This is a genomic window from Kribbella sp. NPDC056345 (genome assembly GCF_042262745.1).
Lineage (GTDB): Bacteria > Actinomycetota > Actinomycetes > Propionibacteriales > Kribbellaceae > Kribbella.
Map to the genome: position 1 here is coordinate 52717 of NZ_JBHJQQ010000010.1, position 115343 is coordinate 168059.

General features: G+C 68.3%; 99 protein-coding genes, 1 tRNA gene, 1 other RNA gene and 1 riboswitch (1 of these 102 running past the window's edge). Of the genes, 55 read left to right on the top strand and 46 right to left on the bottom strand.

Features of this window, described 5'->3' with window-relative positions; genetic code table 11:
* The 3 genes from ACFCV3_RS30905 to ACFCV3_RS30915 all read left to right on the top strand — a co-directional run.
* Positions 1 to 2502 (top strand): LamG-like jellyroll fold domain-containing protein (locus ACFCV3_RS30905; RefSeq protein ID WP_376035807.1); only part of this gene is annotated, 2502 nt, incomplete at its 5' end.
* A 78-nt stretch (positions 2503 to 2580) separates the two neighbouring features.
* Positions 2581 to 3384, top strand: coding sequence for an aldo/keto reductase (locus ACFCV3_RS30910; RefSeq protein WP_376035809.1), 804 nt, complete (start codon positions 2581 to 2583; stop codon positions 3382 to 3384).
* Positions 3385 to 3388: 4 nt separating this feature from the next.
* Positions 3389 to 3456: riboswitch (guanidine-III (ykkC-III) riboswitch) on the top strand.
* Between the two features lie 21 nt (positions 3457 to 3477).
* Positions 3478 to 3732: a hypothetical protein gene (locus ACFCV3_RS30915; RefSeq protein ID WP_376035811.1), complete on the top strand. Its 255-nt coding sequence runs from the start codon at positions 3478 to 3480 to the stop codon at positions 3730 to 3732.
* Here the strand turns inward: ACFCV3_RS30915 and ACFCV3_RS30920 are convergent.
* Positions 3729 to 4559: a hypothetical protein gene (locus ACFCV3_RS30920; RefSeq protein WP_376035812.1), complete on the bottom strand. Its 831-nt coding sequence runs from the start codon at positions 4557 to 4559 to the stop codon at positions 3729 to 3731. The two genes, ACFCV3_RS30915 and ACFCV3_RS30920, sit on opposite strands and share 4 nt — an antisense overlap.
* Positions 4560 to 4746: 187 nt before the next feature.
* Here ACFCV3_RS30920 and ACFCV3_RS30925 point away from each other — a divergent pair, with 187 nt between their 5' ends.
* Genes ACFCV3_RS30925 through ACFCV3_RS30935 form a run of 3 tightly spaced genes read left to right on the top strand, consistent with a single transcriptional unit; the run spans position 4747 to position 7726 of the window.
* Entirely contained in the window at positions 4747 to 5781 is a 1035-nt protein-coding gene (locus tag ACFCV3_RS30925) for an AAA family ATPase (RefSeq protein WP_376035814.1), read from the top strand.
* A 29-nt stretch (positions 5782 to 5810) separates the two neighbouring features.
* Complete coding sequence (locus ACFCV3_RS30930; protein ID WP_132407303.1) at positions 5811 to 6773, top strand: DUF58 domain-containing protein; 963 nt, start codon at positions 5811 to 5813, stop codon at positions 6771 to 6773.
* A complete protein-coding gene (locus tag ACFCV3_RS30935) occupies positions 6773 to 7726 on the top strand; it encodes a VWA domain-containing protein (RefSeq protein WP_376035816.1) in 954 nt (317 codons plus the stop codon). The genes ACFCV3_RS30930 and ACFCV3_RS30935 overlap by 1 nt, the downstream gene beginning before the upstream one ends.
* Here ACFCV3_RS30935 and ACFCV3_RS30940 read toward each other — a convergent pair whose 3' ends face one another.
* The gene (locus ACFCV3_RS30940) at positions 7727 to 9931 is read right to left on the bottom strand and encodes a glycoside hydrolase family 9 protein (protein WP_376035818.1); all 2205 of its coding nucleotides are present in this window, start codon (positions 9929 to 9931) and stop codon (positions 7727 to 7729) included. It abuts the gene before it with no gap.
* Between the two features lie 189 nt (positions 9932 to 10120).
* Between ACFCV3_RS30940 and ACFCV3_RS30945 the strand changes: the two genes are divergently transcribed.
* From ACFCV3_RS30945 to ACFCV3_RS30960, 4 genes are read left to right on the top strand one after another with little or no spacing between them, the layout of a single operon-like run.
* The gene (locus ACFCV3_RS30945; RefSeq protein WP_376035820.1) at positions 10121 to 11395 is read left to right on the top strand and encodes an extracellular solute-binding protein; all 1275 of its coding nucleotides are present in this window, start codon (positions 10121 to 10123) and stop codon (positions 11393 to 11395) included.
* On the top strand, positions 11392 to 12297 hold the full coding sequence (locus tag ACFCV3_RS30950; RefSeq protein ID WP_376035822.1) for a carbohydrate ABC transporter permease: 906 nt from the start codon (positions 11392 to 11394) through the stop codon (positions 12295 to 12297). The genes ACFCV3_RS30945 and ACFCV3_RS30950 overlap by 4 nt, the downstream gene beginning before the upstream one ends.
* Entirely contained in the window at positions 12294 to 13124 is an 831-nt protein-coding gene (locus ACFCV3_RS30955; protein ID WP_132407269.1) for a carbohydrate ABC transporter permease, read from the top strand. The genes ACFCV3_RS30950 and ACFCV3_RS30955 overlap by 4 nt, the downstream gene beginning before the upstream one ends.
* Positions 13125 to 13164: 40 nt before the next feature.
* Positions 13165 to 14175 carry a LacI family DNA-binding transcriptional regulator gene (locus tag ACFCV3_RS30960; RefSeq protein ID WP_376035824.1) on the top strand — a complete coding sequence of 337 codons (1011 nt, stop codon included), beginning with the start codon at positions 13165 to 13167 and terminating at the stop codon, positions 14173 to 14175.
* A 224-nt stretch (positions 14176 to 14399) separates the two neighbouring features.
* On the opposite strand, the gene ACFCV3_RS30965 is transcribed toward ACFCV3_RS30960, so the two are convergent.
* From ACFCV3_RS30965 to ACFCV3_RS30990, 6 genes are all read right to left on the bottom strand, one after another.
* Positions 14400 to 14897, bottom strand: a complete 498-nt coding sequence (locus ACFCV3_RS30965) for a DUF3145 domain-containing protein (RefSeq protein ID WP_132407265.1) — start codon at positions 14895 to 14897, stop codon at positions 14400 to 14402.
* A gap of 516 nt (positions 14898 to 15413) precedes the next feature.
* On the bottom strand, positions 15414 to 16649 hold the full coding sequence (gene fabF / locus ACFCV3_RS30970; protein WP_376035826.1) for a beta-ketoacyl-ACP synthase II: 1236 nt from the start codon (positions 16647 to 16649) through the stop codon (positions 15414 to 15416).
* A gap of 111 nt (positions 16650 to 16760) precedes the next feature.
* Complete coding sequence (locus ACFCV3_RS30975; protein ID WP_132170617.1) at positions 16761 to 17009, bottom strand: acyl carrier protein; 249 nt, start codon at positions 17007 to 17009, stop codon at positions 16761 to 16763.
* A gap of 75 nt (positions 17010 to 17084) precedes the next feature.
* Entirely contained in the window at positions 17085 to 18080 is a 996-nt protein-coding gene (locus ACFCV3_RS30980) for a beta-ketoacyl-ACP synthase III (RefSeq protein ID WP_376035828.1), read from the bottom strand.
* A complete protein-coding gene (locus ACFCV3_RS30985; RefSeq protein WP_376035830.1) occupies positions 18077 to 19000 on the bottom strand; it encodes an ACP S-malonyltransferase in 924 nt (307 codons plus the stop codon). The genes ACFCV3_RS30980 and ACFCV3_RS30985 overlap by 4 nt, the downstream gene beginning before the upstream one ends.
* 78 nt (positions 19001 to 19078) lie before the next feature.
* Entirely contained in the window at positions 19079 to 20284 is a 1206-nt protein-coding gene (locus tag ACFCV3_RS30990) for a PucR family transcriptional regulator (protein WP_376035832.1), read from the bottom strand.
* Positions 20285 to 20417: 133 nt separating this feature from the next.
* Between ACFCV3_RS30990 and ACFCV3_RS30995 the strand changes: the two genes are divergently transcribed.
* Both ACFCV3_RS30995 and ACFCV3_RS31000 read left to right on the top strand, forming a co-directional pair.
* Entirely contained in the window at positions 20418 to 21461 is a 1044-nt protein-coding gene (locus ACFCV3_RS30995; protein ID WP_376035834.1) for a PHP domain-containing protein, read from the top strand.
* Positions 21458 to 22963 (top strand): phosphatidylserine/phosphatidylglycerophosphate/cardiolipin synthase family protein, encoded by a 1506-nt coding sequence (locus tag ACFCV3_RS31000; protein ID WP_376035835.1) that lies wholly within the window; start codon positions 21458 to 21460, stop codon positions 22961 to 22963. Before ACFCV3_RS30995 ends, ACFCV3_RS31000 begins: the two co-directional genes overlap by 4 nt.
* Here ACFCV3_RS31000 and ACFCV3_RS31005 read toward each other — a convergent pair.
* The gene (locus ACFCV3_RS31005) at positions 22887 to 24950 is read right to left on the bottom strand and encodes an NACHT domain-containing protein (RefSeq protein WP_376035837.1); all 2064 of its coding nucleotides are present in this window, start codon (positions 24948 to 24950) and stop codon (positions 22887 to 22889) included. The genes ACFCV3_RS31000 and ACFCV3_RS31005 overlap by 77 nt on opposite strands.
* Positions 24951 to 25014: 64 nt before the next feature.
* On the opposite strand from ACFCV3_RS31005, the gene ACFCV3_RS31010 reads away from it, so the two are divergent.
* Positions 25015 to 26022 carry a pirin family protein gene (locus tag ACFCV3_RS31010; protein ID WP_376035839.1) on the top strand — a complete coding sequence of 336 codons (1008 nt, stop codon included), beginning with the start codon at positions 25015 to 25017 and terminating at the stop codon, positions 26020 to 26022.
* 1 nt (position 26023) lies between these two features.
* Here ACFCV3_RS31010 and ACFCV3_RS31015 read toward each other — a convergent pair whose 3' ends face one another.
* The 5 genes from ACFCV3_RS31015 to ACFCV3_RS31035 form a co-directional block, all read right to left on the bottom strand.
* The gene (locus tag ACFCV3_RS31015) at positions 26024 to 27637 is read right to left on the bottom strand and encodes a response regulator transcription factor (RefSeq protein WP_376035841.1); all 1614 of its coding nucleotides are present in this window, start codon (positions 27635 to 27637) and stop codon (positions 26024 to 26026) included.
* A 33-nt stretch (positions 27638 to 27670) separates the two neighbouring features.
* A complete protein-coding gene (locus ACFCV3_RS31020) occupies positions 27671 to 28747 on the bottom strand; it encodes a flavin-containing monooxygenase (protein WP_376035843.1) in 1077 nt (358 codons plus the stop codon).
* Positions 28744 to 29037, bottom strand: a complete 294-nt coding sequence (locus ACFCV3_RS31025; protein WP_376035845.1) for a hypothetical protein — start codon at positions 29035 to 29037, stop codon at positions 28744 to 28746. The genes ACFCV3_RS31020 and ACFCV3_RS31025 overlap by 4 nt, the downstream gene beginning before the upstream one ends.
* Before the next feature lie 17 nt (positions 29038 to 29054).
* Positions 29055 to 29609, bottom strand: a complete 555-nt coding sequence (locus tag ACFCV3_RS31030) for a hypothetical protein (RefSeq protein ID WP_376035847.1) — start codon at positions 29607 to 29609, stop codon at positions 29055 to 29057.
* A 62-nt stretch (positions 29610 to 29671) separates the two neighbouring features.
* Entirely contained in the window at positions 29672 to 30187 is a 516-nt protein-coding gene (locus tag ACFCV3_RS31035; protein WP_376035848.1) for a MarR family winged helix-turn-helix transcriptional regulator, read from the bottom strand.
* Positions 30188 to 30251: 64 nt separating this feature from the next.
* On the opposite strand from ACFCV3_RS31035, the gene ACFCV3_RS31040 reads away from it, so the two are divergent.
* On the top strand, positions 30252 to 31265 hold the full coding sequence (locus tag ACFCV3_RS31040; RefSeq protein ID WP_376035850.1) for an alpha/beta hydrolase: 1014 nt from the start codon (positions 30252 to 30254) through the stop codon (positions 31263 to 31265).
* On the opposite strand, the gene ACFCV3_RS31045 is transcribed toward ACFCV3_RS31040, so the two are convergent.
* The gene (locus ACFCV3_RS31045) at positions 31262 to 32728 is read right to left on the bottom strand and encodes a peptide MFS transporter (RefSeq protein ID WP_376035852.1); all 1467 of its coding nucleotides are present in this window, start codon (positions 32726 to 32728) and stop codon (positions 31262 to 31264) included. The two genes, ACFCV3_RS31040 and ACFCV3_RS31045, sit on opposite strands and share 4 nt — an antisense overlap.
* A 151-nt stretch (positions 32729 to 32879) precedes the next feature.
* Between ACFCV3_RS31045 and ACFCV3_RS31050 the strand changes: the two genes are divergently transcribed.
* Positions 32880 to 33662 carry an IclR family transcriptional regulator gene (locus ACFCV3_RS31050; protein ID WP_376035854.1) on the top strand — a complete coding sequence of 261 codons (783 nt, stop codon included), beginning with the start codon at positions 32880 to 32882 and terminating at the stop codon, positions 33660 to 33662.
* Between the two features lie 75 nt (positions 33663 to 33737).
* Entirely contained in the window at positions 33738 to 35000 is a 1263-nt protein-coding gene (gene hisD, locus ACFCV3_RS31055; protein WP_376035856.1) for a histidinol dehydrogenase, read from the top strand.
* 119 nt (positions 35001 to 35119) lie between these two features.
* Here hisD and ACFCV3_RS31060 read toward each other — a convergent pair whose 3' ends face one another.
* Genes ACFCV3_RS31060 through ACFCV3_RS31070 form a run of 3 tightly spaced genes read right to left on the bottom strand, consistent with a single transcriptional unit; the run spans position 35120 to position 37536 of the window.
* A complete protein-coding gene (locus ACFCV3_RS31060; RefSeq protein WP_376035858.1) occupies positions 35120 to 36076 on the bottom strand; it encodes a dihydrodipicolinate synthase family protein in 957 nt (318 codons plus the stop codon).
* 7 nt (positions 36077 to 36083) lie between these two features.
* Positions 36084 to 36956: an amidohydrolase family protein gene (locus ACFCV3_RS31065; RefSeq protein ID WP_376035860.1), complete on the bottom strand. Its 873-nt coding sequence runs from the start codon at positions 36954 to 36956 to the stop codon at positions 36084 to 36086.
* A gap of 55 nt (positions 36957 to 37011) precedes the next feature.
* A complete protein-coding gene (locus ACFCV3_RS31070; protein WP_376035862.1) occupies positions 37012 to 37536 on the bottom strand; it encodes a GNAT family N-acetyltransferase in 525 nt (174 codons plus the stop codon).
* 80 nt (positions 37537 to 37616) lie between these two features.
* Here ACFCV3_RS31070 and ACFCV3_RS31075 point away from each other — a divergent pair, with 80 nt between their 5' ends.
* From ACFCV3_RS31075 to sfnG, 3 genes are all read left to right on the top strand, one after another.
* Complete coding sequence (locus ACFCV3_RS31075; protein ID WP_355465572.1) at positions 37617 to 37688, top strand: putative leader peptide; 72 nt, start codon at positions 37617 to 37619, stop codon at positions 37686 to 37688.
* Positions 37689 to 37751: 63 nt separating this feature from the next.
* Complete coding sequence (locus ACFCV3_RS31080) at positions 37752 to 38969, top strand: acyl-CoA dehydrogenase family protein (RefSeq protein WP_376035864.1); 1218 nt, start codon at positions 37752 to 37754, stop codon at positions 38967 to 38969.
* Positions 38969 to 40078 (top strand): dimethylsulfone monooxygenase SfnG, encoded by a 1110-nt coding sequence (gene sfnG / locus ACFCV3_RS31085; protein ID WP_376035866.1) that lies wholly within the window; start codon positions 38969 to 38971, stop codon positions 40076 to 40078. Before ACFCV3_RS31080 ends, sfnG begins: the two co-directional genes overlap by 1 nt.
* A 63-nt stretch (positions 40079 to 40141) precedes the next feature.
* On the opposite strand, the gene aceE is transcribed toward sfnG, so the two are convergent.
* Positions 40142 to 42871, bottom strand: coding sequence for a pyruvate dehydrogenase (acetyl-transferring), homodimeric type (gene aceE, locus ACFCV3_RS31090; protein WP_376036194.1), 2730 nt, complete (start codon positions 42869 to 42871; stop codon positions 40142 to 40144).
* 296 nt (positions 42872 to 43167) lie between these two features.
* Between aceE and ACFCV3_RS31095 the strand changes: the two genes are divergently transcribed.
* The 5 genes from ACFCV3_RS31095 (at position 43168) to ACFCV3_RS31115 (ending at position 55935) form a co-directional block, all read left to right on the top strand.
* On the top strand, positions 43168 to 43608 hold the full coding sequence (locus tag ACFCV3_RS31095; RefSeq protein ID WP_376035868.1) for a DUF3052 domain-containing protein: 441 nt from the start codon (positions 43168 to 43170) through the stop codon (positions 43606 to 43608).
* Between the two features lies 1 nt (position 43609).
* Complete coding sequence (locus ACFCV3_RS31100; protein WP_376035870.1) at positions 43610 to 44065, top strand: peroxiredoxin; 456 nt, start codon at positions 43610 to 43612, stop codon at positions 44063 to 44065.
* Between the two features lie 24 nt (positions 44066 to 44089).
* Positions 44090 to 44163, top strand: a tRNA-Val gene (locus ACFCV3_RS31105).
* A gap of 27 nt (positions 44164 to 44190) precedes the next feature.
* Positions 44191 to 44985, top strand: a complete 795-nt coding sequence (locus tag ACFCV3_RS31110; protein WP_376035872.1) for a class I SAM-dependent methyltransferase — start codon at positions 44191 to 44193, stop codon at positions 44983 to 44985.
* Positions 44986 to 45351: 366 nt separating this feature from the next.
* Entirely contained in the window at positions 45352 to 55935 is a 10584-nt protein-coding gene (locus ACFCV3_RS31115) for an amino acid adenylation domain-containing protein (protein ID WP_376035874.1), read from the top strand.
* A gap of 543 nt (positions 55936 to 56478) precedes the next feature.
* On the opposite strand, the gene ACFCV3_RS31120 is transcribed toward ACFCV3_RS31115, so the two are convergent.
* A complete protein-coding gene (locus tag ACFCV3_RS31120) occupies positions 56479 to 57396 on the bottom strand; it encodes an ROK family protein (RefSeq protein WP_376035876.1) in 918 nt (305 codons plus the stop codon).
* Between the two features lie 322 nt (positions 57397 to 57718).
* Here ACFCV3_RS31120 and ACFCV3_RS31125 point away from each other — a divergent pair, with 322 nt between their 5' ends.
* From ACFCV3_RS31125 to ACFCV3_RS31140, 4 genes are all read left to right on the top strand, one after another.
* A complete protein-coding gene (locus ACFCV3_RS31125) occupies positions 57719 to 58969 on the top strand; it encodes an aconitase X (protein WP_376035878.1) in 1251 nt (416 codons plus the stop codon).
* A 109-nt stretch (positions 58970 to 59078) separates the two neighbouring features.
* Entirely contained in the window at positions 59079 to 59489 is a 411-nt protein-coding gene (locus tag ACFCV3_RS31130) for an aconitase X swivel domain-containing protein (RefSeq protein ID WP_376035880.1), read from the top strand.
* On the top strand, positions 59489 to 60418 hold the full coding sequence (locus ACFCV3_RS31135) for an ornithine cyclodeaminase family protein (RefSeq protein ID WP_376035882.1): 930 nt from the start codon (positions 59489 to 59491) through the stop codon (positions 60416 to 60418). Before ACFCV3_RS31130 ends, ACFCV3_RS31135 begins: the two co-directional genes overlap by 1 nt.
* Before the next feature lie 24 nt (positions 60419 to 60442).
* The gene (locus ACFCV3_RS31140) at positions 60443 to 61957 is read left to right on the top strand and encodes a glycoside hydrolase family 3 N-terminal domain-containing protein (protein ID WP_376035884.1); all 1515 of its coding nucleotides are present in this window, start codon (positions 60443 to 60445) and stop codon (positions 61955 to 61957) included.
* Here ACFCV3_RS31140 and ACFCV3_RS31145 read toward each other — a convergent pair.
* Positions 61941 to 63197: an ROK family protein gene (locus tag ACFCV3_RS31145; RefSeq protein ID WP_376035886.1), complete on the bottom strand. Its 1257-nt coding sequence runs from the start codon at positions 63195 to 63197 to the stop codon at positions 61941 to 61943. The two genes, ACFCV3_RS31140 and ACFCV3_RS31145, sit on opposite strands and share 17 nt — an antisense overlap.
* Before the next feature lie 92 nt (positions 63198 to 63289).
* On the opposite strand from ACFCV3_RS31145, the gene ACFCV3_RS31150 reads away from it, so the two are divergent.
* The 5 genes from ACFCV3_RS31150 (at position 63290) to ACFCV3_RS31170 (ending at position 69495) form a co-directional block, all read left to right on the top strand.
* Complete coding sequence (locus tag ACFCV3_RS31150) at positions 63290 to 64918, top strand: glycoside hydrolase family 13 protein (protein WP_376035888.1); 1629 nt, start codon at positions 63290 to 63292, stop codon at positions 64916 to 64918.
* A 13-nt stretch (positions 64919 to 64931) separates the two neighbouring features.
* Positions 64932 to 66164, top strand: coding sequence for a Nif3-like dinuclear metal center hexameric protein (locus ACFCV3_RS31155; RefSeq protein ID WP_376035890.1), 1233 nt, complete (start codon positions 64932 to 64934; stop codon positions 66162 to 66164).
* Between the two features lie 166 nt (positions 66165 to 66330).
* On the top strand, positions 66331 to 66939 hold the full coding sequence (locus ACFCV3_RS31160; protein WP_376035892.1) for a zinc ribbon domain-containing protein: 609 nt from the start codon (positions 66331 to 66333) through the stop codon (positions 66937 to 66939).
* A complete protein-coding gene (locus ACFCV3_RS31165) occupies positions 66936 to 68054 on the top strand; it encodes a bifunctional RNase H/acid phosphatase (protein ID WP_376035894.1) in 1119 nt (372 codons plus the stop codon). Before ACFCV3_RS31160 ends, ACFCV3_RS31165 begins: the two co-directional genes overlap by 4 nt.
* A 4-nt stretch (positions 68055 to 68058) precedes the next feature.
* Complete coding sequence (locus tag ACFCV3_RS31170; protein ID WP_376035896.1) at positions 68059 to 69495, top strand: RNB domain-containing ribonuclease; 1437 nt, start codon at positions 68059 to 68061, stop codon at positions 69493 to 69495.
* Here ACFCV3_RS31170 and ACFCV3_RS31175 read toward each other — a convergent pair.
* Entirely contained in the window at positions 69484 to 70038 is a 555-nt protein-coding gene (locus ACFCV3_RS31175; RefSeq protein ID WP_376035898.1) for a TetR/AcrR family transcriptional regulator, read from the bottom strand. The genes ACFCV3_RS31170 and ACFCV3_RS31175 overlap by 12 nt on opposite strands.
* A gap of 52 nt (positions 70039 to 70090) precedes the next feature.
* Between ACFCV3_RS31175 and ACFCV3_RS31180 the strand changes: the two genes are divergently transcribed.
* Entirely contained in the window at positions 70091 to 70567 is a 477-nt protein-coding gene (locus tag ACFCV3_RS31180) for a GNAT family N-acetyltransferase (RefSeq protein ID WP_376035900.1), read from the top strand.
* Here ACFCV3_RS31180 and ACFCV3_RS31185 read toward each other — a convergent pair.
* Positions 70564 to 71721, bottom strand: coding sequence for a hypothetical protein (locus ACFCV3_RS31185; protein ID WP_376035902.1), 1158 nt, complete (start codon positions 71719 to 71721; stop codon positions 70564 to 70566). The two genes, ACFCV3_RS31180 and ACFCV3_RS31185, sit on opposite strands and share 4 nt — an antisense overlap.
* Before the next feature lie 2 nt (positions 71722 to 71723).
* A complete protein-coding gene (locus tag ACFCV3_RS31190) occupies positions 71724 to 72626 on the bottom strand; it encodes an aldo/keto reductase (RefSeq protein ID WP_376035904.1) in 903 nt (300 codons plus the stop codon).
* Between the two features lie 91 nt (positions 72627 to 72717).
* Here ACFCV3_RS31190 and ACFCV3_RS31195 point away from each other — a divergent pair, with 91 nt between their 5' ends.
* Positions 72718 to 73215: an NUDIX hydrolase gene (locus ACFCV3_RS31195; RefSeq protein WP_376035906.1), complete on the top strand. Its 498-nt coding sequence runs from the start codon at positions 72718 to 72720 to the stop codon at positions 73213 to 73215.
* 8 nt (positions 73216 to 73223) lie between these two features.
* Here ACFCV3_RS31195 and ACFCV3_RS31200 read toward each other — a convergent pair whose 3' ends face one another.
* Together ACFCV3_RS31200 and ACFCV3_RS31205 are read right to left on the bottom strand one after the other, a co-directional pair.
* Positions 73224 to 73400, bottom strand: a complete 177-nt coding sequence (locus ACFCV3_RS31200; RefSeq protein WP_165952739.1) for a hypothetical protein — start codon at positions 73398 to 73400, stop codon at positions 73224 to 73226.
* Positions 73401 to 73463: 63 nt separating this feature from the next.
* Complete coding sequence (locus ACFCV3_RS31205) at positions 73464 to 74156, bottom strand: helical backbone metal receptor (protein WP_376035908.1); 693 nt, start codon at positions 74154 to 74156, stop codon at positions 73464 to 73466.
* Positions 74157 to 74448: 292 nt separating this feature from the next.
* On the opposite strand from ACFCV3_RS31205, the gene ACFCV3_RS31210 reads away from it, so the two are divergent.
* The gene (locus ACFCV3_RS31210; RefSeq protein WP_376035910.1) at positions 74449 to 75057 is read left to right on the top strand and encodes a histone H1-like repetitive region-containing protein; all 609 of its coding nucleotides are present in this window, start codon (positions 74449 to 74451) and stop codon (positions 75055 to 75057) included.
* 53 nt (positions 75058 to 75110) lie between these two features.
* Here the strand turns inward: ACFCV3_RS31210 and ACFCV3_RS31215 are convergent, their stop codons facing one another.
* A complete protein-coding gene (locus ACFCV3_RS31215) occupies positions 75111 to 75308 on the bottom strand; it encodes a hypothetical protein (RefSeq protein ID WP_376035912.1) in 198 nt (65 codons plus the stop codon).
* Between the two features lie 47 nt (positions 75309 to 75355).
* On the opposite strand from ACFCV3_RS31215, the gene map reads away from it, so the two are divergent.
* Genes map through ACFCV3_RS31230 form a run of 3 tightly spaced genes read left to right on the top strand, consistent with a single transcriptional unit; the run spans position 75356 to position 76876 of the window.
* A complete protein-coding gene (gene map, locus ACFCV3_RS31220; RefSeq protein WP_376035914.1) occupies positions 75356 to 76204 on the top strand; it encodes a type I methionyl aminopeptidase in 849 nt (282 codons plus the stop codon).
* Positions 76201 to 76584, top strand: coding sequence for a GNAT family N-acetyltransferase (locus tag ACFCV3_RS31225; protein ID WP_376035916.1), 384 nt, complete (start codon positions 76201 to 76203; stop codon positions 76582 to 76584). The genes map and ACFCV3_RS31225 overlap by 4 nt, the downstream gene beginning before the upstream one ends.
* A gap of 25 nt (positions 76585 to 76609) precedes the next feature.
* Positions 76610 to 76876: a hypothetical protein gene (locus ACFCV3_RS31230; protein ID WP_376035918.1), complete on the top strand. Its 267-nt coding sequence runs from the start codon at positions 76610 to 76612 to the stop codon at positions 76874 to 76876.
* Here the strand turns inward: ACFCV3_RS31230 and ACFCV3_RS31235 are convergent.
* The 4 genes from ACFCV3_RS31235 to ACFCV3_RS31250 form a co-directional block, all read right to left on the bottom strand.
* A complete protein-coding gene (locus ACFCV3_RS31235) occupies positions 76836 to 78344 on the bottom strand; it encodes a S10 family peptidase (RefSeq protein ID WP_376035920.1) in 1509 nt (502 codons plus the stop codon). The genes ACFCV3_RS31230 and ACFCV3_RS31235 overlap by 41 nt on opposite strands.
* Positions 78345 to 78422: 78 nt before the next feature.
* Positions 78423 to 79544 carry a ThuA domain-containing protein gene (locus tag ACFCV3_RS31240; protein ID WP_376035922.1) on the bottom strand — a complete coding sequence of 374 codons (1122 nt, stop codon included), beginning with the start codon at positions 79542 to 79544 and terminating at the stop codon, positions 78423 to 78425.
* Between the two features lie 10 nt (positions 79545 to 79554).
* Positions 79555 to 82368 (bottom strand): carbohydrate-binding protein, encoded by a 2814-nt coding sequence (locus tag ACFCV3_RS31245; RefSeq protein ID WP_376035924.1) that lies wholly within the window; start codon positions 82366 to 82368, stop codon positions 79555 to 79557.
* A 10-nt stretch (positions 82369 to 82378) separates the two neighbouring features.
* Positions 82379 to 85201, bottom strand: a complete 2823-nt coding sequence (locus tag ACFCV3_RS31250; RefSeq protein ID WP_376035926.1) for a hypothetical protein — start codon at positions 85199 to 85201, stop codon at positions 82379 to 82381.
* Positions 85202 to 85389: 188 nt separating this feature from the next.
* On the opposite strand from ACFCV3_RS31250, the gene ACFCV3_RS31255 reads away from it, so the two are divergent.
* Together ACFCV3_RS31255 and rnpB are read left to right on the top strand one after the other, a co-directional pair.
* Positions 85390 to 85758 carry a DUF952 domain-containing protein gene (locus tag ACFCV3_RS31255; RefSeq protein ID WP_376035928.1) on the top strand — a complete coding sequence of 123 codons (369 nt, stop codon included), beginning with the start codon at positions 85390 to 85392 and terminating at the stop codon, positions 85756 to 85758.
* An 8-nt stretch (positions 85759 to 85766) separates the two neighbouring features.
* Positions 85767 to 86165, top strand: an RNA gene (rnpB, locus tag ACFCV3_RS31260) — RNase P RNA component class A.
* 69 nt (positions 86166 to 86234) lie between these two features.
* Here the strand turns inward: rnpB and panB are convergent.
* From panB to ACFCV3_RS31275, 3 genes are all read right to left on the bottom strand, one after another.
* Complete coding sequence (panB, locus tag ACFCV3_RS31265) at positions 86235 to 88295, bottom strand: 3-methyl-2-oxobutanoate hydroxymethyltransferase (protein ID WP_376035930.1); 2061 nt, start codon at positions 88293 to 88295, stop codon at positions 86235 to 86237.
* Positions 88296 to 88471: 176 nt separating this feature from the next.
* Positions 88472 to 90244: an NAD+ synthase gene (locus ACFCV3_RS31270; protein WP_376035932.1), complete on the bottom strand. Its 1773-nt coding sequence runs from the start codon at positions 90242 to 90244 to the stop codon at positions 88472 to 88474.
* A 9-nt stretch (positions 90245 to 90253) separates the two neighbouring features.
* The gene (locus tag ACFCV3_RS31275) at positions 90254 to 90793 is read right to left on the bottom strand and encodes an AAA family ATPase (protein WP_376035934.1); all 540 of its coding nucleotides are present in this window, start codon (positions 90791 to 90793) and stop codon (positions 90254 to 90256) included.
* 330 nt (positions 90794 to 91123) lie between these two features.
* Between ACFCV3_RS31275 and ACFCV3_RS31280 the strand changes: the two genes are divergently transcribed.
* Positions 91124 to 92302, top strand: coding sequence for a DUF418 domain-containing protein (locus tag ACFCV3_RS31280; RefSeq protein ID WP_376035936.1), 1179 nt, complete (start codon positions 91124 to 91126; stop codon positions 92300 to 92302).
* Here the strand turns inward: ACFCV3_RS31280 and ACFCV3_RS31285 are convergent.
* Positions 92254 to 92910, bottom strand: a complete 657-nt coding sequence (locus ACFCV3_RS31285) for a peptidoglycan recognition family protein (protein ID WP_376035938.1) — start codon at positions 92908 to 92910, stop codon at positions 92254 to 92256. The two genes, ACFCV3_RS31280 and ACFCV3_RS31285, sit on opposite strands and share 49 nt — an antisense overlap.
* A 57-nt stretch (positions 92911 to 92967) precedes the next feature.
* Between ACFCV3_RS31285 and ACFCV3_RS31290 the strand changes: the two genes are divergently transcribed.
* A complete protein-coding gene (locus tag ACFCV3_RS31290) occupies positions 92968 to 93426 on the top strand; it encodes a hypothetical protein (RefSeq protein WP_376035940.1) in 459 nt (152 codons plus the stop codon).
* Complete coding sequence (locus tag ACFCV3_RS31295; RefSeq protein ID WP_376035942.1) at positions 93423 to 94334, top strand: hypothetical protein; 912 nt, start codon at positions 93423 to 93425, stop codon at positions 94332 to 94334. The genes ACFCV3_RS31290 and ACFCV3_RS31295 overlap by 4 nt, the downstream gene beginning before the upstream one ends.
* Here the strand turns inward: ACFCV3_RS31295 and ACFCV3_RS31300 are convergent.
* Entirely contained in the window at positions 94260 to 94661 is a 402-nt protein-coding gene (locus tag ACFCV3_RS31300) for a hypothetical protein (RefSeq protein ID WP_376036197.1), read from the bottom strand. The two genes, ACFCV3_RS31295 and ACFCV3_RS31300, sit on opposite strands and share 75 nt — an antisense overlap.
* Positions 94662 to 94781: 120 nt before the next feature.
* Here ACFCV3_RS31300 and ACFCV3_RS31305 point away from each other — a divergent pair, with 120 nt between their 5' ends.
* The gene (locus ACFCV3_RS31305) at positions 94782 to 96122 is read left to right on the top strand and encodes a glutamine synthetase family protein (protein ID WP_132415057.1); all 1341 of its coding nucleotides are present in this window, start codon (positions 94782 to 94784) and stop codon (positions 96120 to 96122) included.
* Here ACFCV3_RS31305 and ACFCV3_RS31310 read toward each other — a convergent pair.
* Both ACFCV3_RS31310 and ACFCV3_RS31315 read right to left on the bottom strand, forming a co-directional pair.
* On the bottom strand, positions 96119 to 96694 hold the full coding sequence (locus tag ACFCV3_RS31310; protein ID WP_376035944.1) for a peptidylprolyl isomerase: 576 nt from the start codon (positions 96692 to 96694) through the stop codon (positions 96119 to 96121). The two genes, ACFCV3_RS31305 and ACFCV3_RS31310, sit on opposite strands and share 4 nt — an antisense overlap.
* A 45-nt stretch (positions 96695 to 96739) precedes the next feature.
* The gene (locus tag ACFCV3_RS31315) at positions 96740 to 97276 is read right to left on the bottom strand and encodes a hypothetical protein (protein ID WP_376035946.1); all 537 of its coding nucleotides are present in this window, start codon (positions 97274 to 97276) and stop codon (positions 96740 to 96742) included.
* A 170-nt stretch (positions 97277 to 97446) separates the two neighbouring features.
* On the opposite strand from ACFCV3_RS31315, the gene ACFCV3_RS31320 reads away from it, so the two are divergent.
* A complete protein-coding gene (locus ACFCV3_RS31320; RefSeq protein ID WP_376035948.1) occupies positions 97447 to 100422 on the top strand; it encodes a bifunctional [glutamine synthetase] adenylyltransferase/[glutamine synthetase]-adenylyl-L-tyrosine phosphorylase in 2976 nt (991 codons plus the stop codon).
* Between the two features lie 186 nt (positions 100423 to 100608).
* Positions 100609 to 101313 (top strand): tRNA (guanosine(46)-N7)-methyltransferase TrmB, encoded by a 705-nt coding sequence (trmB, locus tag ACFCV3_RS31325; RefSeq protein WP_376035950.1) that lies wholly within the window; start codon positions 100609 to 100611, stop codon positions 101311 to 101313.
* Here trmB and ACFCV3_RS31330 read toward each other — a convergent pair.
* Positions 101294 to 103861: a family 78 glycoside hydrolase catalytic domain gene (locus tag ACFCV3_RS31330; protein WP_376035952.1), complete on the bottom strand. Its 2568-nt coding sequence runs from the start codon at positions 103859 to 103861 to the stop codon at positions 101294 to 101296. The genes trmB and ACFCV3_RS31330 overlap by 20 nt on opposite strands.
* Before the next feature lie 122 nt (positions 103862 to 103983).
* Between ACFCV3_RS31330 and ACFCV3_RS31335 the strand changes: the two genes are divergently transcribed.
* The 6 genes from ACFCV3_RS31335 (at position 103984) to ACFCV3_RS31360 (ending at position 108860) form a co-directional block, all read left to right on the top strand.
* Positions 103984 to 105363: a M1 family metallopeptidase gene (locus ACFCV3_RS31335; RefSeq protein ID WP_376035954.1), complete on the top strand. Its 1380-nt coding sequence runs from the start codon at positions 103984 to 103986 to the stop codon at positions 105361 to 105363.
* Between the two features lie 79 nt (positions 105364 to 105442).
* Positions 105443 to 105529: a putative leader peptide gene (locus ACFCV3_RS31340; RefSeq protein ID WP_363818422.1), complete on the top strand. Its 87-nt coding sequence runs from the start codon at positions 105443 to 105445 to the stop codon at positions 105527 to 105529.
* An 89-nt stretch (positions 105530 to 105618) separates the two neighbouring features.
* Positions 105619 to 106683 (top strand): ABC transporter substrate-binding protein, encoded by a 1065-nt coding sequence (locus ACFCV3_RS31345; protein ID WP_376035956.1) that lies wholly within the window; start codon positions 105619 to 105621, stop codon positions 106681 to 106683.
* Positions 106684 to 106707: 24 nt separating this feature from the next.
* Positions 106708 to 107514: an ABC transporter ATP-binding protein gene (locus tag ACFCV3_RS31350; protein WP_376035957.1), complete on the top strand. Its 807-nt coding sequence runs from the start codon at positions 106708 to 106710 to the stop codon at positions 107512 to 107514.
* Positions 107501 to 108376: an ABC transporter permease gene (locus ACFCV3_RS31355; RefSeq protein ID WP_376035959.1), complete on the top strand. Its 876-nt coding sequence runs from the start codon at positions 107501 to 107503 to the stop codon at positions 108374 to 108376. The genes ACFCV3_RS31350 and ACFCV3_RS31355 overlap by 14 nt, the downstream gene beginning before the upstream one ends.
* A 70-nt stretch (positions 108377 to 108446) precedes the next feature.
* A complete protein-coding gene (locus tag ACFCV3_RS31360; RefSeq protein ID WP_376035961.1) occupies positions 108447 to 108860 on the top strand; it encodes a PLD nuclease N-terminal domain-containing protein in 414 nt (137 codons plus the stop codon).
* Positions 108861 to 108900: 40 nt separating this feature from the next.
* On the opposite strand, the gene ACFCV3_RS31365 is transcribed toward ACFCV3_RS31360, so the two are convergent.
* The 6 genes from ACFCV3_RS31365 to ACFCV3_RS31390 all read right to left on the bottom strand — a co-directional run bounded on the left by ACFCV3_RS31365 (position 108901) and on the right by ACFCV3_RS31390 (position 111605).
* Complete coding sequence (locus ACFCV3_RS31365) at positions 108901 to 109155, bottom strand: WhiB family transcriptional regulator (RefSeq protein WP_376035963.1); 255 nt, start codon at positions 109153 to 109155, stop codon at positions 108901 to 108903.
* Between the two features lie 224 nt (positions 109156 to 109379).
* Positions 109380 to 109763 (bottom strand): fluoride efflux transporter CrcB, encoded by a 384-nt coding sequence (gene crcB, locus ACFCV3_RS31370; protein WP_376035965.1) that lies wholly within the window; start codon positions 109761 to 109763, stop codon positions 109380 to 109382.
* Complete coding sequence (locus ACFCV3_RS31375) at positions 109742 to 110143, bottom strand: fluoride efflux transporter FluC (RefSeq protein ID WP_376035967.1); 402 nt, start codon at positions 110141 to 110143, stop codon at positions 109742 to 109744. Before ACFCV3_RS31375 ends, crcB begins: the two co-directional genes overlap by 22 nt.
* The gene (locus tag ACFCV3_RS31380; RefSeq protein WP_376035969.1) at positions 110140 to 110688 is read right to left on the bottom strand and encodes a histidine phosphatase family protein; all 549 of its coding nucleotides are present in this window, start codon (positions 110686 to 110688) and stop codon (positions 110140 to 110142) included. The genes ACFCV3_RS31375 and ACFCV3_RS31380 overlap by 4 nt, the downstream gene beginning before the upstream one ends.
* A gap of 4 nt (positions 110689 to 110692) precedes the next feature.
* A complete protein-coding gene (locus tag ACFCV3_RS31385) occupies positions 110693 to 111025 on the bottom strand; it encodes a hypothetical protein (protein WP_376035971.1) in 333 nt (110 codons plus the stop codon).
* Positions 111026 to 111089: 64 nt separating this feature from the next.
* On the bottom strand, positions 111090 to 111605 hold the full coding sequence (locus ACFCV3_RS31390) for a GNAT family N-acetyltransferase (RefSeq protein ID WP_376035973.1): 516 nt from the start codon (positions 111603 to 111605) through the stop codon (positions 111090 to 111092).
* Between the two features lie 254 nt (positions 111606 to 111859).
* Between ACFCV3_RS31390 and ACFCV3_RS31395 the strand changes: the two genes are divergently transcribed.
* Together ACFCV3_RS31395 and ACFCV3_RS31400 are read left to right on the top strand one after the other, a co-directional pair.
* Complete coding sequence (locus tag ACFCV3_RS31395; RefSeq protein ID WP_376035976.1) at positions 111860 to 112936, top strand: 3-deoxy-7-phosphoheptulonate synthase; 1077 nt, start codon at positions 111860 to 111862, stop codon at positions 112934 to 112936.
* A 171-nt stretch (positions 112937 to 113107) separates the two neighbouring features.
* Positions 113108 to 115183, top strand: a complete 2076-nt coding sequence (locus ACFCV3_RS31400; RefSeq protein ID WP_376035979.1) for a phosphocholine-specific phospholipase C — start codon at positions 113108 to 113110, stop codon at positions 115181 to 115183.
* Here the strand turns inward: ACFCV3_RS31400 and ACFCV3_RS31405 are convergent.
* Positions 115173 to 115343, bottom strand: the end of a protein-coding gene (locus ACFCV3_RS31405) for a LacI family DNA-binding transcriptional regulator (protein ID WP_376035981.1). The gene runs 837 nt beyond the window's last position; the window shows 171 of its 1008 coding nt (coding positions 838–1008); its start codon lies beyond the right edge, outside the window — the gene reads right to left on this strand; its stop codon occupies positions 115173 to 115175. The two genes, ACFCV3_RS31400 and ACFCV3_RS31405, sit on opposite strands and share 11 nt — an antisense overlap.

Genomic DNA, 115343 nt, shown 5'->3' on the forward strand with positions numbered 1-115343 from the left:
TTTTCTTTTGGCCCCCTCCCCCCCCCCCTCATCGCACACCCATTCACCCTGGGCGGGGGGGCCGCCGCGCGGCCCCCCGCGACCACCCTCGTACCGACGGCGCAGGCCGCCCCGGCCGATTGGCAGCGCGGAACCCCGCCGCTCAGCACCCCCTGGACCGACGACGTCACACCGTCCAACGCGCTCCCGGAGTACCCGCGGCCCCAGCTGACCCGTCCGGAGTGGCGCAACCTCAACGGTCTGTGGGAGTTCGCGGCCGCAGCGCCGGGGGAGCAGCCCCCGATCGGCCGCACGCTCGGCGAGAAGGTCCTGGTGCCCTACCCGATCGAGTCCGCGCTGTCCGGGATCCAGCGGCACGAGGACCGGATGTTCTACCGCCGGACCTTCACCGTCCCCCAGCACTGGAAGGGCCAGCGGCTCGTCCTGCACTTCGGTGCGGTCGACTACGACGCCAAGGTCTGGGTCAACGGCCGCCTCGCCAGTACGCACCGCGGCGGGTACGACGGCTTCGACGTCGACGTCACGAACTACCTGCACAGCAGCGGTCCGCAGGAGCTGATCGTCTGGGCCGAGGACCTCACCGACGAGACCTTCCAGCCGATCGGCAAACAGCGCAAGGTCGGCGACCGCGGGATCTTCTACCAAGGCAGCTCCGGCATCTGGCGCACGGTCTGGATGGAGCCCGTCAACACGGCGTCCATCAAGCGCCTCCAGCTCACCCCGGACCTCCCCGGCAAGGCACTGAAGGTCACCGCGGACACCGATGGCCCGGCCGGCCTCGACGTCGAGGTGACGGCGTACGACGGTCGTCGTCAGGTCAGCAAGGTCCGGGGCAAGGCCGACACCGCGCTCCGGGTGCCGATCCCGAACCCGAAGGCCTGGACCCCCGATACGCCGTTCCTGTACGACCTCAAGGTCCGCCTGATCGATCGCCGCGGCAAGACCGTCGACGAGGTCGGTTCGTACGCCGGGATGCGGTCGGTCGGCCTGGTGAAGGGGGCCGACAGCAAGCTTCGGATGGGGCTCAACGGCAAGGTCCTGTTCAACCTGTCCACGCTGGATCAGGGCTTCTGGCCGGACGGTCTCAACACCGCGCCGACCGACGAGGCGCTCGCCTTCGATCTCGTGCAGCACAAGCGGCTCGGCTTCAACACCGTCCGCAAACACATCAAGGTCGAGCCTGATCGCTGGTACTACTGGGCCGACAAGCTCGGACTGATGGTGTGGCAGGACATGCCGTCGAGCAAGACCGCGGAGATCCCTGAGCCGTGGCGTGCACAGTTCAAGTCCGAGCTGCACGAGATGATCGAGGAGCACAAGAGCTTCACCTCGATCACCGTATGGGTCCCGTTCAACGAGGGCTGGGGTGAGTGGGACAAGACCGAGACCGGCAAGATCGCCGATGCGGTGAAGGCCCAGGATCCGTCCCGGCTCGTCAACGCCCACAGCGGTGTGAACTGCTGTGCCTCCAAGGGCGATTCGGCCCGCGGTGACCTCCTCGACCACCACGCCTATCTCGGCCCGGGAACCCCGTCCCCGGCGGGTGAGCGGGCCGCGGTCGACGGCGAGCACGGCGGATTCGGCCTGAAGACGCAGGACCACATGTGGTTCGGCGACGGCTTCGCCTACGAGATGACGCCGGACAAGGCCACGCTGACCAGACGGTACGTCGAGAATCAGCGCGACGTCCTGAAATCGGCCAACCAGTGCGGGATCAGCGGTTCGGTCTACACCCAGATCACCGATGTCGAGGGTGAACTGAACGGCTTCTTCACCTACGACCGGCAGGTCCCGAAGATGGACTTCGCCCAGGTCCGCACGATCAACGAGCAGATCATCGCGGAGGCGGACGGTACCGGAACCGGCGGGCCGAACCCCGGTCCCGGCACACCCGGTGCCGACGGCATCCACTTCTACCCGCTCGACGGCAGCACCGAAGATGCCGTCGGCAACAACGACGCCACGCTGCAGAACGGTGCGACCTTTGCCCCCGGCAAGAATGGTCAAGGCGTTGCGCTGAACGGATCCAACCAGTACGTCGACACTGGTGCCGCGCTGCTGGACACGAACGGCAACTACTCGGCCAGTGCCTGGGTGAAGCTGAACAAGGTGGACGGGTTCCAGACCTTCGTCAGCCAGGACGGTGATCGGGACAGCGCGTTCTTCCTGCAGTACTCCGGTGCTGACCAGCGGTTCGCGATGAGCTTCCCGGGCGTCCGCGCCCTCGCGCCGACCAAGCCGAATGCCGACCAGTGGTACCACGTGACCGGTGTCCGGGACGCCGGAAAGGGTGAACTACGCCTGTACGTCGACGGTCAGCCGGTGGCCGCGAAATCCGCCTGCACCCTGGACTCGACCTCAACCGGCAACACGGTGATCGGCCGAGCCAAGTTCGGCGGAAACCAGGTCGACTTCCTCGACGGCACGGTCGACCAGGTGCACCTCTACGACCGCGCGCTCACCGACCAGGAGGTCAAGAACCTGTACAACTCCGGCCGCTGACACTCGGACCCGAGGTGCGAGCACGTCGCAAACCACCGATCCTGGTTAGTACATATAGCCAAGGGAGAGGTGGATGCGATGGCAGCCCCGAGCCACCTGCTCGCACCTCAGGCCGTCAACAAGTTCCGCCCACCCCGGTTCGGCCTCGGCGGCTCGCGTCTGGGCGAACCGGACGGTGACGCCGCCGCGATCGCGACCGTCGACGCGGCGTACCAGGCAGGAATCCGGTTCTTCGACTCCTCACCGGCGTACGGCGACTCCGAAGCCAGACTCGGTACGGCGCTCGGCCGCCGCCCGCGCGGTGAGTTCCTGGTGTCCACCAAGGTGGTCGGCGCGGACGCCGCGGAGTCGGTCCGGGGGAGCGTACAGCGGCTCGGATTGGCAGTGGATCTTGTGCTCGTGCAGGAGCCGGGCGCGTTCGAGGCCGCCCTCCCTGTTCTCGACGGGATGCGCCGCGAGGGCGTGGTCAAGGCGATCGGTGCCGCATCGACCGACTGGCAAGCGCTTGATCGGCTCGTCCGCGACCACCGGCTGGATTGCGTCCTGCTGGCCGGCCAGTTCTCGCTGCTCGACCAGAGCTCGCGGCCGCTGCTGGATCGTTGCCTTGCGCGCGGAGTTTCGGTCATCGTGTCCGGCGTGCTGTCACCGGAGGTGCTGCACACCGACAGCGTGCCGGCCCGCCGGATCTCGGCCGTCTGCGAGCGGTACGGCGTCTCGCTGCCGCAGGCCGCACTCGCCTTCCCCGCCCGGCATCCGGCGGTCACCTCGGTGCTGATCTCGGCCGCGAGCCCGGCGGAAATCCGGGCCGACGCAGCTCTCGTCCGGCAACCGGTACCGGCGAATCTGTGGCGGGATCCGGAGCTTCTGCGTTTGCTATCGTAGAAAACAGGTCCCGCGCTACTGCGGGCCCCGGACGAGTGACGTCGTACCCGGTTGGCGAAAAGACGACGTCCGCCCCTTGGAGGGGCAGTTCCGATGCATGTTGTCGACGTTCTCGAAATCGTCGGTGCGCTCGTCATTCTGATCGCCTTCGCGGCCGCCCAGGCCGGACGATTGCGTCAGCGCACCCTCACTTACCAGCTGCTGAACTTCCTCGGCTCCGGCCTGCTGGCCCTGATCGCCCTTCAGGAATCGTCCTGGGGCTTCCTGCTGCTCGAAGGCAGCTGGGCCGTGATCAGCCTGATCGGTCTGCTCACACTGCGCAGGAAGCCTGAACCGCAACAGGCCTAGAACTTGTCGCCCGGGTTGGTCGCACTGGGCGGCCCGGTCGGGACCGGGGTGATCGGGACGGACCCGGTCGGGTCCGGTGTGGGGTTCTCGGTGCCTGGTGGCGGTGTGGTCGGCGTGATCGTCGTGGTGACGGTGTTCGTCGGCGTCGGGATCACCGGCGGCGGGTCGAGCGGCGGGGAGTCCTTGAACAGGAACCAGGCCAGCAACAGCGACAGCGCCATCAGGAGCAGCATCGTGGCCAGTGCGTACCAGATGGCAGCCCAGGAGGCCGGCCGCAGAGCGGTCGGCCAGGGCAGCGGCCAGATCCGGAACAGCCCAGGCCGGCGGCGGTTCTCCCAGTAGTGCCTGAACTCCGGCCCCCGGCGCCGCCCAGGCTGCGGGATCCGGTCCATCAGTACGGCGGACAGCACGTCCTCACCGCGGCGCTCGGCCAGCAGCCGCTCGTCCGACGCGGCGCTTGACCCGTCGTCCTCGCGGATCGGCCCGAGCGCGGCCCAGAGCGCGAGGTCGTCGTCGTCCTCGTCGTTGTGCGCCAGTACGACGTCCTCGGGCAGCGAGTCGACCGCGAACACGAACCGGTCCCGGGCGGCCGCGTCGTCGGCCGAACCCTCGGTCATCATCGCGACCACGGCGTTCCGCCCGCGCTCGTCACTGGCTGTGTACAGATAACCGGCCGCGTTCGCCCCCAGCCGGCCCCGCAACCAGAACTCGCCGACCCGCGGCGGATCCTCCGGCTGCAGCGGGAGCGCGGCAGGAATCAGCGACGCAGGTGCGTCCACCGGCGGCTCGGCCGGCTGCACCTCCGTCTGGGATTCGGTCGCAGTCATCGCCCCAATCCCACCACATCCCTGGTAGCACTGTCGCCGAGGGCGTGCCAGCCCCGGGATTTGACCCGCCGGGGAGGATGGGCGCGGTGGGCCATGCAGCGGCGGACCCACGGATCTGATGGAATGGCCGGTGTCGAACGCATCGGGGAGTGACAAGGTCCGCACTGTGGACCCCGGAAGGACAGGCATGACCGAAACCACTGTGCCGGCTGCAGCTGTGGCGCAGCAGTCCCGGCTGATCGGCGAGGCACTCAGCGAGGTCAAGCGGGTGATCGTCGGTCAGGAGCACATGGTCGAGACGCTGATGGTCTCGCTGCTGGCCAAGGGTCACTGCCTGCTCGAGGGTGTGCCGGGGGTCGCCAAGACGCTCGCCGTGCGGACCTTCGCGAGTGTGGTCGGCGGCACCTTCGCCCGGATCCAGTTCACCCCCGACCTGGTCCCCTCCGACATCGTCGGGACCCGGATCTACCGGCAGACCCGTGAGCAGTTCGACATCGAGCTCGGCCCGACGTTCGTGAACTTCGTGCTGGCCGACGAGGTGAACCGGGCCCCGGCCAAGGTGCAGTCGGCGATGCTCGAGCTGATGGCCGAGCGGCAGGTGTCGATCGGCGGCCAGACCTTCCCGATGCCGAAGCCGTTCATCGTGATCGCCACCCAGAACCCGATCGAGTCCGAGGGCGTCTACCCGCTGCCGGAGGCGCAGCGGGACCGGTTCCTGGTCAAGATCGACGTACCGCACCCGCGCGGGCACGAGGAGTTCGAGATCCTCCGCCGGATGAGCGTCGACCCGCCCGAGCCGCGGCCGGTGCTGCAGCCGGACACCATCATGGAGCTGCAGCGGACGGCCGAGCAGGTCTTCGTGCACAACCTCGTCGCGGAGTACGCCGTTCGCCTGGTGATGGCGACCCGGACACCGACCGACTTCCACCTGCCCGACCTGGAGCCGATCATCGAGCTCGGTGTCAGTCCGCGGGCGACGCTCGGCCTGGTCTCGGCCGGCCGGGCCCTCGCGCTGATCCACGGCCGCGACTACCTGCTGCCGAGTGACATCCAGACCGTCGCGCTCGACGTGATGGGGCACCGGATGGGCCTCACCTTCGACGCGGTGGCCGACAACATCGACCCGCGCGCGGTCGTCGAGCGCATCCTGGCCACCGTCCCGCCGCCGCAGCCGGTCTGGCGCGACGGCAGCGACGGCAGCGGCCGCCCGGAGTTCGTCTAGTGGCCAACCGTCCCGATCCGCGAGCCGCGATGACGATCTCGCAGCTCGCGCCCGAGCGTGCGTTGCGGCGGCTGGAGCTGACCGTCGTACGGCGTCTCGAGGGGTATCTGCACGGTGAGCACATGGGCCTGTTGCCGGGGCCCGGGACCGAGCTGGCCGAAGCACGTGCGTACCAGGTCGGCGACGACGTCCGGCGGATGGACTGGGCGGTGACCGCGCGGACGACGATCCCGCACGTGCGCGACCTGATCGCGGACCGTGAGCTGGAGACGTGGGCGATGGTGGACCTGTCCGGCTCGATGAACTTCGGGACGTCGACGCTGGAGAAGCGCGAGCTCGCGGTCGCCGCGGTGGCCACGGTCGGGTTCCTGACCCACCGGCTCGGTGACCGCTTCGGCGGACTGATGCTGCGGGACTCCTCGTTGCGGCGCTGGCCGGCGCGTTCCGGCCGCCTTGCCTTGTACGGTCTGCTCCGCGCGTTGCTGGCCGAGCAGTTCACCGCCGAGCAGTCGGCGCAGCGCAGTGACCTGGCCGCGGCCCTGGAGTCGATGGCCCGGACGCAACGCAAGCGTGGTCTGCGAGTGATCGTCTCCGACTTCCTCACCCCCGAGGACGGCGAGGTCGACAGCCGGCTCGAGCCGTCCTGGGAGCGCGCGATGCGCAAGCTGACCGCACAGCACCAGGTGCTCGCCGTGGAGATCGTCGACCCGCGGGAGCTCGAGCTGCCGAATATCGGCGTCGTCATGATCGGCGACCCGGAGACCGGTCAGGTCCGCGAGATCGACACCCGCCGCCGTAAGGTCCGCGAGGCCTTCGCGACCGCAGCCCTGGCACAGCGGGAACGAACCCGGATCGCCCTGCGTAGGGTAGGTGCGGGCCATCTGGTCCTGCGGACCGACCGGGACTGGGTCGCCGACACCGTGCGGTTCGTGCTCGCCTACCGGCGGATGGCTCCGCGTCTGCACCAACCGCCGAAGGGAGTGGCGCGCTGATGGAGTTCCTGTCTCCGAGCAGGTTGTGGTTCCTGCTGCTCATCCCGGCGGTCGTCGCGGTCTACCTGTACCTGCAGCACCGCCGCTCGCAGTACGCGCTGCGCTTCACCAACATCGCGCTGCTCGACCGGGTCGCGCCGCGCCGCCCGCAGTGGCGCCGGCACCTCGCGGTCACCTTCGCGCTGCTGGCGGCGATCTCCTGCATCGTGGCGTTCGCGCAGCCCAAGGACAAGGTCAAGGTGCCGCGCGAGCGGGCCACGATCGTGGTCGCGATCGACGTCTCGCTGTCGATGATGGCCACCGACATCGACCCGAACCGGCTGGAGGCGGCGAAGAAGTCGGCGAAGAACTTCGTCAACCAGCTGCCCGGCAAGTTCAACGTTGCCCTGGTCAACTTCGCCGGGACGGCCTCCATCATCGTGCCGCCGACCACCGACCGGGCGACCGTGCTGCGGTCGATCGACGGTCTGGATCTGGCCGAGTCGACCGCGACCGGTGAAGGCATCTTCACCTCGCTGCAGGCCCTCACCCAGGTCCCGCCGGATCCGGATCACCCGAACGACCCGGCCCCGGCGCGCATCGTGCTGCTCTCGGACGGCAAGCGGACGGTCGGCCGGACCGCGCAGGAAGGCGCGCAGGCGGCCAAGGCCAAGAAGACGCCGGTCTACACGATCTGCTTCGGTACCGACTCCGGCTTCATCGAGATGGACGGGATCCGGCAGCGGGTCCCACCGGACCGGGCCGAGCTCCGCAGCGTCGCCGAGATCAGCAACGGCAAGGCCTACACCGCGGAGTCGGCCGGTGAGTTGGAGGACGTCTACAAGGACATCGGCTCCTCGGTCGGGTACGACGAGGTGGACAAGGAAGTCACCTCCCGGTTCGCCGGGATCGCCATGCTCTTCACGCTGGCCTCGGCCGGTGCGTGCATCGCGATGGCGTCCCGGTTCCCCTAACTAGCTTTCGTCCGCGTACGTCGTCAGCCAGGCCAGCGCGGAGTTCCAATTCACCGCGACCTCGTTGGTCGAGTACGAGCCGATCTCGTCGATGTAGCACTTGGCCGGGGCACACCCCTGAAGGTTGCGCTGGGCAACGGGATCCTGCAGCCCTGAGTTCGGTCCACCGGCCAGCGAGCCCGGGTACGGCGAGGGATACGCCGGGTTCAGCGAATGGGACCAGAACCGGTGGTGCTGGTTGTGGCTGTCCCGCTCGCCGTACCCGGTCACGTAGGACTGGTTGATCGCGTTCCGCCCGAGCAGGTAGTCCAGCGACTCCAACGCCGCCGACCGGTACGACGAACGCCCGGTCAGGTCGGCCGCAATCGCGAGAATCATCGCGTTGTTCGCCGTACCGCTGTTCGATCCCCACACGTACTGACCGTTGGCCGGCTTGTACGGATTGGCGTAGCCCTGCGACCGCAGATCGGCAAGGTAGCTGTCGGCAACGGTCGAGATCCGCTGCACCAGCTTCAGCCGCTCGATGATCGACAGCCGCCACGGCACCCGGGCGAGCGCCAGATCCGCGAGCCCACCGGTCTCTTGCCACGAGAACCCGTCAGCCGCCTTCAACCCGGTCGTGATGCGACGCTTGTACGACGCCTTCCCCGTGGCAGCGAACAACTCGGCCGCGGCCCAGGAGAACTCGTCGGTCACCTTCACGTCGTCGTACGGGCCACCGCCCACGCCGCCGCCCGGCGCGTAGATCGCCGGATGCGCCTCAGCGGCCTTCCAAGCCGTCTGCGCGGCCGACAGGCAGCGAGCAGCCAATGCGCGGTCCCAGTGCGCGTACACGCGGGCACAACGGGCGCCGATCGCAGCGAGGTTGAGGGTCGCGGCGGTCGACGGCGGGTAGAGGTAACGCTGCTGCGGGTCGGCGGCCGGGGCGAGCGCCATACCGGTCCAGGCGACATCGTGGATCTTGTGGTGCACCATCCCGGCGAGCGGCTGACCGGCCGGGACCTGCATCCGGAGCAGGAAGTCGATCTGCCATTTCGCCTCGTCCAGCACGTCCGGCACCCGGTTCTCGTTCTCCGGGATCCTCAGGCTGACGTTGCGGTCCGACTCCTCGTACAGGTCGAGCAGCTGCCAGGCCGCGAGCGCCCCGTTCACGACGTACTTGCCGTGGTCGCCGGCGTCGTACCAGCCGCCGCGGACGTCCAGGATGTAGTCGCAGCTGCCGGGGACGCAGGGGACCGAGGTGTCACCCTTGTTCGGCGCGACGCCGAGGTGACCGGCCGCGCGGGCCCACGCGTCGCCGACGTACTTGGCCTCGATCGGGATACCGCTGCGGTTGTTGTAGAAGTACTCGAGCGATTCCTGCCGGAGGCCGGAGTACAGGTTCTTCGCGATGTCGAACGGCTCGCTGATGTCCTCGCCGACGACGAGCCGGAAGCCAGTACCAGAACGCTTGTAGGCACCGAAGTCGATCAGCTGCACACTGTCGCCCGACAAGGCATCCGGCCCGTACGGCGTGGTCTTGCCGACGGCAACCGTCTTGTTGCCGGCATCAACGAGCTTCCAGTCCAGGGGAGTGGTCTGGTCGGTGACATAGGTCGCCCGGTGCGGACCGGTGGGCAGATAGCCGAGCTGGTTGACCCGGACCGGTGAGCCGAAGTCGCGTACCCCACCAGGTGGCACGATCCCGCCGGTGACCGAGATGTTGTCCAGACACAGCGTGTATGCCTCGGTCGCGCCACCGGCCTGGAAGGACATCTGACCGTGCGTGTCGGTCACCGGTGAGTTGCCGGTGAAGCTGAAGCTCTGCATCGTCGTACTGGCCGTCACGCTCTGGCCGAGCACTGTCCCGTACGGCGGCCCCTGCTGCTGCAGAACCGCCTTGAACTGGATCGGCTTGCTGGCCGACGCGTCGAACTTCAGCGTGTACGGCTGCCCCTCCTCCAGCGGTAGGTCGTCCTGGCCGATCATCGAGTCCCAGGGATTGACGGTCCCGGCCGGGATCTCGGCGCACAACCGCCCGTCGGCGACCGCGGCCGGGGTATTCGAGCTGGACCACCAGGGCTCCCGCTCGGTGTCGAAGGTCCCGTTCAGAATCCGTTCGTACGGCGGATCGGCCGCGGTGGCCGAACTGGGGATGAGGGTCGCGGCCAGGACGGTGAGCGCGGCGGAGCCGGCGATCACGGCGGATCGTCGTGCTGAGGACATGGGCACTGCCTCCGGGGAAACGCTGGGAGCGGTTGCAGAAACCGGGCGGAATCCGCAGCCAAGGTGGCGCCATGGTCCCGAGGCTGCCTGGCCGTGTCAAGACTGAGAAGGGGGTTCACAAACGGGCGGCAATCGCTTACCTTCGGCTGGAAGCGCTCCCAGTTTCTTCCAGTTTCGAGGAGAGTCAGGATGTCGGCAAAGTGGTGGGCAGCAGTCGCAGTTGGCCTGGTGGCCGTGACCGGGTGCGGGGGTTCGGGTGGTGACGCGGCGGCCGACGGCACGATCACGCTGACCGTGAAGACGTTCAGCGAGTTCGGCTACGAGGACCTCTACCGGCAGTACGAGGCGTCGCACCCGGGGATCAAGATCAAGGCCGACAACATCGCCAAGCTCGCCGACTACACGCCGAAGCTGCAGCAGTGGCTGACCGCCGGCAGCGGCGCCGGTGACGTGGTCGCGCTGGAGGAGGGCATCCTGGTCAAGCTGATGGCCAAGCCCGACCAGTTCGCCAACCTCCTCGACTACGGAGCCGGCAGCCTGAAGGGCAACTTCCTGGACTGGAAGTGGAACCAGGCGCTCAGCACCGACGGTTCGAAACTCGTCGGTCTCGGGACCGACATCGGTGCCCAGGGCATGTGTTACCGGACCGACCTGTTCGCGAAGGCGGGGTTGCCGACCGACCGGGAGAAGGTCGGTGCGCTGTGGCCGACCTGGGACGAGTACCTTGCCACCGGCAAGAAGTTCACCGCTGCGAACACCGGCGCCAGCTTCTACGACACGTCGGGCTCGATCTACCAGAACATCCTGATGCAGCAGGGCGATACGACGTACTTCGATCGCAGCAACAAGCTGATCGTCGACACCAACCCCGGCGTTCGCAAGGCGTGGGACCAGACCGTGCAGATGGTCGACGCAGGGCTGTCCGGCAAGCTGCAGATGTGGAGCCCGGCCTGGAACGCAGGCTTCAAGAAGGGCACGTTCGCGACCATCCCGTGCCCGGCGTGGATGCTCGGCATCATCAAGGACCAGGCCGGTCCGGAGAACGCCGGCAAGTGGGATGTCGCCCGGGTGCCGGGGGAGGGGGCGGTCCGCGGTGGCTCGTTCCTCGCCGTACCGTCGCAGAGCAAGCACCCGAAGGAGGCCGCCGAGCTGGCCAAGTTCCTGACCAGCCCGGAGGGTCAGACCGCGGCCTTCAAGGCGAAGAACAACTTCCCGTCGGCGCCGCAGGCTCTCGACGACCCGGCTGTGGCCGGCGCGAAGAACGAGTACTTCAACAACGCGCCGGTCGGCAAGATCTTCGGTAAGTCGGCCAAGGAGCTGAAGCCGGTCTACCTCGGCCCGGAGAACCAGCAGGTCGGTGACGCGATCGGGGACGCACTGACCGCGCTCGAGCAGGGCAAGCTCAAATCCGAGGAGGCCTGGACCAAGGCACTGGCCGACGCACAGCGGGCCGCCGGCAAGTGACGCGCCCCAGTCGCTGGAACCGCTTCGACCTGCACGGGTCGCCGTACGTCTTCATCGCGCCGTTCTTCCTGCTCTTCGCCGCGTTCGGTCTCTTCCCGCTCCTCTACACCGCGTGGGTGTCGTTGCGGTCCTGGGACCTGACCGGTGATGCCGGGTTCGTCGGGCTGGAGAACTACAGCCGGCTGCTCGGCGACCCGGACTTCTGGAATGCGTTGGTCAATACGCTCGGGCTGCTTGTGCTCGCGACGGTTCCGCAGTTGCTCCTCGCGCTGATCGTCGCGGCCCTGCTCAACCGGCCGCTGCGAGCACTGCTCTTGTTTCGGCTCGGTGTTCTCGCGCCGATCGTCACGTCGGTCGCTGCGGTGGCGATCGTCTTCGGTCAGCTCTACGGCCGTGACGCCGGCCTCGTGAACGGCGTACTCGGGCTGGTCGGCATCGATCCGATCGACTGGCAAGCGAGCAAGACGTCCTCGTGGATCGCGGTGTCGAGCATGGTCAACTGGCGATGGATGGGGTACAACGCCTTGATCTACCTGGCCGCGATGCAGGCGATCCCCCGTGATCTCTACGAGGCCGCGCAGATCGACGGCGCCGGCGCGGTCCGGCAGTTCCGCAACATCACCGTGCCGTTGATCCGGCCTGCGCTGATCTTCACCGTGGTGATGTCGATCATCGGCGGGATGCAGTTGTTCACCGAGCCGCTGCTGTTCGGGCAGGGCGATGTGTCCGGTGGCAGTCTGCGGCAGTTCCAGACCATCGCGATGTACATGTTCGAGCAGAGCTTCCAGAACTTCGACTACGGGTACGGATCCGCGGTCGCCTGGATGATCTTCCTGCTCACCGTGGTCGTCGGTGTCATCAACCTGCTGATCGGCCGCCGGCTGCGGGGAGGAACGCAATGAGGCAACCCCGTAACGCCCTCGTCTACCTGACCTTGCTGGTCAGCCTGGTGCTGTCGGTGTTCCCGCTGTACTGGCTGTTCGTGGTGGCGACCCGCTCCAACGATGTCGTCGGCCAGTTCCCGCCGCCGCTCGTCCCGGGCGGGAACCTCGGCGACAACATCCAGCGGCTCTTCGGCCCGGAGGCGGAGGAGGCGCACTTCGCCCGTGGTCTGCTCAACTCCGCGATCGCGTCGGTCTGCGTCACGATCTCGGTGGTGTTCTTCTCGTCGCTGGCCGGGTTCGCGTTCGCCAAGCTGCGGTTCCGCGGCCGCAACGCGCTGCTGATCTCGGTGCTGGCCACGATGATGGTGCCGGTACAGATGGGGATCGTGCCGCTCTACATGGTGATGGTGAAACTCGGCTGGCAGAACCACCTGCAGGCTGTCATCGTCCCGTTCCTGGTGTCGGCGTTCGGAGTCTTCCTGATGCGCCAGTACGCCGAACGCGCCATACCGGACGAGTTGATCGAAGCGGCCCGCCTGGACGGCTGTACGACGTTCGGGCTGTTCGTCCGGGTGGTTGCGCCGGCACTGCGCCCGGGCGCCGCCGTACTGGGGCTGTTCACGTTCATGGGGACCTGGAACGAGTTCCTCTGGCCGCTGGCGGTGATGGAGGCGGACAATCCGACCGTCCAGTTCTCCCTGAGTCAGCTCGCCACGCAGTACTACACGGACTACACGCTGATGTTCACCGGCACGCTGATCGCAACCGTGCCGCTGCTGCTCGTCTTCATCCTGTTCGGCCGGCAGCTGATCAGCGGCATCATGGACGGCGCTGTCCGGTCCTGATGCCCTACTCTCTATCCACTCACATGTTAAGGACCACCAGGTGACAGACCAGCTCAAACGCCAAGTGACGCTCGACGAGGTCGCCGAGCGTGCCGGTGTGTCGCGTTCGGCCGCGTCCCGGGTGATCAACAACGCGCCGCACGTCAGCAAGGCCAAACGGGACGCCGTCCAACGAGCGGTGAGCGACCTCGGCTACGTGCCGAACGCCACCGCCCGCGCACTGGCCACCCAGCAGGTCGGCGCCGTCGTGCTGGCGATCTCCAGCGACAACCCGCAGGTCTTCACCGACCCGTTCTTCGCCGACGTCGCAGTCGGGGTGAACTCGGTGCTCGAGGAGACCGAGCTGGAGCTGATCCTGCAGCTCGCAACGTCCACGCGGGGACAGACCCGGCTCGAGCAGGTGCTGCGGACCCGGCAGGCCGACGGCGTGATGCTGATGTCGATGCACGGTGACGATCCGCTCGCCCAGATCGCCGAGGACTCCGACGTACCGGTCGTCTTCGGTGGTACCCCGGCGAACTTCGAACCTCGGTACTACGTGGACGCGGACAACCGTGGTGGGGCCCGGCTGGCCACCGAGCACCTGGTCGCGACCGGCCGGACCCGGATCGCCACCATCACCGGCCGGATGGACGAGGGCGCCGGCACCGCGCGGTACAAGGGCTATCAGGACGCGCTCGCGGTGGCCGGCCTGGACGCGAGCCGCGTCGTCTACGGCGACTTCAGCGAGGAGGGTGGTGGCCGGGCGATGGAGCAGTTGCTGGCCGAGCACCCGGACCTCGATGCGGTCTTCGTCGGATCGGATCAGATGGCGATCGGCGCGATGCGGGTGCTGAAGGACGCGGGGCGGACGATCCCGGGCGATGTCGCGGTGGTCGGCTTCAACGACGTCGTGCTCGCGCGGCACACCGAACCGCCGCTGAGCACGATCAGTCAGCCGATCCAGTCACTCGGTCGCGAGATGGCGCGGATGCTGCTCGCGCTGATCGCGGGGGAGTCGCCGACTCCACTCATCCTGCCGACCAAGCTCGTCCGGCGCGCCTCGAGCTGAGGACGCACGAAGGGCGCGGATCCTGTCCCGAGGATCCGCGCCCTCCACGTGGTGCGGCCGCTGTTTGTTGAACACCGGGGGTGTCCCGACACCCGGTGGCCCAGCGGCCACGGCCCCTCCACCCTTGTAGAACGTCTGATGCTCACTCTGCCCGAAAAGTTCGGGGTTTGTCTGTGCTCTTCAAAGCTTCTTCTCAAGTTCTCAGCCAGTGCTCAGCATTGGCCTCAGACCACCTGATGCAGCCAGCGAACCGGAGCGCCGTCTCCGGCATACCGGAACGGTTCGAGCTCGTCGTCCCAGGGCCGGCCGAGCAAACGCTCGACCTCCTCGGTCAGATCGGCCTCGCCGGTCGCCGCCTTCAGCATCGCTGCCTTCAGCCGCTCCTCGGGCACCATGATGTCGCCGTGCACCCCGGTGGTCGCGTGGAAGACGCCGAGCGTCGGCGTGAACGAGTAACGCTCACCCTCGACGCCGTTCGTCGGCTCCTCGGTCACCTCGAAGCGCAGCTTCTGCCAACCGCGCAGCGCTGATGCGAGCTTCGCTGCCGTGCCGGCCTCGGCCTGCCAGGACAGCTCGGCCCGATACGTGCCTTGTGCCGCGGGCTGCGGCGTCCAGTCGAGTTTCACAGGCACACCAAGTACGCCGCCTGCGGCCCACTCGACATGCGGACACAACGCTGACGGCACCGTGTGGACGTACAAAACGCCACGAGTCGTCGCCACCGGGACCTCCTGTGTTCGAGGGGCGCCTTCCCCAGCGATCTCGAGCACAACTCTGGCCATCCCAGCAGAGCAACTGGGTCCATCCTGCACCACGACCCCCTCAAACACCAGTAACCTCGCCGTGTCAACCACATCACCACCGTGTCGCAACCTTCGTGCACCCCGAAACGGTCGGCCAGTTCGGCTGCCTTCAGGCACACGCCGGCCGCGTACAGACGAGCGGGTCGCCGACCGGACCTGTTCGCGTGGGTCAGGACACCCTGCGGAGGGCCTGAACAGGTCATTACCTGTCTCGGCCCACCAGTTCTTGTTCACGCCCCCGGCACGTGGCTCGGCGCATGGGCGGAGATCGCGATCCGTGAAGCGGGTTGCAAAGCCGATTGTCAGCGGGGGGACGATGCCGCGAGCGCGGTCGATGCCGCCGGCAACCGTTTCTGTTCGGCGGCGAGCTTGGGGGCGGAGGTCGGGGGGGCGACCGCCGGTGCCCCCGCGATCAGGTCGCGGGGGCTTTGGTTGTCAGATCGTCTTGAACGCGATGGCGGCGTTGTGGCCGCCGAAGCCGAACGAGTTGTTCAGCGCGGCCAGGTCGCCGTCGGGCAGCTTGCGCTGCTCGGTGGCGATGTCCAGGTCGATCTGGTCGTCGAGCTTGTCGAGGTTGATCGTCGGCGGGACGACGCGGTGGTGCAGCGCGAGCACGGTCGCGATCGACTCGACCGCGCCGGCGGCACCGAGCAGGTGACCGATCATCGACTTCGGTGCGGTCGCGATCGCGTGGTCGGCGTCCTTGCCGAGCGCGAGCCGGATCGCCAGCGACTCCGCGATGTCGCCCTGCGGGGTCGAGGTGGCGTGCGCGTTGATGTGCATGATGTCGGCCGGGGTCAGGTCGCCCTCGGCCATCGCCCGCTCCATCGCCCGCCGCGCACCGGAACCGGTCGGGTCGGGCTGCGCGATGTCATGACCGTCGGCGGAGATCCCGGCACCGGCGACCTCGGCGTAGATCTTCGCGCCGCGCGCGACAGCGTGCTCGTAGGACTCCAGCACCAGGACGCCGGCGCCTTCACCAAGCAGGAACCCGTCGCGGTCGGTGTCCCACGGCCGGGAGGCGCGCTCGGGCTCGTCGTTGCGCTTGCTCAGCGCCATCATCTGGCTGAACGCGGCCAGCGGCAGCGGCATGATCGTGCCCTCGGTCCCACCGGCCAGGACGACGTCGGCGCGGCCGAGCCGGATCTGGTCCAGGCCGAGCGCGATCGCCTCGTTGCCGGAGGCACAGGCCGAGACCGGGGTGTGCACACCGGACTTGGCGCCGAACTCGAGGCCGACGTACGCGGCGGAGGAGTTCGGCATCAGCATCGGGATCGCCAGCGGCGAGACCCGGCGCGGGTTCTTCAGCAGGGCGTCGTAGTTGGACAGCGTGGTGTGCAGGCCACCGATGCCGGTGGCAACGGCCACACCCAGCCGCTCCTTGTCCAGCCCGGCGTCCTCCAGGCCGGCGTCGGCCCAGGCCTCACGGGCGGCGACCACGGCCAGCTGGGCGTTGCGGTCGAGGCGGCGGGCCTTCACGCGCTCGATGATCTCGGTCGGCTCGACGGCCACCGGGGCGGCGATCTGGACGGCCAGGTTCTGCACCCAGTCGTCGGTCAGCCGGCGTGCGCCGGACCGTCCGGCCAGCAGGCCTTCCCAGGAGCTGGCCACATCGCCGCCGAGCGGGGTGGTGGCTCCGAGCCCGGTGATCACGACTCGGGTCTTCGACATCTGTACCTCATCCTTCACGAGATCTGGGGGACCAAGGGAGAGCCGGCCGGTGGTGCTCATCGGTTCTGAGCCCGATGAGCACCGGCCAGCACGGTGACGATCTGAGCTGGATCAGCCGTTCAGGCCGCGCTCGATGAACGCGACGGCGTCGCCGACGGTCTTCAGGTTCTTGACCTCGTCGTCGGGGATCTTCACGTCGAACTTCTCCTCGGCGGCCACGACGACCTCCACCATGGAGAGCGAGTCGACGTCGAGGTCGTCGGTGAAGGACTTGTCCAGCTGGACGTCCTCGACCGGGATACCGGCGATCTCGTTCACGATCTCGGCGAGGTCGGAACGGATCTCTTCGGTGCTGGCCATTGCGGTGTTCCCTTCGAATGATGTGATTCAGCCGGTGCGGCCACCTGAGCCGCCCCGGACAACTATGACGGCTGCCTAGGGCAACCGAATGACCTGGGCGGCGTACACCAGACCGGCGCCGAAACCGATGACGAGCGCGAGGTCGCCGCTCTTGGCCTCGCCGGACTCGCGCATCGCGGTGATCGCGAGCGGGATCGACGCGGCCGAGGTGTTGCCCTGCCGTTCGATGTCGCGGGCAACCTTCACGTGCTCGGGCAGTTTGAGCGCACGGCGCATCGCGTCGGTGATCCGCATGTTCGCCTGGTGCGGCACGAACAGGTCGAGCTCCTCGGCCGGTACGCCGGCGACGTCGAGCGCCTGCTGTGCGGTCTTGGCCATCTCGAACGACGCCCAGCGGAAGACCGGGTTGCCGTCCATCGTGAGGTGCGGCCAGTTCTGGCTGCCGGCCGCCTCCTGCCACGACTCCTTCTGGCTGATCACCTGGTGCTGGGTGCCGTCGGAACCCCATACGACCGGGCCGATCCCCGGCTCGTCGGTCGGTCCCACGACAGCCGCACCGGCGCCGTCGGCGAAGATGAACGCCGTACCGCGGTCGGTCCGGTCGGTGATGTCGCTGAGTCGCTCGACGCCGATCGCCAGCACGTACTTCGCACTGCCACCGCGGACCATGTCACTGGCCAGCGCGAGGCCGTAGCAGAAGCCGGCACACGCCGCGGAGACGTCGAACGCGGCCGCGGTCGGGGCGCCCACCTCGACCGCGATCCGGGTCGCGATCGCGGGGGTCTGGTAGAGGTGTGTGACGGTGGCGACCACCACGCAGCCGATCTGGGCCGGGTCGATCCCGGACTCCTTCAGCGCGTCCTTGGCTGCCTCGACCGACATCATCAGCACGGTCTCGTCGTCGGAGGCCCAGCGGCGCTCCTTGATCCCGGACCGGGTCTGGATCCACTCGTCACTGGAGTCGATGTGCTCCAGGATCTCCGAGTTCGGCACGATCCGCCGCGGCCGGTACGACCCGATGCCCAGGACTCCGGCGTACTGCGCACCGCTCGCTGCAGTGATAGCGGTCATGAGGGGTCTCCATGCTTGTGGACGAAGGCGCGGGCGTCGTCGAGCTGGTCCGGCGTCTTGAGGGCGAAGGTCTCGACGCCCTTCAGGTTGCGCTTGGCGATCCCGACCAGCGTGCCGGCCGGAGGCAGCTCGAGGATGCCGGTGACACCGAGCTCGGTGAAGGTCTGCATGCACAGGTCCCAGCGGACCGGGGAGTTCACCTGGGCGACGATCCGCTGCAGCGCGTCCTGGCCGTCGGTGACGACCTGACCGTCGCGGTTGGAGAGCAGCTTGGTGGTGGGCTCACCCGTCCCGATCGCCGTCGCGTACTTCGCGAGGGTCTGGACGGCCGGCTCCATGTGCTTGGTGTGGAACGCGCCGGCCACCGACAGCGGGATCAGCCGGGACTTCGCGGGCGGGTCCGCGGCGAACGCGGCCAGCTCCTCGACGGTACCGGCGGCGACGATCTGGCCGGGGCCGTTGTCGTTGGCCGGAGTCAGCCCGTACTCCGCCAGCTTCGCGAGCACCTCGTCGCGGTCGCCGCCGAGCACCGCGGTCATCGAGGTCGCGGTCAGTGCGGCCGCGCCGGCCATCGCCTTCCCGCGCTCGCGGACCAGGACCATCGCCTGCTCCACGCTCAACGCACCGGACAGCGCAGCGGCGGCGAGCTCACCGACACTGTGACCAGCCAGCGCACCAACCTGGGCGGGGTCCGTGAACAGTGCGGGCGCGGTGGCCAGGCCGGCCGCGACCAGCAGCGGCTGCGCGATCGCGGTGTCGCGGATGGTGTCGGCATCCGCCTGGGTGCCGTAGTGGGCGAGGTCGAGACCGGCGACCGCGGAGAGCCAGTTGAGCCGGCTCTCGAACACGGGATCGGCGAGCCACGGCTCGAGGAAACCTGGGGTCTGGGCACCCTGACCGGGCGCGACGATGACGAGCACGTGACCACTCTCCCTGTTCCGGGCCGTTCGCGGGCCGGAATGCAGCACGAATTCTGACCGGCCCTGTTTGTAGAGATCCTACAAAACGGTGCTTCCCGGCTCCGGATTGAGCAGGCGACCGAGGGCGAGTGCGACACGCAAGGTGAAAGCGTCTCGGGGATTCAGCGGCTGGTAGCCCGTGAGATCGGCCACACGCTTCAACCGGTACCGGACGGTATTGGCGTGAATGAACATCGCCCGGGCCGTCGCCTCGATCGAACCGCCGGAGTCCAGGTACGCCGAAATCGTGTCGAGCAGCACGCCTTCGCCCACCGTGAGCGGGCCGTACACCTCAGTGGCGAGTTGCCGGCGGGCATGACCGTCTCCGGAGAGTGACCGCTCCGGGAGCAGTTCGTCGGCCTGGACGGGTCGCGGCGCACCTGGCCAGGCCGGTACGGCGCGGAGTCCGGCGACCGCGGCCCGGGCCGACGTCACGGCCGCCATCAGGTCTTTCACCACCGGCCCGACCACGATCGGGCCAGGTCCGAACCAGTGGGCCAGCCTTTGTACGATCTCCACAGGTTTGCTGGTACCGCCGAGAACCACCACCAGCCGGTCGCCCTGGATCGCACACAGAGCGTCAGCACCCGCCTCGCGGGCCGCGTGCCGGACGGCGTCGGCCACGTTCGCATTGCCCTCAGCCGCCGGCGCGCGCCCGACGACCACGGCGACTTCGGCGGATCCCGTCGTACCGGCGGCTCCCGTCCAGCCCAGCGCGGAGGCGCGGGATCGGACCGAATCGTCGGCCTCGCCGCGGATCACCGAGTCGACCACGAGCGCTTCCAGCCGCGCGTCCCAGGCGCCACGCATCTCCGCGGCCTGCGCGTAGACGGTCGCGGCCGCGAACGCGACCTCGCGGGCGTACCGCTGCATCGCCTGCTGCACCACCGGTACGTCGTCAGGCGGCAGCAGGTCGTCGATCGCGGTCTCCATCATCTCGATGGTCGTCCGGACCAGGTCGACCGTCTGATGCAACGAGATCACCCGCGTGAACTCCCGCGGCGCGGACCCGAAGATCCGCGTCGGCATCGACGAATGCTCCTCGGGATCGCGGAACCAGTCGACGAACGCGGTGATCCCCGACTGCGCCACCAGCCCGATCCACGACCGGTCCTGCGCCGACAACCCCCGGAACCACGGCAGCTTGTCCTCCATCGCCGCCGTAGCCGCAGTGGCCAGCGCCCCCGTCTGCCCCTGCAGCCGATCCGCGCGAGCCCGATGCCCCCGATCCGTCTGCTTCGCCACACCCCGACCATACGCACCCCGCCACCCGCATTTGGCTGGGTAGGCAGGCAAATGGGGGGTTCTGTACCGTTGACCAGAGTGCCGAACCCCCGATTTGGGTGGCTAGCCAGCCAAATGGCGGGAAGATGGGGGGATGACGGACAAGGCCGGTGTGGATGCTGCCGTGGAGGCGTTGCGGGCGATCGGGTACTACCTGGAGCGGGATCGGCAGCCGACGCATCGGGTGAAGGCCTACCGGCGGGCGGCGGACACCATCGAGGCATTGCCGGCGGCCGAGGTGCGGGCGCGGCGGCGGGCCGGGACGCTGACCGAGTTGCCGGGGATCGGGCCGAAGACCGAGGCCGTGATCCTGGAGGCGATGGACGGCGCGGTCCCGTCGTACCTGACCAAGCTGGAGGGGTCGGCCGGTGCGCTGACCGACGAGGGTACGGCGATGCGCGCGGCACTGCAGGCCGATCTGCATCTGCATTCGGAGTGGTCCGACGGCGGCAGCCCGATCGAGGAGATGGCGCGGACGGCGCATCGGCTCGGGCACAAGTACATGGCGCTCACCGACCACTCGCCACGACTCACCGTTGCTAACGGGCTGTCAAGGGAACGCCGGCTGCAGCAGCTCGAGGTCGTTGCCGAGCTCAACAAGAAGCTGTCCAAGGAGCTCGACGGTTTCACCATCCTGAACGGGATCGAGGTCGACATCCTCGACGACGGTTCGCTCGACTGCGATTCGGAGATCCTGGCCCGGCTCGACCTCGTCGTGGCCAGCGTGCACTCCAAACTCCGGATGGCCTCCGAGCCGATGACCGAGCGGATGGTCAAGGCGATCGCCAACCCGCACGTCGACGTACTGGGGCATTGCACCGGCCGCCTGATCACCGGCGGCCGCGGTACCCGTCCCGAGTCCGACTTCGACGCCGAGGTGGTCTTCGAGGCCTGCCGCCAGTTCGGTACCGCGGTCGAGATCAACTCCCGCCCCGAACGCCTCGACCCGCCGAAACGCCTGCTCGCCCTGGCCGCTGAGATGGACTGTGTCTTCAGCATCGACACCGACGCCCATGCACCCGGCCAGCTCGACTGGCAGGTCTACGGGTGCGAACGCGCCGAGGCCTGCGACATCACACCCGAACGCGTCATCAACACCTGGGCCAAAGACGAGCTTCTGGCCTGGACCGCGCAGTGACCTACCTGCTTCCCGCGTTGCCGACGTCGACCGGGTGCACTGTCAGTCCACTGATCGACGGCGCCGAGCACTCGGCAGCGATCCGTGCGGCGCTGGAATCGGTGGGGGCGGATGGGTTCGTCTACCTGACCGGTTGGTGGCTGGGCCTCGGACGTGGTGGATTCGAACTCCTCCCGAACGGCGATGCCCGGCTGACCGAGGCGCCGCCGTACTGTGTCAATCCGTGGCCGGAAGGGGAGCCCTTCGTCGATCCGGTGAACGAAGAGTCCGCGCTGGTGAAGTTGCTGGCGGCAAGGATCGCCGCCGGGGCCGAGGTCCGCGCGCTCGGCTGGGTGTCGGCGTCGGCCGTCCGCCACCCGCGGGTGACCAAGCTCGGCGGCGCCGCGCACGTCACGGCGATCAACACCCTCACCCTGCGCTCGCTCCGTGAGTTGCGCGCGGTCGGCGCGGAGGCGCTACCGAGCACGATCGGCCACCTGGCCGGCTCGAGTCACAGCAAGCTGATGCTGATCTCGGACGGCCGGAACACCATCGGCTTCACCGGTGGCCTCGACCTCGAGCTGAGCCGCTGGTCGCGTCCGGATCACCAGGGGAAGCAGATCTGGCACGACGTCGTCGCCCGCGTCGAAGGCCCAGCCGTCCAAGGCTTCTACGACCACTTCCGCACTCTCTGGGAGGCCAGTCGCTCAGGCCGTTCGCAGAACCTTCCGCTCGACAACGACCGGTTCGTCTCGATTCCAGCCAGTACGACGGCGCTGCCGCCGCGCGCGATCCCGGTCCGCGCGTCCGGTGGAACGCAGTCGGTGCAGAACCTCCGCACCCTGCCGTCGACCAAGTACCCGTGGTACGTCCCGGCCCGGCCCAAGCCGTTGCCTGAGGCAAATACCTTCGAGTACCGCGACGCCCTGCGGCACGCGATCGGGCAGGCCCGGCGGTACATCTATCTCGAGGACCCGCTGATGTGGTCCGGCGAGGTGATGACCTGGGTCCGCGACGCCGTACGGCGGGCCCCGGACCTACGCGTGATCCTGCTGACCGCCGGTGTCGACGACCCGAACGACCCGCCCCTCCCGCATCCGGAATACTTCTGCCAGTCCGTCAACCACGCGCTCCTGGCCGGTCTCGACGACACCCAGCAGGCGCGCGTCTCGGCGTACCGGCGCCGTGGCGTCGTCGTCCACGCCAAGACCGTGCTGGTCGACGACGAGTGGGCCTGCATCGGCTCCTGCAATATCGCTCAGCGGTCGCTCTACACCGACATCGAGCACGGCATCGCCTTCACCGGCGACGTTCCGGCGTACCGCGAGAAGCTCTGGAGCCACCACCTCGGTACGACGCCCGCCGGGGCACTGCCGGCCTGGCTCGATGCCTGGCCGGCCGCCGAGCCGCTCGACGTGGTTGCACTGCCGGTCGAGGAGGTCCCGTTCAGTGCCCGGCAGCGCCGGCGTTATGAGGACTTTCATGACCCGGACTCGCGGGGGTGGCGCGTCCGGGTTCTTTGACCAGCCAGTCGACGTAATCGACGTGGCGGAACCGGTAGCTAGCCCCCGACTGTTGCAGGATGCCGCGGCGGCGCGCGTCCTCGAGGAACGTGAGCAGCTGCCAAGGAAGGTCCACCGGGGTGTGCGAGCGCCACAGCAGCCTGGCCAGGAAGAAGCGGAACCACGCGACCGCTCCGGCTGAAGGATCGACCTCCTCGGACTTGAACAGCAGATGCACCACTGCCCAGGGCAGGCCGTTGAACAACCCGCCGGACAGGCCGGCGAAGATGCCGAGGGAGAGTGCCAGCACCGGCCCGGACAGGATCCAGCAGGCAATCGCGCAGGCGAGACCATAGGCGATGAAGTACGCGAGCACGAAGACGCGTTCGCGCTCGAGGACGCCGGCCGGGCTGACCGCCTCCTCGACCTTGACCGTGCTCGTGAGGCCGTAGACGACGCCGAGCGGCAGGCCGAACCCCGCCAGCGCCCAGACCGCGGACAGGTCGTGCTGCAGGACGAACACCGCGCCACCGGCCACCAGCCCGACCAGCAATCCGCCCGCAAGCCCGACCGCGAATCGACCTCCGAAGCGGAATTCGACCGTGGTCGGCTTCAGCCGCGAGTGCGCCGCACTCACCCCGATGACCGTGCCGACCACGACACCCGAGAGGAGTCCGATCTCCGGGGTGAACAGGTAGCCGACTCCGATGCCCACACCCACACCTGTGGTCAGCAGCGCGGTGAGCGCGGCCAGCCGGCTGACGACCGGCTCGGCGGCGTCCGCGAGCCGCCACCAGGAGATCAGGTCGTCCGCAGTCCCGCCGGAAGTCTTCGTCCGGCGCCGCCGGTCGACGTCGCGGGCGAGGTAGGTGATCCAGCGCGTGACGGCCTCCACATCCCAGGTCCGGGCGTTCGGCCCCCACCGCGGGTGCTTGGTGAACTGGGCCGGGATCAGGGCCTTGAAGACCTTCTCCTTGATCTCTTGAGCGGTCATGCCCGACCCGGACAGCGCGGCCGGATCGCCGGCGAAGGTGACCGAGGCGAGCCACACCATCAGCGGGGTCGACAAGGCCTCGGCGAGCGGCTTGTGCGCACGCAGCGCGGCGGCCCAGGCCTCGGGCGCGCTGTCCCGGACAGCACGCAGATACTTGACGATGTCGTCGACGACCAGCGGCTGGATCTCGACCACCGCGGTCCCGGCGACGCCGTGCCGGCCGCGCTTCCTGCTCACGGCGTCGTCGTACTCCCATGGCCGGCTGGTCAGCACGAACTGAAACTCCTCGTCATGCTCCGACAGCAGCTCCAGCGCGGTGACCCGCCGCGGTGCGGGCATCTCGTCCAGGCCGTCGAACATCGGCAGGATGCGCTCGCGGACCAGCCGGATCAGATCGGCGCGGCGGTCGCCCTTCTTCCGGCCGCGCGAGAACTTCAGGCCGGGATAGGTGTCGAGCAGGAAGTCGGCCAAGAAGTCGTCGACGTCCTTGCGAACGTCCCAGGCCGACAGCGGGACGAGCACCGGAACCCGGCCGCCGATCCTGGCCGGTGCCTTGAGCAGCTGCTGCATGAGCTCCAGCAGCAGGCCGCTCTTGCCCGCACCACCCTCGCCGAGAATCACCCAGCGACGCCGCCGCAGGCGCAGGAACTGCTCGGTGACGTTGTCCCAGCCGCCGTCCAGCGAGCTGCGCATGACCTTGCGTCCGTCGCTGTCCATCAGCTTCACGTCCGCCGCCGACCAGCGCACCGGCAGGTGTCCCTCGTTCAGCTGGTTCGCCTTCTTGTCGTCCTTGTACTGTCCCACCACCCGCCCTTTGAGTTGCTCGGCGAGCGAGTCGACGTCGGAGGTCGTCGGGGTGCCCGGGGTCAGCCAGTAGCCGGCCAGGGCGACGGCGACAGTGGCGACCAGACCCAGGATGTCGATGATCGGACTGGTCGTCAGGGCGTGCAGCACCACTGCGACGGCTGCCATCAGCGCCGCGCACAGGAACGCTCCCAGAACTTTTCGCGCCATGTGTGATTGTCCAATGACACATGGTCACCACGCCACTCGGGCATGTCGGCGTACATTTCCTCTTATGAGCGATCTGGAGAAGGATCCGGCCGAGGTCGTCTGCAGCGGATCCGATCAGGGGCCGGTGTTCGAGCTCCTGGAGCCGCGCGAGGTCGTGCTCGGCCGCTCGACCAAGGTCCGGCGACTCCTGCCGAACAAGAACCGCCGGATGGTCGGCGCATGGTGCTTCGTCGACCACTACGGTCCGGATGATCTGACTCAGCGGGTCGACTCGTACGACGCGCCGGGGGAGCGCGGCATGCTCGTCCCACCGCATCCGCACACCAGTCTGCAGACCGTGAGCTGGTTGTTCGAGGGCGAGATCGAGCATCGCGACAGCGTCGGCTCGCATGCACTCGTGCGTCCCGGCGAGCTCAACATCATGACGGCCGGCAACGGCATCGCGCACTCGGAGGTCTCCACTCCGGACGCACCGCCCCGACTCCACGGCGCCCAGCTCTGGGTCGCCCTCCCCGACGCGGTCCGCACGACGACCTCACCGGCCTTCAACGCGTACGCCGATCTCCCGCAACTCGACCTCGGCGGCGCCCGCATCACCGTGATGATCGGGACCGTCGCCGGCGTCACCTCACCGGCCCCGGCCTACACCCCGCTGGTCGGTGCCGACATCACCATCGAGCCCGGCCGCACCCTCCCGCTCCCACTCACACCTTCCAACGAGTACGCCGTACTGGTCGTCGACGGCGCGCTCACCGTCGGGCACCTCACCCCGTCCTTCGGTGAACTCGCCTATCTCGGCGCCGGCCGCGACACCGTCGACTTGGTTGCCTCCGACAACGGAGTCCGCCTGCTCCTGCTCGGCGGCGAACCCTTCACCGAAGAGCTCGTGATGTGGTGGAACTTCATCGGCCGCACCCACGAGGAGATCGTTGCGGCCCGGGACTCCTGGCAGGCCTCAATAGCTGCCATGGGCAACGATCGCTTCCCGGCGGTCCCCGGCTACGACGGCGACCCACTGCCGGCCCCGCCACTTCCCGGTACCACCCTCAAGCCCAGGCCGCGGGCGAGGTAGGTCAGAGCAGGTCGTGGTCGCGCGCGTAGGCGACGGCTGCTGTGCGGGAGGGCACGTCGAGTTTGGCGAAGATGTTGGTCAGATGCCTGGCCACGGTCTTGTCGCTCAGCACCAGGGTGCGCGCGATCTCGGTATTGCTGTTGCCGATAGCAACCAAGTGCAGGACTTCGAGCTCGCGACCGGTCAGGCCGCCGGCCGAGTCCCGGCTCAGTAGCCGCTGCACCTCGAGCCGGGCCGGCGCCGCGCCGAGCTCGGTGAACGTCCGGCACGCTGCCGTCAGAGCTGTGGCGGCCGCGTCCTCGTCGCCGAGCGACAGCATCGAGCGGCCCAGCAGGACCCTGGCGCGTGCGGCTTCATAAGGAGCGTGGAGCTCGCCCCAGAGTTGTGCAGCGGCCCGGGCCTGCCGGGCAGCCTGATCGGGGTTCTCGGCTACCAGGCCCAGGCAGTACGCCGCCGACGCGCGCAGGCCCGTGCAGCCGAAGGAGTCCGCGATCGTGGCCAGTTCCGCAGCCGCCGCCTCGGCCTCGGCTGTGGCCGCTGCGGCCAGCAGGACCTCGACGGAGCCCGCGAGCAAGCGTGAGCGGTGGACCGGATCGACGGTTTCGGCGAGCAGACGCCGTACGGCGACGACGGCAGCGGCCACCCGGCCGCGGGCGATCATGAGTAGCGCGCGGCCGGGTTGCGGCTCGTAGCCGTAGCCGGCGGCTTCGTCGTACGACGCCTCCGCGGCCGCGTAGTCACCGCGGATCCGCAGGACGTCGCCACGTTCGCTCAACGCAAGTCCCGCCGCGGCGTCGGACCCGGCCGCGACGTAACGCCGACAGGCATCCTCGAACTCGGCCAGCGCCTGCGGGTACGCCGCATGCAGTCGGAGGATCTGACCGCGATGTACGGCGCACTGCCCGGTGAACGGGACCAGATCCGGCTGGCTGTCGCACCAGCGGGTCAGCGCCGTCGTCCACGCTGAGGCGCGGGCGAAGTCGAGGACCTCCTGGCAGGCCTCGATCATGGCGCAGTACACGTTGCCGGCGAAGATCGGTGAGAGCTCACCGGCGGCGACCCCGACCATGGCTTCGTCGAGCAGGGCCAGGCCTTCGGTGACCTGTCCGGTGTACATCAAGATCCGCCCTTTGCAGACGAGTCCCTGCGCGAGCAGGTCCGGGTCGCCGTGCCTGCGTCCGACGACCGCGATCTCGTCGCCGATCGCCAGTGCGCCGGTGATGTCGCCGTGGTCGAGGCGGGCGAAGAAGTCGTGGATCCGCAGGTATCCGCGCTCGACCACGTCCGGCGGCTGGTCGGCGAGGAGCCGTTCGGCCCGGGCGGCCCAGCCGTTGCCCACGGCCCCTTCACCGCGCATTGCCAGCACGAGCGAGAGCCAGAACGCGAACCGTACGGCGCCCAGCACCTCGCCGGTGTCGATCTGCGACCGATAGCCCCGCTGCAGGGCGCGGACGCAGGCGTCGGTGTCACCGAGCAGGAAGGCCGCGGTACCCAGCGTCAGCAGCTCCTCCGGCCCGAGTTCGCCGTCCAGCGCGGCCAGTCGGTCGTAGGCGACCGCCCAGTCGCGCTGCTCGAACGCGCTCCTGGCTCGCTGCAGATCATCGACTATCCCCATCACCTGCCCCCACAGGCGAGCATGCGCCTCGGATCACGCAGCGGCAAGAGTCCGGGACCGCGCTGCGATGCGGCGAGCGACGTACGCCGCATCCCGTCCGACGCCGGGGAGCACCATCGAGGAGAAGGCGTACTGGAAGCACAGCCCGCAGAAGAACAGGCCGGGCGCGTCCTCGGCCACCCCGCGGTACTCGCGCGGCCAGGCGTCTGCGCCCACCACCGGAACCTTGATCCAGTCGAACACCTGCCGGAACCCGGTCGCCCAGACGACGTTCGCGACGTCGAGCACGCGGCCGTCGCTCAGCATCGGGCGTCCGTCCTGGACACCGGCGACGCGCTCGTGGACCCGCTCGACCCCTCGCGCGAGCAGGTCCGCGCGCTTCACGCGGATCATCGGGCCGCCGTGATGCCGCAGGTCGTCCATCGCAGCCTTCGCGATCGGCGACCGCCGCGTGATCACGTGCCGCCCCACGAACAGGAACACCGGCCAGAACACCTTCTGCCCCGGACGGCCCGGCGTGAACGGTATCTGCCCCGGGTCCCGCCCACACAGCACCGTCTCGTGGGTCTGCGCGACCTCGTAGGCGATGTCGGTCCCGGAATGCGAGCCGCCGACAACGAGCACCGGACCGTCCTTCAGCTGGTCCGGACGGCGGTACTCGGACGAGTGCAGCTGGCGGATCGACGGGTCGAGGTCGGCTGCGCAGTCCGGGAGGTACGGCGTCCGTCCGAACGTGCCCGTGGCGACGACCACGTTGTCCGCGGTGAGCGTCTCGCGGCCGGTCGTGAGGAGCCAGCGATCGTCGATCCGTTCGAGCCTGTCGACCTGGGTGTTGTGGCGGATCGGCAGCTGGAAGTGATCGGCGTACGACGTGAGGTAGTCGGCGACCTCGTCCTTCGACGGATAGTTCCACGGTTCACCCGGGAAAGGGAGGCCCGGAAGTCCGTCGTACTTGGCCGGTGAGTACAGCCTCAGGCTGTCCCACTGTGCCCGCCACTGGTCGCCGATCCGGGCGCTCCCGTCCAGGATCGTGAACGACTCGCCGAGCTGCTGCAGGTGATAGCCGGTCGCGAGGCCGGCCTGTCCCGCGCCGATGATGATGGTGTTCATGCGAGCCTCCGCTCGTCCGTTCGGACGCTGCGAAACCGCAACCACCACAGCAACATCAGCGCCGACGTCAACACGTAGAAGCCGTGCAGGAACCAGATCGGCCCTGGCGGCAGGTGCACCACGTAGATGCAGTGGACGGCATTCCCGACGTTGGCCAGGACGAGATTCGCCGGACTGTACGACGCCAGGTCGCGCGTCCGGATCGCCTTGACCACCATCGGGAGCGCGCTCGACGCGAACAGGACGGTCGATACCGTCCCTGCCACCAAAGCAACGCCTCCGCCAGTCATGCCACCGACGGTACGAACTACGGCCGGCCGGTTGCGTCGGACGGAATACGCATCTTCGGTGGTGTCCGCCGTACGAGGTTTGTCGTACGACGGCGGTGGTAGGCCCAGGTGACGGCGAGGAGCGCCGGACCCCAGAGGTGAAGGAGGCTGTAGCTGCCGACCATGAGGTATTGCCAGAAGGTGTTGGTGAAGTAGAGGAAGCCTTCGGTGTAGGCGTTGCGCATGGCGTAGGTCCAGAGGGCGATGAGGGACAGGCCGCCGAGGGTGGCCGGGATGATCGCGGCGTACGGCGCGACGCGGCGGCCGCCGATGAGGGGGATCCAGGTGGGCACGACCTCGCCCCAGCGGTGGACCAGGCCGAGACTGGTGAGGGCCAGGGCCTCCAGGAAGAGGGACAGGCCGATGATGTACAGCTTGGGACCGAAGCCGTGGACGTAGGTTTCCTGGCCGGTTTCGTCGAGCATGCCCATCGACGAGCCGAAGACGAAGCCGAGCCGCCACAGGCCCGAGGGCAGGACGAAGAACGGGATGGCGTGGGCGAGACGGTAGGCCCAGCGGGGGACGGGTTCCATGCGTTCAGCATCTGCCGGACGTGGCGTCGAGCGCTTCACCCTCGTGGGGGAAGTGCCTCCATCTAAGGACTGAGCATCAGGTCGGGGCCGTCGGATTCGGCGGCGAGGACGACCTTGCGGAGGAGTTTGAGCAGGGTCTCGCGCTCGCGTGGCGAAAGTGGCGTGAGCAGTTCGTGTTCGGCGCCGGCTTGGGAACCGATGGCGGACTCCCAGGCCCGATGGCCGTCTTCGGTCAGCACGACGACCACGCTGCGGCGGTCGGTGGCGGCGCGGCTGCGGGCGACCAAGCCGGCTTGGGTGAGCCGGTCCAGGCGGTTCGTCAGAGTGGCCGGGTGGGTGTCGAGGGCGACGGCCAGTGCGGTCGGTGTGACGCTGTACGGCGGGCCCGCGGCGCGCAGCCGCCACAAGATGTCGTACTCCCAGCTCCGCAGCCCGAGCTCCTGCAGCGCCGCCGCACGCCGCTGCTGCAGATGCCGGACCAGCATCTGCATCCGGGTGACGACGCCCTCCACCTCGACGTCGAGGTCAGGCACCTCGCGCTGCCAGTACTCGATGTGCCGATCGATCGAATCCCGCATGACCTCGATGGTACTACGATTCAATATATTATGATTTCATAGTATCGACGATGAGGAGCTGCCTGTGTTCGAACTGATCGGCCGTCTCGACGAGGACACGATCGACAGCCGGTTGTTACGCGACAACCCGCTCGGCGATCCGTCCCGCCGGCCGGTGTGGGTCTACACGCCACCCGGGTACGACGACGGCATCACCCGCTATCCGACCGTCTACATGCTGCTCGGTTTCACCGGCACGCTGCCGTTGTGGCACAACCGGATGCCCTACCGCCAACCCGTTCCCGAGCTCATCGACGGCCTGTTCGCTCGTGGTGAGGCGCCCGGCATGATCGTCGTCTACGTCGACGCCTTCACCAAGTACGGCGGCAGCCAGTACGTCGACTCGCCCGGAACCGGCCCGTATCACTCGTACCTGTGTGACGAGGTGGTCCCGTGGGTCGACGCGAACTACCGGACGATCGCGGATCGCGACCACCGCGCGATCGCCGGCAAGTCGAGTGGTGGTCTCGGCGCGATGATTACACCGATGCTCCGGCCCGATCTGTTCGGCGCCTTCGCCACGCACTCGGGTGACGCGCTGTCCGAGGCGCAGTACATCCCGCACTTCCTCTGGGCAGCACGGCACCTGCGCCAGTACGACGGCGACATCTTCGCGTGGTGGCGCGATTTCAGCACCCGAGTCGCCTTCACCCGGCCTGAAGATGAGCGGCTGCTCGAGCTGCTCGGCGTATCAGCCTGCTTCTCACCGGACACCGACGGCCGACCAGAGCTGCCGTTCGATCCGGTGACCAGTGCGCTCAAGCCGAAGGTGTGGGAGCGCTGGCTGCGGTGGGATCCGGTCCGGATGGCGCCGAAGCATGCCGAAGCGCTGCGTTCCCAGCGGGCGATCTGGATCGACGCCGGGACCAGTGACGAGTGGTTCCTGGACCTGGGTGCGCAGGCCTTCCGGCAGACCCTCACCACCGTTGGCGTCGCGGACGACGTCGTACGGTTCGAGCTCTTCGATGGCGGTCATCGGGCCATCGAGTACCGCCAGCCACTAGCTGTGGCGTGGCTGGCGGAACGGCTCGCCGACTAGTCCTGCTTGGTGTGGCGCTTGATCCAGGGGGCCAGGGTGTAGAGGGCCAGGGCGAAGACGATGGTGACGATCGCCAGGCCGCCGAAGTACGCGGTGTCCGATGCGCCTTCGGTTGCCTGGACCAGCTGAGCGGTGATCGCCTGGCCGGCCGCGGGGGCCAGGAACCAGAGCGCCATCATCTGGCTGAGGAACGCGCGCGGGGCCAGCACCGTGGTCGCGGCCAGGCCGACCGGGGAGAGGAAGAGCTCACCGAGGGTCTGGATGACGTAGACGAGGACCAGCCAGAGCGGGGAGGCGAGCTCGACGCCGGCGACGTTCGACGCCAGGGCCATCACGGCGAACGAGATCCCGGCGAGCAGCAGACCGGTGGCGAACTTCTGGCCGATACTCGGGCCGCGATCACCGAGCTTGATCCAGATCACCGCGAACACCGGCGCCAGGACGATGATCGAGAACGGGTTGATCGACTGGAAGAACTCCGGCGAGATGTTCGCGCCGAACAGGTCCAGGTTGGTCCGGTCGGCGGCGAACGAGGTCAGCGTGGTCGCGGCCTGCTCGAAGACCATGAAGAACAGCATCGCCGCGATGAACAACGGGATGTACGCGCGGACCCGCTGCCGCTCGACCGGCGTCACCAGCGGGCTGCGCAGCAGCATCGTGAAGTAGGCGATCGGGGCCAGGAAGCACAGGTACGAGATCGCGTCGACGACCGGCTTCGGGCCGAACCCGCCGGTCAGCCAGGCCGACAGCAGGAAGACGACCACGAGCAGGCCCAGTACGGCGACGCTGACCTTGATCATCGTCGGCCGGTCCGCCGCGGTGAGCGGGTTCGGCGGGGTGTCGCCACGGCCGTGCAGGGTGCGCCGGCCGAGCAGGTAGGCGACCAGGGCCAGCGTCATCCCGACCGCGGCGGCCGCGAAGGCGACGTGGAAGCCGAACTCCCGGCGCAGGAACCCGACCACGAACGGCGCCGAGAACGAGCCGATGTTGATCCCCATGTAGAAGATCGAGAACGCCGAGTCGCGCCGCGCATCGCCCTGCTCGTAGAGCGTGCCGACCATCGTCGACACGTTCGGCTTGAGCAGACCGGTGCCGAGGGCAACGAGCGCGATGCCCGCGTACGCCGTACTGGTCGCGGGCAGCGCGAGACAGAGGTGACCGGCGACGATCACGGAGCCGCCGTACAGAACGGTCCGGCGGGCGCCGAAGACGCGGTCGGCGAACCAGCCACCGAGCACCGAGAGCAGGTAGACCGAGGCGCCGTAGATCGACACCACGGCCTGGCCGAGCGATTCGCCGAGCCCGAGTCCGTGCGCCTGGTCGGTCAGGTACAGCAGCAGGATGGCGCGCATCCCGTAATAGCTGAACCGCTCCCACAGTTCGGTCGTGAACAGCGTCATCAACCCACGCGGATGCCCGAAGAAGGTTTTCTCCGGACGCTCGGCCGACTGCGATACCGACACGGTTCACTACTCCCTGTTCACCTGGTTGCGCTGCGCACCTTCTTTCGGGCCCCGACCGTACTCCGTCCTGGGCCACCCTCGCCAACCGAGCCCGTAAACTCCATGATCAGATGTGAATCTCCCGGATTTCGAAACATGGGCAGGAGCCGGCATGGAGAGCAGTGAACGGTCGCCGTCACCAGCGGTCGCGCGGACGCTGACCGTGCTCGAAACGCTGGTCACGTCCGACGAGGAGCTGACGCTGACCGCGCTGGCGAAGCAGGCGAAGATCCCGCTCGCCACCTGCGCGTCGATCGTCTACACCCTCGAGCAGCGCGATTACGCCAGCCGCCGGGTGGTCGGGCGCAGCCACTTCTGGCGGCCGACCCTACGGCTGTACGGGCTGGCCACGCAGCTGATCCGCAAGGTCGACCTCTCCTCGGTCGCGAACCGCGAGATGCGCGAGGTGGCCGACCGGCTCGGGATGCCGGTGCACATCGGCGTCCTGACCGGCACCTCGATCGTGTACGTCGCCAAGGCCGCGATGCCCGGGTTCATCCAGTTCGACACCTACCCGGGCAAGGTCGCGCATTTCAACCTGACCGCACTGGGGAAGGCGATCGCGGCGTACCTGCCGGAGGACGAACTGACTCCGTTGCTCAGCCACTTGGAGCAGGGCTACGGGCCGAAGGCGAAGCCGGTCAACGAGGAGACCTTCCGCGCCGAGCTGGCCAAGGTGCACAAACAGGGTTTCGCGTTCGAGGACCAGGAGGAGCAGGCGGATATCGCCTGTCTCGCGGCGCCGTTCTTCACCGCCGGTGGCCAGGTCACCGGGGCGGTCGGCGTGACGTCGTTCGCCCGCGATCTGACCCGGGACAAGCGCAAACAGGCGCAGACCGCGCTGGTCCAGCTCGCCGCGACGATCTCGGAACGCCTCGGCGCCGAAGTGGTCTAACCGGGTTTCAGCTGCTCGTCCTCTTGCCGGCCGCTCGGCAGTATCTTCGCAGCGGGACGACGTGAGGAGAGGTTGATGGCCGAGCACCTCAAGACCGGTTGGCCGCAGCAGGTCGAGCGGCAGCAGGAGGTGATCGACACCGTCAGCCGGATCCTTCGCGAGGTGGAGCACGAGGGGGAGCCGGCGATCCGGCGGTGGTCGGCGCGGCTGGACGGCTGGGAGCCACCGACCTTCGTCGTACCGGCGGAGCGGATCAAGGCTGCGGCGGAGACCGTTGACGACGAGCTGGCGGAGCAGTTGGAGTTCGCGCGGAGTCAGGTAGAGCGGTTCGCGCGGGCACAGCGGGACACGCTGCAGGATCTGGAGATCGAGACGTTACCGGGCGTCGTACTAGGGCATCGGCATCTGCCGGTGGCGAAGGTCGGGTCGTATTCGCCGGGCGGGCGGTATCCGTTGATTGCCTCGTCGATCATGACTGTGACCGTGCCGAAGGTCGCCGGGGTCGATACCGTGGTCGCCGTCGCGCCGCCACGCGACGGTCAGGGCATCTACGGCCCGCAGCTCTACACGATGAACCTGGCCGGTGCGGACGTCATCCTCTGCCTGGGCGGCGTACAGGCCTTTGCTGCACTCGCTTTTGGCGTCGAGGACGTTGCGCCGGTCGACCTGGTTGTCGGTGCTGGGAACGCGTACGTCGCCGAGGCCAAGCGGCAACTGTTCGGCACCGTCGGCATCGATCTGCTGGCCGGACCGACCGAGGTCGCGGTGATCGCCGACGAGACCGCGGACCCGCAGTTGGTCGCCGCCGACCTACTCGGCCAGGCCGAGCACGGTTTCAACAGCCCGGCCTTGCTTGTGACAACCTCGCGCGACTTCGGTACGGCGGTGATCGCGGAAGTCGACCGCTGGCTGGCCAGCGACTGGCCGACGGTCGAGGTCGCCGGAGCAGCCTGGCGTGAGCACGGCACGGTCGTGGTCTGCGAGTCCCGCGAAGAAGCTGTCGCTGTGAGCGACGCCTACGCCCCGGAACACCTGGAAGTCCAGACGAGCGACGACGACTGGTACGCGGCCAACCTGCGCAACTACGGCTCACTGTTCATCGGCCCCGAGTCGACGGTCGCGTTCTCCGACAAGTCGATCGGCACGAACCACGTGCTGCCCACCGGCCGGGCCGCTCGCTACACCGGCGGACTCTGGGTCGGCAAGTTCCTCAAGACCGTCACCTACCAGCGCCTAACCCCAGGAGGCGCACGCATAGTCGCGCCCTCGACCGCCGCCATCGCCGACGCCGAACTCATGTACGGCCACGCCCTCACCGCCCGCCTCCGCCTGCCCTGACCCCGAACCCGCCCAGGGCAACACCGCCTGATATCCGCCGGTGTTGCCCGTTCTCGGGTCTGCGGAAGGCACCAGAACGGGCAACACGGACTGATATCCGCTTGTGTTGCGGGTGATGGTCATCCGAGCGGCGGGAGGAGGTCGGCGAACTCGGCCAGGGCTCGGTCGATCAGGCGGATCTCTTCGGGGTCCAGGTGGTGGGCGGGTTCTCGGCAGTAGGGGGAGGCGAAGAGGCCGCGGCGGACGGAGATGAGTTTCTCGGCGGCGATGATGCGTTCGGTGTCGAGCATCCAGTAGGAGATGTAGGGGAGCAGGCGGCGATGCAGGTCGCCGCCGCCGGCCTCGTCACCGGTGGCGAAGCGGCGCCAGATCTCCACGTAGACCTCGGTGAGCGAGCAGCCCGGCTGCGTGCCGACGGCGCCCCGGCGGATCGCGTCAGGCAGCTGGACCCCGGCGTACCCCTCCAGGGCCGCGAGGGACGGCGTACCGGCGGCGAGCTCGGCGATCAGTGGGCCGGGCGGGCTCGACTCGACCTTGACCAGACGCAGGTTCGGGTGGTCCTGGGCGATCGAGCGGAGGAGGTCGGCGTCGAGGCTGGTGCCGGTCTCGCTCGGTGCGTACTGCAGCACCATCGGGATCGGGTCGATCGCGGTCAGGACAGTGCGCACGTGATCGGCCAGTGCATTGCGCGACGGCGACAGGAAGTGCGGCGGCAGCAGGTTGATCAGGTCGGCCCCGGCCGCCACGGAATCCATTGCACGCAACGCCGCGAGCCGGGTCGCGTGATCCTGTACGGCGACCACCGCGGCCACGTCGTTTCGGTCGCGAGTGTGCGACAGCAGGATCCCGGTGAGCTGCCGGCGTTCGTCCTCGGACAGCTTGTGGAACTCCGACGCGAACCCGGGGAACATCACGCTGGTGACGCCGGTCGACAGCACATAGGCGACAACCCGCTCGAAGCCGGCGTAGTCGACCTCACCATCGGCGGTGAAAGGAACCTCCAGCACGGGGGAGACCCCGCGGACCAGCAGCGAGGCGTCGGTGGGCCGCTCGGACCCGATTGCTGTGGTGGCCATGTCGTCCTCACGGTGCCTTGAGTCCGAGGGCGCCGAGTGCGTCGGCGTGGATGATGCCGTCGATCACTTCGTCCGGGACGCGCGGCAGTTTCGTTCCTTCGAGCATGTCGTTCACGGTGCGCAGGCCGGCGATCGCCTCACCGGTGTTCGCGATCGGGAAGTCCGACCCGAGCAGCAGCTTGCTGGCGGCGCCCCACTCGACCGCGTTGATCAGCGACTGGTAGAGCACCCACGGACGCAGGTAGATCGACGAGACATCGGCGTACACATGCGGGTGTTTGCGGATCGTCACGACCGTCTCGCGGCTCCACGGGTGACCCATGTGCGCCATCACGATCCGCAGCTCCGGGTACCGCAGCGCGATCTCGTCGGTGACGAGCGGATAGGTGTAGCGCAGCGGGGCTTCCCGGATCGGCGATGCGCCGGAGTGGAAGAGGATCGGCAGGCCGTTGGTCTGGCAGTAGTCGTAGAACGCCAGCGCGGGCTCGCCGAGCGGGTCGAAGTTCTGGTAGTTGGGGCCGAGTTTCACCCCGACCAGACCTTGCTCACGGCAACGGTCGGCCTCGTCGAAGGCGCCGTACACGGTCGGGTTGACCGACATGAACCCGATCCGCTTCGCCGGGTTGTCGCGGACGAACTCGATCGTGGCGTCGTTGCAGCGCTCCGGCGGGTGCGGGATCCCGGTCGCGGCCAGCGGGTCGTCGACCGCGATGTTGAACACGATCGACACGTCGGCCGCCGCCATCGCCTCGTCGTACTCGGCCCAGGTGTTGGTGGTCACCACCGGCCGGTCGTTGCGCCAGCTCGTGTACACCTGACGCTCGTCGTCCGGCACCACCTCGCGGTGGGTGGGCGTGTGCGCATGGACGTCGACGATCATTCTCAACCTTCGAAATCTCGTAGATAGTTTCTGAGTTTCGAAGTTTAGTCGATGATCAGGTAGTGATCCAGTACCGGCGGGTGGTCCCCAGCCAGGTCTCCCGGATGTCCTCCAGTACGCCGCCGTTGCGCTCGATCGTCTTGGCCGAAGCGATGTTGGCGTCGTCACAGCTCACCATCACGCGTTCCAGCCCAAGCTTCCGCGCGTGCTTCACGACCTCCCCGAGCGCCCAGCCCGCCAGTCCGCGCCCTCGTGCCGACGGGCGAACGCCGTACCCGATGTGTCCGCCGCCGTCGAGCAGCTTCTCGGTCAGGCTGTGCCGCAGTGTGATCGCCCCGAGGTACTCGCCGCCCTCGACGATCCACCAGTGCGTAGCGTGCACAAAACCTTCCTTCATCGGCGTACTCGGATCACTCCGATCCCGCAGATACCGGACCCATGCCGCAAACCCTTCAGCACTGTGCACATCGTGCTCACCCTCGTGATACCCAGAGCCGTCCTGAGGCACCGGCCCCCACTCGGCCAGCGACTCCAGCCACGACTCCTGAAATGCCACATCCGGCACAACCAACTCAGCCATACCCAGAGGTTAGGTCCAGCGGTTGAGACGCGCCACGGACTTGTTGACGAATGTCTAGTTCATGAGTCGACAATGGGGTTATGACTCGCGAGTTGATCTTGGTGCAGCGTCGCCACATCGACCTGCTGCGCGTCGCCTCCCAGGCGTGTTGATTCCAGCGGTCGGCCTCATCCCACCTCATCCGGAATCCCCTGGGAAACAAGGAGTTTCACCTCATGTCAACCTCATCGCTTCGCCCTGCCCTGTCCGAAATCACACCGTCCACACCGCAGGAGTGGATCCAGCGTGCCGCCGAGGTGGCCGCGATTCTCGCCGTCGACGCGGCGGAACGTGATCGCGCCGGCGCTACGCCGTACGACGAAGTTCAGCTGCTCAAGGACTCCGGTCTCGTCACGCTGCTCGGGCCGGCCGAACATGGTGGCGGCGGTCAGACCTGGCCGACGGCGTACCAGGTCATTCGGACGGTGGCGACGGCCGACGGGTCGATCGGTCAGTTGCTCGGGTACCACCTGCTCTGGTTCTGGGCCGCGCGGCTGGTCGGGACCAAGGAGCAGATCGCCGCCGTCGAGGAGCAGGCCACGACGAACAAGTGGTTCTTCGGAGGTGCGGTGAATCCGCGCGACGCCGACGTGGTCGTCACCGACGAAGGCGACACCATCAGCTTCAGTGGGCGCAAGAGCTTCTCGACCGGCAGCAAGGTCTCCGATGTGACCGTGCTCGAAGGCACGCTGCTCGACAGCGGCGACCATGTCTTCGTGATCGTGCCGTCCGATATCGACGGCCTGACCTTCCATGACGACTGGGACAACATCGGCCAGCGGCTGACCGAGAGCGGCAGCGTCAGCCTCAACCACGTCCGGGTCGGCTGGGACCAAGCGGCCGGCTTCGTCGGCAAGACGTTCCAGCCACGCGTCTACAACACACTGAACGTGCCAACCATCCAACTGGTCTTCGTGAATTTCTACCTGGGCATCGCGCGCGGCGCGCTCGACACTGCCATCACCTACACCCGGGAGAAGAGTCGCTCCTGGCTGCACGGCGGTCATGCGGCCGCGGTCGACGAACCGGCCGTCATCGACGCGTACGGCGATCTCCAGTCGAAGCTGTGGGCCGTCGAGGCGCTGGCCGACGCGGTTGCGCTGGAAGGTCAGGTCATCCACGAGAACGCCTGGGAGGTGACCGAGCAGCAGCGTGGCGAGCACGAAGTCCGCGTGGCTGCGGTCAAGGCGAGGGCCACCGAGGTCGCGCTGGAGGTGACCAGCCGGATCTTCGAGGTCACCGGTGCTCGGTCGACCGCCACGATCGAGGGGCTTGATCGGTTCTGGCGGAACGTGCGGACCCACACCTTGCACGACCCGGTGGCGTACAAGCGGCGTGAAGTCGGCCGGCACCTGCTCGTCGGTGAACTGCCCGAGCCGACCTGGTACAGCTGATGTCGACCGAACGCGTCGCGGACGAGATCAAGTTCGCCTACTGGGTTCCCAACGTCAGCGGTGGGCTGGTCACGAGCGACATCGAGCAACGGACGAGCTGGGACTTCGAGTACAACAAGAAGCTGGCGCAGACGGCCGAGCGGGTCGGCTTCGAGTACGCGCTCAGCCAGGTTCGCTACACCGCGAGCTACGGCGCCGAGTTCCAGCACGAGTCGACCAGTTTCAGTCTCGCCCTGCTGCTGGCGACCGAGCGGCTGAAGGTGATTGCCGCGGTCCATCCGGGGCTGTGGCAGCCCGGCGTACTGGCGAAGTTCGGTGCCACCGCGGACCACCTTTCAGGTGGGCGGTTCGCGGTGAACGTGGTCAGCGGGTGGTTCAAGGGTGAGTTCACCGCGCTGGGGGAGCCTTGGCTGGAGCACGATGAGCGGTACCGGCGGTCGGCCGAGTTCCTGCAGGTGCTGCGGAAGTTGTGGACCGAGGACAACGTGGAGTTCGCCGGTGACTTCTACCGGATCCGTGACTTCACGCTGAAGCCCAAGCCTGGGGTGTTTCCCGAGCTGTTCCAGGGTGGCAACTCGACCGCGGCGCGCGACAACGCGGGTAAGCACTCCGACTGGTACTTCTCCAACGGGAAGGACTTCGACGGCGTGACCGAACAGCTTCTCGACGTACGGCGAAGTGCCCGGGGCGCTGGTCGCGAAGTGAAGTTCGGGCTGAACGGGTTCGTCATCGCCCGCGACACCGAGCAGGAGGCCCGCGACGTACTGCGCGAGATCGTTGGCAAGGCCAACAAACCGGCCGTGGAGGGATTCCGGGACGCGGTCACGCAGGCCGGGCGGTCGGCGCCGGACGGCAAGGGCATGTGGGCGGACTCGTCGTACGAGGATCTGGTCCAGTACAACGACGGCTTCCGGTCCCAGCTCATCGGTACGCCGGAGCAGATCGCCGAGCGGATCGTCGCGTACCGGCGCCGCGGGGTCGATCTGATCCTCGGCGGCTTCCTGCACTTCCAGGAGGAGATCGAGTACTTCGGTGCCCGGGTGCTCCCGCTGGTCCGTGAGCTGGAGGCTGCCGAACGCGGTGCCGAGCTGGAGCTCGCGGCGGTCTAGAAACGACGAAGAGGGTTCAACCCGGGGGCGGGGTGAACCCTCTTCGTTCTGCCGTTGCCGAAACTAGGCGCCGGCGCCTTCCTGCTTCACACCGGCGACCGCGGTCGGGTCGTCGATCCGGTACTTGCGGGCCGCCTCGGCCGCGACCTCCCGCTTGACGTCACCGCGCTTCGCGAGGATCTGCAGCGCCGCCACGACGACCGACTCGGCGTCGACCTGGAAGTGCCGCCGGGCCGCCGCCCGGGTGTCGGCCAGACCCCAGCCGTCGGTCCCGAGCGAGGTGTAGTCGTTCGGCACCCAGCGCGAGATCTGGTCCTGCACCGCGCGCATGAAGTCGCTGACCGCGACGACCGGACCCTTGGTGTCCTTCAGCTGCTCGGTGATGAACGGAACCTGCTCCGGCTCCTCCGGGTGCAGCAGGTTGTGCTCCTCGGCCGCGATCGCGTCCCGGCGCAGCTCGTTCCACGAGGTCACCGACCAGATGTCGGCGGCCACCGAGTACTCCTCGGCCAGAATCTGCTGGGCCTTGCGGATCCACGGCAGCGCGACACCCGAGCCGAGCAGCTGGATGCGCGGTACGTCGTCACCCGCGGCGGTCTGGTACTCCTCGAAGCGGTACATGCCCTTGAGCAGGGCCGCGACGTCCAGATCCTTCGGCTCGGCCGGCTGGGCGACCGGCTCGTTGTAGACCGTCAGGTAGTAGAAGACGTCCTCGCCGTACGGCTTGTCCTTGTCCAGCCCGTAGCCGTACATCCGGCGCAGGCCGTCCTTGACGATGTGCGCGACCTCGTAGGCGAACGCGGGGTCGTAGTGCACGGCCGCCGGGTTCGACGAGGCGAGCAGCGGCGAGTGACCGTCGGCGTGCTGCAGACCCTCACCCGTCAGCGTGGTGCGGCCCGCGGTGGCGCCGATCACGAAACCACGGCCGAGCTGGTCGCCGAGCGCCCAGAGCTGGTCACCGGTCCGCTGGAACCCGAACATCGAGTAGAAGATGTAGAACGGGATCATCGGCTCGCCGTGGGTGGCGTACGCCGTACCGGCCGCGATCATCGAGCCCATCGCGCCGGCCTCGCTGATGCCCTCGTGCAGCAGCTGACCCTTCTCGGACTCCTTGTAGGCAAGGAGCAGCGCGCGGTCGACCGCCTCGTACTGCTGGCCGTGCGGCGAGTAGATCTTCGCCGTCGGGAACATCGAGTCCATACCGAACGTGCGGTACTCGTCGGGCGCGATCGGGACGATCCGGTGCCCGATCTCCGGGTCCTTCATCAGGTCCCGGAAGAGCCGGACGAGCGCCATCGTGGTCGCCACCGGGGTCTTCTCGTTGCCCTTGCTGAGCGGCTTGTAGACGTCGTCACCAGGCAGCTTCAGCGTCTTCGGCTGGACCCGCCGCTCGGGCAGGAAGCCGCCGAGCTGGGAGCGCCGCTCCATCATGTACTGGTACTCCGGCGAATCCTTGCCGGGGTGGTAGTACGGCGGGTTGTAGGCGTCCTCGAGGTCCTTGTCCTCGATCGGCAGGTAGAGCCGGTCGCGGAAGGTCTTCAGATCGTCCGAGGTCAGCTTCTTCATCTGGTGGGTCGCGTTGCGGCCCTCCAGCGCCTCGATCGTCCAGCCCTTGACGGTCTGGGCCAGGATGACGGTCGGCTGCCCGACGTGCTCCTTGGCGCTCTTGAAGGCCGCGTAGACCTTGCGGTAGTCGTGCCCGCCGCGGGGCAGCTTGCGCAGGTCCTCGTCGGACAGGTTCTTGACCATCTGCGTGAGCCGCTGGTCGCCGCCGAAGAAGTTGTTCCGGATGTACTCGCCGGACTCGACGGAGTAGGTCTGGAACTGGCCGTCCGGCGTGGTGTTCATCTTGTTCACCAGTGCGCCGTCGTGGTCCTGGGCAAGCAGCGCGTCCCACTCGCGGCCCCAGACCACCTTGATGACGTTCCAGCCCGCGCCGCGGAAGAACGCCTCCAGCTCCTGGATCACCTTGCCGTTGCCGCGGACGGGACCGTCCAGCTGCTGCAGGTTGCAGTTGATCACGAAGGTGAGGTTGTCGAGCTCCTCGCGCGCGGCCAGGCCGATCGCGCCGAGCGACTCCGGCTCGCCCATCTCGCCGTCACCCAGGAACGTCCAGACGTGCTGGTCGCTGGTGTCCTTGATACCGCGGTGGTGCATGTACCGGTTGAAGCGCGCCTGGTAGATCGAGTCCAGGGCGGCCAGACCCATCGAGACGGTCGGGTACTCCCAGAAGTCCGGCATCAGGCGGGGGTGCGGGTACGACGACAGGCCCTTGTGCGGACCGCGCGACACCTCCTGGCGGAACCCGTCCAGCTGGTCGGCGGTCAGCCGGCCCTCGAGGAAGGCGCGGGCGTACATCCCGGGGGAGGCGTGGCCCTGGATGAAGACCTGGTCACCGCCGCCCGGGTGGTCCTTGCCCCGGAAGAAGTGGTTGAAGCCCACCTCGTACAGGCTGGCCGCGGACTGGTAGGTGGCGATGTGACCGCCGACCTCGAGTCCCTTGCGGTTCGCCTTGCTCACCATCACCGCGGCGTTCCAGCGGATGAAGGCCCGGATCCGGCGCTCGATGTGCTCGTCGCCGGGGAACCACGGCTCGCGCTCGGGCGGGATCGAGTTGATGTAGTCGGTGCTGCGCAGCGCGGGCACACCGACCTGCCGCTCCCGGGCCCGCTCGATCAGCTTGAGCATCAGGTAGCGCGCCCGCGCCTTGCCGCGTTCGTCCAGCACGGCGTCGAGCGACTCGACCCACTCGCGTGTCTCGTCGGGGTCGATGTCGGGGAGCTGGGTGGGCATCCCCTCGGTGATGATGGCTGGTGGTTCGTGTCCGGAAGCCACGGTGTCCTGCCGTTCTCTCTGGTTGTCTTCACCGCAATCCTGTCACCTGTTCGGAATGCGTTCTACTTTGGTCTCCTCCGAGGCGTGAATACGGTTGCCGGAGCGTGATCTGAGCGGACACGGACAGTACCCGCCGCGCGGATACCGGACACGTCACGGATACCTCGTGCATACTTGCGCGACGCGGTAGGTCACGATGGACTACTGCCACTGACGCATACCCCCGCTCCGACGGGGATCACCGAGGAGGACACGTGAGCGCGACCGCGGACCACGCGGACGGTAAGGAGCAGCCGAACATGGCGGCCCGGCTCGGCCTGGAGGCCGGCTGGATCGTGCAGGAGATCGGCTACGACGACGACTGCGACGACGACCTGCGGGATGCGATCCGGGCAGTCACCGGTGAAGAGTTCGTGGACGAGGACACCGATGAGGTGGTCGACGTCGTCCTGCTCTGGTTCCGCGAGGAAGACGGCGACCTGGTCGACGCCTTCTTCGAGATCCTCACCGACCTGAAGGCGGGCGGAGTCGTCTGGCTGATGACGCCCAAGGTCGGCCGGGACGGGTATGTCGAGGGCAGTGAGATCGCCGAGGCCGCTCCGACCGCCGGGCTGGCCACCACGAGCACATTGAGCGTCACCGACGACTGGTCGGCGACCAAACTGGTGGTCCCGAAGTCGGGTCGCCGAGGCTGAGGTGACGGCTGCTGTCGGCACCAGGGCCCCCGACTTCAGCACCCGCGACCAGCACGGCGCCGAGATCCGGCTGGACCAGTACGCCGGACGTCCCGTCGTACTGGTCTTCTATCCGTACGCCTTCAGCGGGGTCTGCACGAGTGAGCTGACGGCGCTACGGGACCGCCCGGACCTGCTGGCAACAGCTGAGTTCCTGGCGATCTCCTGCGATCCTATGTTCACCCAGCGCGCCTACGCCGACGCCAACACCATCGGTTTCGGCCTGCTCACCGACTTCTGGCCGCACGGCGCCATCGCGTCGTCGTACGGCGTCTTCGACAGCGATCGCGGCTGCGCCCGCCGAGCCACCTTCGTGATCGACGCCGCCGGGGTGATCCGGTGGTCGGTCGTCAACGCGATGCCGGAAGCGCGGAACCCGGACGACTACGCGGAGGCGCTGGCACGTTTGAGGTCCTGAAAGTGATACGGTTTGCCGTCGCAAGGGCTGTTAGCTCAGTTGGTTAGAGCACCTCGTTTACACCGAGGGGGTCGGGGGTTCGAGTCCCTCACAGCCCACCGTTTCCTGCATCGAGGTGAGTCGCGGTGAGTGAGCGATCGTCGGTGGAGCGGGCGGCCGCGCTTGAGCGGGTGGCTCGCGGGTGGGATGCAGCTGCCGAGGGGTACGACGGGTACTTCGTGCCGCGGTTCGCTCCGTGGGTCGAGTTGGCGGTCGACGGCGTCGGGGAGGTCCCGGACGGGCCGATCCTGGTGCCGTGTTGCGGCACGTTCCCGGAGCTGAAACTCCTGCTGGAGCGCTTCCCGGATCGCGAGATCGCCGGGATCGATCTGTCGGCCGGGATGGTCCGGATCGCCCGCGAGCGGGCTGCGGGGTGGCCACTGGTCGAGGTGATCCAGGGCGACGCATCGACCCTGGACTCGCGTTGGACCGGCGGCTGTGGGGCGGTGGTTTCCGTCTTCGGGCTGCAGCAACTCCCGGAGCCGGAGGAAGCCGTTCAGTCCTGGTTCGGCGCCCTTCGGCCTGGTGGTCGGCTGTCCGTCGTCTACTGGCCGACCGTCACCGAGGAGGACGGCCCGTTCGCGCTGCTCAGCAGGTTGCTGCCGGGACGAGCCGTGCCCGATTGGGAATCCCGACTCGTCCCTGCGTTGTCGGCGCTGGGCGCGATCGTCGAACGCGACGAGCAGTCCGCCTTCCCGATGACCCACGCGGATGCCGCCGGATTTTTCGATGCCTTCGCGCAATCCGGACCGCTTCGAGCGGCGGCCATCGCCAGAGGTGATGCGTTCATCGCGGATCTCCGGACGAGCTTCCTCCAGCAGGCCCCTGGCGGCGAATGGACCCACCACCCACGCGCCCGGCTGATCGTCGCCCGCCGCTGACCCCGGCCCGTCGTTTCTGTTTGGTCACAGAGCCGTACCTGAACCCGTCACCACTCGTTGTGAACGGTGTCGGCGGGGTCGTGGAATTCTTAACTCTTTGCTGGCCGGAACGGGCTGCTGCTGGAGCCGGAACGGCTGGTAGGGTTCACGGCTGTCGGTCGGCACGATGACGCACCGGGGCTGCCTGGTGACGGTATCGGTCCGGCTGTCCGAAATACGGGGCTTCTTGTCGGTGAGAGCGAGACGGGTGTGCCCTGGGCCCGGCTCCGTCCAGTTGGGGAGGCGCTTGTCCGTGGGTCACCGACCGGCTCGCGTCATCATGATTGCCGCCCCTCGCGCTGAGTTGCCGTTGGTGGTGCTGCGGGCGTGGTGAGGAGCAGTGCGGACCGGCCGGCGATCAGTACCGGGCCGGCGTTGATGATTCCCGCCGGGTACCCGCGCGATCTGCCGAGCGCCCTGCTGCGCGCGGCCCGCGACTTCAGTGCCGCCGGCGTGGTCGAGATCGGCCCCGACGGACGCGAGACCAAGCTCGATTTCCCGACGCTGCTCGAGCTCGCCGCCCGGATCCTCGCCGGCCTCCGGGCGAACGGGGTACGGGCCGGTGATCCCGCGGTGGTGCACTGCACCGAGCCGGTCGGGTTCTTCGCGGCGTTCTGGGCCTGCACGCTGGGCGGTATCCGCCCGCTGCTGATGGCGCCCTCGCCGGAGGGCGACCGCACCGAGGTCGGCCGCGAGCGTCTGCGGACCGTGACCGACCTGCTCGGCTGGACCGTGCTGATCGGGCGCCCGTCGGATCTGCCCGACGACCTCGGTCTGCCGGTTCTCGATCCGGATGCACTCGCCGGGCACGAGCCGACCAACGAATTCCACCGGCCGGCCGCGGACGACGTCGCCGTACTGATGTTGTCGTCCGGCACCACCGGTACGCCGAAGATCGTGCAGCTCACGCATCGCGGGCTGGTCGAGTTCGCCGCGGGGACACCGGCGATGCTGCCCGTCCGCCCGGGGCAGACCACGCTGAACTGGCTGCCGCTGGACCAGAGCGGCGCGTTCCTGCTCTACCACCTGCTGCCCGTCTTCACCGGCTGCACCAACATCCACGTCAACACCGGCTGGGTGCTCGCCGACCCGCTGCGCTGGCTCGACCTGATGGACCAGCACCGGGTCAACCACTCCTGGTCGCCGAACTTCGGCTACCGGTTGGCGACGCAGGCGATCGCGGGGGAGCCGGACCGGCACTGGGACCTGTCCGCCCTGCGCAGCCTGGTCAGTGGCGGTGAGCAGATCACCGTCCCGGTGATGACCGAATTCCTCCGGCTCACGAACCGCTTCGGCGTCGTACCGGAGACCTTCGTCGCGGCCTGGGGGATGACCGAGACCGTCACCGGCATCACCTTCGCCCGCCCCGGCCTGACCCCGAACGTGCACCGCGTCCGCGTTCCACCCACCGGCATCGTCGAGTGGGTCGACCAGCGCCCGTCCTCCGGCAAGGTCGCGGTCGCGCGCCCCGGCAAGACACGTGCGGAGGCGCCCGGCGTACTGAGCTTGGTGTCGGTCGGCGCACCCGCACCTGGTACGACGGTCCGGATCGTGGCACCGAACGGCGCGGTCCTGCCCGAGGGCCGGATCGGCCAGCTGCAGGTCGCGTCGGCCCGCGTCACCCCTGGCTACCTCGGCAACCTGGAAGCCGACCGCGACGCGTTCCCGGTCGGCAACTGGCCGATGCGCAAGTGGCTGTCGACCGGCGACCAAGGCTTCATCACCGGCGGCCAGGTCGTCGTCACCGGCCGGGACAGCGAGCGCATCATCATGCGCGGCACCCTCTACTACGCCCACGACATCGAAGCAGTCGCCGCGACCGTCGTCGGCGCCGAGCAGGGCCTGGTCGCGGCGTGCGCGGTCCCCGACGCCGAGTCCGGCACCGACCGTCTCGTCGTCTTCTACGCGTTGACGCCGGACTCCATCCCCGGCATGGACCAGGCCATCCGCAGCCTCATCCAAACCCGCCTCAACCTGGCCGCCGAGGTCGTCGGCGTCCCACGCCGCGACTTCCCGACCACCCCCGGCGGCAAGATCCTCCGCCCCCTCCTGAAACAACGCTGGCTCGACGGCACCCTCGAAACCCCACCCCACCCGTACGTCGAACCAGCCGGCGCCACCTCGTACTCCGGCCCCACCGGCGAAGGCCCCGAATCAGCCACCGCCGACACCCAGATCACCGCCGAAGACGACCCCTCGGAACGCACCACCGAACTCCCCACCATCCGCCTCGCCTGGCAACGAACCCTCCAGCAATCCATCCCCACCCCACCCCAACGCCCCACCCTCGGCGCCCCCTCCACCCCCGAGCCGGTCCCCGCGAGTGCTGACGGTGATCGCGAGACAGCCCCGCCGGTGCTCGAGGCCGAGCCCGTCCCCGCTCCCGCAGAAGACATCGCCAAGGCGTCCTCGTCGGCGCTAGAGCCTGAGCCGGCCCCCACACCAGCCGCTGGCAACACCGAGCCGGAGCCGATCCCCGCGCGCGCTGACGGTGATCGCAAGGCGTCCTCGTCGGCGGTCGAGGCGGAGCCGGTCCCCGCTCCCGCCGACGGCAACCCCGAGGCAGACCTGCCGGTGCTCGAGGCCGAGCCCGTCACCGCAGCCGCGGACGGCAACGCCGAGGCACAGCCGGTCACCGCGTCCGCTCTCGACAACGTCGAGGCACCTCCCGTCCCCGTCGCGGACGACGATGCTCCGACATCGGCCGCGCCGATCCCAGACGAGCCCGCCGACGAGAATGCTCCGGCCCCGGCAGCTTCAACCTCGCAGGCCCCGGACGAGCACGCAACCGCAGAACCAGCGGCAGCGGTCCCGGACGAGTCCGTCGACGTGCATGCTGATGCCAGCCCGGCATCAGACCCCTCGGCGCCCCAACCCACGGACGCCCTGTCGACCCCCGCCATCCCGGCGCCCGCCGACAGCCAGACCACCAACGCCCTCACCACCCCGACAGCTCCCACCCCTGACACCGAGCAGTCGCACCCGGACCCCACCCCGGCCCCCGCCGACTCCGTCGCCCCCGAGCACCCCGCTCCAGCGACCGAGCCCGCCCCAGTCACCGACCTCGCCCCAGGCACCGACCTCGCCTCCGACACCGAGCAGGTCTCCGCGACCGGTGTCGGCCCCGCGATCGAGCAGGTCTCCGAGACCGAGCAGGTCTCCGCGACCGGTGTCGGCCCCGCGATCGAGCAGACCCCCGAGACTGAGCAGGCCTCCGAGACCGACCTCGTCTCCGAGACTGAGCAGGCCTCATCCACCGCGTCCGCCTCGGCGGATGAGCTCGGTTCCGCAGCTTCGGCTGAAGAACAGCCGGCCGATGCTGATGAGACCTCCGCCGAGATCGCCGCCGGACCGGCGGAAACGGCGGACCCGGCGGACCCGGTGGACCCCGAGCTCACCCCCGCTGCAGAACGCGCAGAAGCCGCACCAGCTGAGCCTGAATCTGCGGCTCCCGAGCCCACCCCGGCACAGGAGTCCACCTCGTCCTCCGAGCGCGCCGCAGTCACCGAGTCCACCCCTGCACCCGAGCACGCCGCAGGTACCGAGCACGCCGCAGGTACCGAGTCCATCCCTGCAGCCGAGCACGCCGCAAGCACCGAGTCGGCCTCGCTCGCCGAGTCCGCTTCTGCGGTCGAGCCTGCTCCAGTCACCGAACCCGCTTCAGCCTCCGAACCCTCGGCGAGCGAGTCGGGCTCCGAGGATTCCGCGCCGGCGACAACTCAGCCGGTCGACACCGATGAGGCCCCCACCGAGGTCGGCGCCGAAGGGTCCGTCCCTGCCGATCCCCAGGTCGCCCTCGCCGCGGAGCGCACGGACGAGGACGAGCTTCAGGCCGAGTCTGCACCTCCCGCGACCGAGGGCCCCTCAGCACCCGAGTCCGACCCTGCACCCCAGCATGCCTCGGACTCCGAGCACGCATCTGTCGCCGAAGCCACCTCGGCCTCCGACCACGCCTCGGTCTCCGGTCCTGCCGCAGCGACCGAGCACGCACCTGTCACCGACCCCACCTCCGCCGCCGAGTTCGCGTCAGGCACCGAGCCGGTTTCTGCTGCCGAGGACTCCTCTGCCACCGAAGCGGTTTCTGGCGCTGAGCTCGCTTCAATGGTCGAGACGGTTTCTGCGATTGAGCAGGGCTCTGCCACTGAGCCGGTCTCTGCGGTTGAGGACGCCTCGGCCGCCGAGCCGGTTTCTGCGACTGAGGACGCCCCGGCCACGGAAGCGGTCTCTGGTGCCGAGCTTGCTTCAATGGTCGAGACGGTTTCTGCGGTCGAGCAGGGCTCTGCCGCCGAGCGGGATTCAGCGGTCGAGCTGGACTCTGGCGAGCGGGTCTCGACGGGGGAGTCGGGCTCCGAGGAATCTGCGTCGGCCGCGGCTCAGTCGGCTGATGTCGATGGGGCTCCCGCCGAGCTCGGTGCCGGAGCCGCCGAGTCCGATGATCATCAGATCGTTGCTGCTGGCGAGCGCGCGGACGAAGACACACCAGAAGCTGAGGCCGCGGCTGCCGCCGATGAACTCCCCTCGGCATCCGAGTTGCCCGCGGCACTCGAATCCGCAACGACCGAGTCCCCCGGAGCACTGGAGTCTGCGGCGATCGAGTCTGCCGGGGAGCCGGAGTCTGTGGCGGTCGAGTCCGGTGGGGCACCCGAGGCTGCGGCGACCGAGTCCGGTGGGGCACCCGAGGCCGCGGCGACCGAGTCTGGTGCAACGGCTGAGTCGGCTTTGGTGACCGAGGAGGCAGTGTCCGGCGTTGTCGTACCGGGGGATGACTCAACTGATTCGGTCGTCGAGTCGGCCTCGGTGGTCGAGCTGGGGTCCGCGGAATCAGCGGTGGGGCAGTTGGATGGTGCTTCCGTTGGGCCGGCGGATGCTCAGGTGGGTCCTGCTGTCGAGCACGCGGGTGAGGACGTGCTCGAGGCTGAGTCGGCGTCAGGTGCGACCGAGCGGTCCTCGACGCCCGAGTCCGCCTCGGGCGTCGAGCATGCTTCTGCTGGCGGGTCCGCTGCTGGGACCGACGCCGCTTCGCAGGTTGAGGTTGCTTCGGCGGCTGCGTTTGCTTCGGCGGCTGAGGTTGGGTCTGTGGTTTCGGCGCTGGCGTCGGCGCGGTTGGTTGATGGTGATGAGGCCGCCGCGGTTGGCGTGGCTGAGCCGGTGGTTCGGGCGGCTGCGGTGGTTGAGCCGGTGGCTGTGGTTGGGCTGGCGGGGCGGTTCCCGGGGGCGGAGACGCTGGAGCAGTTCTGGGACAACCTGGTGGGCGGGGTCGAGAGCGTACGGCGGTTCGCGGCTGAGGGTGACGGTGTGATGGCCGTCAGTGGCGTGCTGGAGCATGTGGAGTCGTTCGACGCGAAGTTCTTCGGGTTGAGCGACCGCGAGGCCGAGTTGATGGATCCGGCGCAGCGGTTGTTCCTCGAGGTCTGCCACCAGGCGCTCGAACACGCCGGGTACGGCGGCACCACCAACCGGGTCGGCGTTTTCGCCGGCTCCGGCATGAACCTCTACAACCGCCAGCCGCAGACCCGCGATTCGCTCGCGGCCCGGGTTGCGTATCGGCTCGGTCTGACCGGTCCGGCGATCGGGGTGCAGTCGGCTTGGTCGTCGTCGCTGGTTGCGGTGCACCTGGCCTGCCAGGCGCTGCGGTCCGGTGATGCGGATCTCGCGCTGGCCGGGGCGTCCGCCGTACAGGTGCCGCAGGCAACGGGTTACCAGCCGTCGGCGGAGTCGATCCTGTCGCCGTCCGGTCACGTTCGCGCGTTCGATGCGGCCGCGGACGGCACCGTTGGTGGCAACGGTGTGGCCGCCGTACTGCTCAAGCGTCTCGACCAGGCGGTCGCGGACGGCGACACCGTGTACGCCGTCATCCGCGGTACCGCGGTCAGCAACGACGACACCGCCAGCGGCAACCAGACGCTGATCGAGCGCGCGCTCGAGCGAGCCGGTTTCGCCGCCGACTCCCTGAGCTACCTGGAAGCCAACGCGATCGGCAGCGCCACCGCGGACGCCGCCGAGGTGCAAGCGCTGACGACCGCGCTGCGCCGGCACACCGACAAGGTCGGCTTCTGCACGATCGGTTCGGTCAAGCCGAACATCGGTCACCTGGACAGCGCCTCCGGCATGGCCGGCCTGATCAAGACCATCCTGATGCTGCAGCACCGCACGCTGGTCCCGACGATCAACTACGCCGAGCCCAACCCGGAGCTTGCCCTCGGCAACAGTCCGTTCGTGATCGCGACCGAGGCGCGCGACTGGCAGGCCGGTACGACGTTGCGCGCGGGCGTCAACGCCTTGGACGCGGGCGGCACCAACGCATACGTGATCCTGGAGGAGCCGCCGCGCCAGGTCCGCCGCGGTGACGACGGCCCCGTCGTACTGCCGCTGTCCGCGCCCGACCCCGACGCCCTCACCGACCTCGTCGAGCTCTACCGCGCCGACCTTGACCACGGCACCGGCCACCGCCTCATCGACCTCGCTGGTACGGCGGCGCTCGGGCGACCGGCGCATCGCCATCGCATCGCCGTTGCGGGTGCATCGGAGGCGGAGCTGGTCGACGCGCTCGGCTCGGCCCAGGCCACCGAGATCCCGCGTGGCGGACCCGGCCCGCTCGGCTATGCGTTCACCGGCCAAGGCGCAGCCCGCCGCGGTATGGCCGCCGGTTTGGCTGCACGCTTCCCGGTCTTCCGCTCGGTGCTCGACGAGTGCGACCGCGTGTACGCCGAGGAGACCGGCGGCAGTCTGCTCGACCTGCTCCTCACCCCGGCCGGTCAGTCGGAGGGCGTGTGGCCGACCGAGACCGCGCAGCCGGCTCTGTTCGCGTTCGAACTCGCGCTCGCGCGGTTGTGGCAGTCGTTCGGTGTGCAACCGGCGCTCGTGGTCGGTCACAGCGTCGGCGAGTACGCCGCTCTGTGCGTCGCTGAGGCGTTGTCGCTGGCGGACGGCGTGCGGCTGACCGCCAAGCGCGGCGAGCTGATGCAGCGTGGGACCGCGCCGGGCGCAATGGTGTCGGTGCGTGCGGATGCGGATCGGGTGCGCGAGCTGGCGCAGACGTCCGGTGTGGAGATTGCCGCAGGCAACGGTCCGCAGTCGTTCGTGCTGACCGGCTCCGAGGTGATCGTCGGGCAGTTGGCCGAGCAGCTCGATCAGTTGCAGGTGGCATGGCAGCGGCTGGATGTGGACCGTGCGTTCCACAGCTCGCTGGTGGATCCGATCCTGGCGGATTTCGCGACGATCGTTCGTGGGATCACGCTGAGGCCGCTGCGGACGCCGATGGTGTCGAGCTGGTCGGGGGAGTTGCTCGAGTCCGGGACGGTGCTCGACGGCGACTACCTGGTCGGGCAGTTGCGGCAGCCGGTCCTGTTCGGGGATGCGGTCGAGGCGGTGACCGCGGCCGGGTGCCGACGGTTCCTGGAGCTCGGGCCGGACGCAGTACTGAGCCCGGCCGGACGGCGGATCGCGCCGAACAGCACGTGGATTCCCGCGCAGCGCCTCGGGCAGGACCCGGTGCTGGCGACGATGAACGGCTTGGCCGAGTTGTACGAGCAGGGCACCGAGATCACGTGGTCGAAGGTGTACGCGTTCGGCGGTCGGGTGCCATTGCCGACGTACCCGTTCCGTCGGGTGCACCACCCGGTCGACCCGTCGTCCGCTGCACCTGCGGCCGTGCCAGATGGGGCTACGCGTGGTCAGGTGAGTGCGTTCGAGCGCGCTGCCAGGGCGCAGGCAATCGGTTTTGCGCCGTCGAGCGCTGCGGTCAAGCGGATCCCCCTGGACCCGCCGGCCGAGGTGGCGGAGGTCGCTGCGGACGACGACGCGGAGCTGGAGGAGTCGCCGTTCGCGCTGCCGGCCGAGACGCATTCGATCGACGCGGACTACCTGGCCCAGGCTGGGTCGTTGTCGGGTGACGAGGTGTCGGCCGAGCGGTATCGCGAGTCACTCGATGCGGTACTCGACCTGACCTGTGACGCGCTGCGGCTCGACCCGTACGACCTGACTGTCGACCACACCTTCGCGGAGCTCGGCGCGACGCCGGAGTCGATGACGCCGGTGATCGACCGGATCAATGAGCAGTTCTCGGTCGAACTGTCGGCGGAGACGCTGTTCTCGTCGTACACGACCCCGCACAAGCTCGCCACCGCCGTTGCGGTGCAGACGACGCGCGCCGATGATGTTGCCGAAAGCAATGAAGCGGCTGAAACCCCTGTGCAGGAAGAGGAAATCGTCGAGGAGCCGGTGGAGATCGCGGTCTCCCAGGTCGACTCCGGCTCCGAGCAGGCCGGTGAGCCCGACGCCCGCGTCGCCCTCGCCGTACTCGGCACCGGCCTCGCCGAGCTCGCCGTCCGAGTTGAGGAAGCCGCCACCGCAACCGGTGCGGCCGACCTGCCGGGTAGCGGAGTGGCCGCGCTGATGTCGCAGCAGCTCCGCGTCGCCGGCCAGCTGGTCGACGGCGTCACGAAGCTCATGCGCGAACAACTCTCGCTCCTCAACGAGTCCGCCCAGCCTGAGACGCCGCCTGAGACGCCGACCGGTACGACGGATGAGTCCGCTGCCGATCGAGAAGAGGCACCTGTCGAGGGCGATGACGCGACGGATGCCACCCCCGTCGTCGAGCTCCCGCAGTCGGATGGTCGGGTCGGTGAGCTGCGGCGGGTTGTGGTCGAGGGCGAGATGGCGCCGGCGGTCGGCAGTCGGCGGCGTGATGTCGGGTACTGGCAGGTGGCTCTGGCCGGCGCCGAGCCGCTGGTCCTCCCGGCCGACGGTGGGCGGCGGAGTGAGCTCGCCTCGGTGAAGCTCGAGCTGGAGGACGAGCTCGGCGACGCCGTGTTCGTGTTCAGCCGCGAGCGCAAGGTCAGTCCGCTGATGACGATGCTGGCGGCCGTGGGGACCGTGCTCGGACGGTTCACCGCGCAGGACGATGTCACGATCGGTTCGGCGTTGATCCGGCCGCAGGGCGACACGACCGCGGGAGTACGGCGAGCGCTGCCGATCCGGATCGACCTGTCGGGCGAACCGGATCTCGGCGAGCTCGCACACCGCGTGCGCGACGTGACGACCGGTGCCTTCGACCACGCCAGTACCGACCTGTCGATCCTCCAGCGCGACCCGCTCTTCCAGGTTCTCGTGGAGTTCGAGGACGGTGACGAAGACCTGCCCGAGCCGCTCGACCTGCGGTTGCGGCTGACTCACCACGGCGCCGGAATCACCTGTACGGCGGACTACCGGGCCGGGCTGTTCCACCGCAGCACGATCGACCGGCTGCTCAACTATCTGCAGGCTGTGTTGCGCAGGGCAACGGCTGAGCCGCGACTTCGCCTTCCGCAGTTGATGATGCCGATCGCCGCCGATCTCGAGACCCTGCGCCGGCTGGAAGGCGACCTCGAACCGGTCGGCCCGATCGGCCGCGGTCGCCGCGACGCCGTGGTCGCCGGTGAGCTGAGCGGACTGCACACCCTGTTCGAGCAGCAGGTCGCTCGGACGCCGGACGCGGTCGCGCTGATCCAGGGCCAGCGTGAGCTCACATACGCCGAGCTGGATCGCCGGTCCAACGCAATCGCCTGGCAGCTAACGGATCTCGGGGTGAAGCCCGGTCAGCTGGTCGCGGTTCGGGTTGCCCGCGGCACCGAGCTGGTGGTCGCCGTACTGGCGGTCTTGAAGTCGGGAGCGGCGTACCTGCCGCTGGATCCCGGCGTACCGGAGTCGCGGTGGGCCTTCATGGTGAACGACGCGTCCGCGGTCGCGCTCGTCGGTGACGATGCGGCGCTGGCCGACCGGCTCGGGCTGCGGCTCGTCCCGGTTGCGGCGGTCGACGGTGATGCGCGAGCGCAGCAGGCTCCGCCGGTTCGGGCTGCGGCCGATGATGTTGCCTACTGCATCTACACGTCGGGTTCGAACGGGAATCCGAAGGGGGTGCTGGTTCCGCATCGGGGACCGGTCAACCTGGTTCGGCATTACCTGCGGACCCGGAGTTCGTTGCGTACTTTGCAGTGGACGTCGTTCGGGTTCGACGTACATGTCCAGGAGATGTTCACCGCGCTGGCTTCTGGGTCCGCGCTGGTGCTGATCGGTGAGGACGACCGGTACGACCCGGACGCGGTCATCTCGGCGCTGCGGGACCACGGGGTTGAGCGGCTCTTCATGGCGTTCAGCCCGCTGACCGCCTTGCTGGCAACGATGCGCCGCCTGCCCGAGCTGCCTGCGCTGCGGGAGATCGTCGCGGGTGGTGAGGCGATGGTGCTGACCCACAAGGTGCGGGACTTCCTCGATGCGCACCCGGATTGCAAGCTGTACAACGAATACGGCCCGGTAGAGGCGTCGATCGTCACCACGATCCACGAGGTCGACCCGACCGAGGACCGCCCGTCGATCGGGCGCCCGGTCGACGGCGTCGCCGTACGCCTGCTGGACCAGGCGCTGCGGCCGGTACCGGTCGGCGGGGTCGGCGAGATCCACCTCGGCGGCGCAGCCGTTGCCCAGGGCTACCTCGGCCGTCCCGACGAGACCGAGCGCGCCTTCGTACCCGACCCGGCCCACCCCGGCGGACGGCTCTACCGCAGCCGCGACCTCGGCCGCTGGCGCCCCGACGGCACCCTGGAGTACCTCGGCCGCGCCGACGACCAGGTCAAGATCCGTGGCCACCGCGTCGAACCGGGCGAGACCGAACACGTCCTCGCCGCCCAGACCGGAGTCATCGACGCGGTCGTCATCGCGCTGTCCGACCATGGCGGCGACACCTGCCTGGTTGGCTACGTCGTCCTCGAAGACAGCGACCCGAGCGTCCTGGCCCGCCTGATGCTCGACCTGGGCAAGGAACTCCCGCTCTACCTGGTCCCGGCCGACCTCATCCCCATCGAAGAGCTCCCGCTGGACGACAACGGCCGCCTGGACCGCACCCGCCTCCCCGAGCCGGAGTGGCTCCGCCCCTAACCGTGGGCCCGCCCAGTCGCCGTACGGACAGGTTGCACCAGGCAACCGCCGTCGGCCCAATCGCACGAAGGACAGGACGTAGCCGTCTACGTAGTCCCCGGCCTACGCCTGGAGTCGACCCGTAGCGGTGGTCGCAGACGTATACGTCCTGTCGTTGGAGTGGTGGAATGTGCCGGCTGGGGCCCGGAGTGGTGGTGAGCGGTCCTCCACCCTCCTGAGGACCGATCGCACTGCGGGCCGCCGGCATCAGCTGCCTGAACGCGAGGGCGGCGGAGAGTTTCCTCTCCGCCGCTCCCACGTTCCGGTCGGTCCACGGCCCCCCATCGACCGACCTTGCTTGGCTGGTCCAGGCCCCCCTTGACCAACCGTGGATGACGTGCCCCCACCCCATCCATCCGTTGCATCGCGTGGGGACGGGTCGCCGTTACACAGTTCCAGGCAATTGGGTAAGAATTGCGCAAAGATGCGCAGGGCAAGCCTTCCCTACGCACGGCGGTGTCCAGAACGCTGCCCGATCGGGCAACCTGAGCGGGCAGACCTGGATCAGCGGATCGAGGACCACGCCTGGTGGGCGGCGCCGAGCAGGCCGGCGTTGGCGAGCTGCGCCGGTACGACGGTGAGGTCGGCAACGAACGGCAGTTGCGCCAACCGTTTCACCCACGCCTGCACAGGATCGAACAACACCGGCCCCGCCTTCGAAACCCCACCACCGATCACCACCGTGGTCAGGTCGACAGTGACCGCGGTCGCGACGATGCCGGCCGCCAGCGCCTGGGCGCCGTCGTCGAACGCCGCGAGGGCGAGCTCGTCACCGGCAGCCGCGTCGGCAGCCAGTACGGCGGCATCCACGCTCTCGTCGGTCCGCCAGCCCCGGCGTTGCGCCCGCGCAACCATCCGCGGGCCGCTCGCATACGTCTCGACGCACCCGTACGAACCACAGGCGCACGTCTCGCCGTTCAGATCCACGACGACATGACCGATATGGGCCGCGTTCCCGGACTGCCCCAGCATGGGGCGACCATCCACCACCAGCCCACCGCCGACACCGGTCGATACCACGATGCCCAGCAACGTCTGCACGTCCCGCCCGGCGCCGGTCCAGAACTCACCCAGCGCGAAGCAATGCCCATCCACCCCAAGAGTCACCGGTACGTCGACCAGCGCGCGAACCCGGTCGACGATCGGGAAGTTCCGCCAGCCGGTGATGTTCACCGGCGACACCAGCCCGTGCGTGGCGTCGAGCGGACCGGCCGAACCGATCCCCACCGCCAGCGGCGACGTATCCCCGAGCACTCGACCCACCAGCTCACCGAGCGCCGCGAACACCTGGTCGGCATCCCCGGCCGGCGTGGCGATCCGGTCCTCGACGACGATCGTCCCGTCGGCGGACACGAGAGCGGCGGCCATCTTCGTGCCGCCGATGTCGATCCCGAGAACCGTGCTCGCCGTGTCGTCGCTCATCGTCCCCCCGCCAGTAGCCGAACCAGGGTGTTGAGCCGGGCAGGCGGCAGTTGCTCGCGCGCGGCGGGGGCCGGCGTGGCGGGGTGGGGGTTCTGCTCGGTCACGTGTCGGGCTCCGTCGGGGGCGGTCAAGGTCGAGAGACAACGTTATCTGTAGTCGACCGGATCGGCGAGGGGTGATTGGGGTCAATCTGCGCAGAACCTGCAGAAACAGGCGTGGGCGACGCCTTGACAATGCTTGACAACGATACCCCTCAAGGGGGTTCTGGAGGGGTTCATCGAGAGGATCGGGGACGGGTAGCATGAGGGCCGCGGGAGGCCGGATGGCAGAGGTTGCGTTGACCACACGGGAGCGCGAACTCCTCGACGGTGCGGGCGGTCCTGCGGTCGCGCTGGCGATGCGTCTGATCACCGGATTGGCGCGGACCCTCGGCGCTCGCTCGCTGATTCCGATCACCTCGGCCCATGTCGACGGTTGCCTGCACCACGGTCAGGCCGGGCTCGACTTCGCGGAGCGGCTCGTCGAGCTGGGCGGCCAAGTCGTCGTACCGACAACCTTGAACGTCGGCTCCCTCGATCTCCTGCACCCCGGCCTCGTCCGCCTCGCCGGCACCGAGCGCCGCGACGCCCGTCGGCTGATGGACGCCTACACCGCCCTCGGTGCCGCGCCGACGTGGACCTGCGCGCCGTACCAGGACGCGCAGCGCCCCGCCTTCGGCGAACACATCGCCTGGGCCGAGTCGAACGCGATCGTCTTCGCGAACTCGGTCCTCGGTGCCCGCACCGACCGGTACGGCGATTTCGTCGACATCTGCGCGGGGCTCACCGGCCGAGCGCCGTACGCCGGTCTCCACCTGGACGAGAACCGCCGCGCCCGGATCGAGCTCGACCTCAGCCCCCTGCCCGCCCACACCCTCCGACTGGCCGCAGCCTGGGCCGCACTCGGCCACCTGACCGGCAAGCTCGCCTCGGACCGCGTCCCGATGCTGACCGGCTGCCCCGAACCCGTCCCCGAAGACCACCTGAAGGCCTTCGGCGCCGCAGCCGCCTCGCGCGGCGGCATCGGCCTCTTCCACGTCGTCGGCACGACGCCCGAGGCCGATGGGCCCCACCCCATCGAGGAGGTGCACCGCGTCACCCCGTCGATGCTGCGCGCCGCCCGCGACGAACTGTCGAGCCCGAACCCCGGCCGCCTCGACGCAGTGAGCCTCGGTACGCCGCACCTGTCGGTGACCGAGTTCGCCGAACTGACCGCCCTGGTCCGCGCCGGCGCCCCCATGTCTCCCGCCGTCGAAGTCTGGGCCGCCACCAACCGAACCACCGCGAAGGTTGCCGAGAGCAACGGCTGGCTCGCCGAACTGGAGTCGGTCGGCATCCGCGTCCTGGTCGACACCTGCACCTACGTGACCTCGGTCCTCAGCCCGCACACCCGCCATGTGATGACCAACTCCGCCAAGTGGGCCTGGTACGCCCCCGTCAACCTGGGCGTCGACGTCACCTTCGGCTCCCTCACCGACTGCCTGACCTCCGCCCGCACCGGCCAAGTCACCCGGGACGATGCCTCGTGGCGCTAAGGACAGGTAGAGGTGGCCAATTCGCGGTGCCGTGCACCCGCGCCAGGCGTGCGGCGCGGTATGCGTAGGTGACTACGTAATGTCCTTAGCACACAGAAGGAGGGCGAACGTGCGGACTGGCCGGTGTCTACACGCTGGTACGGCGGTCGGGCGGGTGCTGGTGTTGGGCGAACCGCTGTCGTTGTGGGGTGGGGCGGACCCGGTGACCGGGGTGATCACCGATGAGCGGCATCCGCAGCGCGGGGAGTCGCTGGCCGGACAGATCGTGGTGATGCCGGGAAGCCGCGGGTCTTCGTCCAGTGCGAGCGTTCTCGCAGAGATGCTGCGGGTGGGGGTCGGCCCAGCGGCGTTGCTGGTTCAGCGGGCGGATCCGATTCTGGTGATCGGGGCATTGGTGGCGGAGGAGCTTTACGGGCGCGGGATTCCGATGGTGGAGCTGTCTGATGTCAGCCTGTTGCGGGAGCGATTGCCGGTCCGGGTGACCGCTGCGGGTGACGATGCGTGGATCGAGGAGTTGTGATGATCAGGCAGTTTTCGGGGGCGGACGTGCTGGCGGTGCCGGTGAGTGCGGTGGTGGCGGGGATTCGGCGGGCGGCGGTTGATGCGCGGACGTTGGGGCGGAGTGTGGCGCGGTCGGGGTTCGGGGCGCCTGGGGGTGAGTTGTTGTTGATGCCGGCGGCGGATGACGGGCTGACCGGGGTGAGGATTGCGACCATTGCGCCGGACAATCCGGAGCACGGGTTGCCGCGGGTGCAGGGTGTGTATGTGCTGTTCGACTCGAAGACGTTGACGCCGGTTGCGGTGATCGATGCGGTCGAGCTGACCGCCGTACGGACTGCTGGGGTTTCGATGGTCGGCATCGCAGCGCTGGGCGGAGCCGCCCAGCGGACGGCGATTGTCGGGACGAGCGTGCAGGCTCGGGCGCATCTGCGGCTGCTGGTTGAGCTTGGGTGGTGCAAGGACTTCACCATCCACGGGCGTCGGACCGAGGCCGTCGACGGGCTTGCCGCCTACGGCCGATCCCTCGGCGCCGAGGCCCGCGCTGGTACGACGGATGATCTGACCACCGCCGGTCTCGTCATCTGCTGCACGTCGGCGTCAACGCCGGTGGTACCGGACACACTGGCCCCAGACGTGATCGCCGTGGCCGTCGGATCGCACACGCCGACGGCCGCCGAGCTCCCGGCCGGACTCTTCAAAGATGCGCAGGTTGTCGTCGAGTCGACGGGCGTGGCAACGACCGAGGCCGGTGACGTCATCCAGGCGGTCGCAGCCGGCGTACTGCCGCCCGACACGGTGGTCGAACTCGGGGCTGTACTGCGCGGCGACGTACCGATCGACCCCACGAAACGGCGGATCTTCAAGAGCGTCGGGATGGCCTGGCAGGACCTCGCCGTGGCCACGGCCGTTTTTGAGAATGAGATTTCGGAAAGGGGGCTAGCGAATTAACGCACCACGCGAGAGGGTGTCCGCATGACCGATCTGGAACGTGATGCCGCCGGCGCGTTGATCGTCGGCTTTGCCGGGACCACCGCCCCCGACAACCTGCTCCGTGCCGTCGAAGACGGGCTTGGTGCGGTAATCCTGTTCACCCGCAATGTGGAGAGCACCGAGCAGGTACGGGCGCTGACCAGCAGCCTGCGCGCGGCCCGCCCGGACGTGATCATCGGGATCGACCACGAGGGCGGCGAGTTCAGTCACCTCGGCCCGGCCAACCCGTGGCCGCTCGCCTCGCCGCGGACGCTCGGCGATCTCGACGACGTCGACCTGACCCGGGCCTCAGCGCGGGATGCGGCCGCGACGCTCGCCTCGCTCGAGATCGACCTGATGCTCGCGCCGTCGATCGACGTGAACAGCAACCCGGCCAACCCGATCATCTCCACGCGTGCGTTCGGCACGACGGCGGAGCTGGTCGCGCGGCACGGTGTGGCGTTCGTCGAGGGGGTGCGCGAGGCCGGGGTGACGTCATGTCTGAAGCACTTCCCGGGGCACGGCGACGTGGCCGTCGACTCGCATCTCGACCTGCCGCGGGTGGACCGGTCGATCGAGGCGGTGCACGCGGTCGAGCTGCTTCCGTTCAAGGCGGCGATCGCGGCCGGGGCCGAGGTGGTGATGAGCGCGCATATCGTCTTCTCCGCGTACGACGATCTGCCCGCGACGCTGTCGCACCGGATCCTGACCGGGGTGCTCCGCGAGGAGATGGGGTTCGAGGGCGTGATCACGACGGATGCGCTCGAGATGGGCGCGATCACCAAGAACCAGTCGATCGAGGACGCGGCGGTGGCGTCGATCCGGGCCGGTGCCGATCTCGCGATGATCGCGATCGGTGCGGCGGATCCGCAGGGACTGACGAAACACATTGTCGATGCCGTGGGCAACGGTTCGCTGCCGGCCGAGCGGGTTGCCGATGCAGCACGACGGGTGCGCGCGCTGGCCGCCTCGCTGGGGGAGCGGAAGCGGCAGACCGTGTTCGACGGCGCGGCGGTCCGCGAGGTGGGCGAGCGGGTGGTGGCTGGGCAGAACTTCCCTGCTCTGGGCCCGACGCCGTACGTGATCGACCTGACGCAAGGGCTGCACCCGGCGTGGCACCCGTACTTCAGCGGTCTGCCGGAGATCTTCGCCCGGATCGCGCCGGGGTCGGACGGTGTCGTGCTGCGGGACCAGCATCGGCTGTCGGAAAAGGAGGCTGCGCTGTTCGAGGACCATCAGTCCGCGGATGAGCAGTCGGAGGATGCGCTGGCACGAGCGGCCGCCGCGGCGGTGGGTCGGCCGTTGGTGATCGCCGTACAGGACGCAGGCCGGACGCCGTGGATTCGTGAAGCGCTGGAGTTCTTGCTGCGGGAGCGTCGGGATGACGTGTTCGTCCTCTGCACGGGTATCCCGGAGGATCAGACGCTCGTCCCGGCCGGGGTGCCGTCGGCAACTACTTCGGGGCGGAACGTGATCGTGCTGGAGGCGGTTGTGCGAGCACTCACGCGGGACGCGTGAGCTGCAGGTCCAACGCGTGCTGCTCGACGTAGTTGAGCGCGTGGCGGACGGCGCCGACCGAGACGATCGCGTCGCCGAGTGAAGACGCCGCCACGCGCGGCGGCGTACTGGTGTAGCCGGCCAGCTGCTGCTCGATATCCGGCAGCAGTTGCCCCGCCGCCTCAGCCACCGCACCACCGATCACCACCAACTCCGGATTGACCAGAATCGCCAACGTGGCAACCACTCGTGCCGTCCGTACCGCCAGCGAACGAAGGATGCCCAAGGCAACTTCATCCCCCGCAGCAGCCGCCGCGAACACCTGCTCCGCAGTGATGGAGTGGGATGGGAGGGTGGTCGAGGTGGGGATCGGGGCGTTGGAGCCTGCCGGGCGTTCGGTGGCCAGCGCGCGGAGGCTGGTTTCGATGGTGGGGTCGGCGAGGAGCTCGCGGGCCCGCTCTCGGGCGATTCTTGCGATGCCGTGAGTGTCCCCTACTCCTTCGACCAGTTTGAGGTAGAGCATCTCGCCGGCGCCGCCGCGGCTGCCGTGGAGGAGGCGGCCGGAATCCATCAGGCCGGAGCCGAAGCGTTCGCCGGCCAGCAGGACTGCGAGGTCGTCGACGCCTTGGCCTTCGCCGCGCCAGTGCTCGCCCAGTACGGCGAGGTTGGCGTCGTTCTCCAGGAGGGCGGGCCAGCCGTGGAGTTCGGTGAGGTGTTTGCCGAGGTCGGTGTCGAAACGGCGCCAGAACTCGTCGTCGACCAGGATGTTGCCGGCGCGGTCGACCGGGGCGGCGACGCCGACACCGGCCGCGAGCACCTGGGAGTCGGTGACCCCGGCGACTGCCAACGCTTCGACCACTGCCTCGTGCACGAGTGACGTCCGGTCGGCGGGGGTCTTCACCGCGGACAGTGACCGGCCGGCCTTGGCCATGGTCGTGCCGCGGAGGTCGGCGAGGAGGACCGTGGTGCGCCCGGCGCCGATGTCGATGCCGAGCACATAACCGGCCCGGCTGTTGAACTCGAACCGCCGCGAGGGCCGGCCGACCGCGGTGTCGTCACGACCGGGGTCGAGCTCGACCACCCAGCCCATGTCGATCAGGTCGTTGCAGACCGCGTGCACGGTGGCGCGGGTGAGGCCGGTGGCTTGGATGAGGCCGGTACCGGTCATCACGCCCGCGGTGGAGAGCACTCCCAGTAGCTTGCCTGCGTTGACGCGGCGGAGCAGGGCCGGCGTCGCGGCGGTGACCGGAGCGCTCGTCATGATGACCCCCTCTTGACCTCACTGTAGATCCGCGCGCAGAATACTGCAGAACCTAAATTTAGAGTCTATATTAATCACAAAGTGAGGCACTTGTGACCAGTCCGCAGACGACCGACCCCGACTGGTGGCGGCAGGCTGTCGTCTACCAGATCTACCCGCGCAGTTTCGCCGACTCCGACGGCGATGGGGTGGGTGACCTGCAGGGCATCATCAGCCGCGTTCCGTACCTGATCGACCTGGGCATCGACGCGGTCTGGCTGAGCCCGTTCTACCCGTCCGCTCTGGCCGACGGCGGGTACGACGTCGACGACTATCGCAATGTGGACCCGCGGCTCGGGACGCTCGACGACTTCGGTCAGCTGGTCGAGGCGCTGCACGCGGCGAACATCAAGCTGATCGTCGACATCGTGCCGAACCACACCTCCGACCGGCATGTCTGGTTCCAGGAGGCACTCGCGGCCGAGCCCGGTACGCCGGCCCGCGACCGTTACATCTTCCGCGACGGTGATGGCGACCAGCCGCCGTCGGACTGGGACTCGATCTTCGGCGGCTCCGCCTGGGCACAGACCCCGGACGGCCAGTGGTACCTGCATCTGTTCGCGGCCGAGCAGCCCGACCTGAACTGGGCGCACCCCGAGGTCCGCGAGGACTTCCTGACCACGCTGCGGTTCTGGTCCGATCGTGGGGTCGACGGCTTCCGCGTCGATGTTGCCCATGCCTTGGTGAAGGACCTGACCGAGCCGTTCAAGTCCAAGACCGAGCTGCCCCGCATGTCCGAGTCGAACGGTGTGCATCCGCTGTTCGACCGCGACGAGGTCCACGAGATCTACCGCGAGTGGCGCACCGTGCTGAACGAGTACGACCCGCCGCGCTCGGCGGTGGCCGAGGCGTTCGTACCGGCTGCCCGCCGCTCGCGTTACGCGAGTGCGGACGGTCTCGGCCAGGCGTTCAACTTCGATTTGCTGCAGGCCGACTGGGACTACGACAAGTTCCGTCAGGTGATCGAGGAGAACCTCGCACTCGCCGGCCAGAACGGTTCGTCGTCGACCTGGGTGTTCTCCAACCACGACGTGGTCCGGCACGCGACGCGGTACGGCCTGCCGAAGGATCCGACCGGCGGCTGGCAGGACGGCAAGGCATGGCTGCTCAGCAACGGCACCGAGCCGACGGTCGATGTCGAGCTGGGCCTGCGCCGGGCCCGGGCCGCCGTACTGCTGATGCTTGCGCTGCCGGGATCGGCGTACCTGTACCAAGGTGAGGAGCTCGGCCTGCAGGAGGTCGGCGAGCTGCCCGCGGCCAACCTCCAGGACCCGGCGTACTTCCGGTCCAAGGGTGCCGAGAAGGGCCGCGACGGGTGCCGGGTGCCGATCCCGTGGACCGTCGGTGGACTCTCCTTCGGCTTCGGGACCGGTGGTGCGCACCTGCTGCAGCCCAAGTGGTTCGGTCAGTACTCGGTCGAGGCCCAGGACGGCGTCGCCGAGTCGACCCTCAGCCTCTACCGCAAGGCTCTCGCCGTACGGCGTGGGCTGCAGACCGCCAATGAGCTGGAGTGGAACGACGGGGTCGAGTGGGTGCTGCACTTCACCCGTCCCGGCGGCTGGCAGTCGATCACGAACTTCGGCGACGCCCCGGTCGAGCTGCCCGACGCGGCGGTCGTGCTGTCCAGTGGGCCGCTGGAAGGCGCCAAACTCCCCGGCGACACCACTGCCTGGTTGATCTAGCAAGATGGGCCTCGTGAACCCGAGGCTCGCCGACGTCATCGCCGTACTCGACCGGTTGTACGACCCGTCCTGGGCAGAGTCCTGGGACGCGGTCGGACTGGTGACCGGCGATCCCGATCAGCCGGTACGGCGGATCCTGTTCGCCGTGGACCCGATGCGGGAGGTGGTGGACGAGGCGATCGCAGGCGACTTCGACCTGCTCGTCACCCACCACCCCCTGCTCCTGCGCGGCGTGAACAGCGTGGCCGCAACCACGCCCAAGGGTCGCGTCATCCACGACCTCATCCGCACCAACACCGCCCTGCACGTCTGCCACACCAACGCCGACAACGCCAACCCCGGCGTCAGCGACGCCCTGGCCGCAGCCCTGGGCCTCCGCGAAACCCGCCCCCTGAACGCGATGCCGGCCGACCCCCTCGACAAGCTCGTCGCCTTCGTCCCGACCGAGCACGTGGAGCAGCTCCTCGACGCCCTCGCCGCAGCAGGCGCCGGCCAGCTCGGCGACGCCCGCGCCTCCAGCGCCCCGTCCCGGGGGAACGACGAGCACACGGCCGGGCGCTTGTCCGGGGGGAACGATGAGCGTGGAGCGGAGGTCTCGTCCGGCGGGTATGAGCGGGCGGCGTTCATGTCGGCCGGGGAGGAGACGTTCCGGCCCCTCGACGGTTCCAGCCCGGCGATCGGTCGCGCCGGTCACGTGTCGCGGGTCGCGGCGACCCGGCTGGAGATGATCCTGCCGCGGCACAAGCGCCGTACCGTCGTCGCTGCCCTCAAGGCCGTGCACCCGTACGAGGAGCCGGCGTTCGATGTTTACGAACTGGCCGAGCTGCCGAGTAATCGTGGGGGCGGGCGGGTCGGCGTACTGGCTGAGCCGTTGCCGTTGAAGCAGTTCGCGCAGCTGGTGGCGGACAGCTTGCCGCGGACGCAGCACGGCGTACGGGTGGCGGGGGATCCGGAGCGGCTGATCACGTCCGTTGCGGTGGTTGGGGGAGCGGGGGACTCGGAGTTCGCCCGGGTTCGGTCGGCGGGGGTTGATGCGTATGTGACTGCCGATCTGCGGCATCACCCGGCGACCGAGGCGCAGGCGTATGGTGACCCGGCGCTGGTGGATGTCGCGCACTGGGCCAGTGAGTGGCCGTGGTTGCGGGATGCCGACCGTCTCCTGTGTCAAAGCTTGGCAGCGCAAGGCAGTACGGTAGAAACTCACATCTCGACGCTCTGCACCGACGCATGGACCTTGCGGCTGTGAGAGGCAAACTGAACGATCTAAGGAGCCGACTCTGAACGCCGAGCCCGCCGTCCAACGCCGTCTGCTGGACCTGCAGGATCTCGACCTGCAGCTCGATCAGGTCGCGCACAAGCGCAAATCGCTGCCGGAGCACCAGGCTCTGACCGAGCTCATCGCGGAGAAGTCGGTGGTGGACCGGGAGCTGGTCACCGCGGACACCACGGTCGGTGACCTGCAGCGTGAGCAGAAGAAGGCCGACAGTGATGTCGACCAGGTCCGCCAGCGGAAGACCCGCAACCAGCAGCGGATCGACTCCGGCCAGGTCACCTCACCGCGAGACCTGGAGAACCTGCAGCACGAGATCGGCTCGCTGGAGCGGCGGATCTCCAATCTCGAGGACGCTGAGCTCGAGGTGATGGAGAAGCTGGAGGCGGCCGAGGTCGTGCAGGCCGAGCTCCGGACCCGCGCCGAGGCCTTCGCCGGTAAGCAGGCCGAGCTGGAGAGCACCCGTGACGCCGCGCTGAAGGAGCTCGACGAGCAGCGCGCCGGGGTCAATGAGAAGCGCGCCGCGGTGCTGGCCGAGCTGCCGGAGCCGTTGGTCAAGCAGTACCAGCGACTGCGTGAGCACAACGGTGGCATCGGCGCCGCGCCGCTGGTCGGCAAGCGCTGCATGGGCTGCCGGATGGAGCTCGCGCCGTCCGACCTCAACGCGATGAAGGCCGCCGCCCCGGACGCCGTACTGCGCTGTGAAGAGTGCGGCCGGATCCTGGTGCGCACGCCGGAGAGCGCGGTATGACCTACCCGCACGTCATCGTCGAGGCCGATGGTGGATCCCGGGGCAACCCCGGACCAGCGGCGTACGGCGCTCTCGTGCGCGACCCGGCGACGGGTGAGGTGATCGCGCAGGACGGCAAGACTCTCGGGATCGCGACCAACAACGTCGCGGAGTACTCCGGTCTGATCGCCGGCCTGGAGCTGGCCGCGGAGTACGCGCCGGATGCCTCGATCGAGGTGCGGATGGACTCCAAGCTGGTCATCGAGCAGATGGCCGGCCGCTGGAAGATCAAGCACCCGGACATGAAGCCGCTGGCGATCAAGGCGCAGAGCCTCGCGCCGGTCGGCACCGAGTGGACCTGGGTGCCGCGCGCGCAGAACTCGGCGGCCGACGCGCTGGCGAACAACGCACTCGACGGCATCCCGATCCCGCTCAAGCCCGAGCCGGTCGCACCCAAGCCGGTTGTCGCGAAGGACGAGCGCAAGAAGAGCATGCCGGGCTGGAGCCCCCAGACCGAGCCTCCGACCCACCTGATCTTCCTGCGCCACGGCGAGACGCCGCACACCGCAGAGAAGCGGTTCTCGGGGTCCACTGGCGACAACCCGGCTCTGAGCGAGACCGGCTTCGCCCAGGCCGCTGCTGCGGCCGAGTACCTGGCCCGGCAAGGGGGAGTCGACGCGATCGTCACCTCGCCGATGCTGCGCACCCGGCAGACCGCCGAGACCGTGGCCAACCGTCTCGGGCTCGAGGCGACCGTGGACGAGGGGTGGGTCGAGTGCTCGTTCGGTGATTGGGACGGCTACACCTTCGCCGAGGTCCAGGAGAAGTGGCCTGACCAGCTGAACGATTGGCTGGAGTCGACCACTGCCACCCCGCCCGGTGGCGAGTCGTTCGACACCTGCGCCCGCCGGGCCCGCTCGGCGCGCGACGGCCTGCTCACTCGGTACCCGGGCAAGACCGTTCTCGTCGTCACGCATGTGACACCGATCAAACTGATGGTCCGATCGGTCCTCCAGGCTCCCATGGCGTCGGTCTTCCGGATGGAGCTCCGCCCCGCCACCCTGACCGAGATCCACTGGTACGCCGACGGCCTCGCGTCGCTGAAGTCCTTCAACGTGCAGCCATCGCTAGTCTGACCCCATGCCATTGCAGAAGGTCAGGTTCGTTGCCGATGTGCCGGACGTGTTCCGGTCGTCGCTGCAGGACATCCGCCGGGAGCTCGACGTACCGGCGGAGTTCCCGCCCGAGGTCGTGGCCGCGGCCCTGGCGGCCGGTACGGCGCCGCGGTTGCCGGCGCTGGATCGGACCGACCTGGAGTTCGTGACGATCGATCCGCCGGACTCGATGGACCTCGACCAGGCACTGCACATCGAGCGCGCCGGCGACGGGTACGTCGTGCACTACGCGATCGCCGATGTCGCCGCGTTCGTCCAGTACGGCGACCCGATCGACGCCGAGACGCGTCGCCGGGGCGTCACGCTGTACGCGCCGGACAAGCGGACGCCGCTGCACCCGCCGGAGTTGTCCGAGGGTGAGGCGTCGCTGCTGCCCGACCAGGTCCGGCCCGCGCTGCTGTGGACGGTTCCACTCAACGCGCGCGGTGAGACCACGGGCGTGACGTGTGAGCGGGCCCTGGTGAAGTCGCGCGCCAAGCTGAACTACGCCGGTGTCCAGCAGGACCTCGATGCCGGTACGGCGTCGGAGTCGCTGCAGCTGCTGCGCGAGGTGGGCAAGCTCCGCGAGCAGCTCGAGCTCGAACGCGGCGGCGTGAACCTGCCGATCCCCGACCAGGAGGTCGTCACCTCCGAGGACGGCTGGAGCCTGGAGTTCCGCGCGCCGCTTCCGGTCGAGGGCTGGAACGCGCAGATCTCGCTGCTGACCGGGATGGCCGCGGCCGACCTGATGGTGAAGGGCAAGATCGGCATCCTGCGGACGCTCCCGGAGGCCCGCAACGACCTGCGCAACAAGCTCGGACACACCGCGAAGGCACTCGGCATCGACTGGCCCCGCGAGACGACGTACGCCGAATTCATCCACGGACTGGACCCGAAGGTGCCGGCGCACGCGGCGATGCTTGCGGCCTGCACGGTGCTGTTCCGCGGTGCTGGGTACGTGACGTTCGCGGGGAGTGTGCCGGAGCATCCGCAGCACGCCGCGATGAAGGCCGAGTACGCCCATGTCACCGCGCCGCTGCGGCGCCTGATCGACCGCTGGACCGGCGAGATCTGCCTGGCGCTGTCGGCCGGGACCGAGGTCCCCGCGTGGGTCCGCGAGTCGATGGACGAGCTGCCGAAGATCATGGAGGAGGCCGACCGTCGCGCCAACGCCTACGAACGCGCGATCGTCGGCATGGTCGAGGCCGGTCTGCTGCAAGGTCAGATCGGCGATGAGTTCGACGGCGTCATCACCGACGTCGACGACCGCGAACCGAACCGTGGCATCGTCGTCCTCTCCGCACACGCGGTCGAAGGACGAGTCAGCGGTACGGCGCCCCTTCCGCTCGGCAAGGCGGTCCGCGTGAAGCTCGTGGAGGCCGACATCGTCAAGCGCAATGTCACCTTCGAACTAATCCCGTAAGTAGGCGTCGACCGCGGCGGTCGTGCGTTCCAGGTCGCCGGTCGCCAGCAGGTCGATCAACGCACCCCGCAACATCGCCAGTACGCCGGTACGTCGCGCCTCGGCCGCGTCCGGCTCACTGGCCTTGAGCAACTCGAGCCAGTCCTCGACCGTCGACCGGCCGTAGTCGGCCCACGGCCCGTCCGGAACGACCAGCGACCGCCCGTAGGCCTCCACCCAGAACGCCATCAGCGGCCGGCGTTCCGGCGCGGCCAGCCACGTCCACAGTTCCCGCGCGACCACGGTCAGGCCGGGCGGTTCGTCGTACCGGCTGTCGATCTGCCGGAGCAGGTCGAGCTCGTCGGTGCGCGCGCGGGCGAGCAACGCGCGGATCAGGCCGTCCTTGCTGCCGAACAGGAACAGCAGCACTCGCGGGCTGGAGCCGATCGCGGTGGCGAGCGGACGCAGCGAGAGATCGGCCAGGCCGTGGCCGAGCGAGTACTCGTAGGCGCGCTCGAGCAGTTCTTGCTCTCGTGCGGAGGGGGTTTCCTTCAGGGTTGGCACGTGCTTAGTATGGACTACTGAAACAGTCGTGTCAGTAGATTGGACGGGTTCGATGATCAGGAAGCTGGGTGTTCCGGGCGATCTGGGCTGGGTGGTGCAGTCGCACGCCGAGACCTACGCGGCCGAGTACGGCTGGGGGTTCGCCTACGAGGCGCTGATCGCGCAGATCGTCGCGGCGTACGCGACCGACCACGACGACCGCCGCGAGGCCGCCTGGATCGCCGAGGCCGACGGTGAACGCGTGGGCAGCATCTTCTGCGTCCGCGGCCCCGACGAAGCCACCGCCCAGCTGCGCCTCCTGCTACTGACCCCAGCCGCCCGCGGCCGCGGCCTCGGCGCCGAACTCGTCGACACCTGCCTGACCTTCGCCCGCGCAGCCGGCTACAAACGCATGGTCCTGTGGACCAACGACCCCCTGGTCGCCGCCCGCCACATCTACCTGGCCCGAGGCTTCCGCCTCACCGGCTCCGAACCCCACTCCGACTGGGGCGAAGAGCTCACCGGCCAGACCTACGAACTCGATCTCTAGGACGCGCAGGCGGGAGCGCCGGGGGTTGGGGTGTTGTGGAGGGCGTGGGCTAGGAACGTGGTGAGGTAGCCGTTCTGGATGGTTAGGGCGTGGCGGGGGTTGGCGGTGCCCAAGGGGAGGCGTTGGCGGAGGGGCCAGGCTAGGTAGTAGGCACCGTAGTCGGTGAAGTTGAGGTGGCGGGTGCCGGGGACGGTTGCGCACCACGACGTGTTGTTGCTTGCCTTGAGCAACGATAGGGCGCGGGCCCGGTCGGTGTCGGACTTGGCGTCGGGGCCGCAGACGCTGGTGATGCAGGAGTCGTCGGCGCCGAGCAGCATGATCGGTGCCTGCACGCCCTTCTTCACCACCTCACCGAACTGTCGCCCGTCCAGGTCGACCGCCGCCGCGCAACGCGCATCGGTCCGGCAGGCCTCCAACGCAGCCGCGCCGCCGAACGCATGCCCGACGTACGACGGACCGAACGTCGGATCCACGCTCTCCGGCAACTCCTTCGCCACTGTCGCCGCCGCGAACCGCGCGTCGGCCGCCCACGTGCCGACCAGATGATCGCCGGTCTGCAATCCGCCCGGTGAGTTGTCGTCGGGGCTCGGCGGTACGGCGGCCGGCATGCTCTCGAGCGTCTGCCCGCCGAGGACAGTGAGCTTCGCGCTGTACGTCGGTGTGACGCCGGCGACGAGATATCCGTGGCTCGCGAGGTTCTCGGCGAGCGTGGCGTACATCGGCGCCGACATCCCCTCGCCAGGCAACAGAACCACCACCGGGAACCGGCCCGGAGCGACCTCGGCGTGATCCAGTGCAGGGTCGCGCAGGCTGTCGAGCGGCCCCTGCAGGATCGAGAGCGGTGCCTTCTCCTGCAGGCCGCTCCACTGCCCCGGCGCGTACGCGACCTTACGTCCGGTGACCCCCTTCGCCACCGGGTACCAGACCCAGACGGCCAGCCTCCGCGGCCCCGCGACGTACGGGTCCTTGCGAGCGGTGTCGCTCCACTCGAAGGTCTGCCGGCCGACCTGCAGTTGCCCGGTCGGTGCGGGCAGCGACACCGGTTCGGAGCGCTGGACGAGCACCCAGCCGACGTACCCACCGCCACCGACGACCACCAGCAGCACCAGAATCACGATGCCGGTGCGCATCTTCCGCAACCCCCTGTGAGCCATCTCTAGATCCAGGGGAGTGCTGAGCGCTCGGTCCAGTACTCCTCGGGTTGCTGGACGAACTCGGTCAGCGGCCCGTCGGTCCGGAAGGCCAGATTGCTCTCGAGCTGTTCGGCAGTGGTCGCGCCGCTGAGGACGATGTCCGCCCACGGCTGCGCGGCCGCCGTACCGATCGCCAGTGAGTCCGGCGCGATGCCGTGCTGGCGTGCGAAGACGTTGAACGGCGTCTCGCCTGCCTTCGCGGTCAGTCGCCCGTTGGCAACCGCTTCCTTCACCACGACGAACCAGCCGGCGTCATGCGCTTCGGCGAGCGCGGCGCCGGCCGAGGTCTCCAGCACGTTCCAGGTGGACTGGACCGCGGTGAACGGCCCATCGAGTTCAAGTGCCTTCCGCAACGCAGTCGCCTGCTGTGGCCCACTCGTCGACAAACCAACCCGTACGCCGGTGTCCGCGAGCTCGCGTAACCGGTTCAGCAACTTCTCGTCGCCGAGCGCCGGGCTGTCCGTCGTGAGGCTGTGCACGAGATAGAAGTCCGGCGTACCACCCAATGCCTGCAGGGTCTCCGGCCACTGCCGCTCGAACGTCGCGAGCGCGTGATCCTTCACCTCGTGCGTCTCGGCGTCGTGCCGCCAGTCCGCGACATAGGTGTAGCCCCACTTGGAACCGACGGTCAGCTGGGTACGACGTTCCGGAGTCAGCCACTCACCGAGGAACTCTTCGGCAAGCCCGTACGAACGCGCGGCATCGAAGTAGCGAACACCCGATCGCCAGGCCAGCTCGAGCAGTTCGTGCGTGCGCTGCCGCAGATCCTCGACCGCCCGGCCGGCGGGCAGATCCTCGTCGTGGCCAAGGTTGATGTACCCCGGCCGACCGACCGCCGCAAGGCCTAGACCGATACGAGCTCTCATACGTTCGATCGTAGATGTCGACGGCAACAACTAGTGAGACGCGCCGCGTTGCACGGCACGAGGTGTGCGAAGTCGTCTAGCGTTTTGTGGTGTGAGTGAATCTCGGTTGCCACCTCCAGGTACCGTCGTCCGCCGGACGACGGCTCGTGTGCTGCCGGTGCGTCCGGACGGCAAAGTCCTGTTGCTGCACGGCTGGGATCCGCTGAAACCCGACGTTCCGTACTGGTTCACGATCGGCGGCGGGGTCGAGGCCGGCGAGTCGATCGCGGACGCTGCCTGCCGGGAGTTGCGCGAGGAGGTCGGCATCGTGCTGCCCGCCGACGCACTCGGTACGCCGGTCGCGGCGAACACGATCGAGTTCGAGTGGGGTGGCGCCCGGATGATTCAGCAGCAGACGTTCTTCGCGGTGGCGGTCGACACCGTCGACGTCACGTTCGCGAACCAGGAGGAGCTGGAGCTGCAGACGATCAGCGCGCACGGCTGGTGGTGGGGTGACGACCTCGAGGCGACCGGCCAGGCCGCCCACGTCACGATCCCCGGTCTGCTCCGGCAGGCGGCCGACGCGATCACTCTGCGCCGCGCGTCCTGAACCAGCTGTTACCGGGAGCGGGCTTCCTTCAGAACCTTCTTGGGGACCTTCTTGTCGACCTTGTAGTGGACCCGGTCGAGGCGCTCCGCGCAGCCGGCATCAGCGAGCCGCTTCAGGACCACCGGGCACTTCTTGCACCTCGGCTTGTCCTTGCAGCATTTTTTCTTCGCGGTCATTTCCGGCACGCGCTGAGCGTAGGTGAGGCAAACCTAACTGTCTAGTTGAGACGGCAGGGATCGTGTCGTACGTCACGCCAGCTGTTCGCTGAGCACGGCTCGCGCCTCGACCAGTGACGGTCCGTACCAGGTCAGGTGCCGCCCGGAGACGCACTTCGCCGGCTGCTGAAATGCCTCCGGACCGTCGTCGGGTGCAAACGCATAAGGCTCGTCCGGCAACACCACGACGTCGTACGGCGGCAATGTTTCGGGGTCGAACCGTGGATAGCGTTCGCCCGATTCCGCGAACACGTTGTCGACCCCGATCCGGGTGAGCAGATCACCGGCGAACGTGTCCCGTCCCAATGCCATCCACGGCCGCCGCCAGATCGGTACGACGGCACGACGGCGCGGACCGGAGTACGGCGTACTCCACACTGCTCGTGCATCGCGCAACCACGACGGCACGTCGCCGGTGATCGCGGTGAGCAGCTCGTCGAGTTGATCGAGTGCTTCGTCGACAGTCGTCATCGACGTCAGCCACACGTCGATGCCGAGTGCACGCAACGCGTCGAGATCGACAGCGCGATTCTCTTCGGCGTTGGCGATCACGAGGTCCGGTGCGAGCTGTTGGATCCGTTCGAGATCAGGATTCTTCGTGCCGCGAACACGTGTCACATCGAGGTCCGCGGGGTGTGTGCACCAGTCCGTCGCACCGACGAGAAGAGGTGCGTGCGTGACCGCGATCGACTCCGTCAACGACGGCACGAGACTCACTACTCGCATCACTTCAACTCTCCGTCCGAAGTCTGTTGCCGACGACAACACTGTGCCAAACGGCCGTTCGACACGACTTTTGTGCGCGTGTCGTGAAGAAATTCTGGAAGCCCTTCGGTGTCCTTCGGGTGTCGTGGAAACCCTTCTGCACAACGCTTTTCGGAAATTCTTCGCAGTCGCGGCCGTGCGTCGCCTTGACCCGAAGGTGTTTCGGGTGCTTTACGAAGCCACCAAGTGTTGTCATCATCGTTGACGACGAGGAATCCACCGTGGTTTTCCTCAGCCGCACAAGGAGGCAGAAGTGCCAGCCAAGAAGGCAGCCGCAGGGAAGGCGACAGCCAAAAAGGCTTCTCCCGCCAAGAAGACTGTCGCGAAGAAGACCACCGCCGCGAAGACGACGACCGCGCGGAAGGTTGCAGCGAAGAAGACAGTCGCCAAGAAGGTGAGTGCGGCAAAGAAGACCGCCGCCAAGAAGACGGTGGCGAAGAAGGCCCCGGCGAAGAAGGCCACCGCCAAGAAGACTGTCGCGAAGAAGGCTCCGGCCAAGAAGGTCGCCGCCAAGAAGACCACCGCGAAGAAGACGGTGGCGAAGAAGACCGTGGCGAAGAAGGCTCCGGCCAAGAAGGTCGCCGCGAAGAAGACCGTCGCCAAGAAGACGGTTGCGAAGAAGGCGCCGGCCAAGAAGGCCACCGCCAAGAAGACCGTGGCCAAGAAGGCTCCGGCCAAGAAGGTCGCCGCCAAGAAGGCCCCCGCGAAGAAGGCCGTTGCCAAGAAGGCTCCGGCGCGGAAGGTCGCGGCGAAGAAGGCGCCGGCCAAGAAGACGGTCGCCAAGAAGGCCCCGGCCCGTAAGGCCCCGGCTCGTAAGGCACCCGCGCGGAAGGCGCCGGCCCGTCGGGCCGCTGCCCGCTGATTCCGTACCCGAAAACCGAAGGGCACCGCCGTTGTGGCGGTGCCCTTCGGCTTTCAGTCGTCTTCCCAGTCCTTGTTCTGCTTCTCCCAGGCCTCGTTGCGTTCCTGCGCTATTTCCAGCGCCCGGGCCGCTTCTTCCGGTGAACTGTAGGGTCCGAGCCGGTCGCCGGACTTGGCGCCCTGGTACGGCTCGACCTCGCCGGTCTTGGTGTTGTAGTACCACTCGTTGCTGTGATCGTCGCTCTTGGACATGACCACCTCCCGGAAGTCTTGGTATCGCTCACTAAGATGTTCCCACCATGTCGATCCTTACTCCCGGCACCATCTCGCCGCGCCGCGAAGTTCCTGCCGTCATTCCGCGCCCCGAATACGTCGGCAAGCCGGCCCCGACGCCGTACGACGGTTCGTACGTGACGGCGCCGGAGCTCGTGGACAAGATGCGGGTCGCGAGCAAACTCGCCGCGCAGGCGCTGCAGGCTGTCGGTGCGGCCGCGAAGCCGGGGGTGACGACCGACGAGCTCGACGCGGTCGGCCACGACTACCTGGTCGAGCGTGGTGCGTACCCGTCGACCTTGGGCTACCGCGGCTATCCGAAGTCGTTGTGCACCTCGGTCAACGAGGTGATCTGCCACGGCATCCCGGACGACCGCCCGCTCGAGGACGGCGACATCCTGAACGTCGACATCACCGCGTTCCTCGACGGTGTGCACGGCGACACCAACGCGACGTTCCTGGTCGGCGACGTCGACGAGGAGAGCCGGCTGCTCGTCGAGCGCACGCACGAAGCGCTGATGCGCGGGATCAAGGCAGTGAAGCCCGGCCGCCAGGTCAGCATCATCGGCCGCGTGATCGAGTCCTACGCGAAGCGCTTCGGGTACGGCGTCGTCCGCGACTTCACCGGTCACGGCATCGCGACGTCGTTCCACTCCGGGCTGATCATCCCGCATTACGACGACGAGCGTTTCGACGACATCATCGAGCCGGGGATGACGTTCACCATCGAGCCGATGCTGACGCTGGGGACGTACGACTACGACCTGTGGGACGACGGCTGGACCGCCACCACCAAGGACAAGTCCCGGACCGCACAGTTCGAGCACACGCTGGTCGTCACCGACACCGGCGCCGAGATTCTGACTCTGCCGTGAACGTCCAGCGGTACGAGCAGTCACACCTGGCCGGCATCGTCGCGTTGTGCGATGCCGAGGGCTGGCCGAGCTTCGGCGCCGACCTCGACCGCGCACACGCGACCCTGACCGCACCGGGCGTGACGACGGTGGTCGCACTCGACGGTGAGCTGGTGATCGGTTTCGCCTACCTGCTCAGCGACGGCCACATCGCGTCGTACCTGTCGATGATGGCAACCCACGTGGACTACCGCCGCCAGGGCATCGGCCGCGCCCTGATCGACTACGCCCACCCACTCACCGGTGCACAGCGTATCGACCTCGTCACCGACACCGCCGAGAACTTCTACGCGTCGTACGAGCACCACCGCACGTTCTCCGGCTTCCGCATCTACCCGTAGCCCCGTCGCCTGTCACACTGCGCTGATGAGCGAGGGTGGGGATGTGAAGCGCACGCCGAGCGTGGCGCGGAATTTGCTGGACTTCAACACCGACTGGACGTGGCGGTGGTTCATCGGACGGGTGGCCTTGTTCGGGCTCGGTTCGTTCCTGGGCGGCGTCACCTGGGAGCTTCTCACCGGCGAAGCCGCAAGCGATCGCGGGTTCATCGAGAAGCTCTTCGGCAACGTCTACATCTGGGTCTGCCTGATCGCTACTGGTCTGTTCGCCCTGTCCGACCGGCGGTCGCGATGAAGGCGGCCAGGTCGGCCGACTGCTGGATGCGGGATTCCTCGTGGACGTACATCATGTGGCCGGCCGGGTAGTACTTGACCTCGATGTTCGCGGTCAGTTCGCGGGGGATCTTCAGGCGGGCGAGGGTGTGTTCGGTGGCGAAGTACGGGGTGGCGCCGTCGTAGTGGCCGGAGGCTACGTGGACCTTGAGGTGGGGGTTGGTGCGGAGGGCCTCGGCGAGTTTGTCGGCGACGGTGATCTGCTGGCCCTCGAACTCCTTGTACGACCAGTTCTTCGCGGCTTCCCAGCTGAGCGTCTCGTACGGCAGGTCGTTCTCGTAGCCGAGCTCGGAGCGGACGTAGTGGTTCAGCGCCGCTGAATACGGACCGATGATCGCGGCGAACGACGGGTCGTTCGGGGTTGCGTCGATGGCGTAGTCGACCTCCCAGCCGGTGAACCGGCCGTCCAAACGACCGACCGTACGGCGCTGGGAACGCAGCAGCTCGGTGTAGAAGCGCTGGTGCTCGATCCGCAGATCGACGCGGTCGATGTAGTCCTCGCTCAACCCGGTCAGTGCAGCGAGCCGCGTCACCACCTCGGCTCGGTAGTCGTCCGGGATGCGGTTGCCCTGGGCAAGCGCATTCGGGTACCGCCCGGCGGCGAACCGCTCGGCGTCCGCGAGCAGCTCCTCGAGCGTCCGGTCCGGGATCAGCCCGTGGTAGTGCGCAATGGCGGCGTACGTCGGCAGGAACAGCGTGTACGGCAGATCGTTGCCGGGGGAGAAGTCCAGGGTCCCGAACTCCAGTACGGCGGAGATCAGCATCACGCCGTTCAGGTACATCCCGTACCGCGTCTGCAGATGCGCGGCCAGCCCGGCGGCGCGCGTCGTACCGTAGGACTCACCGGCGAGGAACTTCGGCGAGATCCACCGCCCGTTCCGCGAGGTCCACAGCCGGATCACCTCGCCGACGGACTCAAGGTCGCGCGTGAAACCGTGGTACTCGCCAGGCTTCTCACCCTCGACAGCCCGCGAGAACCCGGTCGACACGGGGTCGATGAAGACCAGGTCGCTGTGCAGCAGCAGGCTCTCGTCGTTGTCCACCAGCCCGTACGGCGGCGCTGCCACCGCACCGGCGTCCCCGGAGACGACCCGCCGTGGCCCGAGCAGCCCGAGGTGCAGCCAGATGCTCGACGAACCGGGACCACCGTTGAACGCGAACGTCACCGGCCGCTCGGCCGCGTCGGCGTCATCCAGCGTGTACGCGGTGAGAAACACCTCCGCCTTCGGCTGATACCCCTCGGACTTGCCGTCGGTCAGCACCTCCTCCCGCAGCACGATCCGCCCGGTGGTCGCGGTGTACTTCAGCTCGCGCCCACCGATGGTCAGCGTGTGCCGCGTCGCCACCAGATCGTCCACCGGCGTCGCCGGCTTCTTCTCCTCGCTCGCGGGCTTGTCGGTGGTGTTGGCGGTGGTCTGGTCATCAGCCATGCCGAGCACCCTAATTCACGGACCTGCCCCACTCACCAACCCCTGCACGGACGGGTGGTGAGTGGGGCGGTCCTCCGCTCAGCTCACCGTGAAGTTGTCCACGTCGAACAGGGCGCCGGATCCACCGCTGAAGGTGAGGAACAGGGCACCCGTGCCCGGGGTCAGCGTGGTGGAGATGGTCTGGAAGTTCTCCCAGCCGCCGGTGACCGGTACGGCGACCGTCCCGAGCACCGGCCCGGTCGCCGAACCCGAGCGGATCCGGATCGTCCCACCTGCACCGCCTGAGGAGATGCGGGCGGTGAAGCTGGTCTTGCCGGCCGTGTTCACCTGCGAATACCCGGCCCAGTCGCCGTTGTCGATGTAGCCGAGTGTCCGGCCGCCGCTGGCACCGTTGTGCGGGGCCACCTGAACGCCTGACTGGGACGTGAACGCCTCCCCCTCGATGGGGATGACCGGCGGCGTGGACGTGGCGCCAGCGGCGTACTGGATGCCTCCCAACAGGTGCTGGCGGAACGAGGCATCGCCGTACGACGCGATCGTGTGCCCGAAGCCGGTGTAGAACGAGCGGCCGGAGCCCTGCGCGTGGTACCAGGCGATCGGATGATCACCCATGTTCCCGCCGGTGTAGGTCGACTCGTCCAGGTTGATCAGCACGCGCACATTCGGCCGCGGGTTGGTGCGGTAGTTGTACAGCTCGTCCGTGCGCACCCACGTCGCGCCGAGATGGGCCGTCGACTGATGCGTGCGGTCCTCGACGCGCGCGGTCACCTGCTGGATCGCAGGGTGACTGTGGAACCACGCCCCACACAGTTGCCCGTAGTACGGCCAGTCGTACTCCGTGTCCGCGGCCGCGTGCACGCCGACGTACCCGCCGCCGCCGTTGATGTACGACTCGAAGGCCGCCTGCTGGGTGGCGTTGAGGACGTCCCCGGTCGTGCTCAGAAACACCACGGCCTTGTACGCCGCCAGCGACGACGCAGTGAACACGTTGCTGTCCTCGCTCGCGGTCACGGTGAACCCGTTCGCCGCGCCCAGATCCCGGATCGCCTGGATACCGGCCGGGATCGAATCGTGCCGGAAACCGGCCGTCTTGCTGAACACCAGCACCTGGTACGGCGCCGCGCAGGCCGGAAGGGCGTTCCAGCCGACGGCCAGCGCTCCACCGGCGATCAATGCGGTACGACGTGTGAAAGTAGTCATGGCAGGCCCCTCAAGGAGTCACGGTGAAGGTGTCGACGTCGTACAGATTTCCGGCGCCGCCGACGAAGGACAGGAACAACGCACCACTTGCTGACGCGTTCAAGGTGGTCGAGACGGTCTGGAAGTTCTCCCAGCCGCCAGTGACCGGTACGGCGACCGACCCGAGCAACGTGCCGGTCGCCGAGCCGGCGCGGATCTGGAGCGTGCCGCCCGATCCACCCGACGAGACGCGGGCACTGAACCCGCGCATCCCGGCCGTGCTCACTCCGGAGTAGCCGGCCCAGTCGCCGTTCTCGATAAAGCCGACCGTCGCGCCGCCGCTGGCGCCGGCATGCGAGGCGATCTGTACGCCGGACTGCGAGGTGAACGCCTCACCCTCGGTCGTGCTGCCGCCAGAGCTGGACGGGTTGAGCGTGAAGGCGTCGACGTCGAAGAGACTGCCTTGACCGGTGGCGCCCTTGAAGACCAGGAACAAGGTGGTCGTCCCGGCCGGCCTGTTACTCAGGTTGGCGCTGACGTTGGTGAACGTGTCCCAGCTGCCGGTGTTCGGCACGGTCGCCGTACCGAGAAGCGTTCCGGTCGCCGACCCGGCGCGGACCTCGAGCGTGCCACCAGGACCGGCCGAAGAGACGCGTGCGGTGATCGACGTGGCGTTGCTGACCGCGTAGGGCGTGTACGAGATCCAGTCGCCGTTGTCGATGAACCCGGCCGTCTTCCCGCCTTCGGCCGCCCCGTGGTCGGCCAGCTGGATTCCGGACTGTGCGGAGAAGTGCTCGCCCTGGCGGTGCCGCGGCTGCAGCTTGTGCTTGTCGACCGAGGTCAGTCCGCCGTTGTCGGTGTACGACGCGGTGAAGACGCCGTACACGTTGGCCGCCGGATCGTGCTCACCATCGACCGGTACGGCGATGGAACCGCTGCAGCCGGTCTTCGAGGTGATCTCGTGGTCGTGGGCGTCGTGACCGAGCCAGTAGGTCACCTTCACCCGCGAGCAGTCGATCGTGCCGTCCTCCGGATCCGTGACAGTCGCCTGGAATGGAACCGTGTCCCCGAACGAGAACAGCTGGCCGTCGATCGGTGTCTGCAGGGTGACGGTCGGGGCTGTGTTCCCGACGCTGATCTGGACGTTGGCCGAGCCGGTGAGCCCGGTCGGATCGGTCACGGTCAGCGTCGCGGTGAAGTTGCCGGCCGTGTTGTAGGTGTACGACGGGTTGGCCTGCGTGGAGGTGCCTCCGTCACCGAAGGTCCAGCGGTAGGTCAGCGCGCCACCCTCGGGATCGGAGCTTCCCGCGGAGGAGAAGGCCACGGTGAGTGGACGCCCGCCGGAGGTCGGCGTACCGGAGGCTTTGGCGATCGGGTTGCGGTTCTGGGCGCCGATGTATTCGATCCGCCACAGTGCCTGGTTGTTCGAGCCGGTGCCGTAGTCGAGGACGTAGAGGGCGCCGTCCGGGCCGAAGGCCATGTCCATCACCTGGGTGCCGTTCCAGGGGAACGCGCCGATGTCGCCGACGCCGCCGGTACCGGTCACCTCGATCGCCTTGATCCACTGGCGACCGAGCTCTCCGGCGAAGTAGCGGCCGTTGAGCGAGGCGGGGAACTTCACCGGCGAGTTGAGATTGGCGTCGTACCGATAGACGGGCCCACCCATCGGTGACTCCGAACCGGTGCCGAATTCGGGCGGCGTTCCGGCGTCACCGGCGTACCGGATCCAGGCCGGTTGGGCGGGCGGCAGCGTGGTTCGGCCGGTGTTGCGGAAGGAGTTGTTGGTGGGGCCGCCTGCACAGTTGAACTTGGCACCCGACGGGCCGCTGGGGAACTGGTAGTCGTTGTAGGTTTCCGTGGTGGTGTTGGTGCCGGTGCAGTAGGGCCAGCCGAAGTTGCCCGGCGCGGTGATCCGGTCGAACTCGACCTGGCCGTTGGGACCGCGGTTCGGGTTCGTGACGCCGGCGTCCGGGCCGTAGTCGCCGAGGTAGACGATGCCGGTCGCCTTGTCGACACTCATCCGGAACGGGTTCCGGAAGCCCATCGCGTAGATCTCCGGGCGGGTCTGTGCGGTCCCCGGCGCGAACAGGTTGCCGGACGGGATCGTGTAGGTCCCGTCGGGCTGCGGCTTGATCCGGAGCACCTTGCCGCGCAGGTCGTTCGTGTTGCCCGAGGTGCGCTGCGCGTCGAACTGCGGGTTGCGGTTGGTCCGCTCGTCGATCGGGGTGTAGCTGTCGGACTGGAACGGGTTGGTGTCGTCGCCGGTGGTCAGATAAAGGTTGCCAGCGGCATCGAAGTCGATATCACCACCGACGTGACAGCACTGGCCGCGATCGTTCGGCACCCGCAGGACGATCTTCTCGCTGGCCAGATCGAGGGTGTTGTTGGCCGCCAGCGTGAACCGCGAGAGGTGCAGTTCGCCCTTCCAGGCGTCCCAGGTCGCCTGCGTACCCTCGGTCGGTGCGTCGCCGTCGGGGGTGTTCAGTCGTGGGGAGAAGTACAAGTAGACATAGCGGTTCGTCGCGAAGTTCGGATCGACCGCGACACCCTGCAGGCCCTCCTCGTCGTGGGTGTAGACGTTGAGCTTGCCGGCCAGAGACGTCGTACCGTTCACGTCGGTGATCCGGACCGAGCCGTCGCGGGCGGTGTGGATGACCGATCGGTTGGGCATTACGGCGAGCGACATCGCCTCGCCGAGTTCGTTGCCACCACTGGCGAGCGAGATCTGCTGGTAGTCGCCGGGTGGAATGGTCGACCCGGCTTGGGCGGATGCGGTGAGACCCACCGCGGCGGTCAGGACGGCGGCGATCGACAGGGCGATCCGCCGGAGAGTTCTGGTGCGCATGACTACTCCGTCAGTTGTTGATCAAATCGAACGATTCCCAGGGGCCGATCGCCGTACGGTTGGCGATCAGGGCGGCGGCACCGGCGTTCTCGGCGCAGACCAGGTTGTTGTTGATCTGCGCGCGGAAGCTGACCGTGCCGTCACCGTTGCGGATCAGCTGGAAGGTCTCCCACGAGCCCACGGTCGCGTTCTTCGCGAGCAGTGGTGCCGCACCGGCGTTGTCGGCGGCAACGAACAGGCCGTTGGCCTTGGCCTTCAGCGACACGTTGCCGCCGCCGAGATCCGCCATCTCGAACTGCTGCGCCGTACCGATCGTGGTGCTGTTGGCGATCAGCGGCGTACCGGTTCCGGCGGTGACGTACTTGCCGTTCGCACGCGCCCGGAGGCTGATCGTGCCGGTGCCGGGGGTGGCCTTCGGCAGACCGATCGTGACCCGGTCGTAGCGCCGGGCCGCGGTGGCCGGCGTACCGGACAGGGCTTGGAAGGGCTGGATGGCCGAGCCGGTCTTCTCCACCAGGTAGGACCGGCCGCTCTGAGCTGGGATCGTGAACGTCGCGTTGCTTTGCGCGGCGACGACGGTTGCCCGGGTCTGTCCGTCCAGGACGGTGACACTCTGGCCGGGCCAGGGACTCCGTACGGCGAGTTGCTGGTTCGCGCCGGACGTGATCGCGACCGTGGTCGGCGTGCCGGCGGTGATCTGGACGTGGACCTTGGATTTGTGGCCGATAGCAACAGTTCCTTCGCCGGTCCAGTCACTCGGCCAGGCCGGGGCGATCCGCAGCAGGCCGTCGTAGTCCTGGGCGAGCGCTTCGGGGACGGCTACGGCCAGGACGCCGGACTGCTCGATGTATGGCTCGGAGGCTGGTTGCGCGGTGAAGCTCGCCATGCCGGAGGGGTAGACCTGGAACTGTCTGATCGCCGCCAGCAAGGAGGTCTTCACTTCGGTCGCCATCCCGAGCCGGGCCGCGTGGAGTGAGTCGTAGCTCCAGGTGTGGCTGTTGACGTAACTGCGTGCGGTGAAGGTCCGGCGGCCGAGCGCGGAGTTGTCGCCGATCAGGTTGAAGGGCCAGACCGCTTCGAGACCGATGTTCTCGAAGTTGCGCCGCTGCGCCGCGGGTTGGGTGGACGGGCCGATCATGGTGTTGCCGTTGGCATCGTCCGCGGGGGTGAGGAGCCGCGTCTGGGTTGCAGTGTCGGTGCGGGGGAGCGTCTGGATCTTCGGGATCGCCGCGTTGAGCTGGCTGACCAGGGCCGCGTCGACGTTGAGGAGTTGCGCAGCCTTCACGGCGACCGGGAAGAAGGACTGCATCGCCGCGATATCCGTGGCCGGGTTGGTGACGTCCCATTGGGTCTCGTGGGCGTTCGAACGGGTGTGCAGCTTGCCGTCCGAACCGGTGGTCGCGTGCGAGAGCAGGAACTGCGCCGCGCCCTTGATCAGCGGATAGTGCTTTTCGAGGAAGGCCCGGTCGTCGGTCATCCGGTAGTGCTCCCAGACCCACAGGCCGACCTCGGCGCCGGTCGTGACGTTCAGGGAGTTCCACATCGGCGGGATCGTCGAGTCGCAGGATGCGTTGTCGTTGCCGCCGTTGTACGTGCCGTTGCCGTTGAACCGCATCGTCTCCGGGACGCAGAGGCCCTGTTTGCCGGGCATGTGCGCGCTGGTCCAGGCCGCGATCGCGTCCCGGTTGTCGTTGTAGAGACGGAACATCGGGTCGTTCAGGGCCGGTAGTCCCGCGGCCAGGTTGGCGGCCACCTGCATTCTCAGGTTCCAGAACCAGTAGCCGGCCGGATACCAGTCGCGCTTGTCCTGCGAGAACGTGAACAGGTCGGCGACACCGGCCTGCGATCCGGGCAGTACGCCGCGACTCTGCGCCGCACTCGCGTAGAGGAAGATCGTTCGCAGGTTCTCGACGTAGTCCCCGGTGCCGTCCGGCGAGGTGATCTTGATCAGGCCGGCCGAACTCCAGTAGTTGTGCCACCACTGGAGATGGGCATTCCGTACTTCGCCCTGTGCTGCACCGCCCAGGACAGCGTTGGTCGTGGCGATCGAGTCCCCACCGGTCCAGGTCGGTGCCGCGACGACGACCCGGAACGAACCGTCTGCATTGGGCTGGAAGGTGACCTGGCCGGTCAGGTTGTTCGGTGTACTCGCAACGACATTGCGGCCGCCGGCAGTGAGCCCGGCGAGCGATCCGAACGTGCGGCCGGAAGCACCGGCGCCGTTGTTGTCGACCCAGGTTTCGGCGAGCACCGCCGTACCGCCTGCTGCCCGGGCTTGGGGGGAGCGTCCGCTCCACAACTTCACCTGGGCGGTCTGGGTGCTGTTCGGGTCGGCGCCGGTGACGTCGACGACGAGCTGCTGGGTATCGGCCCGCACGAACGCCGTCAGGGTCATGCCACCACCCGACTGCCGGAGCATCCCGTCGTACAGATCGAGCGTGCCGGTGAAGTCGGCCGCGGCGGTGAGCCGGGCGAGTCCCGGGATCACCAGGTGACCAAGGGATTTGCGGTCGGGGAAGGTATCGGTGCGGTTGAGTTGGGCGGTGAATCCGTCGGCCGCCCAGACGGCCGCGCCGAGTGCCCCGTTACCGAGCGGGAGGGAGTCGGCAGGGGCTGGGTTGGCGCTCTGGAGAACGACGTTCGACCGCCGGACCACGTTCTGGGTGTCGACGACGAACGAGCCGTTGTGCCAAGCCGTCGTACCGGCTGCTGCTTTCGCCTCTGTGGTGGGCGCGAGCAATGTGGCAGTCAGGAGGACGGCGAGCAGGACGCTCAGCTGTCTTCTGGGTTTCGGCCGAATTCTGGGCAGGGGTAAGCGCACGAGGGCGTGCATCGGACCTCACTGATGAGCTTGGGGGCGGACCCATCGGCCGGGCGCGGAGAACCCTGGGTGCTATCGGATATTTCCTGCCCCGGAGCGTCACGTCAAGACTTCGTTCGGCGACCATCCAAACTATCTGCCAACTTCTTACATCCATCACCCAAGATTTTGCAGGTCAGCCCACCACTTAGAGTGTCCGCATGGCGACGATCTTTCATCTCGCGTTCCCGGATCAGTGGGCGGCGGCTGTGGAGGCCGGGTGCTACCGCTGGTCGACGCGGGGCAAGTCTCTTGATGACGGGGCGACGTTCATCCATGCGTCGCGGCATGATCAGGTCGCGATGGTGGCCGACTTCGTGTACGACGATGTGGCCGGTCCGCTGAGTTTGCTGGTGATCGACACCGAGCGGCTGGTGTCGGCGCTGTGTGACGAGGACCTGGACGGGATCGGGATCAGCTTCCCGCACATCTACGGTCCGCTGAACCTGGATGCGGTGGTCGACGTCCGCCGGTACGAGCGGGGCGCCGACGGCCGATGGCCGGAGGTGGCCGCCGAAGCCGTATCCTGATCACGGAACGGGTCGGTCGGGCGATCGCGTCGTCCACGCGAGTGGGCGCCGAGGAAAGTCCGGACTCCACAGGGCAACGTGGTGGGTAACACCCACCCGGGGCAACCCGCGGGACAGTGCCACAGAGAACAGACCGCCAGCGGCTTCGGTGAACCCCGTGGTTCATCGAGGTGCGGGTGAGGGTGAAACGGTGGTGTAAGAGACCACCAGCTCCCCAGGTGACTGGGGAGGCTCGGTAAACCCCACGTGGAGCAAGGCCAAGAAGGACGACGGGCAACCGCCGTCCGCGCGAGCGTTCGAGGGCTGCCCGCCCGAGCTCGCGGGTAGGCCGCTAGAGACGGCTGGCAACAGTCGTCGTAGATAGATGATCGCCACAACAGGATCCGGCTTACGGACCGGCCCGTTCCCCACTCCACCACTCCCGCGTCCGCCGGGGGCGCACCCCTCCGTCCGGCGGTAGACGGTGGATGGAGGGGCTAGAAGGTGTGGTCGTCGGTGGGGAAGGTGCCGTTGGCTACGTCGGCGGCGTAGGTGGTGGCGGCGCCGGTGAGGATGCCTCGGAGGTCGGCGTACTGCTTGACGAAGCGGGGCATGGGGCCGGAACGGAGGCCGGCCATGTCTTGCCAGACGAGGACCTGGGCGTCGGTGTCGCGGCCGGCGCCGATGCCTATGGTCGGGATCGGGATGCGTTTGGTGATCTCGGCGGAGACGTCCCCGGGGACCATCTCGAGCACGACGGAGAAGGCGCCGGCTTCGGCGAGGGCGACGGCGTCGTCGATCAGGCCGGCGGCTTGGTCGCCGCGGCCCTGGACGCGGTAGCCGCCGATGCTGTGTTCGCTCTGCGGGGTGAAGCCGATGTGCGCCATCACGGGGATGCCGGACTGGGTCAGCTTCTCGACCATCGGTACGACGGTCCGGCCGCCCTCGAGCTTGACCGCGTGGACGCCGGCTTCCTTCATGAACCGGACTGCGGTGTGGAAGGCCTGCTCCGGCGACGCCTGGTACGAACCGAACGGCAGGTCGGCGACGACCAGCGCGCGGCCGGCTGCGTTCGCCACGGCGCGGGCGAGCGGGATGAGCTCGTCCACCGTGACGCGCAAGGTCGTGTCGTAGCCGAAGACGTTGTTGGCAGCGGAGTCGCCGACGAGCAGCACGGGGATGCCGGCCTGGTCGAAGATCTCGGCGGTGTACTGGTCGTACGCGGTCAGCATCGCCCACTTCTCACCGCGGTTCTTCATGTCCCGCAGGTGGTGGACCCGGTACCGCCGCGGCGGCCGCCTCGGGGCGTCGCCCGAGGTCGCTCCCGCATCGCCGCCGGTGCTGAGGGCGCCGGTGTCGGACGAAACGTTCTCGGACGGCGCCGACGAGTTCGCGACCTCCGGCGTACCGGCGGTGGCGGTTGCTGCTGCTTGGGCGCGGCGTGCGCGGTGCGTGGCGACGTGCTCGGCCGGCACCTGGCTCGGGGCGTCCTGCTGTACGTCGGCCCGTCGGCGCGCGCCGATCCGCGACCGCGGCTCGCTCACCGGGGCGTTGCTCTCGTACTCCGCGCTCGGATCCGACAGATAGCTCGGAGTCGACGCAGCCTTCTGTTCAGTCGACTGCGGCTGCGACGGCGCAGGGGCCGGAGTAGCCGGGGCAGGCTGGGCCGGAGCCCGTGGCGGAGTCGGCGGCTGTAACGGCGCCGGCGACTGCTGAACCGGTGGCTGCTGCTCCGGCTGCCGACCGGGCGGAGGCTGCAGCGGGCTCAGGCCGTTGCTCGGCGACGGCGACGGCGACTGCGGCTGTGACTGGGACGGCGACTGTGACGGCGCGGGCGGTTGCAGAGGCAACGCGCCCGTCGTCGGCGGTACGCCGTTCTGCTGCGGCGCCGGGCTGCTCCAGTTGGTCGACCCGTTCGACGCGGGCGGCGCCTGCTGGGTCAGGCCGTTGCTGCCCTGCGGTGCGGCCGGGGGACGCGGGGGCTGCTGCGATGCCTGCTGAGGCGGCTGGGGCTGTTGCTGTGGCGGGGGAGCCTGCCGGTTCGGCGGTACGCCGTTGTTCCCGTTCCCCGGTGCGAACGGACTGGGCCGATTCGGGGCAGGCGGCTGCTGCGGACGGAACGGGCTCTCCTGCGGGTACGCCGGCTGTCCGTACGGCTGCTCTTCACTCCGCGCCTGCTGCTCGCGCTCCCCGTAGTACTCGGGGCGCTGCGGCTCGCCGTACGGCGAACGTGGCGGCTGCTGAGGCGCCGGCGCCTGCGCGGGTGGCTCGGGGTACCGCTGTTGCTGCGGCGGCTGGGCCGGCGGCGGGCCGGGCAGGTACGGCGGCTTCGGCACGTACGGCTGCTGCGGCACGGGGCCGCGTTCGAACTGCCGCGGTGCGTTCGGCAGCGACGGCGACGGGTCGAGGCCGAGCCCGTTGGGCCGGTCCCGCCAGGGGTCGCTGTCGTAGTCCGAACGGCGGTGTTCTTCGGTTGTCCGGTTCGACGGTCCGGTCCCGTACGGCGAGGGCAGCTCGTCGTCGTCCTGGGTACCGGCCGACATGAAGTTGTCAACCATGCCCTCATCGTCCCACTGATGCGCAGGGTAAGCGCCACCGCCTGTCGCTGAGTGGTCAGTCACATCGTCCCTGGACCGGCCGGAGTCACGGTCTCTGGACGTGCCTGAATCACCGCCGACCTCCTCAGGAGATCCCCACGGTGTGTTCTCGGATGGGCGGTACCGCCAGGAGTCGCTCAGTGCTCGGCTGCCTTCCTTGCGTCCTCACGCCATGCATTGGTGATCGGCAACCGGCGGTCCCGGCCGAAGGCCTTGTGAGTGATCTTCGGGCCCGGTGGGTACTGCCGGCGCTTGTACTCCGCGCGGTCGACCAGCTGGATCACCTTGCTCACCAGCTCGGTCTCGAATCCGGATGCGACCAGCTCGGCGCTGCCGCGGTCCAGCTCGACGTAATCGTCCAGCATGTCGTCGAGCAGGTCGTACGGCGGCAGCGAGTCGGTGTCCTGCTGCCCCGGGCGAAGCTCGGCGGACGGGGGTTTGGCGATCGAGTTCTCGGGGATCGGCGGCTGCTTGCCGCGGGCCTTGGCGTCCTCGTTGCGCCACTTGGCCAGTCGCCAGACGACGGTCTTCGGGACGTCCTTGAGCGGTGCGTAACCACCGACCGCGTCGCCGTAGATGGTGGAGTACCCGACCGACAGCTCGGATTTGTTGCCACAAGCAAGTACCAGGTGGCCGTCGGCGTTCGACAGGCCCATCCAGATCACCGCACGGACGCGGGCCTGGAGGTTCTCCTCGGCCAGCCCGGTCAGACCGAGGGTGTCGATGAACGGCTGCACCATCGGCTGGATCGGGATCACCCGGTAGTTCAGGCCGGTGCGCGCGGCGAGCTCGGCGGCGTCGTCCTTGGAGTGGTCACTGGAGTAGACGCTCGGGTTCGAGACGCCGAACACGTGCTCGGAACCGATCGCGTCACAGGCGATCGCCGCGACCAGCGACGAGTCGATGCCGCCGGACAGCCCGAGCAGGACCGACTTGAAGCCGTTCTTCTGCACGTAGTCGCGCAGGCCGGTGACGATCGCGCCGTACATCTCGGCCTCGTCCGCCAACCGCGGCGCAACGGCGGCCGCGATCGGTTCGTACGCCGGGAGCGCGTCCTCGTGGATGACCGTGTGCACGATCTCGATGCCCTCGTGCGTACCGGACGGCGTACCGGTCGCGGCGGGTAGTTCGAGGTCGACGACCATGCTGCCCTGCTCGAACTGCGGTGCGCGGGCGAAGATGTTGCCTTCGGCGTCGGAGATCAGCGAGTCGCCGTCGAAGACGAGCTCGTCCTGGCCGCCGATCAGGTTCACGTAGGCAAGGGCGCAGCCGGCCTCGCGAGCACGCCGCGTGACGAGCTCGCCCCGTACGTCGTCCTTGTTCGCCTCGTACGGCGAGCTGTTGATGACCAGAAGCAGTCCCGCATCAGCGGCCTTCGCAACCGCCACCGGACCGCCGTCCTGCCACAGGTCCTCACAGATCGCCAGCGCGACATCGACGCCGTGGATCCGGACCACCTGCAGAGTGTTGCCCGGAACGAAGTGCCGGAACTCGTCGAACACCCCGTAGTTCGGCAGATGGTGCTTCACCGCGCTCGTCACCACGTGCCCTTGGTGGATGACCGCGGCCGCGTTCGTCGGCGAACCCTTCGGACGGCCGAGCCGGTCGACCCCCATCGCCGTACCGGTGGCGCGGTCCAGATACCCACACACCACCACGATGTCGCCCAGACCCTCGTCGGCAAGCCGCTTCGCCAGCCCCCGGATCTTCGCCTGCGACGCATCCACGAACGACCCGCGCAACGCAAGATCCTCGACCGGGTAACCAGTCAGTGCCAACTCCGGAAACGCCACCACGTGCGCACCACGCTCGACGGCGTTCCGCGTCCAGGCAACGATCTTCTCGGCGTTCCCGTCCACATCACCGACAGTCACATTGAGCTGAGCAAGAGCCACCCGAAGCTGAGACACGAGAGCACACTACTGTCTCCGCCGTTCTTTCCAACCCCCGATCCACCCCAGGACACGCCCAACGTTCACCCCAACCGGCTCAACCGCATCCACCCGCAAGCATTCCGACCCCACCCCCGGATACTCCACCCGCATCCGCTCGACGTGATCCCACCCGACCTCATGCCACCCAGGAATCCCCCGCCGCCGCCCCTCCAACCGCTGCCGGTGCAGGTCCTGATCGGTGCACACACACTCGATCACACGCAACCGCCCGCCGTACTCGTCCGCCAGTCGCGCCCACCCCGCAACCGTCGCGTCATCCACCAAACAGTCCACGATCGCCGACTGCCCCAGCATCAACTGCCGCCGTACCAACGTCTCCAGCAAGCCGTAATACATCGCCAGAAACTCGGCCCGCCCCAACCCCACCAACACCCCATGCGGCTTCAACGCGCCCATCAACCAGTCCCCGGCAAACACCGGCACCCCACCCCGCCGCCCCACCTCCTCGGCCAGCGTCGACTTCCCCGTCCCCGGCAAACCGGTGAAGACCACAACCTGCGCCATCTCCCCACCCTGCCACGACCCGTACCGCCCTGTTTCGGCCGACCGCAGTTCGCTGGCTCAGCACCCAGATTGGGGGTTAAGCACTCGCGTTCACGGTGCCTAACCCCACATTTCGCTGCCTGGCCAGCGAAATCGGCCGGTCGGCAAAGCTAGCCACCGCGGTACCCCGGTCCCGCCACAACGTCCGAAGAACCCGCAGGCGTGGTCTCCGGATGTTCGGACGTTGGAGGGTGGCGAGCGCGTCGTACCCGTCCAGCAGCGACGAAGGTTCGTTGTGGCGGCGACTTTCGTTGGATGTGGTGGTGGGGCGGTGGGCGGTTGAGTGGGGGGATGACGATGAGTGGTGGGCCTACTGGGGTGGGGGAGCGGGCGCTGGGGCCGGATTTGGCTCGGGGGTTCATGTTGTTGTTCATCGCGTTGGCGAACTCGCATTACTTTGTGGCGGGGGACCGGTCGTTCGGTGGGTTTCCGGTGGGCGGGTCGGTGCTGGATCGCGGGGTCGGGGCGGTGATCTCGACGTTCGTGGACGGGCGGGCGTTTCCGATGTTCGGGGTGTTGTTCGGGTACGGCGTGGCGCAGATCGTGCGGCGGCAGCGGGAGAGCGGGCGGGAGTGGTGGCCGATCCGGAAGTTGTTGTGGCGGCGGAGTCTGGTGCTGGTGGTGCTGGGGTTCGTGCACGGGATGCTCCTGTATGTCGGCGACATCCTGGCCGCGTACGGCGTGCTGCTGTTCCTCGGCGTGTGGGCCCTGCGCTGGAAGGACATCTGGCTCTTCGTCGTGGCCGGCCTCTTCCTGGTGCTGACCGCGCTGCCGACCGACGACTCGCTCTCCACGATGACGGAGGCGACGGATCCGGCGATGTTGCCGGTCAACCTGATCGAGCAGTTCGCTGACCGGCTCGCCGTGCAGCCGTACATCGCGTTGCTCGGCCCGATCGGATTCATGACTCCGTTCCTGATCGGGCTGTGGGCCGGCCGCCGGCGCATCCTCGAACGGCCCGACGAGCACCTCAGGCTGCTGCGGACGACGGCGGTCGCCGGCCTCAGCATCGCGATCGTCGGCGCGCTGCCGGTGTCGCTGGTGATCGGCGGCATCATCGACCGCCCGAGTGCGGACGACCTTTCGGTCCTCGGCCCGCTGCACGACGCGACCGGTGTCTTCGGAGGCTTCGGGTACGCCGCTTTGATCGTGCTGATCGCTCGCAAGCTGGCTGATCGCCAGGGCCCGTTCACCCTGGCGATCGCCGCCGTCGGTCAGCGGTCGCTGACCTGCTACCTCAGCCAGTCGGTCGTCTGGGCGATCGTCTTCACGCCCTACCTGCTCGACCTCTCCGGCACGCTCACCACCACGACCACAGCGTTACTCGCCATCGCCACCTGGCTGGCAACCGTCCTGATGGCCGATCGGATGCGCAAGGCCAACAACCGCGGACCGTTCGAGAAGCTGATCCGCTGGTTCACCTACAAGACCGCGGCCACCCGGTCCCGCAGTTCCGGCAGCCTGGCGTAGAAGACGTCACCCGGGCACTGGGTCGCGTTGTAGTCCCGGTGCCCGACGATCGCCACGTGCGGATCGAGCCCGTACTTCGTGCACAGCCACGCACACGTCAGCACCGACATGTCGAACAACGCCACCGGCACGTTCGCCGAGACGTAGATCCCTTCGTGCTCGATCCCGATCGTGTGGCTGTTGTGGTTGGCGGTCTGCGCACCGAGCACGTTCTGTCCGTTGTTGATCGACGACAGCGACTTGCTCCGGCCCTCCATCAGGAACCCGCCCCGGCTGATCGTCAGCTGCTGCCCGGCATCGATCCAGCCGTTCTTGTCCATGTGCAGGTCCTGGATCCAGTGCGAGACCTTGTACGCCGCCGCCAGCGAATAGTCGGTGACGTTGGGGGAGGCGGTGTGGTGGATGACGATGTGGTCGGGCTTGGCGATCACCTGGGTGGCGGATTTCGGCGGCCGGGCCGACCATTCGGAGCGCGTGTAGCAGCGGGGGGCCGGGGCGCCGTACGCCGCGGTCGTGGGGAGCGCGATCCCGCCGAGCAGGACCCCGGAGGCGGCAGCGCCGCGCAGCAGGGTCCGTCGGGAGGGTTGGAAACTTTCGGGGGCGGTCATGCTTAGGAAAATCCCCTACCGGAAGCCCGGTCAAACCGTTCTGGTCTAATACGTCGGGTGACGGATGGTGAGCTCAGGCTCGGGCGGGTCGGCAAGGCGGTCCGGGTGCTGATCGCGGTGGTCGGCATCGTGCTGCTGATCAACGGGTCGGCGCGGGCCTCCGACGACGCGTGGCCGTTCGGCCCGATGTCGCAGTACGCCGGTGCGGTCGCCGACGACGCCTCGGTCACCTTCACCCGGATCAGTGCGCAGACCGACGCCGGTACGACGGTCGACGTACCCCTGAACATCGAGGGCGCGGGGGTCGCCCGGGCCGAGATCGAGGCGCGGACCGGCGAGATCGAGAAGGACCCGTCGCTGCTGCAGCAGGTCGCCGACGGCTGGAAGAACAAGCACCCCGACCAGCCGCAGTACGTGAAACTCGAACTCATCCGCGACACCACACAACTGGTAAAAGGCCGGGTCGTCGGCCCACCGACGCCTGAGGTGCTCGCGACGTGGCAGGTGCGTCGATGAACCGAGTAGCAAACTGGTTCACGCCGAAGATCGCCTTGGCCCGGGTCGCTTGGCTGCGGACGGTCCTGTACCTCTTCGTCATCCTCGACATGCACGCGTTCGTCCGCGACACCCGCCTCAAAGGCGAGCATCCCGGTCTCTACCAACCGCTCCTGCTGGCCCGGATCTTCGACCTCCCGAAGCCCTCGGTCGCGAACACCACCGCCCTGTACGTCGTTCTGATCGTGGCCTGCCTGATCGGTGCCACGAACTGGTTCCCGCGGATCGCCGGGTGGGTCGTCGCCCCGGCGTTCACGTGGTGGGTGCTGATCGGGATGAGCGATGGGAAGGTCGACCACGACCACCTGGCGCTCGTCGTGGCGCTCTGGGTGCTGCCGACGGTCAGATCGACGAGACGCGGACGAGCGGCGTACGGGGATCAGACGCGTTCCGAGGCGGCCGGGTGGGCGGTGCGCTGCGTGCAGATCTCCGTGATCGCGACGTACTTCCTGTCGTGGGTAGCGAAGGTGCGCAGCCCGGGGTGGAACTTCAGTTGGCCGAGCAGCGCGATCCTGACCTGGGCGATCGTCCGGCGGCCGCATCCGGTCGGGGAGTGGCTGCTGCACCACCCGTGGATGCTGCATGTGATGCAGTGGGTCGGGTTCGTCGCGGAGTTCTTGTCCCCGGTGATCCTCTGGCTCAAGGGCCGGTGGCAACTGATCGGCGCGCTGTTCTTCATCGGCTTCCACGTGGCGAACACGGCGATCCTGCTGATCCACTTCCTGCCGACCGTGGTCTGCTGGCTCGCCTTCGCCCCGCTGGAGCGGATCGTGCCTTGGTTCAAGAAGCGCAGGTCAGACCGCGATGCCGGAGAGGCCGAAGATGAGCCCGAAGGCAGCGGGCAGGCCCAGCAGCAGGCCGGCGCGTAGCCGGAACCGGCGCCCACCCGGACCGGGAGTCCGAACGACCCGGGACAGCACCGCACCGGCGTACCCGAAGACGAAGGCGACCAGCAGGATCTGCCGGGTCGGCAGATTGTCGGCGTCGTGGTGGGTCAGCCCCAGCGTGATCAGCCCCGGGAAGCAGAACGCGCACATCCCGAAACCGATCTCCGGCAGCGGCAGCCAGCGTCGCCCGAGCACGTCCCGCTCGGCCGGCCGGCGATTCCGGATCGACTGCACGAACCGCGCCGTGGAGAGCAGCAGATCGCTCACGCACAGGATCGCGGCCACTATCAGCGCGACCCGGAACATCATCTGCACGAGGACACGGTAGGGCCTGATACGTGTCATGTCGCCCGCAGCACGTAACGTCTGCTTAACAGAGGCGGGGCACACTGTGTGAGGGCCGCACAAACCGACAATCGAGGTGGACCGATGGACAAGCAGCAGGAGTTCGTACTGCGCGCACTCGAGGAGCGCGACGTACGCTTCGTGCGGCTCTGGTTCACCGATGTACTCGGGTTCCTGAAGTCGGTGGCGGTGGCACCGGCCGAGCTGGAGGGCGCGTTCTCGGAGGGGATCGGGTTCGACGGCTCCGCGATCGAGGGGTTCGCCCGGGTGACCGAGGCGGACATGCTGGCCAAGCCGGACCCGTCGACGTTCCAGATCCTGCCGTGGCGCGGCGAGACGATGGGGACCGCGCGGATGTTCTGCGACATCAACATGCCGGACGGGTCCGCGTCGTTCGCCGACCCGCGGCATGTGCTGAAGCGGACGCTGTCGAAGGCAGCCGACCTCGGGTTCACCTTCTACACGCATCCCGAGATCGAGTTCTACCTGTTCAAGTCGCTGGTCGGCGCGGTCGGGACGACCCCGGAGCCGGTCGACTCGTCCGGGTACTTCGACCACACGCCGCAGGGCATCGGCAACGACTTCCGCCGTGAGGCGATCACGATGCTGGAGTCGATGGGGATTTCCGTCGAGTTCAGTCACCACGAGGGTGGCCCGGGCCAGCAGGAGATCGACCTGCGGTACGCCGATGCGCTGTCGACCGCGGACAACATCATGACGTTCCGCGTCGTGGTGAAGGAGGTCGCGCTGTCGCAGGGCATCTACGCGTCCTTCATGCCGAAGCCGCTGAGCGACCAGCCCGGCTCCGGGATGCACACCCACATGTCGCTGTTCGAGGGTGACCGGAACGCCTTCTTCGAGGGCGGCGCGCAGTACCAGCTGTCCAAGACCGGCCGCGCGTTCATCGCCGGCCTGCTGCACCACGCGGCCGAGATCACCGCAGTGACGAACCAGTGGGTGAACTCCTACAAGCGGCTCGCCGTCGGCGACGAAGCGCCGTCGTTCGTCTCGTGGGGTCACAACAACCGGTCCGCGCTCGTGCGGGTGCCGATGTACAAGCCGCACAAGGGTCAGTCGTCGCGCGTCGAGTTCCGCTCGCTGGATTCGGCCGCCAACCCGTACCTCGCCTTCGCGCTGATGCTCGCCGCCGGCCTGAAGGGCATCGAGGAGGGCTACGAGCTACCGCGCGAGGTCGAGGAAGACGTCTGGTCGCTGACCCCGCGTGAGCGCAAGGCGCTCGGCATCAAGCCGCTGCCGGGCAGCCTCGCCGAGGCCATCCACGCGATGGAGGAGAGCGAGCTGGTCGCCGAGACCCTGGGCGAGCACGTCTTCGACTTCTTCCTCCGGAACAAGCGCGCCGAATGGCAGGACTACCGCCGCCAGGTCACGCCGTTCGAACTCAACAAACTCCTTCCGGTTCTCTAACCGACGAGGACTTCCAGCACCTGTACGGGTTGCCCGGGCTCGGCCGCGATGCGGTCGAGGACGGTGAGGCCGTTGCTGACGACACCGATGATGGTGGAGTTGGGTGGGGCGCCGTGGACGCCGTGGACCAGGAAGAACGCGCTGCTGTTGCCGGCGCCTTGATTGCTCAGGGCAACCACGCCGCGGCGGTACTGTTCCTTGCCGGTGAGCTCGACCGGGAAGCGGTACCCGGGCCGCCCCGCACCGCACTCGAGGATCGCCCGAGTACGGCGCGGGCACGGGGTCCCGTGGTAGTACCGCTGGAGTGCGAGATGAGTGAAGCTGTGCACCGCACAGGGGGCGTTCTGCCGGTCGAGCCGCAGTTCGAGGGTGCCGCGGTCGGTCTTGAGCGTCACCTTCACCGAGCCCAGCACCGGGGTCAGTGAGAACGGCGGCCGCACGGTGCCGTCACCGGTCCGGGTGTAGGTGCAGTTCTTGAACATTGTTGGGGTGGCGCGCACCGTCCAGCTCTCGAGGACGAGCACGACCGCGGCGACCAGCAGGATGGCGACAACCCGTTTCCAACGGCCCATGCCATCGAAAATAACACCGCGTAGCCGAATTGCAACAGAGTGTGTTCAGAGCGAGTTGGCGGCCTTGAGCAGCTCGTCCGGGTTGGGCTCGGCCGTGAGAGGTTCGGCCGGGACGTCGTCCGACGAGTGGGTCGAGGTGAAACGCGCGGTCGCCGTCGAGTGCCGGTACGGCGCCTCGATCGGATCAGCCGGTACGACGGGCGCCGGCTCGATCACCGGTTGAGGCGGGATCACCGGCGTACTGTCGTCGGCCAGCGCATGCACCTCCTCGACCGTGAGGAACGCGACCGGCCGGACCCCTTCGGTGATCACCACCAGACAGCCGGGGATCACCTGCTGGGCCCGATTCCCCTGTCCAGGAACGAGAATCCCCTCGACCGGCGTCCGCCAGGCACCGGGCGCGAAGCGTCGCAGGCAGACGCCCGCCTGCCCGTCCTCGGCGGTCCGCGGTGGGAGAAAGGCTGTGCCCGTGTAGTCGTAGTCGTAGTCCGGTTCGGGCGGCCCGGATACTCGCCCACCCTGCTGGGGCGTCAACCAGACCACCATGCCCCGAACAGCGAGCGACCCCGTCATCATGACCATGAAGACTCATCATGCCGACTACAGCCCGAATACGCCAGGCAACTCCGTGTATTGACTGCAACCCCCTGTAGATCTCGCCGCAACCCGCTCGCGCGCTCGCCGAAATTCTGTCACGCGACGTGGCCGACGGCGGTGCAACGGCGCGCACTGAACTAGGTAGCCTGACGGTCGTGGCGGATGCGCAACGAGGGACTGGCGAAGGGCGACTGGCTCGGCTGGGGTTCGGGGATCCGCAGCGGGCCGCGCAGCTGCTGCAGCAGCTGGAAGCGCTGCATCCGATCGCCACCGACCAGCTGATCACCACGCTGTCGGAGTCGGCCGATCCGGATCTGGCGCTGCACAGTCTGCTCAGCATGGTGGAGGCGCTCGACCGCAACCAGTACGACGTCGCCGGGTTCGCTCGCACACTCGAGATGGACGGCGACTTCCGCAGACGGCTGATCTTCGTGCTCGGCGCGAGTGAGGCGTTCGGGCGGCACCTCAGCGTCCACCCGCGGCATTGGTACGACCTCGCCGATCCCACGCTGACCGGCTCGCGCCCCTCGATCGAGGATGTCGCCGCGAAGCTCGCGTCCGCCGTCGACGCGGACAAGCCGATCGATGCGCTCCGGGTCGAATACCGCCGGCTGCTGCTGCGGCTCGCCGCCCGCGACCTGGCCGAGGGATTGTTGGTCGACGAGGTGGCCGCCGTACTGGCTGATCTCGCCGGGGGAGCGCTGGAGACCGCGCTGCGGATCGCGCGTAACAACTACTTCGCCCTTCATCCCGAGGCTGCCGATTGTCGACTCGCAGTCATTGCCATGGGCAAGTGTGGTGGCCGGGAACTCAACTATGTCAGTGATGTCGACGTCCTGTTCGTCGCAGAGCCGCTAGACGGTGAAGCCGAGGCGCCGGCCCTGAAGACCGCGTCCCAGCTGGCCGCGGCCGCGATGCGGATCTGCTCCGACCACACCGGCGAGGGCACGCTCTGGCCCGTCGACGCGGCGCTGCGGCCGGAAGGCAAGTCCGGCCCGCTCGTCCGCACGCTCGAGAGTCACCTGGCCTACTACCAGCGCTGGGCGAAGACCTGGGAATTCCAGGCCCTGCTCAAGGCACGGCCGGTCGCCGGTGACGCCGACCTCGGCCGCGAGTACGGCGAACGGATCGGCAAGCTGGTCTGGTCGGCGGCGGACCGCGAAGGATTCGTCAGCGACGTCCAGGCGATGCGACGCCGGGTGATCGACCACATCCCGGCCGCCGATGTCGATCGCCAGCTCAAGCTCGGGCCGGGCGGTCTGCGTGACGTGGAATTCGCCGTACAGCTCCTGCAGCTTGTGCATGGGCGCAGCGATGAGGCGGTCCGCAGCGGTACGACGTTGATCGCGCTGGAGTCGCTCACCACGAGCGGGTACGTCGGTCGTACGGATGGCGCCGTACTGGCTGATGCCTACCGGTTCCTGCGGTCGATGGAACACCGCATTCAGCTCTACCGGTTGCGGCGTACGCATCAGGTGCCTGAGGACGACGCCGACCTGCGGCGGCTCGGTCGCTCGCTCGGCTTCACGAAGAACCCGGTGGCCGACCTGACTGCGGCGTGGAAGAAACATGCGCTCGAGGTCCGGCGCTTGCACGAGAAGCTCTTCTACCGGCCGTTGCTCGCGGCGGTGGCGCGGATTCCTGGAGTCGAGGTCAGGCTCACGCCGCAGGCAGCGCGGCAGCGGTTGACCGCGCTCGGGTACGCCGATCCGGTCTCGGCGCTACGGCATATCGAGGCGTTGTCCGAAGGGGTGTCGCGGCGGTCGTCGATCCAGAAGGCGTTGCTGCCCGCGATGCTTGGCTGGTTTGCCGAGTCGCCCGACCCTGATGCGGGTCTGCTCGCGTTCCGGACCATCTCGGACAGCCTTGGATCGACCCCGTGGTACTTGCGTCAGCTCCGCGACGAAGGTGCGTCCGCGGAGCGGCTCGCGCACTTGCTGGCCAGCGGCCGGTACGCCGTCGATCTCCTGCAGCGTGCCCCGGAAGCGACCGCGATGCTCGCCGATGAACGTGAGCTCGTCCCGCGGACGCCCGAGGGTTTGCGGACCGAGATGTCGGCTGCTGCCGGTCGGCAGGATCAGCCGGAAGCCGCGGTGGCGGCGATTCGTGCTGTGCGTCGGCGGGAGCTGTTCCGGGTTGCGGCTGCGGATCTGTCGGGTCTGCTCGATGTCGAGGCGGTCGGCAACGCGCTGACCGGGATCTCGATCGGCACGCTCACGACGGCGCTCGAGGTTGCCCGGAAGGCGGTCGCCAAGGGGGCGCCGGAGCCGACGCGGATGGCGATCGTGGCGATGGGTCGCTTCGGTGGACACGAGCTCGGGTATGGCAGCGACGCCGACGTGATGTTCGTCCACGACCCAGTGCCTGGTGCGGACGAGAAGGCGGCCACGGACTTCGCCACCCAGGCCGCGACTGAGCTTCGCCGCCTGCTCTCGTTGCCGGGTGCTGATCCGGCGGTCGCGATCGATGCGGACCTGCGCCCGGAGGGTCGCCAGGGACCACTTGTGCGGACGCTGGCGTCGTACGCGTCGTACTACGCACGCTGGTCGGCAGTCTGGGAAGCTCAAGCCCTGCTGCGCGCGGATCCTTTGTGCGGCGACCCTGACCTCTGTACGGCGTTCCGCGCGCTGATCGACCCGCTGCGCTACCCGGCTCACGGTGTCGGTGAGCGCGACGTGATGGAGATCCGCCGGATCAAGGCCCGCGTGGACGCGGAGCGCCTGCCCAGGGGAGCGAACCGCAGTACCCACACCAAGCTCGGTCGCGGTGGACTAGCCGATATCGAGTGGACCGTCCAACTGCTCCAGCTCCGTGAAGCGCACCGCCTCCCCGGCCTGCGCACCACCCGCACCCTCGCAGCGCTGCGAGCCGGCGTCGAAGCCGGCCTGGTCGACGCCACCGAGGCCGAGACCCTCGAGACCGCCTGGGAGTTCGCGTCCCGGATCCGCAACGCGATCATGCTCGTCCGCGCCCGCCCCGGCGACTCCCTCCCCACCGATCCCCGAGACCTGGCCGCCGTAGCCCAGATCTGCGGCTACCCACCCGGCGAATCCAGCCGCTTCTCCGACGACTACCTCCGCATCACCCGCCGAGCCCACAACACCGTCGCCCACCTCTTCTGGGACGACTAACCCCAACGTCGGCTGGGGCATGCTGTACGACGTCGAGCAGAAGGCCGGATATCAGCTCGTGTTGTCGGGCGGGGCGGGCTGGGGTGGCGGGGTGGGGCGCGGCGGATGGGGGCGGGAGCGGGCGGCCTTGGGGGGCTCGTGGAGCCGGGGGGTGGGCTTCGGGTCGGGGTCTTTAGGATTGGGCTGGTGGAGACGACGGATCGGAAGAAGCGGCGGGGTGTGCTGAGCACTACGCAGCGTGGGGTTCGGATGACGGCCGGGCAGCGCCGGGCGTGGGACGAGCACTGGTCCGAGCTGGGGTCGAAGCTGGAGGATCTGCCGGCCGGGCCGACGGATCTGGTGCGGTGGTTCGGGCGCGAGGCGCCGACCGTGCTGGAAATCGGCTCCGGGATGGGCGAGGGGACCGCGCAGCTCGCGGTGGCGGCGCCGGAGGTCAACCACATCGCGGCCGAGGTGTACACGGCCGGGCTCGGGCAGTTGATGATGCTGGCCGAGAAGTACGACCTGGAGAACCTGCGGCTGCTGCAGGGTGACGCGATCGCGTTCCTGACCGATCATGTCGCGCCCGCGGGGCTGGACGGCGTACGGATCTATTTCCCGGATCCGTGGCCGAAGAAGAAGCACCACAAGCGGCGGCTGGTCGCGCCGGCCTTCATCGCGCTCGTCGCCTCGCGGTTGCGACCCGGTGGAACGTTGCACTTGGCAACCGACTGGGCGCATTACGCCGACCAGATGCTGGCGGTCTGCGACGCCGAGCCGACGCTGCGCAACCAGTACGACGGCTGGGCCCCGCGCCCCGAATGGCGACCGGTCACCAAGTTCGAGTCCCGGGCCCAGGCGGAAGGGCGCGAGGTTCGCGACCTGATCTACGTCAAGCGGTCCGGCTCGTGAAGTTCCAGATCCCGGCGCCAACTGTGTAGATCGTGTAGCCGTCCTCGTACGTCGCCTCACCCGCCAGCGACTGCGGTACGGCGGCAACGTCCGACGCCGACTCGGATGGCACGTGGACGACTGCCGTCACCCCGACCGGCACGTGCACCTCCAGCGCGAACACTCGGCTGATCCGCTTCCACATCACGGCCACCTGCCCGCGAATCGTGGCGGTCCGGATGCTCGCCGACGCGGTTTCGCCGCGCGCATCGGGCCGGACCACGATCCGCTCCCAGCCGGCGCCGGCGTTCCGCAGACCGGCGACGTTCTCGAGGATCCACTGCACGACCGTGCCCTGGAAGTAGTGGTTGCGGGAACGCGAGTCGGCCTCCCACATCTCCCACATCGTGTCCGCGCCGAGGTCGAACCAGTAGCCCCAGCTGGGATAACTCCGCTGCAGCGCCACTTTGGTTGCCGTGTCGCCATATCCGTACGCCGTGAGCACCGGCAGCAGCACGCCGACCCCGAGGCATCCCGTGTTCAGATGGAACCCGCGCGCCTGGACATCCGCCGCCAGGTTCGCCGCGACCCGCTCAGCCAGTTCCTCGGGAACGATGCCGAAGGCAAGCGGTACGGCGTTCGACGTCTGCCGATAGTCCGGATCGTCGGTGCTCCGGTAAACGGCCAGATCCCGGTCCAGGAAGGTGCGGTTCAGACCGTCTGCCAGCTCGGCAGCCGCCTTCCGGTAGTCATGTGACTTGCCCAGCAGGTCCCCGATCTCCGCAGCCGCGAGCACCGCGCGATACAGGTACGCCGTACCGGTCAGGCGGCGGTCCTCCGGGGCCGGGCCGTCGCTGTAGCCGGGTGGCAGCCAGTCGCCGAGCACGCTGACGGAGAGGCCGTCTTCGACCCGGCCGAGTTCCCAAGCGAGGTAGCGGGTGAGCGAGTCCCAGTGCTCGCGCAGCAGCCGCTCGTCGCCGTACGCGCGATGCATTTCGTGCAGCAGGATCGGATAGACGGTCGGCCATTCGGTGGCCGGGGCGAGCTCGGTGAAGCCCCAGCCATTGGTCGGGATGATCACCGGCAGCTGCCCGGATTCCGCCTGACTGTCGCGGATGTCGCCGAGCCACTTGGTGAAGAACCGCGCGAGATCCAGCGTGGCCAGCATCGTCGGCGCACCGACCTGTGCATCCCCGGTCCAGCCGTTCTTCTCGTAGAACGGCGTGTCCGTCGGGATGCCGTGCAGATTGCTCAGCACCGTCCGCCGCATCGCCTGCTCGAACTGCTCGTACGCCGGTTCGCTCGCTTCGAACCCGGTCACCGACCGGACGTCGGAATGCACGACCCGCAACTGCACTTCGGCCCGCGCCCCGGTGATCTGGACATACCGGAAGCCCTTGTAGGAGAAGCGCGGTTCCCACTCCTCGACACCCGATCCGGCCGCGATGTACTCGTCCCGCTGGATCCGGTCTCCCTCGACGTGCCCGTTCACCGCAACCACGTTGCCGTCGGCAACCGTCTCGCCGTACGTCAGGCTGATCGTGGTACCGGCCGGCGCGCTCACCCGCAACCGCGCCCACCCGGCCGTGGTCCGGCCGAAGTCGGCGATCCAGACGCCAGGCCGAACCTCGTCGAGCTCGATCGGATCGAGCGTCTCGATGACCCGGATCGGCTCGTGCTCCTGCGCCCGCAGCCGACCGCCCGGTGGATCGACGGCGGACGCCAAAGACCATGCGGAGTCGTCGAAGCCGGCGGTGTCCCAGCCCGGCAGTGCGCGGCGGGCGTCGTACGTCTCGCCGGTGTAGAGGGAGTCCGAAATCGTCGGCCCGCCAGTGATCCGCCACGACGGATCGCTGACCACCTCGGCGACCCGGCCGTCGTCGTACTCGATCACCAGACGCGCGATCAGTTGTGGTTCAGCGGTCCACGGCGCCTGGTGCCAGCGCCACACATTGGGCGTGTTCATACCGAAGAAGCCGCGACCCAGCTCGGCGCCGACCACATTGAAACCGGACTGCAGCAGCTCGGTCACATCGTGTGTCACGTAGAGAACCGTGCGGCCGTAATCGGTGAACCCCGGATCCAGTACGGCGTCGCTCACCGCCTGACCGTTGATCCGCAGCTCGGCGTACCCGAGGCCGCTCGCATACAACCGCGCACGCCGGACTGTCCCGTCGATGCCGAACGCCCGCCGAAGCAGGGGAGCGCTCTCGGTTTCACCACCGATCCACTGCGCCTCGCCGAACCCCTCACCGAGCAGACCGGTCTCGAACCACTCCTCCGCAGCCCACCCGGAAGCACGGTCAGAGCCGTCCCACACCCGGACCGACCAGTGGTACCGCGTCCGCGGGGTGAGCGCAGGCCCGTCGTACTCGACGCCGAAGCTCGCGGCCGAGGCGACCTTGCCGGAGTCCCAGACCTCCGACTGCCCCGATCGCACCCGCACCTGGTACGCCGTCTGGGTGGCGCCGTAGCCAGGAGCAGCGGCGATCCAGCTGAACCTGGGCCGGTCCACATCGGTCCCCAACGGACGAACGGCGTACTCGGTCTTCAACGACCCGGCGAGCATCGGCGGCGGCTCCTCAGCAAAAAGTCAACGGGGACGATATGCCCTCCCTGATTACCTGCTGGCCAACCCATCAGCAAGTCTGAGGAGGAGTGCTCATGCAGATCGGCCGGAAGTTTGGCCTTGTGGCGACATCCATGGTGATGCTGTTCACCCCAATAACTCCCGGTGCGCCGAGTGCCGGTGAACGTCTGATGCCGACCCTCGGCAATGGCGGGTACGACGTCCAGTCGTATGCGGTCGCCTACGACTATTACCCCGGCAAGTCGCAGATGCCCGCTTCCGTGGACATCGTGGCGCGGGCCGAGCAGAGCCTGTCCAGCTTCACCCTCGACGCGGTGGCGCTGCAAGTGAAGTCGGTGACCGTTAACGGACTTTCTGCCGGGTTCCGGCTGGACAACCAGAAGGAGAAGCTCAGCGTCACGCCGCGGATCCCGCTGCTGCAGGGGCTGCCGTTCCGGGTGCGGATCACCTTCGTCGCCGACCGCTCGCTGGAGCCGAGGTCACCGGCCTTCCCGCAGCAGGACAACTTCGACCACTGGACGGACTGGGCCGGCGGCTTTGAACTGATGGGCCAGCCGAACCGGTCCCACCTGTTCTTCCCGATGAACGACATCCCGAGTGACAAGGCCCGGGTGAGCTTCCGGGTGAGCGTGCCGAAGGGCCTGCAAGCGGTGGCGAACGGGACGTTGCGATCGGAGCGCACCAAGGCCGGCCGGACGACCTATGTGTTCGGAACGCGGGACCCCATCCCGACGCACGTCGCACAGCTCGCGGTCGGGCACCTGACCGAGACCAAGGGCGAGGGGCCGCACGGGCTGCCGCTGCGCAGCTTCGTCGACAGCTCGAAGGCCAAGGCGGCTGGGCCGTGGGTCGCACGCGTCCCCGAGCAGCTGAAATGGGTCGAGCAGGCGATCGGAGCGCCGTACCCGTTCGAGACGTACGGCGTACTCGGCGTCGGGGGTGTGACTGGGTATGCCCTCGAGAGCGCGACGCTGTCGATGTTCAACGCGGACTACCTGACCGGGCAGCCCGGCAGCAACGACGGGACGATGATCCACGAGCTGATCCACCAGTACTTCGGGAATGCGGTGTCGGTGAAGACCTGGGACGACATGTGGCTGAGTGAGGGCCATGCGGCGTACTACACCGGTCTGTACCACGACGCGAAGGGCCGGACGAAGCTCGTGGACTTCATGCGGGACGCGTGGCAGTTCGAGTCCGAGGAGCGTCCGAAGTACGGGCCGCCCGGACGCGTGACAGACCTGAACGGCGTCCTGTTCGGGACGAACCCCGGCGGCGCGGTCACGCTCTACGCGCTGCGGCAGAAGCTCGGGGTGAAGACCTTCCAGGAGATCGAGAAGACCTTCTTCGAGCGGTTCCGGAACAAGGCGGCCTCGACCCAGGACTACATCGACGTCGTCAACGAGGTCTCGGGTCAGGATCTGACGTCCTATGTCCGGAGCTGGATCTACGGAGCCAAGACGCCGCCGTTCCCGGGCTGATCTGTCTCACATCGCGATTTATTGTCTCGTATAGTGAAATACGAGGCGATCGATGGACTTTGTGCGGTTTCATGGAGCCATGCAGGTCACCGCCAACCGGCCAGCCGACGCGCTCACCCGCCGTCGGCATGTTGACCTGCTCCGCGTTGCCTCCGCAACGTGTTGACCTTCGGCGTTGCCCTCAGCCCTGTTCGTCGCTGACTCACGCCCGCTCGCGGCCGCATCGGCCGCCCGCATCCCTTTGAAGGTCTCTCCGTGCGTATCTCTGGTCTCCGTCCCCGCGTCCTCGTGGTGGCACTGTCCCTTGCCGTCGTGGCGGCGGGCTGCAGCCGGGTCGAGCGTGACCCGGCTCCGGCCGCCGCGACCGGCAAGGGTCCGGCCGCCGAGCTCCGGCTCGGCTACTTCCCGAACGTCACCCACGCCGCCGCCCTGGTCGGCCTCGACCAGAACCTGTTCAGCAAGGACCTCGGCAGCACCAAGCTGGTCCCGACCAAGTTCAACGCCGGCCCGGAGGCGGTCGGCGCACTGCTCGGTGGCTCGCTGGACGCGACCTTCATCGGCTCCGGCCCGGCCATCAACGCCTACGCGAAGTCGAACGGCGAGGCTGTCCGCCTGATCGCCGGTACGACGTCCGGCGGGGCGCAGCTGGTCGTGAAGCCGGGGATCACCAAGCCGGAGGACCTGATCGGCAAGCGGGTGGTCACCCCGCAGCTCGGCAACACGCAGGACGTGTCGCTGAAGAAGTGGCTGGCCGACAAGGGGCTGACCGGCAAGGTCACGGTCACCAACCTCGAGAACGCGCTGACGCTGGACTCGTTCAAGGAGGGCAAGGTCGACGCCGCCTGGCTGCCCGAGCCGTGGTCGTCGCGGCTCGTCCTCGACGCCGGCGCGAAGGTGCTGCTCGACGAGAAGAGCATCTGGCCCGACGGCAAGTTCCCGACCACGGTGCTGATCGTGCGGACGCAGTTCCTGCAGGAGCACCCGGAGACCGTGAAGGCGCTGCTCAGCGGTCTGATCGCGTCGATCGACTTCGCGAACAAGGACAAGGCCGCGGCGAAGACCGCGGTGAACAAGCAGCTGAAGGCGCTGACCGGCAAGGAGCTGAAGCCGGCCGTGATCGACCGCGCATTCGGCAACATCGAGATCACCGCCGATCCGCTGGCCGCGACCTTCCCGCAGCTGGCTAAGGACCAGGCCAGCGCCGGGATCGTCAAGGAGGCCCCGAAGGTCGCCGGGTTCGCGGACCTCGGCCCGCTGAACGCCGTACTGACCGCAGCAGGAAAGCCGACGGTCGACGCCGCCGGTCTCGACACCAAGTAATCCCGACCGATCGAGGAGCAGACCATGACCGCGACAGTCGAGGTACCCCGCCAGGTGAGCGAGCACGTGGTGCGTCCGGTGCGTTTCCACCAAGTCGGAAAGGCCTTCGGGACCGGCCGCAAGGAGGTCGTGGCGCTGGACGGTGTCGACCTGGAGGTCAAGGTCGGGGAGTTCGTCTGCCTGCTCGGTGCGTCCGGCTGCGGCAAGACGACCCTGCTGAACCTGGTTGCCGGTCTGGACCAGCCGACCAGCGGCCGGATCGAGCTGAGCTCGTCGCGGCCGGCGGTCGTGTTCCAGGAGCCCGCGCTGATGCCGTGGCTGACCGCGGCCGGGAATGTCGAGCTCCCGTTGCGGATGGCCGGCGTACCGAAGACGCAGCGGCGGGCGAAGGCGGCCGAGCTGCTTGAGCTGGTCCGGCTGGCCGGGCTCGGCGACAAGCGTCCGCACGAGCTGTCCGGCGGGATGCGGCAGCGGGTCGCGTTGGCCCGCGCGCTCGCATCGACCACTGATAACACCGGTGAGGGCGCGGGCAAGCCGTCGCTGCTGCTGATGGACGAGCCGTTCTCCGCGCTCGACGCGATCACCCGCGATGTCCTGCAAGGAGAGCTGCTGCGGATCTGGCGAGCCACCGGTACGGCGATCCTGTTCGTCACCCACGACGTCCGGGAGGCGGTGCGGCTCGGTCAGCGCGTCGTCCTGCTGTCGTCGCGGCCCGGCCGGGTCGTGCGCGAATGGGATGTCGAGGGGCTGACCGGATCCAGCGAGTCCGGTGCGATCGACGAGATCAACAGCGAACTGCGCAAGGTGATCAGCAGTCATGCCGCAGCTTGATGTGAGGGAAGGCTCGGTCGAGGCCGGGCTGGATGCCCTCGACACACCGGTCGCAGCGTCCGAGGGCTCGCTGGCCCGCCGGATCGCAGCCAAGGCGTTGCCGCCGATCGGTGCCATCGTCCTGCTGGTGCTCGTCTGGCAGGTGTTGTGGGCGGCCGCGTTCTGGCCCGAGTTCAAGCTGCCGGCGCCGGCCGCGGTCTGGGCCCAGATCTGGGAGCTGGTGACGACCGGCGAGATCGTCGGACTGTTCTGGGTCTCGGTGCACCGGGCGGTGATCGGGTTCGCGATCTCGCTCGCGATCGCCGTACCGCTGGGCCTGGCGATCGCGAACATCCGCGTCGTACGGCGGGGGATCGGGCCGCTCGTGTCCGGTCTGCAGAGTCTGCCGTCGGTGGCGTGGGTGCCGGCCGCGATCCTGTGGTTCGGGCTGACCGACGGCGCGATCTACTGGGTCGTGCTGCTCGGCGCCGTGCCCTCGATCGCGAACGGACTGGTCTCCGGTCTGGACCAGGTGCCGCCGATCCTGCCGCGGGTCGGCAAGGCACTCGGCGCCGACCGGCTGGGCGGGATCAGGTACATCCTGCTGCCGGCCGCGCTGCCCGGATTCCTCGGCGGGCTCAAGCAGGGCTGGGCGTTCTCCTGGCGCTCGCTGATGGCCGCCGAGCTGATCGCGACCTCACCGGATCTGGGCGAGGGCCTCGGCCAGTACCTGCACAACGGGATGTCGCTGTCGGACATCTCGATGGTGTTCGCCGGCATCCTGCTGATCTTCGTGGTCGGCGTCGGCATCGAGCTGCTGGTCTTCCGGCCGCTGGAGAACTCGGTTCTGAAGGCCCGCGGCCTGACCAGCGCAGTCCGCTGACAGGGTTACGGCTCGGCAACTGGGGCCCGCGTCGCGGCCGGTGTTCGGCCGCGCGCCGTACTGTGGGGATGTGGTCCGATTCCTGCCGTTCCTGATCAGCCTGGTCCTCAGCGTGTACGCGCTGTTCTCCTGCATCCAGACGCCCGACGACGAGGTCCCGCACCTGCCCAAGCTGGTGTGGATCCTGATCATCGTGTTCGTCCCGTTCGTCGGGCCGATCGTCTGGCTGCTCGCGTCGCGGGTGGCGCGCGCCGGGCGTGAGCGGCCGGTGCGGCCGCCGCGGCCCGCCGGACGATCGATGGCGCCCGATGACGATCCGGACTTCCTGAAGTCACTGGATCGCTACCGGGACCCCCGGACGACGATCAAGCCGCCGGCCGACGAGCCGCAGGACACACCGCGGGCCAAGGATCCGGAAACACCGGCCGACGAGACTCCGACCGGTGACTCGCCGCCGGACGGGACCGACGACGGTAAGGCGTGAGACCGCGCCCGTAGTCGCTATCGCGAGCGGGCGCGGTTTCTCAGGCGGACTTGCGGTGCTCCAGGGAGACGTTGTCGCGCTCGGACTCTGTGGTTCCGCCCCAGACGCCGTACGGTTCTCCGACCGCAAGGGCGTGCTGGCGGCACTCCGGCTGAACCGGGCAGGTGCCGCAGAGTGACTTCGCCACCATCTCGCGGGCGCGTTTACGGACGCCACGCTCCGATTCGGGCGAGAAGAACAGCTCCGGGTTGACGTCGCGGCACGCAGACTGCGACTGCCAGTCCCACAAATCCATGAGCGGGCGGGGTAGGCGAGGCATCCCTCTCGACATGGCAACCTCCTATGACTCACCGTGAGCGCGGACGGGCGCTCGGTGAAAACTATGCTCAACCCAGGCCGAGTTCAACCCTTGTTGTCCCGAACTTCGGTTCATTCGTTATCGGCGCGTGGCGTTGCAGCCTGTGATCACGCTGTTTCACGCGGAGAGCGTGACCATCGCCTTACCCACTGTGACATGGATCACTTTGCGAGGGATGCGCCGAAAACGGCTGCCAGCAGGCCGATTCCGAGGTTGAGCAGCACTGTCAGCAAAGCCTTTGCCCGATGCCCCGAACTGGCGAGCGCGGTCGTCTCGGCCGCGAAGGTGCTGTACGTCGTGAAGGCCCCGCAGAACCCGACGCCGATCAGCAGCGTCCAGTTCTGATCGGTGACACCGGTCATCAGGCCGAGGACGAAACTGCCGACGACGTTGACCGTGAAGGTGCCCCAGGGCAACGGGACCTGTTGGCCAGTGGTCTGCAAAAGCCTTGCCACAAAGTGTTTGTCGACAATGAACCGCAGTGGCGCGCCGATCGCGGCACCCAGGGCGACGAGCAGAACGTTCATCGCCGCCGGCCCAGCCACTCGCCGAGAGTTGCCGCCAGCAACGCTGCGGCGACCGTGCCGAAGAAGTAGACGAAGGCAATCACCAGATGCGCGTGCGTCTGCACGTGCAACAACTTCTCCGTGTCCACCGCGTACGTCGAGAAGGTCGTGAAGCCGCCGAGGATCCCGGTCCCGAGGAACGGCCGCAGCAGTGGGTGCGATCGCGGAGTGAGTCGTGCGAACAGCACGCCGATGGCCAGACAGCCCGTCACGTTCGTGAGGAACGTGGCCCAGGGAAAGCCACCCTCGGCGTGCGGAATCGCCGCTGCGAGCCCGTAGCGGGCCAATGAGCCGACGATCCCGCCGAGGGCCACCACGCCGAGCACGCGTGGCAGCCCAGGCTGAGCAACTTCGGTCACACCGCCGGAGCGTAGCGGTAGTACTCATGGGCCCCATGCGCAGTCCCGGTCTCTCCGGTCAGCGCGCGGATCACCGTCGCATGGGTGACCGCGAGCACCGGCCCGTCCGTGCCGGCCGCATGCCGGGCGAGCGCCGTCTCCGCTCGCTCCCGCACCTTGGACAACGGCTCCCACGGCCGCCGGATGCCGTCCGGCCACTCACCGCCGTACGCCTCGAACTCGGCCTTGGCGGCCAGTACGTCGGCGTGGCCGCGCCAGCTGCCCGAGTGATCCGGCAGCCAGTCGCGCAGGTCGTGATCGACCCGTACGCCGAGCGCCAGCCGGTGACCGACGATCGCGGCGAACTGGAGCGCCCGCGTGTACGGCGAACTGACCAGGTACGTCGCACCGATCCCGCCGAGCAGGTCGGCCAGCTCCTCGGCCTGCCGCACCCCGTCCGGTGTCAGCGGGGCCGAGTCGGCCGCGGCTCCGCGCAGCCCTTGACCGTCGATCCGTGCGTAGTCGGGCTCCCCGTGCCGAACCAGGTAGATCTGCGTGACTGGCATCGGCCTAGCGAAGATGTCGGGCCCCTGCCCACCCCTGAGGAGCGGACGGTGGCCGGATCTGATGAAGCTCGTCGAAGAGTTGATCGATGCCTCCGGGCGGTTGGGGGCTTGTCGTCGGGGTTTGGGTGTCGATCCAGCGCACCTCGGTGGCGCCCTGGTGGCCGTGCACGGCGAGCACGGCCTCGAGCCCGGGCCAGACCGCGGTCGCCGGGTTCGCACCCCGCCACCGCAACGCCACGGACCCGTCGCTGAACTCGCAGCCCTCCGCCACCACACCGGTCCCGGAGACCCCACTCGGATCCCGGTACCGCACCAGCTCGAAGACCCGCGGCCTCACTGTCCAGCACCCCTCAGATGTCGACCCGTTGTTGCAGCGCTCAACGAGCCCGAGGCCAGGTTGGTTACTGGCCGACCGCCGGTCGGCGCATGAAGACGCGCGTCGCCGGGTCCAGCCCGAAGGCGGTTTCGGCTGCCAGCACCGCGAGCAACCCGCTGGTCAGCTCAGCCCGGGACAGCTCGACGAACCCGAGCCTCGCGTAGTACGGGGCATTCCACGGCACCTCCCGGAAGGTGCTGAGCGTCAACGTCGGCAAGCCCTGCGCGGCCGCCCACGACACGACGTGGTCGATCAGTGCTCGACCCAGCCCACGCCCCTGCTGCTCCGGGTGCACGCTCACCTGCTCGATGTGGGCCGCCCCGTCGACGATCTCGACCAGCACGAACCCGACCGGCCGGTCGTCCGCGCCGGTGATCACCCAGAGCCGACCTGCCTGGCGGGCGTGCTCGAAGGTCTCGAGTGGCGGCGGCGGATGTTCGGCGATGTCGTTCATGCCGATGCCGCGGAACAGCTCGCCGGCAGCCAGCTCCAGGGCCTGGAGGCCGGGGAGCTCGGCCGCGACGGCAGGTCGGATGGTCACCCGGTGAGACAACCACGACCGAGGAGTGGATGCCACCGGATGTGCCCGGGTGGTACTCTCGGTTCCGTGAAGCGTTGCTATTGGCGATTTTTTGAGTGGCCGGCCGTGGTGCCGGGCGACTCAGCCGATCGCTGACGCCCACCCAGTACTCCACAGCCGGCCCGAAGGCAAGGACATCCGTCCTTGCCTTTTCTTGTTCCCCAGCCGGCTGACTGCGACCTTCCGCGGTGCTCCGGCGGAAAGGTCCCACCACCATGAACACCCTCCCGCGATCCGAGCGAGCGACTGTCGTCGACCGGCGGATCGAGAAGACCGTCCCGTTGATCACGCCGCTCGCGCTGCACGACGAGCTGCCGCTGAGCGACGACCTCGCGAAGACGGTCATCGACGGCCGCCAGGCGGTGACCGACGTACTGAACGGGGTCGACGACCGCCTGCTGGTCGTGGTCGGTCCGTGCTCGGTGCACGACGCCGACGCGGCCCTCGAGTACGCCGAGCGCCTCCGCCCGGTCGCCGAGCGGCTCTCCGACGGTCTGCTGGTGGTGATGCGGGTGTACTTCGAGAAGCCGCGTTCCACGCTCGGCTGGAAGGGCCTGATCAACGACCCGGGCCTCGACGGCTCCGGTGACGTGAACCGCGGTCTGCGGCTCGCCCGGAAGCTCCTGCTGCAGGTGACCGAGCTGGGTCTGCCGGTCGGGTGCGAGTTCCTCGACCCGATCACGCCGCAGTACATCGCGGACACCGTCGGCTGGGGTGCCATCGGTGCGCGGACCGTCGAGAGCCAGGTGCACCGGCAGTTGTCGTCCGGACTGTCGATGCCGATCGGGATGAAGAACCGCCCCGACGGCAGCATCGGTACGGCGGTCGACGCGATCAAGGCGGCCGCCGTACCGCATGTGTTCACCGGTATCGACCACGACGGTGCGCCGGCCATCCTGCACACCCGCGGGAACCCGGACTGCCACCTGGTCCTGCGTGGTTCCGACGCCGGCCCGAACTACGACGCCGATTCCGTAGCCGCTGCCACCGATCTGCTCCGTACGGCGGGACTCCCGGAGCGCGTGGTCATCGACGCCAGCCACGGCAACAGCCGGAAGGACCACCGGCGCCAGCCGATCGTCGCCGCCGAGATCGGGGCGCAGGTCGCGGCCGGCAACCGGGCGATCGTCGGCGTGATGCTGGAGTCGTTCCTGCAGGAAGGCCGTCAGGATCTCGACCCGACCCGCGAGCTCACCTACGGGCAGTCGGTCACGGATGCCTGTATGGGCTGGGAAACCACCGAGTCCGTACTCACCGAACTACGGAACGCAGCCGTCGCCAGGCGCGGCTAACGCTGTTCATCTGCCCGTCTTGCGGTGGCTACAAGGCACTTCTAAGGTCCGGACCATGACTGAGCACATTGCCACGCTCCGCGTGGCGGGTCCTGAGGCCTGGTTCCATTTCTTCCCTCGTCTCTCCAGTCGCTGCGCTCCCTACGTTCCTCAGTCCAGAAATGGGGCCTCATGACCGGGATCTCCAGGCGTCTTGTTCTCGGCTCTGCGGCCGGCGGGGCAGCGTTGTCGCTGCTCCCGCCGTCGCTGCACACCGCGATGGCGCAACCGGCACGGCGTGGGGGACTACGGGCCATCGAGCACGTCATCGTGTTGATGCAGGAGAACCGTTCGTTCGACCACTATTACGGGACACTGCGCGGAGTCCGCGGGTACGGCGATCGCCAGCCGCTGCGGCTGCGCAACGGCCAGAGCGTCTTCCACCAGCCGAAGACCGGGGGCGGTGAGGTGCTGCCGTTCTCGATCCGTGCCGCTGCCGCCGCAGCCGGGCGGAACCCCGACGACATCCAGTACCTGGGCGCCCTCGCGCACGGCTTCACCGACGCGACCCAGGCCTGGGGCAACGGCTGGAACGACAACTGGGTGCAGGCCAAGACGGCCGCGACGATGACGCACTACGACCGGCGCGACATCCCCCTGCAGTACGAGCTCGCCGAGACCTTCACGATCTGCGATGCCTACCACTGCTCGGTCAACGGCTCCACCAACCCGAACCGCAACTACCTGTGGTCCGGCACCACCGGCTACGAGCCCGGGACGACCCAGCGCGCGGTGACGAACTCGGCGTACGACTACAACCACAAGGGCTACGACTGGACGGCGTACCCGGAGCGGCTCGAGCAGGCCGGTGTCTCCTGGAAGATCTACCAGGAGTGGGACAACTTCACCGACAACGCGGTCGAGTACTTCCGGACCTTCAAGGACCTCGGGACCCGGATCCTGGCGTCGGTGCCGGGCGGTTACCGGACCACCGAGGAGTTCTACGACAAGCTCTTCCAGAAGACGCCGGCCGAGCAGACCGCGGCGTTGCAGCAGTTGGCGGCAGCCGTGGCCAAGCTGCCCAAGGCCGACCAGAAGCTGTTCCACCAGGCGATGTACCGGTCCGAGCCGGAGTCGCTGATCCCGCGGGTGAAGGCGGACATCAAGGCGGGCAAGCTGCCGCGGGTCAGCTGGCTGGTGCCGTCCGCGGTCGATTCCGAGCATCCGGGTTCGTCCACACCGGTGGCCAGCGCGAACCTCGTCTACGAGTTGCTGGACGCGATCGCCTCCGATCCGGAGACCTGGTCGAAGACCGCGCTGTTCATCAACTTCGACGAGAACGACGGGTACTTCGACCACGTGCCGCCGCCGGTCGCGCCGCGCCCCGCCTCGGGGAACGACGACGACTGGTACAACGGCCAGCCGATCGGGCTCGGTCCGCGGGTGCCGATGACCGTGGTGTCGCCGTGGACCGTCGGCGGTCACGTGAACTCGCAAGTCTTCGACCACACCTCGGTGATCCGGTTCCTCGAGCGCTGGACCGGCGTCCAGGAGCCGAACATCAGCAAGTGGCGGCGGGCCGCGTGTGGTGACCTCACCTCGGCCTTCGATTTCGACCGCTCCTACCGGCAGCCGACCGTCGAAGCACCCGGCCCGATCCCGGCGCCGATCGCCCGCTGGAAGCCGACCCCGCCGGTCGACCAGGCCGTACCGCAGCAGGAGACCGGCCGGCGTCCGGCCCGCCCATTGCCTTATCGGCCTGCGGTTTCCGGCTTCGTTGCCGAGGGCAAGCTGAAGGTGGCCCTCAGCAACGAGGGCCGTGAGTCCGCCCACTTCGCGATCTACCCCTACGGCGGTGAGCTGCCCGCGCCGGCGCACCTCGACGTACGCCGGGACCACGCGGAGGCGATCGCGGTCGCGGGTCCGTACGAGATCGCCGTACAGGGGCCGAACCGCTTCTGGGTGGAGCTGGCCGGGTCGACCGATGGAGTCGCGGCCGGGCTGGATGTGCGGACCTGCCAGCGGGGGAGTGAGCTCGAGCTGGCGCTGGTCAACACGTCTCGCAAGCCGCTCACGCTGAAGCTGAAGGCGCGTGGCTACGGCAGCAAGACGGTCACCGTCACGCTCCGCGGCAAGCAGACGCGCGAGGTGGAGTGGCCGACCGACCACGGCTGGTACGACGTCGAGGTCACGGTCGTCGAGGACACGACGTACCGGCGGCGGTTGAGTGGGCACCTGGAGACCGGGCGGGCCGGACTCACCGGCTGACGCAACCGCACGACTGACGATGCATGATCTCCGCAGGCAGCCGGATCGTCTGCGGAGGCGCATCGGGATCGTTCATCCGGCGCAGCAGTAGCTGGACAGCCCGGGCGCCGATCGCCGCGGAAGGTTGCGCAACGGTGGTCAGGCCCGGGCTGAACAGATC

Bases quoted from the DNA above. Each gene is read 5' to 3' on its own strand.
- ACFCV3_RS30910 (WP_376035809.1), top strand. From the start codon at position 2,581: ATGGCAGCCCCGAGCCACCTGCTCGCACCTCAGGCCGTCAACAAGTTC.
- ACFCV3_RS30915 (WP_376035811.1), top strand. From the start codon at position 3,478: ATGCATGTTGTCGACGTTCTCGAAATCGTCGGTGCGCTCGTCATTCTG.
- ACFCV3_RS30920 (WP_376035812.1), bottom strand. From the start codon at position 4,559: ATGACTGCGACCGAATCCCAGACGGAGGTGCAGCCGGCCGAGCCGCCG.
- ACFCV3_RS30925 (WP_376035814.1), top strand. From the start codon at position 4,747: ATGACCGAAACCACTGTGCCGGCTGCAGCTGTGGCGCAGCAGTCCCGG.
- ACFCV3_RS30930 (WP_132407303.1), top strand. From the start codon at position 5,811: ATGACGATCTCGCAGCTCGCGCCCGAGCGTGCGTTGCGGCGGCTGGAG.
- ACFCV3_RS30935 (WP_376035816.1), top strand. From the start codon at position 6,773: ATGGAGTTCCTGTCTCCGAGCAGGTTGTGGTTCCTGCTGCTCATCCCG.
- ACFCV3_RS30940 (WP_376035818.1), bottom strand. From the start codon at position 9,931: ATGTCCTCAGCACGACGATCCGCCGTGATCGCCGGCTCCGCCGCGCTC.
- ACFCV3_RS30945 (WP_376035820.1), top strand. From the start codon at position 10,121: ATGTCGGCAAAGTGGTGGGCAGCAGTCGCAGTTGGCCTGGTGGCCGTG.
- ACFCV3_RS30955 (WP_132407269.1), top strand. From the start codon at position 12,294: ATGAGGCAACCCCGTAACGCCCTCGTCTACCTGACCTTGCTGGTCAGC.
- fabF (WP_376035826.1), bottom strand. From the start codon at position 16,649: ATGTCGAAGACCCGAGTCGTGATCACCGGGCTCGGAGCCACCACCCCG.
- ACFCV3_RS30975 (WP_132170617.1), bottom strand. From the start codon at position 17,009: ATGGCCAGCACCGAAGAGATCCGTTCCGACCTCGCCGAGATCGTGAAC.
- ACFCV3_RS30980 (WP_376035828.1), bottom strand. From the start codon at position 18,080: ATGACCGCTATCACTGCAGCGAGCGGTGCGCAGTACGCCGGAGTCCTG.
- ACFCV3_RS30995 (WP_376035834.1), top strand. From the start codon at position 20,418: ATGACGGACAAGGCCGGTGTGGATGCTGCCGTGGAGGCGTTGCGGGCG.
- ACFCV3_RS31005 (WP_376035837.1), bottom strand. From the start codon at position 24,950: ATGGCGCGAAAAGTTCTGGGAGCGTTCCTGTGCGCGGCGCTGATGGCA.
- ACFCV3_RS31010 (WP_376035839.1), top strand. From the start codon at position 25,015: ATGAGCGATCTGGAGAAGGATCCGGCCGAGGTCGTCTGCAGCGGATCC.
- ACFCV3_RS31015 (WP_376035841.1), bottom strand. From the start codon at position 27,637: ATGGGGATAGTCGATGATCTGCAGCGAGCCAGGAGCGCGTTCGAGCAG.
- ACFCV3_RS31020 (WP_376035843.1), bottom strand. From the start codon at position 28,747: ATGAACACCATCATCATCGGCGCGGGACAGGCCGGCCTCGCGACCGGC.
- ACFCV3_RS31025 (WP_376035845.1), bottom strand. From the start codon at position 29,037: ATGACTGGCGGAGGCGTTGCTTTGGTGGCAGGGACGGTATCGACCGTC.
- ACFCV3_RS31030 (WP_376035847.1), bottom strand. From the start codon at position 29,609: ATGGAACCCGTCCCCCGCTGGGCCTACCGTCTCGCCCACGCCATCCCG.
- ACFCV3_RS31035 (WP_376035848.1), bottom strand. From the start codon at position 30,187: ATGCGGGATTCGATCGATCGGCACATCGAGTACTGGCAGCGCGAGGTG.
- ACFCV3_RS31050 (WP_376035854.1), top strand. From the start codon at position 32,880: ATGGAGAGCAGTGAACGGTCGCCGTCACCAGCGGTCGCGCGGACGCTG.
- hisD (WP_376035856.1), top strand. From the start codon at position 33,738: ATGGCCGAGCACCTCAAGACCGGTTGGCCGCAGCAGGTCGAGCGGCAG.
- ACFCV3_RS31060 (WP_376035858.1), bottom strand. From the start codon at position 36,076: ATGGCCACCACAGCAATCGGGTCCGAGCGGCCCACCGACGCCTCGCTG.
- ACFCV3_RS31065 (WP_376035860.1), bottom strand. From the start codon at position 36,956: ATGATCGTCGACGTCCATGCGCACACGCCCACCCACCGCGAGGTGGTG.
- ACFCV3_RS31070 (WP_376035862.1), bottom strand. From the start codon at position 37,536: ATGGCTGAGTTGGTTGTGCCGGATGTGGCATTTCAGGAGTCGTGGCTG.
- ACFCV3_RS31080 (WP_376035864.1), top strand. From the start codon at position 37,752: ATGTCAACCTCATCGCTTCGCCCTGCCCTGTCCGAAATCACACCGTCC.
- sfnG (WP_376035866.1), top strand. From the start codon at position 38,969: ATGTCGACCGAACGCGTCGCGGACGAGATCAAGTTCGCCTACTGGGTT.
- aceE (WP_376036194.1), bottom strand. From the start codon at position 42,871: ATGCCCACCCAGCTCCCCGACATCGACCCCGACGAGACACGCGAGTGG.
- ACFCV3_RS31120 (WP_376035876.1), bottom strand. From the start codon at position 57,396: ATGAGCGACGACACGGCGAGCACGGTTCTCGGGATCGACATCGGCGGC.
- ACFCV3_RS31125 (WP_376035878.1), top strand. From the start codon at position 57,719: ATGGCAGAGGTTGCGTTGACCACACGGGAGCGCGAACTCCTCGACGGT.
- ACFCV3_RS31135 (WP_376035882.1), top strand. From the start codon at position 59,489: ATGATCAGGCAGTTTTCGGGGGCGGACGTGCTGGCGGTGCCGGTGAGT.
- ACFCV3_RS31140 (WP_376035884.1), top strand. From the start codon at position 60,443: ATGACCGATCTGGAACGTGATGCCGCCGGCGCGTTGATCGTCGGCTTT.
- ACFCV3_RS31145 (WP_376035886.1), bottom strand. From the start codon at position 63,197: ATGACGAGCGCTCCGGTCACCGCCGCGACGCCGGCCCTGCTCCGCCGC.
- ACFCV3_RS31165 (WP_376035894.1), top strand. From the start codon at position 66,936: ATGACCTACCCGCACGTCATCGTCGAGGCCGATGGTGGATCCCGGGGC.
- ACFCV3_RS31170 (WP_376035896.1), top strand. From the start codon at position 68,059: ATGCCATTGCAGAAGGTCAGGTTCGTTGCCGATGTGCCGGACGTGTTC.
- ACFCV3_RS31180 (WP_376035900.1), top strand. From the start codon at position 70,091: ATGATCAGGAAGCTGGGTGTTCCGGGCGATCTGGGCTGGGTGGTGCAG.
- ACFCV3_RS31185 (WP_376035902.1), bottom strand. From the start codon at position 71,721: ATGGCTCACAGGGGGTTGCGGAAGATGCGCACCGGCATCGTGATTCTG.
- ACFCV3_RS31190 (WP_376035904.1), bottom strand. From the start codon at position 72,626: ATGAGAGCTCGTATCGGTCTAGGCCTTGCGGCGGTCGGTCGGCCGGGG.
- ACFCV3_RS31205 (WP_376035908.1), bottom strand. From the start codon at position 74,156: ATGCGAGTAGTGAGTCTCGTGCCGTCGTTGACGGAGTCGATCGCGGTC.
- ACFCV3_RS31215 (WP_376035912.1), bottom strand. From the start codon at position 75,308: ATGTCCAAGAGCGACGATCACAGCAACGAGTGGTACTACAACACCAAG.
- map (WP_376035914.1), top strand. From the start codon at position 75,356: ATGTCGATCCTTACTCCCGGCACCATCTCGCCGCGCCGCGAAGTTCCT.
- ACFCV3_RS31230 (WP_376035918.1), top strand. From the start codon at position 76,610: ATGAGCGAGGGTGGGGATGTGAAGCGCACGCCGAGCGTGGCGCGGAAT.
- ACFCV3_RS31235 (WP_376035920.1), bottom strand. From the start codon at position 78,344: ATGGCTGATGACCAGACCACCGCCAACACCACCGACAAGCCCGCGAGC.
- ACFCV3_RS31240 (WP_376035922.1), bottom strand. From the start codon at position 79,544: ATGACTACTTTCACACGTCGTACCGCATTGATCGCCGGTGGAGCGCTG.
- ACFCV3_RS31245 (WP_376035924.1), bottom strand. From the start codon at position 82,368: ATGCGCACCAGAACTCTCCGGCGGATCGCCCTGTCGATCGCCGCCGTC.
- ACFCV3_RS31250 (WP_376035926.1), bottom strand. From the start codon at position 85,201: ATGCACGCCCTCGTGCGCTTACCCCTGCCCAGAATTCGGCCGAAACCC.
- ACFCV3_RS31255 (WP_376035928.1), top strand. From the start codon at position 85,390: ATGGCGACGATCTTTCATCTCGCGTTCCCGGATCAGTGGGCGGCGGCT.
- panB (WP_376035930.1), bottom strand. From the start codon at position 88,295: ATGGTTGACAACTTCATGTCGGCCGGTACCCAGGACGACGACGAGCTG.
- ACFCV3_RS31275 (WP_376035934.1), bottom strand. From the start codon at position 90,793: ATGGCGCAGGTTGTGGTCTTCACCGGTTTGCCGGGGACGGGGAAGTCG.
- ACFCV3_RS31280 (WP_376035936.1), top strand. From the start codon at position 91,124: ATGACGATGAGTGGTGGGCCTACTGGGGTGGGGGAGCGGGCGCTGGGG.
- ACFCV3_RS31285 (WP_376035938.1), bottom strand. From the start codon at position 92,910: ATGACCGCCCCCGAAAGTTTCCAACCCTCCCGACGGACCCTGCTGCGC.
- ACFCV3_RS31295 (WP_376035942.1), top strand. From the start codon at position 93,423: ATGAACCGAGTAGCAAACTGGTTCACGCCGAAGATCGCCTTGGCCCGG.
- ACFCV3_RS31300 (WP_376036197.1), bottom strand. From the start codon at position 94,661: ATGATGTTCCGGGTCGCGCTGATAGTGGCCGCGATCCTGTGCGTGAGC.
- ACFCV3_RS31305 (WP_132415057.1), top strand. From the start codon at position 94,782: ATGGACAAGCAGCAGGAGTTCGTACTGCGCGCACTCGAGGAGCGCGAC.
- ACFCV3_RS31310 (WP_376035944.1), bottom strand. From the start codon at position 96,694: ATGGGCCGTTGGAAACGGGTTGTCGCCATCCTGCTGGTCGCCGCGGTC.
- ACFCV3_RS31315 (WP_376035946.1), bottom strand. From the start codon at position 97,276: ATGGTCATGATGACGGGGTCGCTCGCTGTTCGGGGCATGGTGGTCTGG.
- ACFCV3_RS31330 (WP_376035952.1), bottom strand. From the start codon at position 103,861: ATGCTCGCCGGGTCGTTGAAGACCGAGTACGCCGTTCGTCCGTTGGGG.
- ACFCV3_RS31340 (WP_363818422.1), top strand. From the start codon at position 105,443: ATGCAGGTCACCGCCAACCGGCCAGCCGACGCGCTCACCCGCCGTCGG.
- ACFCV3_RS31350 (WP_376035957.1), top strand. From the start codon at position 106,708: ATGACCGCGACAGTCGAGGTACCCCGCCAGGTGAGCGAGCACGTGGTG.
- ACFCV3_RS31355 (WP_376035959.1), top strand. From the start codon at position 107,501: ATGCCGCAGCTTGATGTGAGGGAAGGCTCGGTCGAGGCCGGGCTGGAT.
- ACFCV3_RS31365 (WP_376035963.1), bottom strand. From the start codon at position 109,155: ATGGATTTGTGGGACTGGCAGTCGCAGTCTGCGTGCCGCGACGTCAAC.
- ACFCV3_RS31380 (WP_376035969.1), bottom strand. From the start codon at position 110,688: ATGCCAGTCACGCAGATCTACCTGGTTCGGCACGGGGAGCCCGACTAC.
- ACFCV3_RS31395 (WP_376035976.1), top strand. From the start codon at position 111,860: ATGAACACCCTCCCGCGATCCGAGCGAGCGACTGTCGTCGACCGGCGG.
- ACFCV3_RS31400 (WP_376035979.1), top strand. From the start codon at position 113,108: ATGACCGGGATCTCCAGGCGTCTTGTTCTCGGCTCTGCGGCCGGCGGG.